We start from the raw sequence: 115,343 nt of genomic DNA, 5'->3' as shown, positions 1-115,343 counted from the left end.
ATTCCAAGAAAACCAGCTGTAAGTAAAAATCCTACAGCATTGTGACCGTACCACCATTGAACCATTGCATCTACTGTACCACTGTAAATTGAATAAGATTTTAAAAAGTGGACTGGAACTGTCAGATTATTAACGATATGAAGTATTCCAATTGTTATAATGAAAGCACCAAAAAACCAATTGGCTACGTAGATATGATGTGTTTTTCTTTTTGTAATAGTCCCAAAAAACACAACACCATATGCAAGCCAAATCAAACCTAAAAGTATGTCAATAGGCCATTCAGTTTCAGCATACTCTTTGCTACTGGTATATCCTAGAGGAAGGGAAATAACCATGGATAAAATAACTAACTGCCACCCCCAAAACATGAGCTTTGTTAATCTGGGAGCATATAAGGAGGTGTTACAAGTTTTTTGGACAATATATAAAGATGATGTTATTAATGCGCTAGCACCAAAACCAAAAATAACTAAGTTTGTATGTAAGGGTCTTATCCTACTGTATGTGAGCCATGGCGTATCAAAATTCAGAGTAGGCCATACTAACTGTGCTGCAATTAAAACACCAATACTCATGCCCATTAGACCCCAAAATATTGTCATCAAAGCAAAATATTTAATTATGTCTGTATTCAATTGATTAGATTTCATCATAATCTCTTCATTAACGACATTAAATTGATTATAATCTTGAATCCTTCATTCTGAATGAATAAAGGTACATGCTGAGTAATTTTTTAGAGTGAATTAACATACTTATTAGGATTTATCTTTTTATTGACAATATCGCGATAGAAATGGATGAAAAAATTGGGAATATAAATATGACACAAAATATGATTTCTTTTTATTTGATGAAAAATGAAATTAAAAATTATGAATGGGGTAGTGTAACATCTATACAAGAACTATTTGAAATTGATAATTGCGAGGCAAAACCCCAAGCTGAAATTTGGATGGGTAGTCATGAGAATGGAAGTTCTTTTATTATAACTAATAATAAAGAGCAGTCTTTACGTGAATTTATCAAAACAAACCCAAAAGAAATTTTAGGCGAAAGGACATCAAAAAGTTTTAATAAACAACTACCGTATTTGTTTAAGGTGCTCGCTGCACAAAAAGCCCTTTCTATTCAAGTGCATCCCTCTAAAGAATCTGCCGAACAAGGCTACCATAAAGAGGAATTAAAAGGCATAAAATTGGATGATTATTATAGAAATTATAAAGATCCCAATCATAAACCAGAATTAGTTTATGCTTTAACAGATTTTGAAGCTTTAAACGGATTTATATCATATTTGGATGTGTTTAATAATTTTCAAGCACTTCAATTTGAAGAGTTTGAGCAGTATCTTTCAGACTTTTCTAAGAAATTGAATGAAAATGGTTTAAAAGTATTTATTTCAAACCTACTAAATTTAGAAGACTCTTTGAAACGAAGTGTCTGCGAAAAATTAGTTGTGTTAGCTAAAAGTCCATCTAAAAGTAACGATCAAAAGTATAAATTAATAAGGTTATTTTCTGAAAGTTTTAGTGATGATATCGGCCTGTTTGCACCGTTATTTTTGAATATTGTTAAACTTAAACCGGGCGAGGCAATGTTTCTCGAAGCTGGAAGACCACATGCTTATTTATACGGAACAGCACTAGAAATAATGGCAAACTCTGATAATGTGTTAAGAGCTGGGCTTACGCCTAAAAATATAGATGTTGGAGAGCTTGTTGATAACACAACATTTGTACCAACACTTTTAGATAATTTAAGAGTTAAACCAAATCAAAATGCATGCGAAGAAAAGTTTGAAGTACCTGTTAATGATTTTAAATTCTCAATATTCACCAAGCCCAAATCAAAATTAATTTCTACGAATAGTGCTGAGATTATTTTCGCAGTCGATAAAGCTTGTACTTTAATCGATGAAAAGGGCTGTTCAATAAGTTTTGATAAAGGTGAGTCGGTTTTTATTCCTGCTTTTGTAAAACAGTACAATATCGTTTCAGATGGTATTGTTGCTAGGGCTTTTAATTAATGCACTCATATACAGATTTGATTAATATTTTTAATCATTTGTTTAAAAAATCTTTTAATACTATATTAGTAGCAGGAGAAAATGAACCTATTTACCTGCCGACGACTAAAGATTGTCAATTTAATCAAATCGTATTTGCAAACTTTTTTTTTCATCAGCATTGCACGAAATAAGTCATTGGTGTATTGCGGGCAATGAAAGAAGAAAGTTAGTTGATTATGGTTACTGGTATGTTGAAGAGAGTCGCTCTCAGTCAGAGCAGCATCAATTTGAAAAAGTTGAAGTAAATCCTCAAGCGCTTGAGTGGATTTTCTCAGAATGTGCGGGATATAAATTTAAAGTCAGTTGTGATAATTTTAATCCTGATGTTATAATTGATAGAGTAAGCTTTAAGAAAAATATACTGCATCAAGTTAAAGAATATTTAGATAATGGAATAAACTCAAGAGCTTTTATGTTTGCCAATGAGCTTTGTAAGTTTTATGGCAAACAATTTCCCGTATGGGCAGATTTTAATAAGATTTAAAGAATGAACTTAAAAAAGAAATACAAAACTTAAAAAACAGAAAAGATAAAATAAAACATAAGCTTGAAACAGCATTCAGCCGTAATGATAAAGATTTAATTGAACGTTTTCAATCTGAGATAAATGATATTGAAAAAAAACTTACAAATCTATTGTATGAATTAGATAAAGATCTTGTTAAAAAAATTAGTCAGTTAGAAAAATTATCATTTAGCAGGGTGCTAACCAAAGAAGAACAAGCAGATATTGGTAAGTTGAAAAAGTCAGTTAAGGGACTGGTAGTTGTTCATCCTTTGACATCTATTGGAAAAAAAATTGGGGTACAAGAGGTTACTGGTTTCGCAAAAAAAAGATTTTAATATTGTTAGGATTATTTGATAATGCACGATCAATTAATTAATGCATACAAAGAAGGTAATTTAATTTTATTCATTGGTGCAGGTATATCTAGGAACATGGATGTCCCAGACTGGAATAGTTTAATAGATAAGATTGCCTTAGAGATGGGTTTTGATCCAGATGAATTTAAATCATATGGTACTCATTGGGACTTAGCCGAATACTATCGTATTAAAACCGGAAGTATTGGTCCCTTAAGGAGCTGGATGGATAGAGAATGGCACTCCAATGCAAAAGAGATATCATCAAGTAAAATTCACGAACTTATTGTTAACTCTGCATTTAACATTATTTATACTACTAATTATGATCGTTGGTTGGAGATTGCCTTTCAATATTACAATAAACCATACACAAAAATCTGTTCTGTTGCTGACTTAACTCAATTAAAAGAAAATGTTACGCAAATTATTAAATTTCATGGTGACTTTGATGATGACGATTCAATTGTTTTAGATGCCACTAGTTATTATGAAAGATTAGAATTTGAAACACCACTAGATATTAAACTTCGATCAGATTTGTTAGGTAAGTCGGTATTGTTTATAGGGTATGGGTTGAGTGATATAAACTTAAGAATTTTATTTTATAAGCTTACAAAATTATGGAAAAAAAATAATTATGCAACGACACAACCCAAATCTTATATATTCATGCATAAGCCTAATCCTGTGCAAAAATTAGTATTTGAACAATGGGGAATTAGTGTTATTACTCCTGAAGAGGAAAGTGACTCACCTAAAGAAGCTACTGAAAAATTCTTAACCAAATTAAATAAAAAATTATCTTAGGAATATTTTTTTCTAGATAAAAATTTTTTGATTATTTGTTCATTTTAGATGAGGGATAAAGTGGAATACGAGTATAATAAAAACAATAATAATTTTAATAAAAAACATATTTTAGATGTTGAATGGCTGTATTTTTTTGAAAATAAAGAAATTATTTTATTTGAAATAAAACGACTGGATATTGAACCAAAAGCAAGCAAATCTGATAAGTATTTTTGGTTGATTTTTTATAAAGAAATTAGTGATATTATTAGATTAAGTTTTGTTTCTGCAAGTACAACACCAATTGATCAAAAACGTGATTTTGCTGAAGGCGAACTTGTTTTCGATGAATCAAAAGCTATATTTAAAACTCCCCAAAAAACACACAGTTTAAAAAGAAGTTCTCCAAAAATCTCGGAAGATTTAGCATTAAATATAAGAAACAATATATTTAATCAAAATTAAGCTTTTAGGTTAGTTGAATTGCATAAAATATCATTCAATAACCTCATCTAGTTTAAAAAATATTTATTGATTTTACAGTTTTAAATCTTTCTTTAATCTCACACTTTCAGAATGAAAGTGCTCTAATATATTGATTTCATAAACTTTATTTCTGACATTTAATTTTTTACAATTCAAATTATTCTTTTTCTGTTGGCAACTATTCAAACCTCGGCAGTTATTTCAACAAATGTACTTCTTGGTTTTATAGGGCTGATAGCACCTCATATTATTATATTAAACCTATAGTTCAATTTATGCTTGTGTTTTTTAGGAGTAATTTTGGGAGTGTTTTCAGAATGTTTATCAAGGTAATTATTTTACCCAGCAGAAATTCCTGCAGGTTTAATTACTCCAATTATTGGAACCCTATATTTTATTTGGGCTATTGTTAAACAGAGAGTTGAATGAATTCAAGAAAAATAATACTAAATATATTGGTAAAGTTGGCACACTAAGAATAATTTGGTATAAAACAATTGTATTAGATAAAGTACTTTTTAATATATTATATTTTTTGATAAAAGATTAATTGATTTCTAAGGAAAGGTTAAATTATGGTATTTAATAAATCTAAACTGTTGAATGAATTAGGTTTAATTCTCGCAATTATTGTTTACATCATCCTAAATTTTGGTTTTCAAAACTTTACTCCCTCAAATTTAAATAACTTTGCAGTACTTTTATCTACTTTTTTTATTTTTATTATAATGTTGTATTGTGCATTTAATATCGTTCGACATGCAGACTGGCTAGCAGAAAAGTTTGGTGAACCATACGGTACTCTAATTCTTACACTGTCAGTGATTTCGATAGAAGTTGCACTAATTATTACTATGATGTTCATAGGTAAAGGAGATCCCACTCTTGCCAGAGATACTATGTTTGCCGTGATTATGATTGCGATTAATGGATTTGCTGGTTTAAGCTTGCTTACTGGAGGTCTAAAACATAAACAGCAATTATTCAATATAGAAGGTGCAAGTGCATATCTTGCTGTTTTAATTCCTTTAATTACTATTTGTTTAATATTACCAAATTACACAAAATCAACATCGGAAGGTACTTTTTCATCGGCTCAATCTTTTTTGGTCATTGGTGTAAGCATTGTCCTTTATGTTACATTCTTAATTAAACAAACAATAACACATAAGGATTATTTTAAATTTTCAATTGAAATTGAAGAAGAAAAGCCGCATGATGATGAACCGGCTATTAAAACATTTTATCATATTATTGCTTTAGTAATTGGTTTAATAGTGATGATCCTTTTATCAAAAAACTTATCATTATTTTTGGATTTCAGTATAGAGAGAGTAGGCTTGCCGAGTAAATTAGGTGGTTTTTTGGTTGCATTACTTGTTTTAGCTCCAGAAGGTGTTTGTGCTATTCAGTCTGCTTACAGAGATCAGTTACAGCGCTCAATAAACTTGTGTATGGGATCAGCTGTAGCAACTATTTGTTTAACCGTGCCTGCTGTTCTAATTATTAGCCAAATTATGAATCAATCTCTTATCTTGGGTATGGAAAACACTTCTATGGTTATTATGATTTTAACCTTTTTGATAAGCATGATAACTTTCAGCGCAAAGAAAACAAATGCTTTGTATGGTATGGTATTGTTAAGTACATTTGCCATTTATTTTTCAATGTTATTTGACTAAATATAAATTCAAACGAAAAATCTTTTAAAAATTCTAAGGACTTTTAATGCATCTTATATATTACTTTAATGCACTATAACTTTATTGTAAACAAAAAATCTCATCCCAAAATTAAAGAAATTAAGTCTCATAAATAAAAGACTAATCAGGTTTATATTACTTAAAAACAATATGAATCAGTCAGATTTCATTTTACAATTTTTAACAACATAAACAGGAAAATGATGAGATATTTAACCTGGATATATTAGTCAAAAAACATTGGTGAACGATATTTGGGAATGCGCTTTACATTCAGAGACACAATTGGTTTAGGAACTAATATAAATGATGACTGGAAGGTAAGTTTGTCTTTTATTCACTATTCCCACTTGTGTGAGTGCATTAATCAGGGAATAAATGCACATGTTGAGTTGGGGGGTTACTTATATTTTTTAATATTTAGTTTAATTGTTTAATTAAACTTTGAATCAGTAGATTTAATTAACTAATATATTCAAATTGAGTTATAAATTTTGTTGTTTAAATTTTACATTGTGATAGAGTTCATAAATTTTACAATTGAGTGAAAATGTCTAAAATGAGGAGTTATAACTTTGAACAATCAAAATAATTTGTTTTCTGAAATAGAATTAAAACAAGAACTTTTGCAAGGATTGGGGGACCTCAATTATGTAAAAATGACTGATGTTCAAAAACAAAGTATTCCATATATTCTTCAAAAGAAAGATGTTATTGTTGAAGCTCAGACTGGTTCTGGTAAAACAGCAGCATTTGGTTTAGGGTTATTAAATCAATTAGATGTTAAAGTTTTTCGGTTACAGTCACTTATTTTATGTCCAACAAGGGAGCTAGCTGACCAAGTTGCAAATGAATTAAGAAAGTTAGCAAAAAAAATACACAATGTAAAAATATTAACTATCTGTGGGGGGATGCCTTACGGTCCTCAAATTTCTTCACTAAAGCATGGGGCGCATGTGATCGTCGGAACACCAGGAAGAGTTCATGACCATTTACTTAAACAAAGGATTAACTTTTCAAACATCCAAAGCTTTATTTTAGATGAAGCTGATAGAATGTTGGAGATGGGCTTTAAAGATACAATTGATGATTTAATAGAAAAGTTGCCTGATAGACGTCAGAATTTATTGTTTAGTGCGACATATCCAAAAGAAATTTCAGAAATATCAAATCATATTATGAAAGAACCTATTTTTATTAAAGTAAAGTCCACCTCAAGCAAGACCAATATAACTCAAAAATTTTATAAAGCTAAAAATGATGAAGATAAGATATCACTTATTTCTTCTCTGCTTTCTACTCATAAGCCTGAAAGCTGTATTATTTTTTGTAATACAAAAAAGCGAGTTAAACAATTAGAAGAATTAATAAAAAAAGAGGGTTTCACAACTAAGTCTTTACATGGTGATTTAGAACAAAAAGACAGAAACCAAGTTTTAGTTCAATTTTTAAATAAAAGTGTTACAGTTTTAATTGCAACGGATGTTGCTGCAAGAGGTATAGACGTTAATAACTTAGACTTGGTTATAAATTTTGACTTACCTTTTGATAGTTCTGTCTACACGCATCGAATAGGCCGTACTGGAAGAGCTGGAAATAATGGGTTAGCTTGTTCTTTAATATCTGATAATGATTTACAAAAAATTATTTTTCTTGAAGATCTTTTGGGCATCACTATTGATTTTCTAGAGAATGATTTTTCAAAGTTTGATGTCTATAAACCTAAATTTAATACAGTACAAATCAATGCTGGAAAAAAACAAAAAATACGTGCTGGTGACATCCTTGGTGCTTTGACTAATCATCCAGATATTAGAGGTGAAGATATAGGTCTAATAAATATTTTTGATAATACTTCATATGTTGCAATTAAGTTGTCTAAGTCTAATAAAGCTATAAAAAAAATTACTACGGATAAACTCAAAGGACGATCATTTAGAGCGCGTCTAATTAGATAAGAGTTTATCTATTGGATTAATTGCAACTTTGTTAATTATTTTGAAGATTAATGAATACATTGTGTATATTAAACTTACAGCATAATCATTAACCATATTCAATCTTTTTTTATATCATTAATGTTAGAGATACAAAAGTTTTACTCATGCTCTTCAGTGGTTTAGTTTGGGTAATCCGCTTTTTAACTTTCCATACTATAATTAGTTTAAGTTAATAATTAGTAAGTTAGTTTTTATGTTGATACTTAAATTTGTACATGCGCTATCAAAAGCTTTGATTGCTTTTTTTGTTGGTTTTTTTTGTTTAATTGTTGGTTATGGAAATATAATTGATTATGAAACTAATTTTGCCTTTGTACAGCATGTGCTTTCAATGGATGATATGGAACCTTTTTTTGATGGCAAGAATATTATTCACAGAGCTATAACTTCTCCATTATGGCATCATATTTTATACAACCTTATTATATTATTTGAGATAATTGCAGGAATTTTATGTGTAATTGGTGCCATTATTATGTTTTTTAATGTCAACAAAAACAATTTTTCCTTAGGACAAGCTTTCTTTATTGGAGGCGCAACTGTTGCTATTGCGGTATGGTATTTTGGTTTTGCGGTAGTTGGTGGTGAGTGGTTCGCAATGTGGGCTAATAAATGGAATGGGCAGATGAAGGCTTATACATTTTCATTATTTATTATGCTCTCTGTAATATATATATTAATACCTACACCAAAAAACTTACAGAGTTAACATGAATAATGATCAATGATATTTGGGATATCACTATGGTGGGTGCTTGGTTATACTGTTTTGATTAGTGATTAGTGATTAGTGATTAGTGATTAGTGATTAGGCTTGAGCAAATCTCTATAATATTCTGTAATTTTTTAAAATAATTACATGCTAAAATTGTTGGTTTTATTTTAAATTTATATAGAAAATTAATATGTATGAAGTTAAATGTTTATTAGATTATTCCGTTAAACTTGCTTATATAGGCCATGTAGATAACGTTATAGAAGGGATATTGCCTGAAAAACTTAAAAATAAGAGGTTTTTAGCAAGTGATTTTGATTATGGCTTTGAATTAGCCTCTCCACAGGGTGCATATAATTTGGGTGACTGTATTATGTTAAATGGTACAATGTACTCTAGCAGAACAGATCAAACCCGAACCGAAAGAGATCCCTTGATGTGGGGGCCTGAGTTTGTTACATCTGGTTTATTTGTTGTACCCAAAAACACCCCAGTTACACATTTGGTTAATTACTTTTCTTTTGATAAAGGGGACTCTCTGTGTGATTTGTATCAAAAAATATATGAATCTGTAAATGGACCATTCGCTGCTGTAGGCTGTATTGAACTGGCTAAAATAAGGGCAGAATCAATTACCAGAGCACCCATTGATAATGAAAATATTTTCCACAATATATCAGATTATTATCAAGAAAATGAATATAATGACGAACATGTTAGCGTAGCTATTCATTCGGTAGTTAGTAACATGCAAAATAATGAATTAAGAGAAATAAACCATAAACTTTCATCAGTATTGTATTATCGACCAGATAGTAAATATGAAAAACTTTTATCACATACTCATGCTCTAAAGTTATCGAAACCTATTTTAAATATTGAGGATATCAAGCCAAGGCATGCGGAAGAAGTTTTGCACCTCATGGATGATTCTATTGTTCGATATGTTAATTTAAAAATATATAAGATTGGTGATTTAGAGGAGATTAGCTAGTATCATTAACACATAGAATAGTTACGTTGTAGTGAAAGGTTGAAATAAACAATAAAAGTCTTAACTTAATTTATTATTTTAAACTTGAATATTAGAGTTTTTTGAAATAAATTCATTAATATTTTTTATATAGGAGGTTATATGTTTAGTCATGTTTTCGTTGGTACTGACGATTTAAATAAATCTCGATATTTTTATGATACAGTTATGCCAATTTTGGGATATGGGAAGTGTGAATACGATACCACAAAAAAAAGGTTATTATATATATCCATTGATGGTGTATTTGGAGTTACTTTACCTATAGATGGAAAACCTGCTTCGGTGGGTAATGGTATGACGATTGGGTTTAAAGCACAAAAAACAGAAGATGTTGATGAATGGTACTCTAAGGGAATATCTTCTGGAGGTCAGGATTGCGAGGACCCACCAGGTATAAGAATTGGAGCTAAGGGAATGAGAATGTATTTAGCATATTTAAGAGATCCATCTGGTAATAAGATTTGTGCAACTTGTTTTAATGTTCCACAAAAATAAATATGTCTAAATTATGTTATTTTTTATATGTTTAGATAAAATATTTATTGAAGTATTACATAATTTATTAGGCTTATTACTTAAACAAAGCCCCGAGTCAACAAATTTAGCAAGACGATCCATTGCAGCTAAGCACTCGTTGTTATTCATCATTTTCTTATTACAGTTCAGTCCTGTTTTGATATCTTGATTTATTACGTTTGATTTATCTTTACACGATGTTAATGTTAATATTATTAAAATTGTAATAATTAATTTATAACTTCTCATTTAATTTCACCATTTGACTAAAATTTAAAATTGATACTTTACACAACAAAAAAATATTTCTTTTAAAAAAAATATAAAATATAGGCTTTTTAATCATATTTTAAATTCAAATACTTGATTCTTTTTCTATGTTTTTCTGATGAGTTTGCATGGGAAATAAAAATAACAATACTATTGGAAGCCAAATGATCAAAAATATGATCTTCAACCTTTTGTATAATTTTTTTGTCTAAGGCAGTAAAAGGTTCATCTAATAAATATAATTTAGCATTAGATAAAAATACACGAGCCAAAGCTACTCTTTGCTTTAATCCTTGAGATAATTGTGAACTGTAATAATTCACGTAGTCTTCTAACTCTAACACTTTTAAAGTTTCATTGATGTGACTGTTACATGCGTTAGTATTGTGGAGCGTTATGTTTTCAATAACACTTAAGTTTTTTTTTATTGCTATGCTGTGACCCAAATAGCTTATTTTTTTTCTATAACCAGAAAGTTCACTTTTATCTTTAAAGATATCTTTACCGTTCCAAAATATTTCATTTTGTGTAAAAGATTTTAAAGTAGCTATTTTTCTAATTAATGTTGTTTTACCTATACCATTTTCACCACTAATTTTTAAAATATCTTTATTTTTTAGCTCTATTTTTAAAAAATTTTTAAAGTTTATGTTTAATGTATTATCTTCAGCAACTTTTTGAACATCCATGCTCCAAATCCATACTTTTCATAAAAATAAATAAATTTTAAATAATAAGTTTTCATTATTGAATGATAAATAGAATAATTTTAAATAATTTGCGATCAGTATTTGAAAAACAATATAAATGATTTTGCTATTTTTGCTTGTTCAGCTTACGTTCAGCTTTTACAAACTAATTTACTTAATTAAGCTATTTTCTTAAAAATTAAGTGAAATAAAAATAATAAAAATAATAAAAATAATAAAAATAATAAAAATAATAAATGGATATATTAAAGGATAAGGAAAATTTATGAAGAAATTTGTTGTCAAGTTTCTATCGCTTGATGTTGTGTATTATTTAGCGAAGAAAAATGAATGTTTATTGATGATGGCATCGATATGTTTGATTGGTTTAGGCTTGTTTTGGGGTTTATTTATTGCCCCGACAGATTATCAACAAGGCGACTCTTATCGAATTATGTTTATTCATGTCCCTTGTGCAATACTTTCTCTTTTTACGTATTTAATTCTTGGTATCAACTCTTTTATTTTTTTGGTATGGAAATTTAAAATAAACGATTTAGTTAATAAATCTCTGTTACCGTTAGGAATATTATTCACTGTGATAACCTTAATCACAGGAAGCATATGGGGGAAACCAACTTGGGGTACTTATTGGATATGGGATGCTCGCCTCACTTCTGAACTTATTCTCTTGTTCATATATCTAGGTATTTTTGCTATAAGATTAGCATTTAAAAGTCAGAAGCTTGAATCGAAAGTTGCTAGTTATTTTACTCTAATTGGCCTTATTGATTTGCCTATTATTCATTATTCTGTTTACTGGTGGAACAGTATTCATCAGGGAGCAACTTTATCTTTAATTAGTCACAAAAATATTGATCTTCATATGTTGTGGCCACTACTTATGATGTTACTGGGTATTTTTTGTTATTTTGTATGGGCCTTATCCATACGAATTCGTATAGAAATAATAAGAAGCAAATTAAATACTAATTGGATGAGAGTAAATAAGGAAAATTTATGAAACAATACCTTCTAAATATTTTTGAAATGCACGGGATGGGTGATTATGTTTGGTCTGCCTATTCAGTTTTTATAATAGGTTTTTTCTTTTTTATTCTTGTTAATTTTTTAATTTTAAAAAAGTTAAGAACAGTTGATAAAACAGTTCTTAATAAAGGTGAAAAGGACTCAAGTAAAATCAGAACAAGAGTTGGACATTATGAATCAAGTTAAAAAAAGAACAATTTATTATATATTAAGTATTATTTTAACTATCGGGTTCGGACTAGCTAGCGTTCTGTATGCATTAAGATACAGTATAGACTTATATTACACTCCAAAACAAGTTTATGATCTTAACGTACCAAATAATAAAAAAATAATGCTTGGGGGATTTGTTAAAAATCATTCTATCCATAGATACTCTAATAGTCTTGAAATATCCTTTTGGGTAACTGATTTTCATAAAAAAATAAAAGTAATTTATAGTGGTTTACTACCGTCGTTATTCAGAGAAAAACAAGGTGTAATAGCTAAAGGTTACCTAACCCCAGAGCATGTATTTATTGCGCAAGAAATTTTAGCCAAACATGATGAAAATTATCACCCACCAACATTGAATTAGCATAGGAAGATGACTTTAATGATTTTATTTGCAAATTATACATTAGCATTTGCGTTAGCATTATCGCTACTTCAAATTGTGTTAAGTGTTATGAGTGTTAAGAAGAATTATGACTTTTTATCAATTATGAAAAGGTGTGTATTATCTCAGACAATTTTGATTTTATCTAACTTTTTTTTATTGATTTATTGTTTTGTTTCTGATGATAGATCAGTGGCTTACGTAGCCTATCACTCTTCATTAGACTTGCCAGTATTTTTTAAAGTTTGTGCGTTGTGGAGTGCTCATGAAGGATCTCTTTTGCTATGGATTTTAATTCAAACTATTTGGATGAGTTGTTTCGCATACTTTTTTCAAACAAAGCATCATTACTTCAAAGTTACAGTGTTAGGGGTTATGGCATTTATAAATATATTTTTTTACGTGTTTATTTTATTTATAAGTAATCCTTGGCTATATAATAATAATGTGATACATGGCTCACTGACGCCAGTATTACAAGATTACGGATTATCAATTCATCCACCAATCTTATATTTTGGATATGTAGGTACGATTGTTATTTTTTCCGCTGCAATCTCTATATTGCTCAATCCCAAGTGGAAAGATGTTTGGAATAAAAGAGCAATAAATTGGGTAATAATTCCATGGATATTTTTAACTTTAGGAATAATACTTGGGAGTTGGTGGGCTTACCGTGAGTTAGGGTGGGGAGGATGGTGGTTTTGGGATCCTGTTGAAAATGCATCTTTTTTACCATGGATCTCAATGACTGCATTGATTCATTTGTTTAGGGTTAAGAAAAACAATTTTGATTTATGGATTATATTTCTATCACTTATAACATTTGCTTTATCTTTAATAGGTACTTTTCTAGTAAGATCTGGTGCTCTCATATCTGTTCACTCTTTTGCAAATAGTCATCAAACAGCAAATTACATTTTATTTATGATCTCTATAATTATTGGTCTTTCTTATTTATTATTTTTCATAAGAGGGAAAAAGTTTTCAATCAATATTCCTTTGATTATGAATAAGCGAAACTTATTTTTGTTATCAAGCAGTGGTATTTTATTTTTAAGCATTTTAATTATTTTAATAGGTACAACTTTTCCAATTTTGGCAAGAGCTTTAAATTATGGGGAAGTAGTTGTAGGTGCACCTTATTTTGATATTGTATTTAAACCTTTATTAATTATTGCTCTCATTTTAATGAACTTTTATTTTGTAATTGTTCGAAAGTTACGAGTTAAAGATTGTATCTTGGTTTATTCAATATCTATTTTTGTAGCATTAATTTTGGCTATAATCATAGACCTAGAATCGATTAGTTTATTTTTTCTTCTAAATTTATCAGTTTTACTTATTTTCAATATTGTTAATATTAATTCTTTAATATTTCAATCCAAACTGAACCAAAAACAATGTACAAATGTCTCAATGCATATTGCACATCTTGGAGTATCCGTTTCAATTATTGCTGCTGTTTTATCCCTTACCCTCCAAAAGGAAATTGATCTTCCAATGAAAATAGGTAATGAGGTGAAAATTTCGGGTTATAAAATAAAATTTAATCAAGTAGATACGTTTCACAAAGACAATTACCAAGTTTTACAAGCCAGATTTGGTATTTTAAATAAAAATAATGATGTCCTTGATAATTTGTACCCTTCCCAAAAATTCTTTGCAACTGCCAAAACCGTCATGTCACAGGCCGATATTAGTACTAATGTCTTTAGGGATATTTATATTGTATTTGGTCAACAAATATCAAAGGGTACATGGGCAATTAAAATTTATTATAAACCGTTTATTCGCTGGATTTGGGTAGGTGGATTTTTAATAATTTTTTCTGGATTAATGACTCTTTTTAAGAGCATGAGAAATATAAGTATAAGAAGAGAGGTTAGAGTATGAAATATTTATTATTAACTCCCTTATTGGTGTGTATTGCTATTATTTCAATTTTTTTTCATGGCTCCAATGGAAATAGACAACTTCCTAATAAAGAACAATTAAATATTCTTACGAATAATGTCAAAGTTAGTGAAGAATTATATTTGAAAAGCAAATTATCACAGCAAGATTTTCATCGATTTAATTATCTCACATCTATCTTGAGATGTCCTATTTGTGCAAATGAGACTGTTTTAGAAGCACCTTCAAAACTTGCATTATTTATCAGAGTTGAAATTTTACAAATGATTAACGAGCATAAAAACAACAGATATATTTTAAATAAACTTGTCGATCAGTTTGGTAATAGTATTTTACTTTTACCACCACGCTCAGATAACTATCTGTTATTGTGGCTTTTACCATTACTTTTAGTTGCACTGTCACTATTTGTTTTTTTAAGATTTATTTTTAACAATAGAGAAAGGAGGTTGAATGGACATAAATAGTTATTGGCAGAGCATACTTATAGGTTTATTTGTTTTCGTATGCATTACTGGCTTTATATTAATTCCCGCAGGATTCAAAGTTAGATTTGAAAATGATAATTTTTTTTCCACTCAAACTAAAGTGATTTTTTTATTTGTTATCATAATAAGCTTAGCCATTGTTAGTTTTGGTTTATTAAAAACACAAATTGATAATGCGCCATCATTTACAAAGGAAAAAAAGCAACCAAATCATCTTGACGTTAATCGGCAGATCCCCAATTTAAGTAATTTAATAATTCAATTAAAACAGGTCTTAAAAAAAAATCCTTCTTCTAAAGGTTGGTTTTTATTAGGAGAAGCTTATTTAAGCGAGCATCAATACACAAAATCACTTGAGTCTTTTTCTCATGCTCTTAATCTGAGTGATGGCTTCTCTGATAAATCTTATCAGAGGAGAATAAAGGATAAAATCCATACATTACAGAATATGATCCAAAAAAATAAATTAAAGTATCATTAATAAACAAGTGAGGTTAAAGTGTTATACGGAAAACAATTTAAAAAAATATTAAAGCTTGAATTATATGATTATTGTCGATATCCAGGACAATGGATGAATTCAATTTTATTTTTTACATTAATTGTTATCATGTTTCCATTAATGACATCTGTACAAAATTCTATTTTGATTCATTTCATACCAGCAATATTTGGTTTAATTTCTTCGTTATCTGTAATTTTATCTCTGAACTATTTATTTAATAGTGATTATGAAGATGGGACTTTAGACTTATATTTACTATCTTTTGGGAGTTTAAGGCCTTATGTGGCTGTAAAATTGATTACTCATTGGATGATATTTTGTTTACCTATTCTTGTTATCTCACCTATATTATTTGTTTTATATAATATTGAATATCATCTTATTGGTATTATTCTATTAAGCTTATTATTTTCTACCACAATATTACTAATCTTAGGAGCTTTGATTAGCGGTTTAATTTTAAGTATTAAAAATCAAGGACTACTTTTAATTCTTCTCATACTTCCAATCTTTGCACCCGTTCTAATTTTTTGTTCAGGAACAATCAATGCTGCTTTGACAAATGATAATTATTTAGCTCCCTTGTTATTCTTGTTCAGTATTTTAATGTTTACAATCATAACTGTCCCAAGCATTACAAGTTTTTTTCTTAAAGTATCTTTAAATTAAAAAATAAATATTACAAGGAGGTGATGTTTCTTTAAAAATATATTTTACAAAAAATAACTATTAACATTTCGATATTCAAGGACTTATATTATGAAAAGAAAATTGATGTTTTATTTTGTGGTCTTAATATTACCACAGTTGGGAATAACGTCATATGCTGATGTTCTTATGCTTGGAGCAGAAAAGAATCCTCAGGGCAATTATTCTCTCCTACAAAAATATTCAACGTCTAATTTACAGAATCAAGATCATCTATCAGCAAATAACATTACATTTGAAATAGATAATTATACAGGAACATTCCAAAGTGATTTAAATGAGGGCAACCCTAGATTTATTATTTATGCATGGAGTATACCATTTCATCAGAATTTAAATGCTACAGTTACTTATAAATATTCTGATGGCGCACCAATTCAATGTACTTATACGATTAAACCTGAAAATTTTAATAACTATTCAAACAGACTAACCGATACGTGGGGTTTTGATTACGCTGGAATATCTAGACCATTAACAATATCTCGTTATAGTTTAACCAATGACGATTTCCCATATGATACGAATCATTTTTTTACTAATTCTTGTACTGGTAATTTGAGAGATATGAAAAATGGAAGTATTACGATAAGTTTATCTGGTCAACAAGATTTATTTATTCATCCATCAACTTTGACAGGAAACCCTCTTATAAACCCTCATTTATATAACGAAGTATATGATGGAAATATATCAAGAGTAGAGTTACCTTTTGTTTCCCCGAACTCTAAAGTTACTGCTGATTCTAAAAGTTACGATAAAGATATCGCACCAATTTTGTGCTCATCACAATCAAGCAATACATGGCGCTGTCCGACCAAAATCACATTACCAGATCCAAAAAGGGACTTGGTAAGAGAAGAGAAAATTTTTAGTGATTATTATCAGCAGAAAGGATTTGGATCGTGCGGCTCTTGTCATGTTGGAGGTGGACTAGATCTTGCATTACTTGGGTTCAGTGATGCTGACATTGGAAGAAGAGCAAGTGATCCACATATAGAGGGTCATGATATTGTTGACGGAAGCTTCAACCCACAAATAGATGGTAAGAAAGAAACTGACGCAGATATTAAAAAAGATATCATAGATTACATTAGTAGACTTCGGGAAAAGCAGGGTATAACTGAACCAGGGCAATTAATTGATCCAGCTAGATTCAGAGCCTTCCAGCCTAGATTTTTAGTTTTAGGTACAAATGATAATTTGCATACAATTTGTTATCCTGGTTTGAATAGTTGTAATAATACTGCCACGGGATTAATCACTGAAAATACATCAACTACAACTGACCCATTAACTGGTGCTCAACTTGATCAAACGGCGGAACAGTTAACTAGAGATCTAACTTTTGGCGCATATTTATCGGGACAAACTTTTAATTTTCCAGCAAATGGCGGAAATTATACAATCGATATAAGTAAAGACGAACCTGCAGCTCAAATCTCTCATGGTCTAATGATAATGAACCCAACCGAATTATCAAATGATTCAATCATTAACCTTCAGACTAAAGCAAAACAAATGGCTAATCAACTTTTAAAGGTTGATGCGCAGTTATTAAGAAACCCGATTCCTAATCCTAGATGGGGAGAAGATGATTTCTTTTGGCAAAATAAACAATTTATTTCCAATGATCCAGCAATAAATCCATCATTTAATAAAATGTTACCATTTTTGCCAATGATGAATAATAATATGGCTGATTGGACACAATTACAAACGTCTTTTACTAATGAACCTTCACTTAATAATCTATGGAATCTCTATAACTCTTTAAATTATTCTGTAACTGATAAATACATGAATGAGTTACTTCCCGTTGGGTCCTATTCAAATTCATTTAGTCAATTATCAGCATTTAACTTTATGAATATGGTTTCGGAGGCACAGTTATTATCAACTTGGATGTTAGCAGATCACTCTGAATTGATGCCGTCACCTACATCAGACCAAGTTCATAGTAGTCAGCAAGATGCAGAAAATGATGTGCATTACGATTCAATCAGTAAAAACACAGCTTTATATAGGAATTTAACAGTAACAAGAATACCAATGTGGCGTGTTGGTTCTTATTTAGTTCAGAACGGATCTCAACATCCATTTGATTATTCTTTTGGTAATTCAGGTAAAATTTGTACGGGTGAGGACCCAGGTGATGATTGTTATATGAGTTTCCCAACTTACGTTTATGATCACACACTCAAAAATACAAGCGATGAATCAACAGAACTTCCTCATAACAATTCCATAATGGAGGCTGACTGGCAATTCATTGGAAGACTTGCAGACCCATCATATAATACTTTTGCAGCAAGTAATGCAGAAACTACAGGAGATTATGCAAATAAATTAATTAGTAAAGCTCATAATAATGCATACCCTATAGCTGCAGCATTTTATACTGTAACTAAACCATTTGTTGATCGTGCTGAAAATAAAAATTACCAGTTTGATATTGCAAACACCTCCACGGGTCAGGGGATATGGGCTAGTAACAGAGTATATGCTATCTGGGAACATAACTATCAAATACCAAACTTTTGGGTCATCAATTCTGCAAACAAATATGTACATATGTCCAATTGGTGTGAAAATGAATATCCTGTAGGAATTGATGGGGTTACTCAGCAGTCTCAACAAAATATTTGTACTTACGCGAACAATCTGGTTGTAAATACTTATAAAATGGCTTTATTAAATACCTTGTCTGAGCTTCAGCAGTCAAGTTCTGCGAGAGTGTTTGATCGAAAACAAACATATGGAAGTATGTTAGAAATGTATGGTGTTTTGTATGATTATTTTGTAACACAGAAAATGTCATCACCAACTTTTAACAATACCACATCAGTAAGATATGTTAGCGATCAAGATATGCAAAATTTCAAACAAGTTATTACTGAAATTCATGATCTTTTAGCCGCTAAAAATTCAGATGGCACCTACAAGATACCTAATGAACTTACTCCAAAACTTAGTAGTAGTAATGGAGGCGGTAATTTAATAGCTTATTCTCCTGAATTAACAGATACAGTTGATAACTCTGGCCTTATTTGCGTAGATGGAAAGTCTGGTTTTCAGTGCATGAAAAGTAATTTAGATAGTTCAATATCGAATACCTTTTCAGATGTTGATCCAAATTCTCCGACACCTCCAAGCGGAAACTGTAATCCTCCTGTAGTCAATAGTAAGACTGTAAACGAAAAAGGAGATGTTGTTTTATCTTGGAATCAGGATAAAGATGCAAATTCCTTTACAGTATATAGTTATAATGGTACGAGTATACTTCAAAACAAAAATGTTACGTCATTTACTGATACTTCAACCGAGGGGAAAAATCCTCCTTTTTCTTACTATCTACAAACAATGTGTAATAATGGTAGCGATTCAGAAAAGGAAGTGGTTAATGTAAACAGTTCACCAACGCCGCCGGTAACTGTATGTAACCCACCTAACGTGAATCAAAACTATATTAATGCAAATGGAGATGTTGTTTTATCTTGGGGACAGGATAACAATGCTATTTCGTATAAGGTTTATAATTACAACGGCAAGGATACTCTTCAACATAGTAATGCAACCTCATATACAGATACTTCAACAGAAGGAAAAAACCCTCCATTTTCTTATCAATTACAAACAATATGTAATGGAAAGCAATCAGGATTGGAGCAAATAAATATAAATAATTAAAGCCAAAGCAATAACAAAAAAAGCAACTTATAAGTTGCTTTTTTTATTGAATCTACTTATGTTTTTTCTGAATATATTATTTCCTTAACTTATAATATTATTTTTTATTTTAATTTGTGTAGCAACGAGTAACGCAGCTATTATAGGTATTAATAAGAGGAATAGAGTAGGGATGAATTGATTATTAGTCTGAAAATGATTCAAAATAAACTTAATAATAGCACCAAAAAGAATAGGAAAAATAAAACCTGATAAACCTATAATAGTATTTATGAATGCAAAAATAATTCCGTGATGTTCTTCTTCATGCGTTGATTTTGCAATAGAAAATGTTATCAGCATCGATACTGTAAAAAACCCTAAAATAAAGAATATTCCAGGTAATAAAAATGTGTTTAAGGATAATAATGCAGATAAAGGTACACATGCAAAAACTATTAATGCTAAAAAACCATTTAAGATTAAATAAGTTTTCTGGCTTTTAAAATAATTAATCAAAATTCCGTGTAATGGCGCACCAATCCCGACACCTATAAATATAAAACTACTTATATAAGCTGCATCTGTTTTTGTAATGTTAAATGAATCAGTTAGAAAAATAATATCATATAGTTCTGCAAATGTGCTCATGATTGTGCCAACAATAATTCCGGCATATAATGCTAAGAGCCAAATATTTTTGTCTTTCAATAAAACTATTAAAAACTTTATGCTTTGATTTTTTTTATTCTCTGACAATTTCACTTTAACTTTTTTGTTATTTTTTAAAAAAAATAAAATAATAAAGGACCAAGTGAGTCCAAATATAAAAATATAATGAATAGCACCTTGCCAACCGTCAATTTTGATAAGGTAAGTAATAAGTGTCTGTCCAAGTAGACCTCCAATAACACCTATCATTTGAGTTATTCCTAAAAATAAGGAGAACCTATTTTCAGGAAGCCATATTGATGCTGTTTTTAAAGCACCAATAAACGCAAATGCTGATCCAATTCCAATAAAAACTCTACCAATCAAAATTGCAGATAAGTAGGGCGCAAGCATCATAAATAAGCCTATTGTTACAACTAGACATGCTGCAAATAACGTTATTTTTAAGCCAAATCTATCTATAAGATAACCTGCTGGAATTTGAGATATAGCATAAACAGGAAAATAAATACTCATTATATTTGCAACATCAATATAACTAACGCCAATTTGTTTAGCTATTGGTTCAATTAATACACTTGGTATTGTATGTTGCAAGTAATCTAATCCATAAAAAATGGAGGCTATCATCCACATCAACATGCCAAAAAAATACAATTTATTTATATTATTTTTATCATTATTTTTTAGGTTGAGTGATTTATCTGCATTCATGATTGTTCCTTGTTTTTATTAACTTTATTAAAGCATCATAATATTAATTTTATTAGTTTTTAAGATATATTTATTAAAATGTATTTAATAACTATTATTAGTTGGGTTATAGAATATTATAGGTTACTTTAAAACAAAGCTAAATATTGGTGTACATTACCTATTTTATGTTAAATAGCGAATTATGTTAAAAACACAGGGAAGAGTGGCCATTACAATACCTTATTTAACATAATATACATTATGCGAATAGTTTGGTTTGAAGAAGTTGTTGTTATTTTCTTTTATACTTATACCTAAAATCCTTTGGTGATATAAATTTGTATTTTTTAAAGAGACGATTAAAGTTAGATTGATTGTTAAATCCACAACTTTGAATAATTATGTCTATAGGTCTATCAGTCCGAATCAATAAAGAACAAACTTTTCCTATTCTAACCTGATTTATATAATTACTAATTGTTTGCCCCATATTCTTTTTAAAAAATCTGGTTAAAGTGCTATTACTCATACAGACTTTTTCAGCCAAATCATTAATAGTAATTGATTATGACTTGTTCTATCCAGCTTTGATTAAACCAAAGGACATATACTTTATGTGGCTTATTATGGTCGTATCTATTATACGAATGCCATGTATGTGGGATATTAGGTCCTAATAAAGTTAAATCGAAGTTTGAATAATCTGTAATACTATCATTAACATATCGTTGACCATGACTATTTAAAGTTAAGGTTAATTCGTATTGTGGATGAAAGTGCCACTTAAATGGAATTGATTCTAAGTTTCTAATTTTTAATTTACAAGAGCTATTAAGTTCGTATTGTAAATTCTCAAAAAAGATATGCATGTTTATTTCTTTATTGTGTTGCTAAATCTATTAAGAAAATTATAGTACCATAGATTAATATTTTTTTATCACAAGTATGATCTTAATTATCTAAATAGTTCGGCTGTAATTATTGAATTATATTTATTTTTAGACAATTGAGCTAATAGTACTGATATTTGATTTTTTTAAAATAACTTTTCCAAAAAATTTCAATAATAATAAATAAAAATAAATTAAAATATAAATTGAGGTTAATATGAGAAATAATATTTTAAATAATAAGAGTACTCCCCTTCAAGAAATAAATAAGTCACTACCATTGAGAATTTTAACTGAAAAGCAATTTGCTTTTTGGAAGCATAACGGTTACGTTATTATACCTAAAGTGATTGATCAATCTACAATAAATAAAACTGAAAAATTTTTGTGGGAATATCAAGAGATGGATCCTAATGATGAATCTACTTGGACTCAAGCTCAACGTCATCATTATGGAATGACTGAATTAAATAATTTAGGTATGGTGGAATGTTATAACAACCAAATACTTTGGGATAATAGACAAAACCCATCTATATATAATGCATTTGTAGATATTTGGGACCAAGAAAAACTTTGGGTAACTATCGACCGTGCAAATTTAAATCCACCAAATAAAGAAAACAGAGCTCATAAAGGTTTTATTCATTGGGATGTCGATACATCGTTACCATCTCTTCCAGTTAATGTACAAGGTATTTTAGCATTATCGGATACCAATGAAAATATAGGGGGATTTCAATGTGTACCAAAGCTATATCGTGAATTGGAATCATGGCGAAAAGAACAACCCATTGATAGAGATCCTTATAAACCTGATTTAAAAGGTTTTGACGTTGAATTTATTTCAATGAAGGCTGGTGACCTATTGATATTTAATAGTTTATTACCTCATGGAATTAGACCAAATATCTCTAATAAAGTGCGTTTAGCACAGTATATCGCTATGATGCCAGCTAAAGAAAATGATATAGCTACTAGATATATTAGAATAAAATCCTGGAAAAAAAGAATTGCTCCAGATGGACTTGCTTTTTCTAAAGATCCTCGTAATTGGGAGCAGACAAAATATCCAAGAGCAGAGTTAAATAGTCTTGGAAAAAAATTATTGGGAATACAAAGATGGGATTAAATAATTTATTAATTGCATGCGATATTTCTAAATAACTTTATAACTTTCATCAATGTCTATTTCATGGTATTGATTTTTTAGTATTTGTATTAAAAAATTAGCTTTACAGTATTTTTCTATCATTACCATGGTTAATTACTAAACCTACATCACCGTCAATTGTTAGGTAGTCTCCATTGTTTATAAAACTATCTAATTTATGGACTCCTGTTACACATGGAATCTTTAGTTCTCGGGCAATAATAACACCATGAATTAGCATTCCTCCCCTTTGCTCAATAACGCCGTTACAAAACGGTATGATCTGTGTCATGGTTGGATCTATTGCTTCACAAACAATAATCTCACCAACTTGAAACTTTTTTAAATCTTCAAAGTTCTCAATTATTCTTGCATAACCATGATTTAAACCAGCAACAGCTGGCTGCCCTCTTAGCTGTCGACCAACAATTATTTCATTATTTTTAGTCTCAGATTTCTTTTTATTATTAGTAGTTGATGGAACTAGAGAATTTCCCTGATATTTATACATGTCAGATATCGCATTTTCAAAAATTTCACTTTTTTTATTTTGATATCTCAATTTAATTTCATTAAATGCACTAATTAATTGGCTTTCTATCTTAGATAGTAATAAGTTATCATCATCTCTAATTTGCCAACTTAATCTTCCTACTTTCAGCAATTTATATGCTTCATCAAAGTTATTAGCAAGTCTGAAGTAATTTCTTAGAAGGTCTTTATTTATTTTTGATATGGAAAACTTTTCAGGGTTTTCTTTATAATTAAGTAATATTTTTAGTATGATATCATCTCTGTCAGTCCATCTTTCATGTTCAAAGGATATATCGAAATAGTCTTCCTTTAGCTTTATGTAAGAGAGATAAAAAATATTAAATTTATTCTTGAATTCTGCTATGTATTTATTATTTAACCTTTTAGATTTAGAGCATAAAAATTCTTTTATTAATTCAGACAAATCAGAGTCAATCAAAAGACTTAATTTATAAATAGAGCTTCTCCTGTAGGAAGATATCCTTGGTTTCGATTCTAAGAGGTTAATAAATTCGTAAAAGTCTCTTGGTTTAATTATTTCAGAATAATAAGTTGCAAACTCTCTAACACCATGAGCAAAAGGAATTAGTTTTTTTATGTATAAAATTCTCCATTTTTCTATTGTCTTAATCCTCCTATAAAATTCTCTCACAAGATCATTATCATTGCATTTAGATAAATCAATACTAGAAAAAAGTTCACCAGTTTTTTTTAAGTCTGGAATTATAATAGTTCTTATTTCATCGTAGAGTTTGAATAACTCACCACGTTTAAGGGTGAGTGTAAGATACCAAGATCTTTTTGTTTCTTCGGACATGCAAGATAAATCAATGATTTCGGATTTTTCATTTGTTAACTTATTTTGAATTGTTATAGGCCTAGCTTGTACTACATAAATTTGTTCGTCTTTTATTACCCACTCAATATCCATGGGAATTTTAAATTTTTGTTCAATATAATTAAATAATTTAATGTGTTTTTTTAATAATGAACAAATATTTTGAATATAATTACTATCATAAACTGAGCTATCATAATAAATACCATTACTTGTAATGTTCATGTTTTTTTTATCAAAATACAATGTTATTATATTTTGTTTTTGAAAATCACCTCCAGGACATACTTCTACAATCATAGTATTAGTTCCGTTATGATTTGGATTTGTAGTGAATGTAACTCCTGAATAATGAGATATTATTTGCTCTTGTATAATTATTGACATAAAACTTTTTTCAACATCTAGATTAAGCTCGTCTTTAAAAAGTAATGTTTTATCAGACCATAAAGAACTGTAGACTTTGATAATTGCATTTTTAATATCCTCTAAATTAAGACAATTGCTGATTGACTCGAAAATTCCAGCAAAACTTAATTTATCAGAATCCTCACATTCAGATGAAGATCTTACAATTATAGGAAAATTAATCTTGTTTTGGGATATTAATTTATCAAGTTTAATTTGTGTTGAATTGGATATATTACTATTTAAAAATAGGTTTTTAATTCTAAAGGCGCAATCCCATTTCTCTTCCCACCTAAGAAAACTAAATGATTTTCGGTAAACTTCATAGTTTATTTTATTTTTCAGATGATTTTCGTTGATGAAATCCCAATAATATTTTGATGATAAAATCATAAATTTTGGCACATTAATTTTTTGATCATTCTCAAGATAGAGTAAATTTTTTGCTTTATTTCCTATCATTTACATTGATACTCACTTGTTGGACCTCATGAACTTTCGTAACAAAAAAAATTTCTTTAATTTGTATCTTTAGAGTAACACATGCTTTTGAAGTACATAATTCATTTAAATATGGATATTTGTCTGTAATCAGTTGCTTTATGTATGCTACTTTTGAAATATTTTTAATTATATTTACTGCACCTTGAATGCATACTGTGTTTATGTGAATAAAATTTTCAGATATATCCCTATTGTCGACAAAAAATGATACTTTATTGTTTGATTCAATATATTGAAATTTTCTAGTGTAATGCGATGTCACAAAAAAAACACTATTTGCCCTTTCATCAAAAATAAAAGCAACAAGTGTTGAATAAGGATTGTTATTAAAAGATGTCGTCAGGACACCAAATTCTTGGTTTTTAATTAGATCAATAAATTTTAAATGATCTACTTTTTTGGGAAACTCAAATTTATGTTCATTGATCAGATTATATTTTTTTTTATCCATTGGCGTTAATTCCAAAAGGTATACATTATTGAGTATAAAACAAATTATTATTAACGCACTATCCTCTAATATAAAATATAAAGTCTTTATTTAAAAAAATCATAAACAAAAGTCATAGCAAAAGATACAGAGATGTAAGTATTAATATATTAATAAAAATTAACAATGAGATTAGCTTGAAAAAACTCATAATAAATTCCTTTTACAGTTAAACAAAATCAACAATAAGTAATGAATTTAGAAAAAACAATAAAAATAGTTTTTCTAATGATTAAGGGAATTACAAATAAGTTATATTTTTTAAAACATGGATAAAGCTATTCAGGTAAGAATTCGAGCAAAGATAATTCATTTTTATAAAGTCCTTTTTAATGTTCAATTTTTTTATTTTTATAATTAAACATATCTTATAAAAATTTATTTAGTATGTCCAACTCCTCATATTCATAACACTAAAATTAACATAAGTCACAAATATAACTATTTTGTATAGCATGCAATGTTTTTACATAGCATGCTATAAGAATGCAACTTTTCTTTTATTGAGGAGCCATAGTGGAAACATATCAATTGTTAAAAAACCTTAATCAAATCTACATGTCTAAGTTAGAAAAAAAGTTAAAACAACATGGAGTAACTTTGGCCTACTCTCAGATATTAATTGAAATTTATCGTTCAAGAAACATTAAACAATCCGAACTAATTAAAAAATTAAACATTTCTCAACCAACACTCTCAATCACCATTAAGCGAATGATTAGAGACGGATTTATAGTAAAACAAGTTGATCCTAATGACAACAGATCAGTAAATGTTAATTTGTCTCCTAAAAGCTTAAGCCTGGAGGATTTTATAGTTGGTACATATCATAATTTTTTTACAGATATTTCTAAAAGTTTATCTGAAATTGAAATGAACACCTTGAATGCTATTTTAAGTAAATTAATAAATGTAAATACAGATAATTTATAGGCTTTAATTTTTAAAAAAATTTAAAAAAGGGGGTTTTGTTTTTAATAGATTTATTTAGTTTGATATATCTAATTTTATTGTCGTTAAAATATGTAAAATATAAAGTTATAATGCATTATGAAGTTATGGGTTAAGATTAATCTCCCTTTTTAATTAGCCTATAAGATAACAAATCAACAAGTAATAGATATGTCACACACCACATACCAGTAATCCTCTTTTAATAATCTGATATGAGCAAAAATGGGCTAATTCGTGAACTAATAGTAAATGATGACTTATTTAACGAATCAGTATTCTTAGATATATTTAACGCATTTTTTATACCAACGTCAAGATAGCCATCCCCTTTTTTGGACAAAAGCATCTTAGGCACTCAGCTTTATTTGAGATAACCATGCAAGATAGCTCACATGTGGACAAAAGTGAGTCAATGTCTTTGCTGATTTGGAAAAACACGAATTAACTTAGGTAGAGTCTAGGCACAAAGTCCATCCCTTGCCTTTCTTTGTTAGTACTTTTAAATGAACAAAGAGGCCAGCTCGAAAACTGGCATGCAATTAAGAATCTTGAAAGTAAGAACCTTCATTTACTGTGTATATAATCGCATTACTAAGCTCTGCTAATGGCTCTATATCGCAATACCGTGCTAGTTTGAATTTAAAACCATCATCACAACTATATTTAGCTCCCTTCAATTCCAGATACTCACGCAATGCCTTGAGTAGGTAATCTTTTCCAGAAATGGCACACAAGGGCGAAGCAAGTGATGCAATAGTGCCCGAAACCGAGTCATAAATTTCTTGATATCGCTCTTGAGTAATAACATTAAGCACTCGATCTTTAATCTCATCTATTACTATCTGAACTTTAGTCGAGCACAAGTCCCAACGACTAGGGTTTCTCTGTTGCGTACACATTGTATGATAACGACGTGAAACAGTTTTAATTCGATCCTCTTCCAAAGCCTTCCATGAAACAGCGTACACTTTAAATAACTCAAGCAACGTAGGAGTAATATTCGCCGTAAAGTTATCCCATTCTAGCAAATCTACTGCTTTGTGTTTAAGTAACCTTCCCGAGGAGTCTCTCAAAAGTTCAGCACTAGCATTTTGACAAAATAGGTAGTTTTCTAAACAATATAAACGGTGCTGAAACAATCGTGCAAAAGGTCCCTCTCTTTCATCGAGAAGTAAATCTAGGTCACCATCAATAATAAACAAAGCTGGAAACTCTTCTTTATACTGCTGACACATCTCAACAACATTTTCACGTCCAGCTAATGAAATAACTTTTTTAATCTTAACTCTACCACCTGTAGCACGAGTCAAAAGTTCTGTATAAATAGCCTCTGCATTAACATCTTCGACATAAATCTCGATATCTTGAAGATCTCGATAAAAAAGTCCAACACTTTGATTAGCCGCATCCGATCTCTTAGGTATTTCATACATAAACTACCTACCTTTGTTCATAGGCACATACATATTGTTTCTTCCACCAATTATTGATGGAGAGTGCGTAGCTAAGATAATCTAAGGTACTGTTTTCCCTTTGAGTTAATAATTACTACCTTCATGACCTTTCCACTTTTTCAATGGTTCAGTCTTAAAGTGACTAATGCATATAATAAAACATTAATTATCAAAATGATATTTAATATCAAGGACATAAGTCCTTTTTACGTGAATAGTTACTCTTTATGATGCTAGTTTAATAAAAAAGGAAATGGATAAAATATGATTAACACAAAAAAATAGGATTATCTTCATTAGGCATAAGACTAATCTCCTCGCTGACAGCACTTAAATGTTTGCTTTCACTTTTTAGGTATTTCATCGTGAAATTACAAAAAAACATTTATTTATTATTAATAACAATTGGCTTGATTATTTCATTAAATGTTAACTCAGAAACAATTAAAGTTGGTTTATCTAGTCATTATTACCCATTTAACTTCAAAAAAGCAGGTCATATTCAGGGGTTTGAAGTAGATATTTGGAAAGAAATTGGAAAAACAAGTCATCGCCAAATAAAATTTGTGCTTTCCAGTTTTTCTAATTCATTTAAATTATTAAACGACAAAAAAATTGATACGATAGCCAACCAAGTAACTTTAACTCCAAAAAGAGAATCTAACTATTTTTTTTCAACTCCTTATACTTATGATGCAGATCAAGTTTTTGTCAAAAATACAAGTCATTATCATAATATTAAAGATTTAAAAAATAGACGTATTGTTGCCGATACAATTTCTGACTCCAATTTGGTGTTAAGCCGATTAAACCAAGAGCATAACTTAAATTTAAAAATTACACCATTGAGAGTTGATAATTTAAAAAACATTGTGAAACTTGACTATGCCGATGCGTACGTCATGGAAAGAAATGAGGCTGTTGTATATATAAACCATTTTAATCTGCCTTTAAAGTTACTTGGTCCACCCATTGAAACATTTAAAAAAGCATACCCTTTTCGCAGAGATGAACAAGGGCGTCAACTTAAGCTAATTGTTGATAAAGCATTATCTCAAATGAGAGATAATGGGAAACTTACCCAAATTTCTCTGAAATGGTTAGGAATGGATATCACAAGAAATCCTATGGGTTTATCAAACTCCGACTAACTGAGTATAAAAAAATATAGAACAAAAGTAACTTAGATTAGTGTTTTCTAAGTTATTTTCATTTTTGTGTTATAGAGTAATTTATCATTTTTTATCTCCTTTTGGTGATTAAATATATGGTATTATTTTTTGCAGATAATAAGTTATAGTGCGTTAAATTTTCACCTTTTTCTGAGATATACATTTTCATTCTTATCAAAACATATCTCTATAAAGGTTTTAATAAAATTAAAATTGCAATGATAATGTACTTTAGGTGGTTAAAAAACACCTAAAGCCGAGGATAATTATTCTAAAATTCTACTAGATGGGAATATTAGTAAGTACATTAAATTTTTTGTTTAAAGCAGGTGTTTTTATTACCTGCTAACTGTATTTAATTCATGACTCTTACGTCGTCTGGCCAATCCCTGTTAAGATAAACTGTTCTTTTTGTTGTTTGACAATAATCATCCCAACACTGTCTATCTTTTATAATTTTCTTATGTATATTACCACTCCATTTAAATTTAACAGTCCTCACAGTTCTATCTGGTGGCTGCTGAACATCATAAGGATTTGCAGAACAGCCCACTAACATAATTAATACGATCAATGGAAAAGTTAATTTTAACATCAAGTTATTTCCTCATTAATAATCTACATGGCGTACTGTGACTTTATCACCCCAATCACGATTTAAATAAATAACTCTTTTTTAATCTTACAGTAACCTCGATGTGGCCAGCATTTCTTAGTTTTTATAATCTTTTCATGAACGGGGCCATCCCATCTATGCTTAACAACTTTATTTATTTGAACGGCAAATACTGAACTGGAAAAAATACCTAAGACAATAAAGCTGCTGAGTAATAATTTTTTCATTTATTTAATTCCTTAATTAAAATGTAAGTAACATATTATTTACTTAAATAAATTTTTCAATATCATTTACAAAAATTTACCAAATTTACATAAACTTACATCTTTTTAAAGATTTAAAAGATGGTTAAGATCTTTTTTGATATCTTTAAACTTTTTGCTGACTTTAGTTTTTTTATTTGTTTCAGAAATAAGATATTCAATAGTTTCAGATAAGCTCGAGCCTAATTCGACTGACTTATCAGATAACTTCCTCCAAACGGCATATTCTAAATCAATTGATTTCTTTTTTGTATGTTGGTTTTGTGCATCATAAAATCTTTTTCTCTTTGCTCTAATAGCCTGCTCTAATTTTAATTGTGAATTACTATTAAAACTTTCTCGGATAATGTTTTTTAAGTTTTTATAATTTTTAGCATTATTTATTCTAGTAAAAATATCATGAATGATTTCATTATCCGTTGAATTCGTCAGTATTACCTTTTCATAATATTTTTTTTTGCAATAATCTTTAATCCAAAGAATTTCTATTTCCTCATTTTTTCATACTTCATTCAAAAGCCCAAAAGATTTAATAAAAACATAGTTACAGTGTATCTAACAACAATATAAAATACCACACAACATTATTAAATTGTGAAATATAACTAAATTTATAATTGATCTATATATATTAAGTATTATGTTCTATAATGTCGGCCACAAAAAAATCTTTTAAGATAAAAATGATTCATAAATATACCAAAATCAACAAAAATAATATTTTTAAAGATATAACGTTAGATAAAAAAACAGACTCTAACATTTTAATTGATATTTATAGTAACCTTTCATCGGCAATAGATTCTTTTGTATTAGAAAACAATTTTCATAAATTTCTTAGAATAAATGCTTCTCCAAATGAAGATAATTTAAATTTATTGAGTAATTTGCTAGACGAAAAGAAAACCACTTTCAGACCCCTTATATTTTCATCTATTCTAAAAAATGAACTGCTTGGATATCATGGCAATGATATAGAAGACCATCCTCAAATATTGAGCGTGTTTGAACGTTTTACAGATCGCATTGTAATTATACCAGCTGTGACTTTTGAAAACTTCTCAAAATCAGAGTGGTTAAAATTTAAAAGTATTGTTGAAAAACAATTATTTCATTCGTACTTAAATGATCGTAACACTTCTTTTAAGATCAAATTTATTTTAGTGGGTACTATGAATGATTTCAGCTTACTCGATAATTTAGAGCAACAAAATACTTATGAAAATTATATGTATTCATCAATAAATTCAATATTTCTAATCAATCAAGGTAACCACCAAAAATATTTTGACTTTATTTCTTATTTGATTGAGACATATAGCTTCCCTAAATTTAATGACTTAAGTGCTTATCAAGAGTTTTTAAAAATAATTTGGAGAAAAACTGGTGACTTAAACCACTTATTATTGGATATTTCTTGGCTTAAAAATATATTATCAGAAATAAGTGTTTGTAGAACATCAAATTTTATTGATGAGGAAACTATATCATTATTCATTTCCAAAAAAACACAACAAGAAGCACATTTGGTTGATTTACTGAAAGAAGATTTTAAAAATAATCAAATTTTAATCGAAACGGAAGGTACCAAAGTTGGACAAATCAATGGTCTGTCTATTATTGATGTAAATGGTTATCCAAAGAGTATAGGTGAACCAATGAGAATATCTTCAGTAATATCTCATGGTGAAGGAGAAATAATTGATATAGACCATAAGGCTGATCTAGCTGGAAATATACATCAAAAAGGTATGTTGATAATAAATTTTTTCTTAAGTAATATTCTTAATCAAAACCTGCCACTTCCTTTTAATATTTCATTTACAATTGAACAATCTCATGATGAAATTGATGGTGATAGTGCTTCTTTGGCTGGGTTATGCGTATTATTAAGCTCTTTAAGTGATATTCCTCTTAAGCAGAATATTGCAGTTACTGGAGCCATTGACCAATTTGGGAAAGTTTGTCCTGTGGGTGGTATAAATGAAAAAATTGAATCCTTTTATGATATTTGTAAAGATACAAATCTTAATGGTGAGCATGGTGTAATTATACCTTATAATAATAAAAAAAATGTTTGTCTCAGAAATGATGTACAACAAGCAATAGATGATAAGTTATTTAATATATGGTTAGTTGATAATGTTTCTGATGCAACACAACTCCTATTTGATAAAAACTTAGAAGATAGCAAAAATAATGTTGGTATAATTTCACTAATTGAACATAGATTAGATGACTCAAATATAAAAAAATCAATATTTAGTAAAATAAAACGTTTTTTTTTAGACAAAATTTAAATTAATATATATTTTAAAATATAGGCAAAATAGGAAAAAATTATGCTTACAAACAAAAATTCATTTAGTTATGAAGAGCTGGTTCAAGCAGGTAGAGGTGAGCTGTTTGGAAAACAAGGCCCCCAATTACCCTTAGATAACATGTTAATGATCGATCGTATAGAAAAAATAACTAAAGATGGAGGTCTATATGGTAAAGGTGAAATTTTAGCCGAATTAGACATTAATCCAGGGTTATGGTTTTTTGACTGTCACTTTAAAGGTGATCCAGTGATGCCGGGTTGTCTTGGTCTAGATGCTATGTGGCAATTACTTGGATTTTATCTAGGTTGGCATGGGGGTGTTGGAAAAGGAAGAGCCTTAGGTGTCGGTGAGGTTAAATTTTCTGGTCAAGTTTTACCTAATGTTAAAAAAGTAACTTATGACATTCAAATTAGAAGACTGATAAACAGAAAACTAATTATGGGAGTGGCTGATGGTAGAGTTTTAGCTGACGATAAAGAAATTTATGTTGCAAAAGATCTCAAAGTTGGTTTATTTTCAGATCCTTCTGCTTTTTAACCATCCGTTAGAAATATTTTAATGAGGCTCACAGAGCTTCATAACGTGAAATTTATACAATGTGGTTTTTTGCGGTTCTCCAACCACCTAACCACTGCTCCTTAGCATTCAGTGATTGATAAGGGCAACTTTCAGCGGAGTGGTTATTAAGTCCAGCTTGGTATCCTCTTTGATGTGCTCTATCCATTTTATCTCTTTTTTGTCTCTTCATACTATTCACCTCTTTACACTAACACAATTTATAAATTGCACCATTTTTTAAAAAAAAGCAATAACCAGATTCTCATTTTATAAATATTATTATGGAATTATAGTTTTTAAATTTAGTTGGAACTAATTTAAAAATAAATGCCTAACCCTTTTCCAAGCTTTCTTTTAAGCTTTCAAGTTCCTCCCATCGTTTATAAGTATTATCTAGGTCTTGGTCTATTTTTTTAGCTCATCAAGTGTACTTTTGGTTTGCTCACTTGGTAGAGAAAAAAAATCAGGAGAGTTGATTTCATTTTGTAATCGCCCTTGATTAAATTCAAGTTCTTCAATTAACTTAGGCAGCTCTTCTAACTCTTTTTGTTCTTTATATGATAGCTTAGTTTTGACATTATTGCTTTTTTTCTTTTTCACTATATTGTTAGAAATATTTGAATCTGATGAAGGCTGTTTTTGTTTATTATAAATATGAGAAAATTGATGATATGCATCGGAATAACCACCAGGATACATTGAAATATGCCCTTTTCCATCAAAAAACCAAGTTGAAGTCACTGTATTATCCAAAAAGTATCTATCATGACTAACAATAATAACTGTGCCATCATATTTTAAAATCAAATCTTCGAGTAACTCTAATGTCTCAATATCAAGGTCATTTGTTGGTTCATCTAAAATAATAATATTACTAGGTTTTGTAAACAATTTAGCCAATAAAAGCCTATTTTTTTCGCCTCCTGACAAAATACTAACTGGGGAAAGTGCTCTCTTAGGTGTAAACATGAAATCTTGTAAGTAACCAAGTGCATGTCTAGTTTTACCTGCGATAGTAATTTCTTGTTTTCCATCAGCCAAATTTTCAATAACAGTTTTACTTGTATCTAATTGTTCTCTGTATTGATCAAAATAAGCAATACTTTGATTAGTACCGACTTTTATTTTCCCTTCGAAGTCTTTGACTTGTCCCATTAGTAATTTAATTAATGTACTTTTACCTGAGCCATTCTTACCAACTAAAGCAATTTTATCGCCACGACTAATTAAACAAGAAAAGTCTTTAATAACTACTTTATCACTAATTGAAACATTAACATTTTCTACTTCATAAATAATCTTACCACTCTGTAATGCTTCAAGAACAGTAAAGTTGACATTGCTTTGCACTTTCCTTCTTTCTTTAAATTCACCTCTTAAAGCTTTTAATCTTCTAACACGACCTTCATTTCTTGTTCTTCTGGCTTTAATTCCTTGTCTAATCCAAACTTCTTCTTGGGCTAGCCTCTTATCAAAGAGAGCATTTTTTTCTTGCTCAATTCTTAAAGCATCCTCCTTACCTGCTAAATACTCATCATAATTTCCCGGCCAAGAAGATAAGTTACCCCTATCTAAATCAACAATTCTTGTGGCCAATTTGGATATAAATGTTCTATCATGAGAAATAAATACAATCGCACCTTTAAACTTAAGCAAGAAACTTTCAAGCCAAGAAATTGTTTCAATATCCAGATGATTAGTAGGCTCATCTAATAATAAGATGTCTGGTTCAGAGACTAAAGCCTTTGCTAAAGCAAGTTTTCTCTTCCACCCCCCTGATAAATTTTTCAAATTAAGATCTGGGTTTATATTTAGAGACTCTAGGATAGATTTAATTCTATAATCAATTGACCAACCATCTTTAGCATCAATTTGAGATTGCAACTTATCTAAATTGGAAACGTCTATGTCCTTAGTATTAGTAATTAAATTATGATATTTCGATAACAACCTACCAATTTCTGATAAACCATCTGATACAAAGTCATAAGCGGAAGTATCAATGCTTTGAGGTGGATCTTGCTCTAACTTAGATAATTTTATTCCTTGTTGTTTTTCTAATTTACCGTCATCAAGTTTAATTTCTTCCATTAAAACTTTTAATAATGTGGATTTCCCTGAGCCGTTTCTACCAACAAGACATAATCTTTCTTTAGAATAGATATTTAGTTCTTCTGAGTTTAGCAATGGCGCATCACCAAATGCTAAATGAGCTGATTGCAACCGTATTAATGACACGATAATGATATCCTTTTATTTAAAATTTAATAACCAACTATTATGTATTTTTTTATTTCTTTTAAAGTCTTCAGGTATTGTAGAATTAGTAATTTCCTTAGCAGATAAACCATTACTATTAAGTAATTCATTATTTAACTTAAAGTTTCTTTTATTATTTGTAAAAAGTATAACTCCATCTTGTTTCAAACAATTAGATGCTAATAATAATAAATCCACATGATCTCTTTCTACTTCAAACGTATTTTCCATTTTCTTGGAATTTGAAAATGTTGGTGGATCAATAAAAATAAAATCAAATTTCATAGTATTTTTTTGAAGCCATAACATGCAGTTTGCATTCTCAAATTTATATTGACTCCCAATAAAACCATTCAATTTCATATTACTTTTTGACCAATCTAAGTATGTTTTAGACATATCTACCGTGACAACAGATTTTGCTTTACCTGCAGCAGCATATACTGAGGCTGAACCGGTGTATGCAAAAAGATTCAAAACATCTTTGTTTGCAGACATTTTGTAAATTAGTTGTCTTGTTTTACGATGATCTAAAAAAATACCAGTATCAAGATAATCATGTAAATTAACCATAAACTTTAAGTTATTTTCTGATATATTCATAAAGTTATTGTTTGATGAAATTTTTTCGTATTGACTTTTTCCAGACTTTCTTTCTCTATGTTTTAGACATATTTTATTAGGATCAGAATTAGTAACTTCCATCAAAACTCTTAAGATGTCTGTAAGCCTTCTTTTTGCTTTTTTTTCATCTATTTTTTTAGGAGCCGCATACTCTTGTACAACGAAATAATCATTATATTTATCTATCGCAACTTTATAATCAGGTAAATCAGCATCATAAATTCTATAGGCATGTACATTTTCACTTTTTGCCCACTTAGAAATTAATTTAATATTCTTCTTTAATCTATTTTGAAAATCTATTGCAATATTTAAGTTCGCATTATTATCTGAAGTACCCTCGTTATATTCTTCATACTCTCGAGCTTTTATCGAATATGACTTCAAAATACAATCAAGTTTTCCGTTTCTAAGTTTAAAGCTTTTAAATGCCCTCATTCCTAAACAGTTTAATAATTCTTCGTTTGATGAATAAATAAAGGCATTTGATCCCCCGAAAAACATTTTTAATTTTGAACCTAGTTTAGTATAAAGTTTAATTAAGTCAGTGTGAGACCCCATTCTTTCACCATACGGTGGATTAGATATAATTATTCCATTGTTAAAATGAGGTATTGATTCTAAATCATCGATATTTTGTACCTTAAATTCAATAATATCTGAGACTTGTGCAATTCTTGCATTTTTTTTTGCTATGTTTATTACTTTTGAAGAAGAATCAAAACCAATAATAGATTTTTCTTCGAAGTTATTTTTAAATGATTTTTTTAAATTTTCTTTTACATTGATAAAAACATTACTGTCAAAATTTTTTAAAAATTGAAATCCCCATTTTTTTCTAAAAAAGTTTACAGGTATGTTCTTTTTTTGAAGTGCAGCCTCTATCAATATTGTTCCTGAACCGCACATCGGATCCATTAAAAACTGTTCTACATCCCATTTTGACTTCTCAATTAAAGCAGCTGCATGTGTTTCTCTTAGAGGAGCAATCCCACTTTCTGAACGATACCCCCTCTGATGAAGCGGTTCGCCACACAAATCAAACCCAATGGTCACTTCATTTTTGATTAATCTAGCATGGATTCTAAAGTCAGGGTTTTCTTTATCAACGTTTATAGGTTCATTTTGTATGTTTAAAAACCTGTCAGCAATACTATCCTTTAACTTCAACGCACCATAATAACTGTTATTTATTGATTTGTTTGTGCCCTTAAAATCAATTACAAAGGAGTTTCTACTATCAAATATTTTTCCCATGATAACGAATAGGATAAATCATATAAGTCTTTATCATTTTTTACTGTCCCTACTGCTAAAATTTGTACAATTCTAGAAGCAAATTTGCTAGATAGGCATAACTCATAAGCTATACTATTTTCTGCTTCAAAAGTTACACCAGCAAAAACAATATTTATACTCTGTCCACCGAGAATCTTTATTTCATCAAAAACTAGCTGTTCTAGACCATGTGCAACTATTGCAATATATTTTTGCATAATTATAAAACCCCAAAAAAATTTCATTAATTATATATCAAAAAGACTTATAACAATATTAAATTAAATTGTTTCCTATAGTAAACAAATAAAATTTGAGCAATATGAAAACAAACAAGATGTTAGTCTGTGACTAACACCTTGTTTAAAAGCAGGAATTTTTTATTGAAAAAATTATTAAAAAATTAAAAAATTAGACTATCTTTGAAAAAAAAACCAACAAAAAACGTGACATGGATCACGATTTTTGTTGGTTTTTCCCGCTTAATTAGTATTATTTCATTGTACTATCAACCAACCAAATCCATTATTTTAGGTTCTTTTATAAATAGCCTCAATCTATTATTCATTACTTTAATACATTCACAGAACTCCAACCTTTTATTGGAATTTAAGTGTATGCCTTTTTGCTCGATTAACAGCAATAAAGAAGCTGACTCAGAAGAGTCTATCACTAAAAATCTTGAGGTATCACCTGCTAAACACGTGAGTGTAACAATTTCTGCATTTTGTGGACTCAAAGGCTGATCTTGCTCTTTAAAAAACCAACTTTTAGGCATCATGGGCTTTTGAAAGTTTTTACATGCTATTGCATGCAAAATAATATGAAACTTAATATCATCTGTATATTCAAAACAAGAAATAGCATCATGAAACTCATCAAAATTTGAAGCGTCATCAACCGTAAACTGTCTATTTACAAAAGATAAATGACCTATATTTTTTTCACATAAGTTTAATTTAAATTCTCTTTTATCAGAGCTTAAGAGCACTAGTGATTTCAATTCATCTCTAAAGCTCCAACTCCAATCAATCTGAGGCTTATCCATAGTATTCCACTTCTTTACAATCATGGAGATACTATAGTGTTTTTTAAAAAAATTAAAAGAGGAAACTTAAAAAGCTTTTATTACTGATTTCAAAACTGAAGGTCCCTGGTAAATAAAAGATGAATATAATTGAACTAATTTCGCTCCTGATTGAATTTTTTGTTTCGCAGAAACGGAACCATCAATACCACCAACACCAATTATTGGAATTTCATCCTTCAATTCCATATAAAATCTTGAAATAATTTTGTTACTTTTGTCTAATAGAGGTCTTCCGCTCAACCCACCCTCTTCATTAGAAAAATCTAAACCTTCAATAAGTGACTTGTCTATAGTCGTATTTGTTGCAATTACACCATCTACCTTGTTTTTGATCAAAACTTTTGAAATTGACGAAATATAATCCTCATTTACATCTGGTGCAATTTTAATTACAAGTGGAACGTATTTTCCAGATTCTTCGTTAAGATTCATTTGTTCCATTTTGAGAGACTCAATCAAATCATCAAATGCCTGTCCATATTGCAAATCTCTTAAATTAGGGGTGTTTGGAGAAGAAATATTGACAGTGACATAACTTGCATAATCATAAACTTTCTTCAAACAAGAAATGTAATCGTCTTTACCCTTTTCTAGAGGAGTATCCTTGTTTTTACCTATATTAATACCTAGGATCCCGTCATAATTTGATTTAATAACATTAGCGATTAAATTATCCACTCCTTTATTATTAAATCCCATACGGTTTATTATTGCTTCCGCATCTTTAATTCGAAACAATCTTGGTTTTGGATTTCCAGGTTGGGCTTTTGGTGTTACAGTACCAACCTCAAGAAAACCAAAACCCATTTTTGAAAAAGCATCAATACACTCTCCGTTCTTATCAAGACCAGCAGCGAGTCCAATGGGGTTTTTAAATTTAAGACCCATTACCTCTACAGCATGCTCTGGTATATGTTGAGAAATAAGAAATGATAAAGGTCCACTTCCAATTTTTGAAAGACTTGATATTGTTAAATCATGTATTCTTTCAGGATCAAAATTGAAAGCAATATTTTTTATTACTGGATAAAACATCTTATTTCCTCAAACAATTTAGTGGGTTTATATTTTTACAATTTAAACTCAATAACATTAACTCTCTTAGTGCGACAGAAAATTTAGCAAACTCATGGACTGTCCCAAATTTAAATTCGGTTAAAACACTATTCCATCTATTGACGGCTGAAGAATTAACTTGTATCCATGCATCTATTGCATCTTGAATACTTTGTTCTTTTGGCATCATTTCAATAACCCCTACAGTCAATTGTCTTTGTTGCCAATCTAAATCTTCACGAAATGAAGTTCTAGCCATTGCTTGCCAATGATTTTTAACTGGTTGGCTAACAATTTGATTTAAAAACCAATGTAAAGATAAATGAGCACCTAACACAAAATATACTTTTGATGCCAAACTGATATCAACCTTCAATTCTTGCGAAATTTGAGCTAAATCAAGAACAGAGTACATACTGGTTAATCTCGATATTTTTTGAGCAAGTTTAATAGGAACACCTTCTCGATGGAAAGACTCAGCCATTTCATTATGCTCAATTATCTCATCTTTCACTAGATAGTTATCTAAGTTGTTTAGTAAGTCATCATAAACTGGTTTATAGAAGTCTATTTGCTTCTTAATATCAAATTTTCGGGTGGTATTTCTTAAAAACCAACGGCTTGTTCTTCGAAGCATTCTTCTTGACAACTTAAGCATTTTATATTGAGTATTTGCAGAAACTTGATTATCTAACTTTCTAATTTCCTCAAAAGTTTCTTTAAAATTGAATATTTCGCGTGTTGTGATATAGGCACATACAATTTCAGAAAATGTTGCTCCTGTTTCATCTTGCATACGAGTGACGAAATTGAAACCCATTTCATTACAAACTTCATTAGCTAAACAGGTCGCAATAATTTCTTTCTTTAATGGGTGGCACAATATTTCTTTTTTATAGTTTTTACTAATTTGAGTGGGGAAATATGAAATCAATAGATTAGACAAAAAGTTGTTTTCAAAAATTTCGTTGGTTGTTAATTCTTCTTTTAGAATCATCTTACCGTATGCAATTAGAACAGCAATCTCTGGTCGAGTTAATTTTTGGCCAAGCTTATTTCTTTCCTCAAGTGATTCATCATCAGGTAAATACTCTAAAGCACGATTAAGTTTCCCTTCTCTCTCTAATCTTTGTATGAATCTTATCTGCTCTTTAATAAGCTTTGTTCCCTGATACTCAGTCACTGATATAGACTCACTTTGTGTATAAGAATCATTGATGACAATATCTAATACTTGTTCTTCCATATCAACTAACAAGGAGTTTCTTTGCTTAAAAGTAAGATCTTGATTAAGTATCAATGAGTTGAGAAGTACTTTTATGTTTACTTCGTTATCAGAGGTATCAACACCCCCAACATTATCAATAAAATCAGTATTTACTCGACCACCTTTTTTAGCATATTCAATTCTAGCTAATTGAGTAAGACCTAAGTTACCACCCTCTCCTACAATTTTACAATTGAGTTCATTACCATTAATTCTTAATGCATCATTAGCTCTATCACCAACCGAGGCATCCGATTCTAAGGATGACTTAACATAAGTACCAATCCCACCGTTCCATAATAAATCAACATTCATTTTCAAAATTAATTTAATTAATTCGTTTGGTGTAATGCTGTCACTCTCTGTATTAAGAAGCTTTTTTATTTCCTTATTAAGTTTAATAGATTTTGCCTTTCGTGAAAAGACGCCACCGCCTTTGGATATTAATTTATTATCATAATCTTCCCAAGAAGATTGATTCATTTGAAATAACCGATTTCTCTCACCCCATGAAACTTCATGGTCAGGATTTGGATCTATAAAAATATGTAAATGGTTGAAGGCCGCCTTAAGTTTTATATATTTTGACAAGAGCATCCCATTACCAAACACATCCCCTGCCATATCGCCAATTCCAATACAAGTAAATGTTTGGTTTTGGCAGTCGACATTTATTTCTCTAAAGTGTCTTTTTACCGACTCCCATGCACCTTTTGCAGTAATGCCCATTTTTTTATGATCATAACCATTAGACCCACCAGAAGCAAAAGCATCACCTAACCAAAAATTGTATTCAGCTGAAATAGAGTTAGCTATGTCAGAAAAAGTTGCTGTCCCTTTGTCTGCGGCAACTACAAGATAAGAATCATCATCATCATGTCTTACAACATCTTTAGGCGGTACTAATTTGTTATTAATAATATTATCTGTTATGTCAAGTAATGAACGAATAAAAATAGAATAACAGCGTTTTGCTTCATTAAGAATTTCCAATCGAGTGCTCAGTTGGCCTTGTTTCTTACAAATGAAACCACCTTTTGCCCCAACTGGTACAATAACTGAATTTTTAACTTGTTGCGCCTTAACAAGACCCAATACTTCAGTTCTAAAGTCCTCTTGTCGATCAGACCATCTTAATCCGCCGCGAGCGATTTTTCCACCTCTCAAATGTACACCTTCAATATCTGGAGAATAAACATAAATTTCAAAAAGCGGTGCTGGTTGAGGTATATCTGTGATTTCTGTTGACTTTATTTTAAAGGATAGCCCTTCTTTATGAGCATGGTTTGCATCAGTTTGATAAAAGTTAGTTCTCTTGACTGCTTTTATAACTTCGATATATCTTCTAAAAATTCTATCATCATCCAGACTTTCTACTTCCTCGAGTTGTTGTTCAAATTGTTCATATAATTTATGAAGATCACTCTGCTCTAAACTTCCATTTGGATTAAAACGTCCATCAAATATTTTTATGAATAACTGAGTCAATTTAGGATAATTGGAGAGAGTTCTTTCCATATATCTCAAACTAAATGGAAAAGAAATTTGTCGCATATACCTAGCCAATGCTCTAATTATGGTTACTTGCCTTCCTGACAATCCTGCACATAATACCAATTTATTAAAACCATCATTTTCTAATTTACCATACCAAATATCATATAGTGCTTCTTGAAATCGGTCTTTTGAACTTTTTAATTGATTACCTGAACAACCTGTGTGAAGCATTGAAAAATCTAATATCCAAAAAACCTCTCCATCAGCTCGCATAACCTCATGAGGAGCTTCACCAATCACTCGTAATCCTAAGTTCTCCAACATAGGCATGACATCAGATAAATAAATTTGTTCATTTTTATGAAAAAGTTTCAGTTTTACAAAGTTAGAATTTGAAGATTCTTCTTGAGGTGTATAGAAAAGCATTCCTAAAGGATTATTTTCATCTAAAGCTTCTAATTGTTGTATATCTGCAAGTGCAGCTCCTGGCATAGAGGCCTCTTTATAAGAACGCTGAAATGACTTAATATACTTTTTCGATAAAGGTATACCTGTTGTCTCTCCAAAGTGTGATACTAATGATTCATGAAGTCGATCTTCCCATGCTGATGCTATTTCCATTAAATTGTGCTCTAAAAGTTTTGTATTTATATTGAAATTATTATCTTCAACTCTTACTATAAAGTGTGTTCTTGCAAAAGCTCCTTCAGTGAAAGTAACTGAGAACTCTATATCTTGAGTTGAATTAAAGTATTGAGAAAATAAATCTTGTGTTAAATTTCTGAAATCTGTGTTATATCTTTCTTTTCTGATATAAATAATACACGAAAAAAACCTTCCAAAGGGGTCTCTTCTCACAAAAAGTCTCAACAAGTCTCTGTCTTGCATTTGAACTACACCAAGACCAACACGAAGCATTTCATCTTCTGTTGCTTGTATTAACTCATCTCTAGGATAGGACTCTAAAATATTTAGTAATGATTTCCAAGAATGTGAGTTCTCAGGATATTTACTTGACTTTAAAATTCTCTCTACCTTATCTCTAATAAGAGGTATGGAAAGAGCTGTTTGATGATAAGTATTAGCACCATATAAGCCAATGAATCGATGCTCTCCAATTACCTCACCCTTATTATTAAAACGTTTAATTCCAATATAATCAAAATATGCAGGTCGATGAATGTGAGATTTTTGATTTGCTTTTGTTAAAATCAAAAGCTTAGACTTTCTGGCTTCATCGAGAGCAGAAGCAGGAAGCTCCGATAATTTAATACTTCTTAACATATTTTGACGGCTTAATATACCAAGCCCTTTTTCTTTAGATGGATGTAACTCTATATCTCCATCAACTTTAATTATATCGAAAGAATGATAACCCATTAACGTAAAGTTATCATTAGCAACCCAATCCAAAAACTCTTTGATCTCTCGTGATCCATGTATATCAGCATCTGATGGGATCGACCGAGCGACAAGATTTAATTTATCAATCATACGATTCCAGTCAGAAACAATACAATTTACATCTTTCAAAACATGTTTAATTTCTAGATATAATTTTTTAAGTTCTTTCTCACTTTCTAGTCTGTCAACTTCAATATGAAATACTGTAGTTAAGCTTCCCTTATCACCACATGCACCTATTATTTCGTCATGTTTATCTCTTTCAATATTGTAAGGACCATGCATCATGAGATGGTTGCTCATTTTAAGTCTATTTAATGTAATGTTTATCGATTCAACTAAAAACTTTCTATCTGGACATACTATTTCAACAATAGTGTGAGGACTTTTCCAACCATGTTTATTTACAGAAGGATTGAAAACTTTAACTGATATCGAGTCATCTTTATCTTCCTCTATATGGTGCCACAAACTTAAAATAGAACCGTAAAGATCATATTCATTTTTAACTCTAAGATCATCTTCTGATAGTTGCTCAAGCAAGTTTTGAGCAAATACTTTTATAATTTTTTTTCTTGGATTTTCTATTTTATCTTCAATAAGTTTATAAACTTTGTTTAAAACAACCGGAACAAACGCATCTAAAACAGTCATATTTTTTGTTACCCATAGATAATTTACTATTAATCGACTTAATACTGATAATGTAACATAAATTTCATGAATTTGTGTTACAAAAATAAAACCTTATTTATCAGCAAATAATTGATGCTACTATAAAGAATTGATTGGGTTAATTTTGTGATAGAAGTAAAAAAAAAGCCTTTTCATTAAAAAGACTTTTTTAATTAGTTAAATTTTATACAAAGTTTCTAAGCACCAAGAGCATTCTGTACTTTTTCAAACAAATCTTTCGATAATGAATCCAATTGTAAAATTTCATTGAGACATGCTTTCATAATGACGCCTCTTTCAGATTTATATTTTTTAAATGAAAGAAGTGGATCAATAAGTCTTGACGCCACCTGTGGATTAATAGAATCAATTTTAACAATCATACTGGTTAAAAATTTATAGCCACTACCATCAATTTTATGAAATTGAGATGTATTGTCGATAAACCCACCGATTAAACTTCTAACTCTATTTGGATTGGTTATATCAAACGACTCTTCATTTTCCATTATAAAGTTCAATTTATCTATAATATTTGCATCATCTTTTTTGGCAGATAAAAAGAACCATTTATCCATAACTAACCCGTCTTTATTCCACTCTTGTTTGAAAGATTCCATACAACTAGCATAATCATCCATAAAGTAAGGACTATAATTAAGAGCTGTTAGAGCTGACATTTTTTCCGTCATATTTTTTGCACGTTTGAAATAATCAAGTGCTAGGCAATCATCACTTTTAACTAATGAAATATATTTCAAAGCCACTGATGATAGAAACCTTATTTCTGAACTATTTTGTCCGAGGCTCTGATTTACATTGTAAATTTTTAAAAAGTGAGTATGGAACTTATTAGCAAAGATAAGAATCATATCATTTAAAACTGAATGTATGAGCTCAACGTCAATAACTTCATACCATGATGTAATTTCTGAAAAAGATGGAAATGAAAAGATTTCACCTAAAATGGCTGGAGAAAGATCTGACTCATTAAATAAGTGATCAAATGCGGAAATCACATCATTTGGTATGAGAATATTATCACCATTTTCTCTGAGAGAGATATTTTTCTTTAAATATTTTTGCAACAATAACTGTCCAGCATTCCACTTAGAAAATTTATTTGGATCATATTTTAATAAAGTACATAATTCACAGTCGCTGTAATCATAGTTTAAATATACTGGAGCAGAAAAGTCTCTCAAAATCGATAAGATAGGTTTTTCTTCAAGGTTACTAAAAATAACAGTCTGTTCACTTTGCGATAATTCTATTAATCCATTGTCTATTTTCTGGTTTGTTAAATCAATAACACCCCCCTTACTGCTTAATAATCCAAATTTAAGTGGTATATGTAAATTTTTTTTAGTTTTTTGATCATTAGTAGGGTTAGTGTTTTGACTTAGTTTAACAATAAATTCTTTTGAACTGTCTCTATATTCGGTATTTATACTTACAATGGGTGTTCCTGATTGACTATACCATAACCTGAATTGATTGAGGTCTTTGCCTGAAGCTCTCTCCATTGCCTGCACAAAGTCATCACAAGTCACAGCTTGTCCATCAAATAAATCAAAATACAACTTTACTCCCTTTTGAAAAAGATCTTCACCTAATAAAGTATGTAGCATTCTTATAACCTCACTACCCTTATCATAGACAGTTCGAGTATAAAAGTTATTCATTTCCATTACTTTTTCTGGTCGTATAGGATGAGACATAGGACTTAAGTCCTCTAAAAACTGTCCTGCTTTTAATGAACGTACATTTCGTATTCTTTCTAAATCCCTATTATTTAAATCTGATGAAAATTCTTGATCTCTAAATACCGTGAATCCCTCTTTGAGGCTAAGTTGAAACCAGTCTCGGCAAGTTACCCTATTTCCACTCCAATTATGAAAATACTCATGACCAATCACTCTTTCAATTTGATGATAATCGTTATCAGTAGCTGTTTTTTGGTCTGCCAAGACAACTTTTGAATTAAAAACATTCAAGCCTTTATTTTCCATTGCTCCCATATTAAAAAAGTCTACTGCCACAATCATATATATATCTAGATCATATTCTAAATTAAACCGTTCTTCATCCCACTTCATAGCTTTTTTCAATGATTCCATTGCAAATTTAGAGCGATTTAATTTACCCTTATCAACATACAACTCTAGAGTTATTTCTCTTCCACTTTTGGTTATGAATTTATCTGATAATAAATCAAAATCTCCAGCTACAAGTGCGAATAAATATGAAGGCTTTGGAAATGGGTCTTCCCAAGTACACCATCTCATACCTTTATCATCAATCCCTTCTCCAATTTTATTACCATTACTCAATAAAAAAGGAAGTTCATGAGAATTAGTCCTAATTGTTGTTGTAAATTTTGACAAAACATCAGGTCTATCCAAAAAGTAGGTTATTCGTCTAAAACCCTCAGCTTCGCATTGTGTACAGAAATATCCTTCAGAGAAATATAACCCTGACAATGAAGTGTTTTCTTTAGGATTAATATAGTTAATGATTTTTAGAACAAATTGTTCAGGTACATTATTTATAACTATGCCTGAACTTGTTAGCTGGTAGTCATTCCATTTTTTGTTGTTGATTTCAAGTACAGAAAACTCCAAATCTTCACCATCAAGAAAAATGGAGTTGTTTTTACTTCGGCAGGTATTCAAAGGGTTTAAATAATACTTTGATTCATTAATTACCTTAGTTCTACATTCTTGTATTTCAAAGTCTAATTTAATAGTTTCCACAAGAAATTCAGACGGCGAATAATCTTTTCTATATTTAACGTTATGTTCTTTATTCATTTGTGAGGATATCCTAGTTAAATTGAAAATTTACATATATTTCTGAGTATAAATAACATCCATAAAGTTAGATTGCAAAAAATTTCATTTAAGTTATTTATTAAATAAAGTATCATTTATACTAATTTTTAAGACAATGTTCAAGACCAAGCTAAATGAGTATTCAGCCTATAATTACCTCGATGTTAGATAATGATATTTATAAATTTCACATGCAACAAGCAGTTTTTCACCAATATCCTGCAAAGAAGATGAAAGCTAAACTGATTTGTAGAAATAAAAATGAAGATCTATCTTTTTTAATTAACGATATAAAAAAACAAATCAATTTTATGTCTAATATTAGCTTAACTTCAACAGAGGAAGATTACCTAAAGTCTCTTGGATTTTATCAAGATGATTTTCTTAACTACCTTAGAAAATTTAAATTCAAACCTGCAGATATTTCATTAACCACTAAAAACAATCAACTAGAGTTAACTTATAATGGGAACTGGTTAGATTTGATACTATGGGAAGTTCCGCTCTTAGCTATCATATCTGAACTAAGGAATAAATATTTATACCCATTTATAAGATCCGAAGACGCTGGTGATTACCTTGAAAAAAAAATAAAAAATTTAAAGGAGTCTTCAAATCATTCTTCCATATTTAATTTAGTTGACTTTGGTACTCGGAGAAGGTTCTCTAAAAGTGTTCATGAAAAAATTATAAAAACCCTTAAAAGTCATTTTCCCAACTTTAATTCAACATCTAATGTTGCTTTAGCAAAAAAATTCTCATTAAACCCCGTTGGCACACAAGCACATGAATGGTTCCAGGCGCACCAACAAATAAGTAAAAAACTTTCTGACTTCCAAGTGTTGGCTTTAAATAAATGGACGTTAGAATATCCTCAAAACCTTAAAATAGCCCTTACAGATACGATTAATTTGAAAAGTTTTCTTAAAGATTTTGATTACGATCTAGCTAATCAATATGATGGCGTAAGACATGATAGTGGTGATCCTTTTGTTTGGGCTAGTAAAATCATATCTCATTATTCAAAATTGGGGATTAACTGTAAAGAAAAGACTTTAGTTTTTTCTGACTCATTAACATTTAAAAAAGCACAATCTTTGCATGAAGAATTCTCGGATTTTATAAATGTTATTTTTGGAATTGGCACTTCATTAACTTGTGATATTCCTGATGTTGAGCCTGCAAATATAGTAATTAAATTAGAAACTTTTCAAAATAGGCCTGTAGCAAAAATTTCTGATGAACCAGTAAAGTCTGTCTGTCCAGATAGAGAATTTTTAAAAGAAATAAAGAAAACATTCAATATTGATTAATTATTATGTTCATTTAGGCTGGCTAAATCATAAGTGATATTAACAGCCTCATCGAGCAGAACATCTGGCTCCTGATAGTCTTTTGGAATATCATCGATTGATTCAAATATTTTTAAATTTTGCTTTTTTTGCCTAGCATTAATTCTTTTCAAGCGATCAGCATCATCCTTTTTATTTTCTGCTTTCCTCACATTGATATTTAAAGATACTTTGTTCTTTTTGGAGTATTCTTTACTATCTTTAATTTTTAAAATTAGATAGTTATACTCGTCATTATTTTTAACTCTCTTAATATGCTTCGAGTAAATGCTTGGTAATTCTGATAATTTAAAATTTGAAGTTTTTTGATATACGGCAGGCTCAATACTGTCCCATTTTAATGAGTTTTTTTCAACACTTTCACCAACTAAGAGAGGATCTACCATACTAGGAAACTTTATATCAGGAATAACACCTTTATTTTGCGTGCTACCGCCATTAACTCTATAAAATTTTTGAATAGTATATTGGATATAACCTAGAGAGTCATCATAAAAATCATACATATGATTTAATGGACGATGTTGTTGAACAGTTCCTTTACCATACGATTGTGTTCCAATAATTATGCCTCGACTATAATCTTGTATTACTGCAGCAAAAATTTCAGAAGCAGAGGCACTGTACCTATTAATAAGGACAGATAAAGGACCTCCATAGTACATTGTTATATCTCTATCCCTTTTAATTTTCACGTTTCCGAAATTATCTTTTATTTGAACAATGGGCCCTGATGGAATGAATAACCCAGATAACGTGGTTGCCTCTGAGAGTGCGCCTCCACCATTATTACGTAAATCTATAACTAAACCTGATAAATTATTTGCTTCCGAAGATCTCAATAACTCTTTGACATCAGCAGTTAGCCCCACATAAAAGCTAGGAATCTCAATCACTCCAATTTTTGCATTATTGATTGTTTTTATTTCAAGTTTTGCCTTTCGATCTTCTAATTTAATTTTATCCCTAACGACTGTTACAATGTAATTTTTTTTGTTGTTTGTTCTATAAATTTTTAAGGTGACTTTTGTTCCTTTAGGACCTTTAATTAGAGAAACTATATCGTCTAATCGCCAACCAATAACATCTTTAATTTCTCCATTATTATCTGAAACACCAATAATCCGATCACCATCGAAAATCTTTTGGGTTTTTTCGGCAGGACCACCTTTGACAAGAGATTTTATTATTGTATCATCACCTTCCTGTTGTAAAACTGCACCAATACCTTCTAATGATAAACTCATCTCTGATTGGAATTGCTCTGCTGCTCGTGGAGATAAATAACTAGTATGGGGATCTATTTGTCGAGCAAAAGCATTCATATAAACCTGAAACACATCTTCATTATTAGTTTGTCTCAACCTTAATAGAACATTTGAATACCTGTCAGCTAAGGTTTTTTTATATTATCATCAGGTTCATTAGACAGTATTAAATTTAATTCATCAAATTTTACTTTTTTAAGCCATAAATCATCTAATTCTTGTTTATTTTTACTCCAATCCAGTTTATGCCTATCAAGGATAATATAATCGTTTTCATAAAAATTCATTTTTTTGTTTAGCAAAGATTTTGCATATTCATATCTTTGGTACTTTAACTCTAATACTTTGTTAAAAATATCATAAGCAGCTTGTGTCTGACCTACTTTTAATTGCTCATCAAGTTTATTTCCCCACTTAAATTTGATATTTTTAACATCTACTTCAGTTAAAGTGTTTTTATTGAAATCAAGTATTTCGAGATAATTTTCTAAAATTTTATTTGAAAAACTGTCATTTAAATTGATCTTCTTAAAATGATCGTTTAATAATCTTGAGGTTATTCTTTTTGAAGAAACGGTATGAACTTTCTCAGGGTGTAATTTAGGGAGAGAATAATTTTTTTGAATCGGGGTTAATTCCTTTCCAACTAAATGAAAAGGAATTAAAAAAAACACAATATAGACAAGAAGTCTTTGAATAGTCATCTTAAAGAAAATCTCCATAGCTCCAAAAATGACATTTAAAAACTTCAATTAAGCAAATATATGTTCAGCCTTCACATTCATTATAAGGCCGTTGCTTAAACGTACTTTTATATCATTTTTATGAACTTCTAATACAGTGGCAGGAACATTGCCCTGTCCTAAATTTACATTTACTTTTTTATCAACAAGAACATCATTAATACTAAGTTTAGATGTTTCCTCAACTTTAGTTGCGTTTTTATTACGCTTTTTAGAAGTATATGTCTTTTTCTTAAATTTAGGATTAATACTACTTTTATTATCAGGCTTTTTATTGTTTTCTTGAGCGGCTCTTTCCTTCTGTAATTCCTTTTTCCTAGCATTAAATTTTGCTTTGCTTTCTTCTAAAGTTTTAGTGGCGTGTTCAATATGCTGTTGTTCTACGGGCCCAACATTATTTCCGTCTAAATCAACACGCTCTTGACCTGATTTAACACCATGCAAATATCTCCACGCTGAAGTATATTGTCTTAATGCACTTCTCAGTAATGTTTTACTAATTTTAGGATCGTCAGCTAAACGTTCTGATAAATCTTGAAAAATACCAATTTTTAAGGGCTTTGCTTCACCTTCTTTTATAAAACATTGAGGAAATAACTCCATCATATATTGTAGAGTCTCTTTCGCACTTGAAAGTTTTTGTGAATCTTCCATATTTAACCTAAATTGTACAATTGAATTCATTATATTAAGTGATGCTATTATAAGACTAAGATTAATAATTTCCAGTATTAATGAATAAACTTTAATTGTTTTTCAAGTTTAGAAACTATTTTTTCTAATTCATATTTATCTTGTGCAGTGAATCTGGCAAGTAGTGGGCTATCAATATCCAATACTGCAACACATTCATTATCCACTAAAAAAGGTATGACAATTTCAGATTTACTCAAACAATCACATGTTATGTGACCTTCAAAGTTCACAACATCATCCACTAAAATAGTTTTTTTTGAATGAGCCGCCATTCCACAAACACCATTTGGTATTTTTATTCTGCTTACTGCAGCTTTTCCTTGAAAAGGCCCTAATACCAAATCTTCAGCCTGACACACATAAAATCCCAACCAATTGATATCATGTATGTTTTCATACAAAATAGCAGCTATGTTTGATAGATTAGCATATAAGTCTTTTTCAGAGGAAGTATAGGTGTCAATTTTTTGTGTAATTAATTTATAATCAGCCATAATTATGTAGTAATAGATAAAAAATAATAATATAATTAATTTTTTTTTGGATGTAAATTTAAATTGGCGTTCATTTATAAATGAAAAATGAAAACTTCAACACCTGCTTCTACGATTACATAAAAAAAATTCTTCCAAATGAAGATAGTTATGAAGAGTTTTTGAAATATCACAAAAAAAAATTAAGACTAAGTATACGAGTAAATACGTTAAAAATTAAAGTCCCTGAATTTAAAGTAATAGCAAATCAGAACAATTGGATATTAGAACCAATCCCATGGACAGAGAATGGATTTTGGGTCACTCTCCCTAAGGAATATAACCTTGGAAACTCTATTGAACATATTCTTGGTTTAATCTACATACAAGAAGCAAGTTCCATGCTTCCTCCGGTAGCACTTTCATTTCAAAATAAAAAAAGTGGCGTTGTTTTAGATATGGCAGCCGCCCCGGGCTCAAAGACAACTCAAATTGGTGAAATTTACGATGAAAGCTCTTTAATCATTGCAAATGAGCTTTCATCTTCAAGAATTAAAGCTTTAACAACAAATGTCAGACGTTGTGGTTTAAAAAATGTTATAATTTCTCATCATGATGCAATCAAATTTGGTAAATTTTCACCAGAAACATTTGACTCTATTTTGCTTGATGCACCCTGTACAGGTGAAGGGGTTTCTCGAAAAGATAATAATGCATTGAGTAATTGGAATTTATCAACGATCCTGGAATATATGGAAATACAAAAAAAATTAATCCAAAGTGCTTTTGATGCTCTTAAACCTGGGGGAAGCTTGGTCTATTCAACATGTACTTTGAACTTGTATGAAAACCAAAAAGTTTGTCAATATTTAAAAGAAACCTACAATGAAGAAGTTGAAAGTATTCCTTTAGATAAACTATTTGATGGAGCGCATAAATCAACTACAAAAGAAGGTTTTTTACATGTATTCCCACACACTTACGACTCTGAGGGGTTTTTTATTGCCAAGTTTACTAAAAAAAACATCTTTAAAAAAAACAATACAACCCCAAATTTAATATCACCGAACAGGCCAAACTTTCCATATACTAAATTAAGCCAAATAGATATTTTGAAAGTCCATAACGAATTAGAAAAAAATTTTGGTTATTGTGGGAATTTAATGAAAAATATCTGGAAAAATAATGATCAATTGTGGCTTTTTCCTGAATGTGAAAATGAAAATATTTTTAAAATAATGAGATTTAATAGATTTGGAACTTCACTTGCAAAAACAATTAAGAATAGTTTTAAATGGGAGCACGAATCATTAGTTAACAGTTTTAGTTTTGATTCAATAAGACCTGAAAATAGATATATTTTGAATAAAGATGAAGTAATTCAATGGTTTGAAGGAAAAAACATTAATATAAAAAGTACAGAAAGCATATATCCGTTTTTAGTTTTATTTTACCAAGATATTTGCGTAGGATATGGAAAAATTTTCAAGAAAAACCAAATTAAAAATAATATCCCAAGATATTTAGTAAAAGATCCAGGGTTGATTTATTAATGGCACCACTACCACATTATTCTTTGTTTTTTATTGAATTACATTGTTATGGTCCTAATACACATGATCATTTAGCTAAATTAGTTTTACAAGAAACTGACCCTAATTTAATAAAAAAAGGGAAAATTCAAATAATAAATGTTCACCCTCATGAAGATACGTTTTTTGAACTATTTCACTGTATCTCTAACAAAATAGATCCTTTTTCTGGTAATGTATCAGAATATCAGGCGGCATCTTTTCTTATTAACAAACTATTTACAAAAGACATTATAATTTTTGGGTTTAACTGTGCAAATTTTTCAAAAAATATAAGAAACATAATTTTTCGAAATTTTCTTCCACTTGATTTTCCCTCAAAACAGTGCAAATTTGTAGATATTTTGAGTATTTTAAGTGTGTATAGGTTTCTTAATATTATTCAAATGGAAACCTCAGATGATATCGAAAAACAATGGGAGCTTTTTGTAAAATACACAAACTATCAAGAAGTTGATAATAGTACTAAACACAATACTTCTTCTAAAATAATTGAAATAGCCAAATGGCTCAAGCAAAAAAATGAAAAAGTTTTCAATTATTATACTGTAAATAAATCTGAAGATATAAAGAGCAGCAATTTTAAAAATAATCTTTTTCTTAATTTAAGTCACAAAAACATTAACAATAATAAAAGCCCAATATTTTTGCCAATAAAAAAAATAAATAAAACGAACTACTGCTTTTTGAATATTTCTGACTCTCTTCTTGACTTTAATAATATTGCTAACAGTCTATTCTTAGACAAAGACTATTTTGCTAACATGTACACTCATTTAAGTATTATTAAAAAGTTTCCTCAAGTTAGTATTTTATACGATGATGAGGTTTTAAAAAGTAATTTGTTATTTATCAATAAAAATAAGGAAAAGTTTGAAATTATCATTAATAAATACATAGAGCTGCTTCAAATGGATAGAGAGAAATTAGAAACTGAAAAGCAACTTTACCTAAGCTTATCAAGATCGGATCATGAAAATACTCCTAAAAAAATTAGTAAAACCAACTCCAAGTTAGAAAAAATGTACTTTAAATTCAGAGGAAGAAATTATAACTTTTACTTAAATCATCAAGAACAACAAGAATGGTTTGATTACATTCATAAATTAAAAAATAATTATCGCGAAGATTTTGAGCTAGCATTAAAAAAAGCTTTTGAGGTTTTTAGTTATGACAAAAAAATTCTTCAATTACTCCAAAAATTTATGTGAGGATATTTAGATGATATTACAAAGAGAACCGCTTGAAAACTATCTCAATATTTTTCGGCAAGCACAAAATGGAAAACTAGCCAAAAATCTATATGCCAATTTTATTGAATCTAACAATATTTCTCTCAATCAATTCTGTATAAATCTCCTAGAAATAGTATCAAAACTATCCCATACCCCCATATCCAAGTTTCCTGTAAGTGCTTTAGTCGTCTCTTCAAATGGTAATCTTTATTTTGGATGTAATTTAGAGATAAAAGGCGCCCCTTTAAATAGTACTGTACATGCTGAACAATGTGCCATCAACACAGCCTGTTTTCATAATGAAAAAAATATTAGTAAACTTTTTGTTACACACGCTCCATGTGGTCACTGTCGTCAATTTATAAATGAGATTCAATTAAGTAATAATATAGAAATAATAGTAAATGGAAATAAACAATCTTTCGAGGATTTACTTCCATCACCTTTTGGGCCAAAGGATTTAAACATTTATAAAAGCTTACTACCGCGAGAAAGATTAAATTTTGAGTTACTAAAAGAGTCTCAAAATGAACTTCATCTTAAAGCATTAAAGTCTTTGAATTTAGCTTATTGCCCCTACTCTAACAGTCATCATGGCATCTCCATTAGGCTTAATTCAGGCAAAATTTATTACGGAATTCAAATTGAAAATTGTGCTTACAATCCAACTTTATCAGCCCTTCATTCTGCATTATGTATCATTATGATATCTAATCATCAATTCAACGAAATTAATGAAGTTTGTTATATAAATATAAATAATAGCACAACAGAGTATTATTCATATTATAAATTAATACTTAATGCCATTAATCCTAACATTTCATTTGAAAGAATCGAAGCCAAAAACTAGAGTAAATCTTGTAACTTTTTTTTGATTCTTTTTTCTGATATGGGGTATTTTGTTCCCAGTATTTGAGCAAACAAACTCACCCGAAGTTCCTGTAAGTCCCATTTAATATCTTTGATTTCAGGGGGGACTTCATAAGTAAAATTATATTTTGATAAAGCACTTTTATACATTGAATCTAAATTTTGGAGCATGAGAGAAAAACTTCTATCTTTAAATGGATCAGACGGAAGTTTTTCCAACCTTCGTTGTATAGCATTTAAATATCTTGGGTAATCACATAATTTCTCGTATGAAGTATCCTTAACAAAACCTTTAAAAATAATCTCGGATAACTGTTGATTAATATCTGTATAACTTAATGCTAAATTTAAATCCAGTTTCCCCTTAATACTCTTATTAATTTGATGATTCAACATAAGAATGTTTTCGACTAAAGTAATAACATCACGAGTAGTCTCATTTATATTTTCTTTACAATCATTTAATAAATTATCAAATTCAACTTTATTGTTAGGAACGTTATTATTTTTTAAAATAACCCCTAATGCATTAAAAATACAATCATTTAAAAGATTCGATACATTTCCAAATTTATTATAATACATCGCTAATTTTGTGGAATTTGATAGCTTTTCATGCAAATAATTGATTGGCGATTTAATATTTAAAAAGCATAACCTTGTGATTGCTCTTGCTCTCTCAAAATCCCTTTGTTCACAGCTCTCAAAATTTTGGAATATTACAGAATCAAAATTATCTTTAATTCCTGGATAAACTTTAATTTCATAACCCATTTTTTTTTGGGTTAAAACCTCTTTCACAGAACCAAAACCCCAATATGTGAATTTTTTTTCTATTTTATTTTCTTTTTTATCTTCACGTTTAGGCGCATTTTTCAAAAACTTTTTTCTTAAGGCTTCAAAGTTTCTATCATTTTCTAAAATATGATTGTTCTCATCAATTATTTTAAAGTTAAACTTTAAGTGATCAGGAACCAAGTCAAAGTTCCAATCTTCTTGTTCAACTTTGAATCCAGTCATTTTCCTCAGCTTAAGAGAAAGCTCGACAGTCAAATTGTTTTTTAAGTCAGGTGCCGCATTTAAAAAAGCTTCTGCGTAATTAGGGGCAGGAACAAAGTTTTTTCTTATGTTTTTAGGTAATGCTTTTATTAATGATGTAATCAACTCTTTTCGATAAGCCGGAATAAACCATTCAAATTTGGCGTCTTTTATTTGAGTAAATAAGATTTTTGGAATAAGTATTGAAACACCATCACATTCAGAATTTCCGGGCTGAAAATCATACTCTAGTTTCAAATTATATCCACCATAAATCCAATTATCAGGGTAATCGTTCAGAGTGATTTCTTCGGTATTTCTTTTTTTTAGTTTATTAAATTCGTAATTCAATAGATTCGGATTTTTAAGCCTTTGCTTTTTCCACCAAACATCGAAATGATTTTTTGAAGTTACAAAATCTGGAATTCTTTCATCGAAAAAGTGAAATAAGTCATCTTCCTCGACTAATATATCTCTTTTTCTCACTTTGTTTTCTAAATTTTGAATATTACTAATAAGATGTTTGTTTTTTTCAATAAAATCATAATGTGCTAACCATTCTCCATAAATTAATGCATGCCTAATAAAAATTTCTTTTGAAATTATTGGATCAATTTTATCGTAATTGACTAATTTTTTTTCAATGATAGGTAGGCCATATAAGGTTGATTTTTCATAAGCCATTACATTAGCTCGTTTTTTTGACCAATGTGGTTCGCTGTAGGTTCTTTTTAAAATTTTAGGATTAACTTCTTCAACCCATGTAGGCTGAATTTTTGCATTATTTCTAGCCCAAAGTTTTGATGTTTCTACCAATTCTGAACTAAGAATCCATTTAGGCGATTTATGAAATAGATTTGAGGTAGGAAAAACAAAAAATTGAGCATTTCTTGTACCTCTATAATTTCTTTGTTCAGTATTATAAAACCCAATATTTGTTATTAATCCAGATAAAATTGATTTATGAATCAAATCATATGCGTATTCTTCAGGTAAGTCATTAATCTTATATTTTAAGTTACGTGCTAATTGCATTAATTGAAAAACTAAATCCTGCCACTCCCTAACTCTTAAATAGTTTAAATAATATTTTTGACAGAGTTTTTTGAATTGATTACCTGACAAGTCTTTTTTATTTTTATCAAGAAAAAACCAAAGATTTAAAATCGATAAAAAGTCTGAGTTTTTATCAAAAAATTGTTCGTGAGCCTTTTTAACTAACTGTTTTTTATCATTTGGAAATTCTCTTGGGTCTTGGATTGAAAGAAAAGAAACAATTATTAATATTTCTTTCATGACTCCAAAATGATTTGCTTCAATAATCATCTTTGACATTTTAGGATCAATTGGAAATTTACCTAAAACCTTCCCAACTTTAGTCAAGCCGATAGTTTTTTTATTCGAATAAATCGCTCCTATATCATCTAACAACTTAAAACCATCATTTATATATTTTGTATCAGGTTTATCAATAAAAGGAAATTCTTGGATGGAATCTACTTTAATAGATAGTAATTTAAGAATAACGGAGGCTAGATTTGTTCGTAAAATTTCAGGTTCTGTGTATTCGATTCTATGATTAAAATCTTCTTCAGAATATAACCTATAACAAATACCCGGTGATGTTCTTCCACAACGCCCTTTTCTTTGATTGGCACTTGCTTTTGATATTTTTTCAATTGGTAACCTTTGAACTTTAGTTCTATAACTATAACGGCTTACTCTTGCTGTACCAAAATCTATAACATATTTAATACCTGGAACAGTTAAAGAAGTTTCAGCCACATTTGTGGCTAAAATAATTCTACGTTTTGTTTGTTTGCTAATATTAAAAATTTTATTTTGTTCAGTGTTAGATAGTCTTGAGTATAATGGAAGAATATCCGTGTTGAATAAATCCTGCTTTTGTAAGTAACGGCTAAAATCTCTTATCTCTCTCTCTCCAGTCAGAAAAATCAAAATGTCACCCAATTCTTCTTGATCTAGCTGATCGATTGCAAATGATAAGGCTTGATATTCATCAAAGTTTAATTCTTGATCTTGAGTTAAATAACGAACCTCAACTGGAAAGGTTTTACCTGATACCCTAATAATAGGTGCGTTATTAAAATGTTTGGAAAATCTATCTAAATCAATTGTTGCTGATGTGATTAATATTTTTAAATCTTTTCTTTTATGAACTAACTTCTTCAAAAATCCAAGTATAAAATCAATATTAAGACTTCTTTCATGAGCTTCATCAATAATCAAAACCTCATATTGATTTAAAAATTTATCATGTTCTATCTCAGAGAGTAAAATGCCATCAGTCATCAATTTTAGCTTTGTTTTTCTGGATATAGAATCATGGAAACGAACTTTATATCCAACTAATTCTCCAAGTTCCGTATGCAGCTCTTCTGCTAATCTTTTAGATACAGTCCTTGCTGCTAGTCTTCTTGGTTGTGTGTGACCAATTAAACCCTTATTCCCGTATCCGAGCTCCAAAAAAATCTTTGGTAGTTGAGTTGTCTTTCCAGATCCTGTTTCTCCTGCGACAATTAAGACTTGATTTTTATCTATTAATTTTTTTAATTCATTAATTTTTTCAGATATCGGTAAAATTTCAGGATATTTTATAGTCGGCTTGTGTAACTTTCTTTCAGATACACACTTTAATGATTCATTAATGCTATGTTGAATCAAGTCAAGCTTTTTGAAATCGTTATTTCTAAGCGCAATTGATACTTGTTTTAACAATCTATGTTGATCTTTTAATTCACAATCAATTATTTGTTTCTTATAAAATTCTATATTATTTGGGTTTATTGGCATTTTTCTTCTTAATTTTATACACGATGAATATCAATAAAGTCAAAACAATGAATAAGCTAAATAAAGTAAAAGCTTGATGGTTATTATAAAAGGTTAGGAGGACTTTAGATTCCTTAGTAACAAATGAAGGAAATAATCCAAAAACGATAACCCACAAAGATACTGCAGTTATGTTACCAGTTTGATATTTGACTTTTGACATATTAGCTACACCACATCCAATATTAATTGTTTGCTTTAATCCCTCAATAAATCTTGAAATAATAATAGCTATAATTCCATATTTTGATAATAAATTATGTAATTTATCTAATTTTTTATCCTTTATTAGGTTTTTGGAAATTAGAAAATTTTTAAAGTATATTCCAATGTAATATCCTATTGTATTGCCCAAAATAGCTGCAATGAAAGCAATAACCAAAACAATCGGTAATGAAAGTTGTGTTGTTGATGCAGCTATAATAGAAGCTGTAACTAATACAGTTGTGCCAGGAAGTGGGATTGCAAAACCTTCGGCAAAAACAGCTACTGCAACAGCCAAGTATCCATATTCATTGACAAACGGGCCTGCTGCTTCAATTAAGGAATGGATCGAAGACATAAAAAATCCTTTAAAAAAAAAACTATTATAAGTATAAATTCAAAACTTTCAATAACCTTATCAATCTATGTTTAAATCACAAAATATGAAATCTTAAATTATTTAGATACCCTTTGCTCAAAAAAAATATTAATATATGATGCAAAATAATAAACTATTAATTATATACTGAGCAAAATATGGACAATAAAACAAAAAGACCTCTATATATTCCTCTTGGTGGGCCCGCTTTGCTAGGGACTCCACTTTTAAATAAAGGATTAGCATTTAGTAAAAATGAAAGAATGTATTTTAATCTTGAAGGCCTTTTACCAGAAAGAATTGAGACGATTGAGGAACAAGAAAAACGTTCTTATATGCAGTTAAAATCTTTTCACGATGATATGGAAAAACATATCTATTTAAGAAATATCCAAGATACAAATGAAACTCTTTTTTATAGATTAGTAAATAATCATATTGATGAAATCATGCCTTTAATATACACACCCACAGTTGGTGCTGCTTGTGAAAAGTTTTCAGAGATTTATCGTCGTGGTCGAGGTATTTTTTTGTCTTATGATAATAAAGATAGAATTGATGATATTTTAAACAATGCTTCTATTAGAGATGTAAAAGTAGTGGTCGTAACTGATGGTGAGCGTATATTAGGTCTTGGTGATCAAGGGATTGGAGGCATGGGTATTCCTATTGGAAAATTATCTCTATATACTGCCTGTGGAGGCATTAGTCCAGCTTACACTCTTCCAATCATCATAGATGTAGGGACAAACAACCAGACGCTTATTGATGATCCACTTTATATGGGTTGGAAACATAATCGTATCACAGGGAAAGAATATGATGAATTTATTGATAAATTTATGCAATCAATAAAAAGAAGATGGCCAGATGCTCTTATTCAATTTGAAGATTTTGCGCTCAAGAACTCGAACCCTATTCTCAAAAAATATAAACATGATTATCGTTGCTTTAATGATGATATACAAGGTACAGCTTCCGTTGCTTTAGGCTCTCTTCTTGCCGCATGTAAATCATCTAACACAAAAATATCAGAACAGCGGGTTGTTTTTGTAGGTAGTGGCTCAGCGGGATGTGGTATAGCTGAAGCTATCGTTTCGCATATGGTTAAGGAAGGGTTATCTCAAAAAGAAGCCCGCTCAAATGTTTTTATGATAGATAGATTTGGTCTTTTGACAAACAAGATGCCGAACTTGTTAGATTTTCAAGAGAAATTAGCACAAGACCAAAGTAGAGTTGAAAAATGGGGTAAAGGTCATGATATTTCATTACTTGATGTTATTAAACATGCAAAACCAACTATTTTGATCGGTGTTTCTGGGGTGAGTGGGCTTTTTACAAAAGAAGTGATTCAATCTATGTATTCTAATTGTAAGCGTCCTATTATTTTCCCACTATCTAATCCAACCAGTCGTGTTGAAGCAACACCATCAGATATTATTGAATGGACAGAGGGTAACGCTCTTGTTGCTACAGGGTCACCTTTTATGCCAGTTTTGTACAAAGATAAGTCTTATGCAATTGCACAATGTAACAATAGTTACATATTTCCTGGTGTTGGACTTGGCGTCATTTCGGTAAATGCATCCCGAGTAACTGACGAAATGTTTTTAGAAGCAAGTGAAGCTCTTTCTGATTGTTCTCCTTTAGCTGTCAATGGCCATGGATCACTTTTGCCACCCCTTCAAGATATTCAAGAGGTCTCTAAATATATTGCCTTTAAAGTTGCCAAAAAAGCTATCGAACAAAACCTTGCTCCATTGAACACTGATGAACGTATTAAAGAAAAAATAGAAGAAAACTTTTGGGAACCAAACTATAGAGAGTACCGCAGAACATCTTTTTAATGATAATTTAATACTTTAATTTTTTTTTATTTAAAGTTAAGATAAATAAAAAAATAGCAGTTTACCTTGAAAAAATTATTTTACCTTTGTTTAACAATACTGATTATTATAATAATGAGTATTGTTATACTTAACTTTATTATCATTTCAGTTACAGCAAATAGAATTTATACTGATACAAGTCATATACCAAAATCTGAATTCGCTCTTATTCTTGGCAATGGACCAGGGAAAACAAGTAATCCAAATCCATATTTTGTAAAACGAATGGAAGGTGCTTATAAATTATATAAAGACAAAAAAGTTAATTACTTCCTTGTTAGTGGCAAAAATTCAACAAAAAAATATAATGAGCCCAAATTTATGCAAAAATATTTGGAAAAAATAGGAATACCAAAAAAGATCATTTTTCTTGATTATGCAGGTTTTCGAACTTTAGATTCGATTGTTCGTTCCAAAAAAGTATTTCAGCTTAACAAATATGTAATTATTACCCAAAAATGGCACTGCGCAAGATCTGTTTTCATTGCCCAACACAACCACATAGACGCTATATGTTATGGTGTCTCGTCTCCTAAGGGTAAGAGTTTGATTAAACTATATATTAGAGAAGTCTTTGCAAGAGTTAAAGCATTTATAGATTTGTTTATAATGAACACTCAACCAAAATATTTAGGTAAAAAAGAAAACATACAACAATTTCAAAAAGAGTGACATCTGACAAATCAAAATATTATAAAATATTATAAAATATAAAAATTAATATCATACATTGAAAGGAATCAATTAGCTATGAAATCATTAGTCACGCCCTCTTTAAATACACAAGAATCAAATAATAAAAAAGATGAAATACGAAATTATTTTATTAATTCATTCGAACTTTATGAAAGTTTATTCTCTCTTTTAGACAATGATGAAACTTTTTTTCAACAACCTGACAAATTAAGACATCCTTTAATTTTTTATTACGGTCATACTGCTGTTTTTTATATTAATAAATTTATGCTAAGTGGATTAATTGATCGACGCATAAATGACAATTTTGAAAGTCTTTTTGCGGTTGGTGTTGATGAAATGTCATGGGACGACATAAACAAAACAAAGTTTGACTGGCCGTCAGCTAAAGACGTTAGAATTTATAGAAAACAAGTATTTGAAACTGTACTCAAGTTGATAGATAAACTGGAATTAACCGATACAATTCATCAACAGTCTCCATGGTGGGTTATTTTAATGGGTATTGAACATGAGCGTATTCATTTAGAAACATCATCTGTTTTAATTCGGCATTTAAAGTTAAAGCATTTGAAAAGTGAAAGTGAACGATGGAAAACTTGTAACTTAATCTCAAAACAATTTCCAAAAAATAAATTTGTTAGTTTTAAGGGACGTACTTTATCTCTTGGCAAAGACATAAATGAAGATTTCTATGGATGGGACAATGAATATGGACAAGAAAGTAAAACTGTTCAAGATTTTAAAATTAGTAAATTCTCTGTTTCCAATGGTGAGTTTTTAGAGTTTATAAATGATCAAGGATATACTAACGATAATTTTTGGTCTGATGATGGAGTAAAGTGGAAAAAAAATCAAAACATCAACCTTCCAGTTTTTTGGCTGCACAAAAATGACGAGTACTTTTTAAGAGTTATTAATAAGGTTATTCCTATGCCCTGGAGCTGGCCGGTGGAGGTTAATTACTTAGAAGCAAAAGCTTTCTGTAACTGGAAATCAATAAAAGAAAATAAAAAAATTAGATTACCTTATGAAACAGAGTGGTACCTAATAAGAGAAAACTTTTCAGAACAACAATTATTGAATCACCCAGCTAATTACAACATCAACTTCTATGCATCTCCCTGCCCCGTAGATAAATTTTCTTTTGGTGAAATATTCGATCTTGTGGGAAATGTTTGGCAATGGACTGAAACAAATATATCGGGTTATGATGGCTTCAAAACTCACCCTATGTATGATGATTTTTCAGTTCCTACTTTTGACAATAGACATAAAATAATGAAAGGAGGTTCTTTTATTTCAACAGGTAATGAAATTATGAAATTTTCTCGTTATGCTTTTAGAGAGCATTTTTATCAGCACGCTGGTTTTAAATATGTTCAATCAGACTATGCAGAGCAAAAATCAGAAAATATATATGAAACTGACACATCGGTATCTCAATATATTCATTTTCACTATGGACCATCATACTTTGAAACACCTAATTTGATGCTAAAAATTTCTGATATTTGTAAAGATAATGCTATTAATTTTAATACTGCACTAGATATTGGATGTTCTGTAGGTAGATCTTGTTTTGAGTTATCAAAATCTTTTAAAAATGTAACAGGTATCGATTTCTCAGCCCGCTTTATTCAAACTGCATACAATATCCTTGAGAGAAGTAGCATAAAATATCAATTAGTAAAAGAAGGCCTGTTAACTGAATCGCAAGAAGTTGCTTTTGAGCATAGTGCAACTAAGAAAGATATAAGCTTTATTCAAGCTGACGCATGTAATTTACCTGAAAAAATAAAATCTTTTGATTTAATTTTAGCTTGTAATTTAATAGATAGACTAAAAAAACCTAAGCAATTTTTGACATCGATACATAATCACTTAAATGAAGATGGGATTTTAGTTTTAGCTTCTCCATATACCTGGCTTGAGGATTTTACTGATAAGAAAGATTGGTTGGGTGGTTACACTAATGAATATGGTGAACAAGTTTCTTCTTTTTTTGAAATTAAAAATTTATTACAACATCATTTCATTTTAATTAAAGAACCTGAAAAAATTCCTTTTGTTATAAGAGAAACTAGCAACAAATTTCAGCATTCATATACTGAAGTAACAATTTGGAAAAAAAAAACAGAAATTTAGCAAAATTAATTAAATACAATTAAAAATTTCAATCCATAACTCACAATAATATAGCCAAAAGATATTATTGTGGGCTAGTATTTAAAAGCCATTCAAATTATAAATTCTGCCACTATCTGGGACGAAAACTGGGATAATTTCACATAATAAAACTTCCAAAACATTTAATTAATCTCATAATATTAATTAATAAATATACCAGTAATCCCAAAAAGCACCTTTTAATCACAATTCAATATTAATTTAATTTGATTTATTCAAAAATAACATGACTCAAAAAATTAAGAGGTTAATAAATATGAGATTAAATATTATTTTTTCAACTATAACTTTATCGTTGTTAATTTTAAGTTTTCCTTTTGTAACAAATGCCGATACCATCAAAATTGAAAACGCTGGGGCGTTAGTTGGTATGGTAGCAAATATCTCTGAGGATCTAAATAATGATGATAGTGATCTTGTTGCTCAAGACATTGCAGAAGGTTTAGCAAACTCAAATATTACTATAAAGCATAGAGATCATAAGGATAACTGGCAAAGACATCAAAATGATTGGAAGCATAATAACGAACACTATAAACAATATAGAAGAGAACAGCGCCATAAAAATGACTGGCAAAAATATATTAAACACAACGGACACAATGGACACAATGGACACAATGGACACAATGGACACAATGGACACAATGGACACAATGGACAATAAATGTAGAAACCAAATTTATTAAGTTAGTAATTAATTAAATAAAATGATTACTAACTTAAGATATAGTTTACATAAAAAATATTAAATGTTATTCAATAAAATCATCTAAAAATGATTTGGCATCTTTTCTAAACATTTCATGATTTTCTCGTAATTTTTTTTCTGGCCAATCCCACCATTTTAATTTTTCAAATTGTTCTGAAAGCTTATCATCAAATCTACTTCTTAAAAATTTTGCTGGATTACCTACATATATTGACCAAGCTTTGATATCTTTAGTCACTATGCTGCCAGATCCTATAATTGCACCGTTACCAACTGTAACTCCAGGCATTATAATTGCTCCATGACCTATCCATACGTCATGACCTATAGTAACAGATTCTTGTTTACGCCATTCAAAAATCTCATCGTCTAAAGCATTAACATCATTATCAAAACCATATTCCCCAGGTCTATATGAAAAGTGGTGTAGCGTTGGTCTCCACCAAGGGTGATTACTAGGATTTATTCTTACATTGGATGCTATTGAGGTAAATTTACCGATATTGGTATACATTATATCACATCCTGGCTCTATGTAGGAGTAATCACCTAGCTGAACATCTGTCAATATACAATTAGAACCTACTTTATTATATATACCATGATTAAAGTTAGATAATTTTGTATTTACTCCCAAATGTAATTTGTCTTTCATTAATTTTTTCTTAATCATTTAAAAAGAACTCCTGCTCATCGTATGCTACGAATCTTCTTTTGTTTGTATAGTAATTTTGTTCATCCATTAACCAACAATCTAACTGATGACTGATATGTGTAATACCAAATAATTTAGGATTACATTTATTATCCAAATCTATAGCAATATCTATATTATTATGATTTCTAGGCTGGTTAACTGCAGGAGGAAAGTTACAATCTAATATCATAAAATCAATTTTATTTTGTTTAATAAAAGATATAACTTTTGTCGGTAAGTTAAGAGTGTCTGTTAGATAGGCTAATTTTTTTTTACCAGAATCAAACAAATATCCATAAGTAATTTTAGAGTGTATCATTGGCAATGGCGTTATCTTAATACCTTCCCAATAAAATGGCTTATATTCTTCTAAAAAATTATCAAAATTTAATATTCCTGGATGTTTAAATAAATCATCACAACCTTTGATATCCGGAGGTCCATAGACATTAATTGTATTGTGGACACTCCATCTCAAATCAAATAAAGATTGGACATGATCCATATGGTAATGAGTCAATAATATACTATCAATATCGCCTTTACTAAAAATATCCATTAAATTATGATGATTTGCATCAATTAACAAGTTTTTACCATTACTAGTTAGGCATGCAGATGTTTTATTTCTTCTATAATGACGATCCTCTAATGCACGACTGCAAGCTTTGCATTCACAACCATAAACAGGACACATCGCAGCATTTCCAGTTCCTAGAAGTTTAAAAGTTGCCATAAAAGCCCCTTATTGATTATTAAAAATGTTATATATCTCATTAAATTGAGCTACGCTGCTTTCGATACTTCCATTATTTGAAATAATATAATCAGCATTATTATTTAGATTAAACTCTTCCGATCGTTTAATTCTCATATTTATTTCCTCAGGTGATTCTCTTCCCCTCAAATAAAGTCTTTCTTTTAAAACGTTAGGATCGACATTTATAGATATTGGAATCAAAGAAGCTCCAAATTGATTTTGAGCATTGCCCAAATATGCTCGAGAACCATTGATTAAGACGTGAAAAGATGAATCGAGCCAATGTTCTATTTCCTTACCAAGAGCATACTTATAGTTGTTAGCAGACCAATACATCGAAAATAAATTATTTTTCAATCTTGTATTAAATTCATGATTGGTTAAGTAAACATGATTTTCTCCACTTAAATCAGGCTTTCTTGTAATATATCGATGGGCTACCATCAGATTTTCTATGTTTTGACGCTTGATAGCATTTATAATACTATCTTTACCAGAGCCTGATGCACCCATAAAATAAAATATTTTTTTCATTTAAAATATAACCTTGCCAGATTTAAAGACTCTATCAATAAGAATTTGCCCATTAATTTCTTTAACTAAAATCAAATCAGCAAGTTTCCCTTCTTGGATTTCTCCTCTATCAAATAAATTTAAAGCCCTAGCAGGGTTATATGTAGCTAATCGAACGGCTTCATGTAATTTTAAAGTATTTCTATTATCATTTGTTAAACAAAAAATTGATTCCAATAAACTCATTGGATAATAATCAGAAGATAAAATATCTAAATAGCCTAAACGAGCTAATTCATGCGCTGCGACATTACCTGAATGAGACCCACCCCTAACAACATTAGGAGATCCCATGAGCACCTTTAATCCTAATTCATGAGAAAGCTTTGCTGCCTCTATTGTTGTAGGAAATTCTGCTATATTCATAGATAATTGATGTGACTCTTGAACATGTTCTTGAGTTGCATCATCATGACTAGCCATAGAAATCATTCGTTCAAGACACAGTTGAGCGATATGTAATCTATTTTTTCTTGACCATTTCTTTGAAAGTTTTACTTGATCTTGCTCATAGTCCACCATTTCTTCTCTATTAAAATTATATTTTCCCATATAATAAGTTCTATATTTATTAATATCTTGAAATTGTCTTTGTCCAGGAGAATGATCCATAAAAGAAACCAATTTTAGGTTATCATTATCAATATATTTTACTAAATCAGGAACTGTACTCTCATGAGGTAATTCGCATCTTAAATGAAGATAATGATCGACTCTGTTCATACCATTTTTTTGACTATCTGTAATAGTGTTTATCATTTGAGACATATTTTGTTGTCTTGTCCCGCCATCTCGCCAATCTCCAAGTGCTACCGCATCTAAAACAGTTGTGATGCCAGCTGAAGCCAACTGATAATCATGGGTTTTCATAGCTGAAAAAGGAGGCCAATTAACCTTTGGTCTTGGTGTAAAATATTTGTCTAGATTATCTGTATGTAACTCTACTAAACCAGGCATCAACCAAGCCCCACCTCCATCAATTGCTGAAGGTAAATGGCAAGTTGTATTAGAAAAATTTTTAATTTTCCCATCTTCTATCTCAATAGAACCATTTATAATTTCATCTTTTAATATTAATTTAATATTAGTAATAATCATATCTTAAGTCCTTTTATTATAAATTATTGATTGGTTTCATATCATAATAACAATCAGCTACTTTTTTTCTTATTTCTTCATCATGGAAAATTCCAATAACACATGAGCCTCTTTGTTTCGCTTCATTAATTAAATCAACTACGACCTCGCTATTCTTTGAATCAAGTGATGCAGTAGGCTCATCTAATAAAAGGATTGGATAATCAATGATAAAACCTCTGGCTATATTGACTCTTTGTTGTTCTCCACCAGAAAAAGTTGAAGGAGCTAAATTCCAAAGGTGGGATGGTACATTTAAACGAGTAAGTAAATTTTTAGCTTTCTTCAAAGCTACTTCTTTGGAGCCACCTAATTCTAACATTGGTAACATAACGACATCTAATGTACTTATTCTCGGGATAACTCTTAGAAATTGGCTAACCCAACCAATAATATTTTTTCTTACCATTAACATTTCTCTGTTTGATAGTTTTGTAATATCAAACCATTCTTTATCATGACAAACTTCTATACTTCCCTTATCAACTAAGTAGTTGCCGTATAGTGCTCTTAAAAGTGTTGATTTTCCTGAACCTGACTGACCATTAAGAACAATACATTCTCCTTTGTTTGCTGCAAAACTTGCTTGGTTTAAAACGTCAATTTCAATACCACTTTGATTATGCAGAATAAATTTTTTACATACATTATGTACTTTAATCATTGAATTCATTTTAACGGCCTTAATTTTGCAGAACAGAAGATACTAAAAGTTGTGTGTAAGGATGTTGTGGATCATCCAAAACTTGATCGGTTAACCCAGTTTCCACAATTTTGCTTTGTTTCATCACAATAAGTCTGTGAGCTAACAATCTCGCTACGGCTAAATCATGTGTTACAATGACAACAGAAAGGCCTAGTTCAATAACAAGATTTCTCAATAAGTCTAATAACTTAGCTTGAACTGAAACATCTAACCCACCAGTTGGCTCATCCATAAAAATCAATTTAGGCTTTGTGACTAAATTTCTTGCTATTTGAAGACGTTGTTGCATTCCGCCAGAAAAAATAATGGGTAAATCATCTATTCTGTCTTGTGGTATTTCAACACTTTCTAACCAATTAATTGCTTCAGATCTAATTTTACTATAATTATTTTCATTTAAAGCCATGAGTCTTTCGCCTATATTACCTCCAGCCGATACCCTAGGTCTTAACCCGTCTAATGGGTGTTGATGCACAATACCCCATTCTGTTCTTATTAATTTTCTTCGTAAACTTTCATCTGCATTATATAAATCAAGCATTTCTTGATTATTTGATGACATATTGTAATGAATTTTTCCACTGTCAGGCTCTTGTCTTCCTGATAATGATTTTAAAAGAGTACTTTTTCCTGAACCAGATTCGCCAACTATTCCTAAAACTTCTCCTGGATAAATTTCTAAATTAATATTTTGAAAGCCTTTATTTATTGCAAATAGTTTAGTTAAATTTCTGACCTTTAGTAATGGTTGTTCTTCTTTACTCATGCTTTATCCAACGTTGTATTTTGATTTAATTCCAATTGCTTTTTACAATAATTTGTATCTGAGCATACGAACATTCTTGTTCCTTCGTCATCCATAACAACTTCATCAAGGTAAGAATGAATAGAACCACATATACTGCACTTCTCATCCCACTTTTGAATTTCAAAAGGATAATCTTCAAAATCTAAACTTTTAACCTTCGTAAAGGGCGGTATAGCATAAATCCGTTTCTCTCTTCCTGCTCCAAATAATTGTAAAGCACTCATGTTGTCCATCTTTGGATTATCAAACTTTGGAATTGGTGATGGATCCATTAAATACCTATTATTCACTAAAACAGGATATCTATAAGCTGTTGAAATAGTGCCAAATTTAGAAATATCCTCATACAGTTTGACGTGCATTACGCCATATTCTTCCAGAGCATGCATTTTTCTAGTTTCAGTTTCCCTTGCTTCCATAAAGCGCATCGGCTCAGGAATTGGAACTTGATACACAATAATCTGATTTTCATTTAATTGTTCTTCTGGAATTCGATGCCTGGTTTGAATGATTGTTGCTTTACCCGTATCTTCTGTAGTTTCAATACCAGAAACTTTTTTAAAAAAATTTCTGATTGATACAGCATTAGTTGTATCATCTGAACCTTGATCGATGACTTTTAAAACATCTTTAGTACCTAAAATAGCAGCTGATAATTGAACACCACCTGTTCCCCAGCCATATGGCATTGGCATTTCTCTACCAGCAAAAGGTACTTGATATCCTGGAATTGAAACTGCTTTTAAAATGGAACGTCTTATCATACGTTTAGTTTGTTCATCCAAATACCCAAAATTATATGACATAGCATTGTCTATGTGCTCAAGATTATTATCTGTAAGGCTGTAATTAGTCATTAGATTTTCTCTCAATACTTTGTTGATTATTATCAAAATCCTTTTGCATTTGTCTGAGCAGATTTATGTCTGCTTGGAAGTCAACATAATGCGGAAGTTTAAGGTGAGAAAGGAAGCCTGAGGCTTCAACATTATCTGCATGAGATAAAACAAACTCTTCATCTTGCGCAGGGCTTTCAACGGCTTCGTTGTACTCTTTTGATTGTAAAGCTCGATCAACTAATGCAATTGAAATTGTTTTTCTTTCATTATGACCATAAGCCAGGCCATAACCACGAGTTAATTTGGCTCTTTGATTCTTATCTCCAGTAAAGCCATTAATTAATTGACACTCTGATATTTCAATTTCCCCAACCTCTATTTCAAACCCTAATTCTTCTGAAAAAACAGATACAGAAACATTTCCAATTCGTATTTCCCCAACAAAAGGATGATTATCTCCATAACCTCTTTGAGTGGAATACCCCATACCAAGAAGAAAACCTTCATCGCCTCTGACTAATTGCTGTAATTTAGCTGATCTGTCGCATGGAAAGCTAATTGGATTCATAGTTAAATCTGAAGCAATACAGTCAGTATTTTTTTCCATTACTAACAAATTTTCCTCTTCTAGCATTGAAGTTACTTGAGAATAATTGTCTTCCTCTGAAAAAGATGGATTTTCTTCTTTTTTATTAGTTTTTTCCTCATTATCTGAACCTTCAGCCAACAAGGAAAAATCAAGCAATCTATGAGTATAATCATAAGTTGGACCCAAAACTTGACCACCAGGAATATCCTTATATATTGCAGAAATTCTTCTTTGAATAACCATTTTATTTGTTTCTAGTGGTTTTGAAGTAACGAATCTAGGAAGGGTTGTTCTGTATGCTCTCAATAAAAATATTGCTTCGACTAAATCTCCTGATGCTTGTTTGATCGATAATGCAGCCAATTCAGGGTCATATATACCACCTTCTGTCATAACTCGATCAACCGATCCACTTAATTGGTATTGTATCTGTTTTACTGATAATTCAGGAGTAGCTAACGGACCTCTTCTTTTTTATTTTGTAATTCATGAGCGGATTCAATTGCTTTTTCTCCTCCCTTCACTGCTACATACATGTGTTTCTCTCCATTAAAGTTGTTCTTGGAATAGCAATAACTTCTTCATCACATACAAAAACAAAATCTATACCCATCGGAAATATATCCTCATTTTTTCTATTGATTAAATAAGAGCTCAATGACTTAGGAAGTCCAGATATAGTTAACGGTTTTGTTGATTGGATACCAGGTCCCTTTAGAAAATAACTGTCCCCATGGGAAAAGGATGATACCTCAACAATAACTGTAGTATTTTGGTCTGGATATTCTAAAGAACCTACGCTAAATGGTAATGTTCCTTCAAAGTATTGCTCCTCTGAACCATCAATAAGAGCAAAAGTTGAATATTTTGAATTATTTACAATCTTTGAATTTGTGTAAAATGAAATATTATTCGTTAAATCAGTGTCTTTTTTAAAATATTCTGAAAACCATATACTTGTCATATGATCTGATAAAGTCAGTAATATTTGTGTGGAAGCTGCTGCTGATTTCCCAAATCCTTTAATATAATTAAGCTTTACTTTAGTGCCAGGTTCAGACATTGCTTTAAGAATTTTTCTAAAACAATCCTGACTATTATGTATTTCATCATCAAATGATTTTAAAATTTTTTTCATCATATAACCTTTATTTAGCTGTCACCACGCACCATTGTAAAAAAATCAACTTTACTAGCTGCTGTTTCATTTTTTATTTTCGAAATTTTTTCTATTCTTTTTTGTTTAAGAGGTTGGATTATTTGTGAATTGATAAAAACGTGATAATCATTATTTTGGAGGAGTCCATCTAATACAGCTGCAATAATGGCGTGCTTTTTATTTCTACCAATCAAAAAAGAATAACCTATATCACCAGAGTTTAATTCAACAATGCATTTTGTTGTTGTTGTATCACCAATATTAAAAGGGTCACCTGTTGAACCCATTCTTCCTTGAATTTGTGTTAATCCTATTTCAGGCTTTTTAATAAATGTATATGAGATATCTATTGATAGGTCTTCCCACATTTTTTCTAATGAATCAAAGTCTGCATGCGACAATGCAGAAATCCACTCTTTTCTATCTTTATTATTATCCATCTAATGCTCCACAGTAATTTGGACAAGATCAGAACGCGTTCTGGAAAATGAAATTTCACCAAGAAAACCTTCTTCATTATTGATTTTGTTTTCAGTTTTAACTAATGTTACAGGAATATTACTTTTTAGATTTAAGTGCTGTTTATCAATAGCAGAAGGCATTAAAGCACTTATAGTTGTTTTTTTTCTTGTGAGCTTAATACCTAAGTGATTTTGTAAGAAATAATGTAAGGAACCTGTTTTAAAATGCTTTATTTCTTCATATCGATCTGTAAAAGGTAAATAGTGATCAATGAGAGACCTCGGCTCATTATGAATTATCCTCAAAGTTTTTATATGTATTAAATATTTATAATTTTGTTCAAAGTAAGATGATACATTCAAACTCGGGCTAATCTTTTTACAAAACAAAACTTTTGTTCTTGGATATATGCCACTTTTTTTGAAGTTTTTGGTATAGTGTGAACATCCACTTAATAAGTAAGTGTTGTTTTTATCTATAATCAAGGTAGCTTTACCTTGTTTTTTTTCGATAAGTCCTGCTTTTACCAATTCGTTAAGTGCTTTTCGTAAGGTATTTCTATTAATTTTAAAATGATTTGCTAAGTCAGTTTCAGATGGTAAAAAACCATTTTTATAAAGATTTTCATCAATATTCATCTTTAATTGTTTTGCAATATTTTGATAAATAAACATTAGATAAATGATCCTTACTAAAATTAAAAAATATTTAAACGAAACCCTTACCTGTGAAAATTTATATCCAAAATATTACAAATTAATTTAAAAAAAGTGACATTTTAATGAATAAAATAGACAAGCTTATATTTTTATACATTTAACACTATGATTTTTATGTAAAAATTTTTATATTAAACTTAACTTGTCTACACCTTATGTTAATAAAAGTTTAATATTTAAAAGTTTTCATTCATTCATTAAACTTTTAAAAAAGTGTCACTAACCTGTCATGATTTTTTCTTTTTTCTGTAACAAAATTTGTTTTAAATATTTAGAAACAAATTGAGAGGAAAAAAAATGAGTTCTACAATGTCTTTAAAAGTGAATGAAACATTTAACCACTCTTTCAAACCTAGAGTTATTAAAAATTCAAGGAAAACTATTTTAACCATTTCAGAACTAACAAAATCTTATAATTCAAGCAGAAATGTATTAAATAAGGTTTCTTTAGAAATAAAATCTGGAGAGTTAATTGGTATCATTGGCAAATCAGGTGCAGGGAAATCAACTCTTCTTCATTGTATCAATGGTTCAAAAAAAACTAATTCAGGAAGCATTCTTCATCACCAAAATAATGGATCAGTTCAAGATATTACAAAATATAATTCAAAAAACATAAGATCTTGGAAAAGATGTTGCGGTACTATCTATCAAGATTTTTGTCTAGTTCCACGCCTTGATGTTATAACAAATGTATTGATGGGAAGATTAGGCTACGAATCCAATTTTAAAACTTTGTTCAAAATATTTAAAAACAAAGATAAAGAAAAAGCAATAGAGTTATTAGATTGGTTAAAAATCTTACCTCATGCCCTCCAGAGAGCAGAAAACTTATCAGGTGGTCAACAACAAAGAGTCGCAATATGCAGAGCTTTAATGCAAGAACCAGATATTCTTTTAGCCGATGAACCTGTTGCATCCCTAGACCCAAAAAATACACATAAAATTATGGATGCACTTACTAAAGTTAGTCATAAAGGTATCTCAGTAATTGTCAACCTTCATTCTATAGAATTGGTCAAACAATATTGCACTAGAGTAATAGGACTTAGTCAAGGATCAGTCGTTTTTGACGGTTCACCAAATAACCTCACAAGTAATGACTTGGATAATATTTACAATGATGAAACAACTCTATAATCCAACCTTAAAATTTAAACAGGGAAATATTAAACATGAAAAAAATAATTAAAATATCAACCATCTTAGCTGGAATTATAATATCAAGTAATGCAGTTGCGAGTAATACTCCCAAGACATTAAATATTGGAATTTTAGGAGGAGAATCTGCTACTCAACAAATTGGCGACAACATGTGCGTGAAAAATTTTCTTGATAAAGAATTAAATGTTGATACAAAATTAAGAAACTCCTCTGACTATGCAGGGGTTATACAAGGGCAATTAGGTGGAACAATAGATTTAGTATTAAATGGATCTGCCTCAGCTTTTGCATCGGTTTATACCCAAGATCCTAATGCTGTTCAATTGGTAGCCATCCCTCAAGATGATACTGATAATTCAAAAGGATACTACTCAGTTGTTGTAGTCAAATCTGATAGTCCTTATAAAACATTGAAAGATCTCAAAGGTAAAGCATTTGGTTTTGCAGATCCAGATTCGACCTCTGGTTATTTAGTGCCTCAATATCAGTTTTCAAAAATGTTTGGCGGCAATATGGATAATAAATTTAACAATACTTTTTCAAGTGTGACTTTTTCAGGTGGTCATGAACAAGATTTAGTCGGTGTATTAAATGGACAATTTGATGGAGCTGTAACATGGAGTTCATTAGTTGGAGATAGATCTAAAGGATATACTTCTGGTGAGTTTACTGAGTTTGTTTCAGCTGGACATCCTGATTTAATGAAAAAGATTAGAGTGATATGGAAATCTGATTTAATACCAAATGGGCCAATTACCATCAGAAAAAACTTACCTGAAGATTTTAAGAAAAAAGTAATTGCGGCTTTACATAAACTTGATAAAGAAGACCATCCTTGTATGGAAAAAGCGTTAGGTGGTCAATTACATCTTGCAAATACTTCTCTAAAAGACTACCAAGCTATTATTAATTTAAGAAAAACTCTAAACGATAACAATCGAAGTTAATGAGCATATAATTAATATTTAAAGCCCTGTTTAACAGGGCTTTTTAGGAGATATATCTTGAACAAAGAATTTAATCAATATTATTTAGGAATTAAAAGAAAACAAAAAAGAGATAATATATTGTTTACTATTTTTGTTTTATCTTTATATTTCTATTCGTCAAGTTTTACTGAATTTAGTATTACAACTCTCATTGAAAGACTACCTAATTTTTTTGACTACATTTATATGACACTTCCAACTTTACATTTTAACGATTTATTGGTTGGAAAAATTAATGGTCATTTAGTAAAAGGCTCATTAGCCTATTGGGGATATAGACTCAATATTCAAATTCCTCTTCTATGGGATACTATAAATATGGCTTTATCAGCATCGATAATCGGATGTTTTTTAGCTATTTTCATTTCATTCTTTGCCGCTAAGAATACAGATACCCCAGCATATATAAGAATGCCCATTTTATTTACAGTCGCTTTTTTAAGAACAATGCCAGAATTTGCATGGGCAATCATGTTTGTTATGGCATTCGGTATTGGAGTTATCCCAGGTTTTTTAGCACTCACCCTTCATTCAATAGGTTGTAATACCAAGCTTAACTACGAGGTTATTGAGTCAATCTCTTTAAAACCAGTTCAAGGATTAAAATCTTGTGGTGCAAATAAACTACAATTTCTTAGATTTGGAGTTTGGCCTCAAATAAAACCCAACATCATTGCTCTGTCTTTTATGAGATTTGAAATTTCGTTTAGACAATCAACAGTTCTTGGGTTAGTAGGTGCAGGTGGAATTGGTCAAGAATTAATGACAAATATTAAGTTAAATCATTATGATCAGGTAAGTATGACAATTTTGCTTATTATTTCTGTGGTTATTTTAATAGATATCATTTCATCAAAAATTCTCAAATATGTTTTAGAAGGGCAAAAAGGATAATGAAACCAAATAATTTTAAAGTTGATCAAGATAAAAAGATTATGTTAGACACCGTGAAAAAAAAATATACTAATTATTTAATTAAGATTTTTTGTGGCTCAATAATATTAATCGCTTATTATTACGTCTTTTTTAAACAATATGGTCCTGATATGAATAAAGCATTCCATGGGCTAAAAGATTTTTTTACTTTTATTACTTATATGTTTTATTGGAAAGATTTTTTTCATTGGCCCTTTAAATATTATATTGGTCAAGTTTTGATTACAATTGCTATTGTTATTACAGCTACAACAATGGGATCGCTTGTTGCAATTTTGTTGTCCTTTTTAGCAGCTAGAACACTCAACAAAAGCATTTGGATGAAACCTCTTAATTTATTTATAAGAAGGTTATTCGATATATTTAGAGCAGTTGATATTGCAGTATGGGGATTAATCTTTGTAAGAGCGGTTGGCATGGGCCCTTTTGCCGGAGTTTTAGCAATTTTTATTGCTGATGTGGGCTTTCTTGGAAGACTTTTTGCTGATCACCACGATTCTTTAGATAAAAAACCAAGCAAGGGATTAGATGGACTTGGTGCATCATCAATACAAAAAAACAGATTTGCCATTTTTACACAATCTTTTCCTCAGTTTTTATCCTTTTCTCTTTATGAGATAGAATCCAATATTAGAAGTGCTGCTGTTCTTGGTTTTGTTGGTGCAGGCGGAGTTGGTTTAGTATATTCTGAAAGTATGAGGCTTTGGAATTGGGGCGTTGTAGGATTCATTACCATTTTGTTGGTACTTGTTGTTATGTTGATGGATAAAGTATCTTCTTTTTTAAGAAATAAATATATAACAGGAAATGATATTCCCTTATATAAATCAAATATATGATTTTGGAAATTGATTAAGTTAAACTATGTCTTTCTAGTTAAAAATGCATAAGAAATCAGTAAGAGAGTGAAGTGTGTTGAGCAATCAATGATTTAAACAATTCATTTTTTTATATTTATAAGAAAATTAATTAATAAAAGAACCACCAAAAGGTATTGAAGCAAGATACACTTATTAATTGCACTATTCTCTTTTCAGACTGAATTATAATGGTTTGTAATTTTATTTGTATACAAAAAGTTATGGTTATGATTCATTGAATAATGTCAAATCGACTAATTGAATTCAAAAAACTATTATATTACAGTATTTTACATTATATATTTGATCTAAGTTACTTTACATTTTTTTAAAATTGTAAATGTATCGCTCGCTAGCAAAATAAAATTGATATTTATGTCTAATTACCTTGTAATATCTTTTACAACATATAAAGTTATAGTGCATTAAAATATTTATAAAAACAAAATATAATTTGAGATTTTGGTCATTACTTTCATCATTTTGATATTAGTTAGGCATTGAAATTAGTCGCTTTTTAGTCCGTTCTTTGTTAGTACTTTTAAATGAACCAGGATGCCAGCTCGAAAACTGGCATGCCATTAAGAAACTTGATGGTAAGAACCTTCATTTACTGTATATATAATCGCATTACTAAGCTCTGCCAATGGTTTTATATCACAATACCTTGCTAGTTTGAATTTAAAACCATCATCACAACTATATTTAGCTCCCTAAACAGTGAGAAGTAAGCCATTTAAAACAGATATTTAAAAAAATAGTCCCCAATTTTATCCTTTACACTTTTTCAATGCTTCATTCTTATAGTGCATAACAATTATTTACCCTGAACGCACAACAAAGCAGCTCCTCTACTCCCGCTATTTTCAAAAATAGCTTTTTTGATTTTTGGCATCTCCATATTATTTAGAAGATAATTTGGTATATTATTAACTAATGCTTCCAAAATTCCATTCATATTAGAAACTCCCCCGCCAACTATAATTTCGTCGGGATCCAAAGTTAATATTAAATTAGACAAACATATACATAATAGCTCTATGTATTGTTCCATTACTTTTTGTGCATTTGTGTCTTTTTCAAGACTGAGTCTGTAAATATCTGAAGCTTCAAATCTTTTATTTACTTCTTCATAATATAAATTTGAAAGACCTGTTCCAGAGACAAAAGTCTCAATACAATTGTATTTGCCACAACCACATTTAAATTTTGGTAGCTTATTTCCTAAAATTTCAAAGGCATCAATTGGGATGGACTGGTGTGCAAACTCACTACATATTTTATTACGTCCATGAATGATTTTATTGTCAATAATTATTCCAATTCCTATTCCTGTCCCGATTGTTATTCCAAGAGAAATGTGTTCTTGTGTTTCATTTTCACTCTTTTTCAATAAAGTGCTTTCAGATAAAGAGAAACAATTTGCATCATTATCAAAAAATATTTTTTTTTTAAGCAAATTTTCTAAGTCACAAATTAATTTCTTTTGATTTATAGATGGGATATTCGCACAGTGAATAACCTCATTTTTGTGGAATCCAGGTAAAGCAATGCCAATGGAATCAACTAGATTAAAAGTATTCTCTAATTGCTCTACACTACTTACTATTTTTGTCAAAAATCACTATATAAATCAATCGGAGTTTTGTATTTAACCGACTTTAAAGGTACAAAATTTTTATCAAAAAAGAACATACAACGTTAGTTCCACCTACGTCTATCCCAATATACATTTTTTTAGTATTCCTTTTTTTAGTGAAATCCCAGTATCATAAGAACCTTTACTTAGCAATATAAACTTAATTAAGTAATTAATTTTTACCAAGTAATGTTTTTTTTAAATCTTCAAAAATATCAGGTAATTTATTTTTACGAACTTTTTCTTTTTTAATTAAATCATCTGACTTATCTTTCACTCTAAAATTATCTGGGACTTGTCCGTTTTTTTCTATAAATTCTTTATATTCTTTTTTTTTCTTTTTAATATTTAATAAATGCTCACTAAAGGGTTTTTCAGATTTTACTGTTTGACTCATTAGTTCTTGATGATCTTCAAAATTTTTATTTAATATGTCATATTTTTTTTCAATATTAACTGGGTTAATATCATAGGAGTTTGTTACATTTCTCTTCAAATAAAAATTTTCACGGATGAACTTCTTAATATTAGCTTTTATAATTGCCCTTCTACCAAATTCAGTTTCATAGTTTGATGATGCTATTTCTATGACATTTTGTATTAATTCATCAAACTTCTCTTCTACATCATGATGGATAGAATAGGCAGTATTTTTTTTAGGATTATTTTGATTGTTATTAGCACCTATATTATTGGTTTGATGTGTTTTTTTTTGAGGTGATGCTGAAGATGCTCTTGTTTGCGGATTACTAAAATTGTCCGATTGCTCTCTAAAAGATTGATTAAATATCATTTTCGGCTTATTATTTTTTAGATATTTATTTTTAGTATTCATTATAACTGCTCTCAAGTTTTAGCATGTATAAGTTGCACGGAAGTTTATGATTAAGTCTAATATACAGAAGTTAGATAATATTGCATTAAAAAATGCTCTATTTATGAAAGCGATCCAATTATCAAAAAAAAACAGTCTTATTGAATCTGCATTAGAAAAAGAACTTCAACCAGAAATATATAATAAGATCAAAGTAGTAAGTTATAATCACAAAATTTTGAAAATTCATGTACTTTCGGCTCCGACACAAATGTATTTTAATTTTTTAAAAAGTTCATTAGTGTCAAAGTTAAGAGAAACTTTAGATCCTCATTTAATCAATATAGAATCTAAAGTAAGCCCATTACTATTTGAAAAGACACAAATACATCAAGCTAACAATTATAAGAAATTAAACAAAAACTCAAATGGCCTTGAATCCATTCAATACTTATTATCAAATGATAATTTATCACCTAAAATGAAAAAATCTTTACAGAAAATTTCTAAACAATTAGTTAAACTTTAATTAGTTAAAATTTTGGAAATTAAATGATCATTCTTTGTATCTATGTTTTTTTTTCCATTCATGTAATGTGAGTTAAAAAGCTCAAACCACTGAAATAGTTTTTTTGCATTGCTCCCCTCACCAAACTCCTTAAGAATATTAGCTGCTACTTCAGCTGTTGAAAGGTGCGTTTTATTATCAGAGCTTCTAAGCCGATATTCAGAAATATGGATTGAGTTAAGTGAAAGCACTGGAAATTTTTTTAAATATTCACTACTTCTAAACATTTTACGTGCTTCATACCAACTGCCATCTAAAATTATAAAAAGAAACTTTTCATAATTTAAAGATTGAATTTCAGATGAGTCAATCTCTCTATTAGGTTCAGATAAATATTGATTTGGAAAAATAATTACTGGTCGTATTTTATCATTATTTAACTCGTTTAATAATTCTGTTCCAGGTTTTTTTCTATCCCACTTAAAACATTTTGTCTTAGGAAAAAGGTCTACAATCAGCTTACCTGTATTACTCGGTTTAAGAATTTCGTTTGAATGCATTAAAATTAAAAAATTTGCATTAGTTTCAAGAGTCTTTCTATATTCACAAATACACAAACTATCTTTTAAAAAGCAACGATGACATCTAGTTATTTTCGAACCTCTCGCTTTAAAAGGTTTCGTTGAATTTAATTTTGCCTCTTTGTAGAGATGAAAATAATCATTAATTTTAATCACGAATTGTTTTCCAAATTGATTTTTGAATGAATTACATATAAAAATTTTTATTTTATTATATGATTTAACACTAACAACTTTAAAGATCTAATAATATCAAATTGATTGAGCTTGGAAAATTATTTATTAGGTATAAATTAAAGAATTTAAGCGGTTACATGAAGGACTAAATATGTGCCAATATTTAAAAATTAATTTGAGAATCGCTTGTTCAATTTTTCTAATAATTTTTCTATATAAATAAAATAATAAATTAAATAGTTTATGTATAGATAAAACTTATGGAAAAAGTACAGGATTTTTACGTAACACTTTAATCAACAGAGTTAATCAATTTAATGAAAATATCAAGCAAAAAGAATAAAAATAGTAGAAAAGTTATTAAGAAAAATGTTAAATTTAATTTATTGGCAAAAGTTTATTAGTCACATGAAATTAACTTTTTTCAAAAATTTTTCGTTTATTTTTTAATACTCAATGAAAAATTTAAATTATGGATTTATATCAAAAATTATACTTACAATAAGTAAGTAATACATGGAGAGCAAATGACATGTTCATTAAAGTCATAAGAAAATTACTAGGAGCAATTATACTTTTTTTGGATAAAGTATTTACACCAAGCTCTATTAATCGATCGACTGAAGAACAAGAGGTAGTTGACAATGCCACAAAAAATTTAAAACTTTATCAGTTTAAATCCTGTCCATTTTGCGTCAAAGTTAGACGACAAATCAAAAGATTAAATTTAAACATTGAAATTGTTGAAGTAAAGCCAGGCACATCATCTGAAACTGATTTAATTAATTTAGGTGGGAAAAGAAAAGTTCCTTGCTTACGAATCACTAAAGAAAATAGTGATAAATGGTTATATGAATCTAATGATATAATCAAATACTTAGAAAAAGAATATTTTTAAATATAAGGCTTTTTATTTCAAAAAAATCATACATAAATAAGAATGGATTCTTTTGTGAAGTTTTAAAAGGTCCATTTTTTTTTAATATTAACCTAAAGTAATAATATTTCTTTTTAGTATTTGTTGGATGAATCCTGTATAACATAGATACACATAATAAGTTCCTACAGAAGATTAGCCCTACATGATATAAAGCATCAATCCTATAAGCATTTAATTCTAAAAAATATAAAGACTAGTTTTTAGTTCCTAAGAATATATTAGACAGTATTCAAATAACGGAATGCTTAATTAAATTATTTATGGTTAATTATATAGTCAATGAAACTTAATAAAATTGTAACATTTTTTTTTTAAAATAAAATTTTTGAGTTTTTTTATGGAAAATAATACCTTAGCTATATTTGATTTGGATGAAACTTTGATCTGTGGTGACTCATCATCACTTTGGAATGAATTCCTAATAGAAAAAGAAATTGCTCCAAAGTCACTTCAAGATGTTGAACAATCTTTGATGGAAGACTACTACAGGGGTGAATTAAATATTTATAAATATATGGAAAAAACCTTACACCCATTAATTTCCCTAGACACAAAAAAAGTTGATGCACTCTTAAATGAATTCATATCGACGAAAATTATTAAAATTTTTTATCCTGATGCAATTGATTGCATCAAAAAACACAAAGAGAATGGCCACAAAATTATGATCATATCGGCTACAGGAGAGCATATTGTAAAAAAGATTGCGGAATATTTGGATATTTCTGAATCCATTGGAATACAAGTTGAAACTATTAATCATAAATTTACTGGAAAAATATTAGGAACACCAAGTTATAAAGAAGGAAAAGTCATAAGGCTAAAACATTGGTTAGAAAATCAATGTATAAATTATCATAATTCTGTTGCTTACAGTGATTCAGCAAATGATATTCCATTACTCAACTTTGCAAAACATGCAGTAGCTGTAAACCCAAACCAACAATTATTAAAATACTCAAAAAGTAAAAATTGGCTTGTTAAAACATGGAAATTATAAAAATCTCTCGTTTTAAAGCAAAAACGAGAGCCTATAATAATTTATAGAAATAAGGACAAAATGAAATATTAATAAAGACCATACGTCTTTTCAAAATAGATCATAGTATAAATGATTAGCCTAATTCTTTTATTGATTTAAGCTAATCATTAGATTATAGGATTATTTTTTTTCTTTAAAAGTTTATTGTGTTAAACGAACCTGCTTTGTGCTTAACACAAGTCATTAATCATATAAAATTGGCTAATTCTAGCTAATTAGAAGATATAAGTGATAAATTTCTTGATTTCATAAATATTAAAAAGTCGTCCCATTATTTCAATGGGACGAAATATAATAATAAAAGGTGGTTTATGTCTTTAACCCAATACCCCTTTTAATAAGTTGGCAAGCTACTATATAAAGAATTACAGACAAAGAGATGAGCACGAAGTATGATATAGTTAAACTTACATCTGTTTTTCCAATAAATCCATATCTAAAAGCATTAACCATATACACTATAGGATTAAAATGAGATAAATAACTCCAAAATGGAGGTAATATGGTTATAGAATAAAAAACACCACCAACATAATTTAATGGAGTTAGGATAAAGTTGGGTATAAAAGAAACATGATCATATGTTTTTGCATATACGGCGTTTATTAGACCACCTAATGAAAAAATTAAGGATGTAAGAATTGTTACACTTATTAACACCACTACATTATATATATGAATGGGAACAAATATAGTTGTCATCATTCCAATTAATAAAGCTACTAATATGGAACGACTAACTCCTCCCATCACATATCCCCAAACTATAATGTAACTTGGAATTGGAGAAACCAATAATTCCTCAACTACTTTTTGACTTTTTGAGCTGTAAAAAGAAGAAACCACATTAGAATAAGAATTATTAATGATAGTACTTATAATCATCCCCGGTATTAAGTATTCAAGATATGGGACCCCAGCCATTGTACCAATTTTATTGCCCAAAAAATGTCCAAATATAATTATGTATAATGCTGTATTCATTACTGGGGGAATCAAGGTTTGTCCCCATATCCTCATATAACGAATGTATTCTTTTCTTACTATCGTTTTAAACGCTACCCAATATAATGGATTCATAAAAATTGCTCCCTCGCCTATGATGATTTTTTAATTATTTTAATAAATAGTTCTTCTAAGCGATTCGCTTTATTTCTCATCGATTTTATAAGAACGCCCTGCTCAATTAGTTGACTAAAGATATTGTTTAAGGATTTATTTTTATTAATTGTAATTTCTATCAAATCATCGTCAATTTTTTTATACGAAAGTACATCTGTAAAACTTAACTCTTTTTCAAATGGCGCAGTATCAAACAAAAATGTTTCTTCATCAAGTTGGTTTAACAAGTTTCTCATTGAAGTATTTTTAATAAGAATACCACTTTCAATAATGCCAATATTTTTACATAATAACTCTGCTTCTTCGAGATAATGGGTCGTTAAAATTATCGTAACTCCAAGCTTGTTAATCTCTTTAAGGAAATCCCACATCTCTCTTCTTAATTCTATATCGACACCAGCGGTTGGCTCATCTAAGATTAAAAGTTTAGGCTCATGCATTAACGCTCTAGCAATCATTAATCTCCGCTTCATTCCACCAGACAAATTCCGTGATGGCTCCTTTCTTTTATCCCATAAATCTAGCTTTTTAAGATATTTTTCTGCCCTTATTAAAGCTTCACTTCTAGGAACACCAAAATAACCTGCTTGCTGCACAACAATATCAATAATTTTTTCATATTGATTAAAATTAAACTCCTGAGGAACTAAGCCAATTTGTTTTTTTGCTATTTCGGTCTCTTTTTCTAAATCATAACCCATAATTTTAACTGTACCTGAGGTTTTCTCAGTTAAAGAGGATATAATGTTTATGGTGGTTGATTTGCCTGCACCATTTGGCCCTAGTAAAGCAAAAAAATCACCCTGATTAATTTTTAACGACAAGTTGTTTAATGCTTTAAAATTATGTCCGTATATTTTTGTAACATTTTCTATTTCTAAAGCTAGAGTATTCATTAAAGATTTTTTTCCTCTCTATTATAAAATTTAATTTGTACAGGTTGGTATTTAAGAATGCATTAATGTGTAAAATTTACTAAATTAAAACTGAAGTTATTGTTATAATAACAGCAAAGTAATCAACTCATTAAATTTTAAATTCTAGTACAAAGAGTTTGCTGAAATTCGGCACATTAAATTACATAATTTTTTTAAAAATCTATTTTATTAATTTAATAATAAAATTACATTTTTTACAACGATATTTGTAACCTTTCTTAATTCGATTATATCTTATTTTGCCTATAGTATTGTTTTCAGAACTGACACAACCACAGGAATACTTAAATAACTTAGTTTTATTCTTAAGGTGTTGGACATTGTAGGAATGAAATGCGCTTAAGTTTTTAGCTCCCAATTTTTTTAATACTTCCCTAAAAGGTTTTCCATGTGCAGTATGATGAAAATATTGAAATGAAATTAAGTGACTTATTTCATGAATAACAACTTCTTTTTTTTCTAAATCAGATAAATTTAAAAATAATCTCAAATTTAATTCTATGAGATTTTGTTTAAAATAAGCTCTACCTGCTGTCGTTCTCATTCTTGAATTAAAACGGTAATTTAACGAATTAATATCCTTGGTAAAATTTGGGAAGAAAATACATACCTTAACTTTTATTTCATTTATAATATCAACCATAAAAGTTTCAAGAAGAATACATTCTTGATGAAACTTTTCCATCGTATCATTATTACTTACATTTGTTGGCATAAAATGTGTACTTATAAAATGAATACATTCAAAAATGTTTTTTAAATCTATCTCGGATATCTATTTTGGTAACTTTAGCACTTGATTTAGCTGGATAATAAACCTTATCAGTTAAAAATGTCATCATTTCATCTAATTCATTTTCTTTAACATATTTTGACCAACATCTCTTGTCTGGATCCCAATAAAAAGTCATTTTTTTTAACATATCCTTACTTTCAAAAGGTGCTTTTAGACACTCAACTTTAACATACTTTGTTTTTATATCTGCGAGTATATTTTTTAAGTATCCACCTACAAAAAGAAGATGTCCTAAAGCATCAATATCAGTTAAAGCTCTATGACCATCATAATAAAAGCCATGAAACAAGCATAATAATTCTTGTTTAGACGATAAAAACCCAAGATCCAACCAATTGACCTGCTTTAGGGAACATACCCATATTTTATTTTGAGAAGTCTCAGATAAATCAGTAACATTTTCAATCATTGGTCTATCAAAACTAGCATTATGTGCGAGAATAAAGTCTGATTGAGCCATCATCTCCTTAACAATACCCCAATCAATTTTTTTTCCATCCACATCTTCAGCTTTAATTCCAGTAATTTCAGTAATTTCTGGTGTTATCACATTGTGTGATGGTTGATTTAGAGAAGCATAATAATCTAATGGCTTTAATAATTTATGCTCAATACGATCGTAATACCATTGTCTTATAGCAATTTCAATGATTTCATCATTATCAATATCTAGTCCCGTGGTTTCAGTGTCGATGATTGAAAAAATACCAATATCTTTTGATAGCTTAATATCTTCTTTAAATTTTTGGTTGAAGCTATCAAACTTTTTAATAATAACTTGATTGTCATTAATAATATTATCCAAGAACATCTTTTTCAAAATTAGACCCTTTAATTGGTAGTGCATTTTTTGAGAGAATTTAACAATTCCAAAAAATATATATGCTAAAATCAAATTATTTAATAATATAAACAATTTACAATGAAAAGTATAAGATTTATTGCTTTATTAGTTCTTCTTTCGATCCCAGTTACTTTATTTGCACAGGAAAAATGCATGGATAAAGATATCGTAGGCCCTATTGTCAAAGTTGGTGTTATTGAACTAGGGTTGAAATTTAAATCTAGAGTTGATACTGGTGCAAAAACATCGTCCATCAATGCATACAATATTAAAGTAGAGGGTGGTAAAAGTCATGGAAAAAACATGAAAAACGATTTAGGTAAATCTATTTCATTTACCACTCAAAATAATTTAGGACAGGAACAAAGTTACACGGGAGAAATTATTAAAGTTAGTAAAATCAAAAATGCCCAAGGTGTTGAGAGAAGGTATGCTATTAGACTCAAAATTAAACTTGGAAAGAAAATAAAAAGTATCCAAATCAACCTTCGAAATAGAAAAAATTTGGAATATAAATTATTACTAGGTCGAAACTGGCTCGAAAATGACTATCTAGTTGATGTAACAAAATAAAATTAGTCACTATGATTTATTAAGAAATGGGCTAATAAAGTTTCTTATTTTGTTTTCTAGTATTCCAACCCTTGTTGGAATACCTGCATCATTTAAAATCTTAATACCTTTTCCATTATTTCTACTGTCAGGGTCGATCATACCGACTACAACTTCTTTTGGTCTTAATTTTGATAAAGTTTTTGCACACGAAGGTGTTCTTCCTTGGAAAGAACAAGGTTCCAGAGTTACATAAATAGTTGCTTGCTCTAAAATAGTCTTATCTTTTATTTCTTCAAGTGCATTTACTTCTGCATGCGCCTGTCCAGGCTTTTGGGTAAACCCTTTAGCAATAATTTTATTATCAAGAACAATAACGCAGCCTACTGGGGGATTTGGTTCACAATCCGGTAAGCTTTTTTTAGAATGTTCCAGCGCAGTTTCCATAAAAAAACTGTCAAGATTATTCATTTATTTACTCCTTAACTGCATTTTGTATTGCAATTTCAATATTTGTTGCACACGCAGAGCCGATTTTCATTAAATCAATACTATTATCTATAGAATTTCCCATACTTATTGAAAAAATCACATCTCCATCATACATTGTCATACTTGGCTTTATTGCTCGACTTATACCTGAAACTGACATTTTAGAAATCATAGCTAATTCATGGTTTGATAATTCACATGAAATAAAATTAGCTACAAGAACCGTATTCTTGTTTTTTTCTAAATTAAAAGACACTCCTTTACTAAAAAGTGATTCTTCCATGTTTATAAAAACATTATTTTTGTCTTTGGCGCCTGCAATAATTTGTCCGTTTTTGTAAATATCTCCAATTGAGTTTACAACTGCAACAGATACTATTTTTATACCATCAAACTCCACTTGGTTCATTCCTATACCTGAATTAGTGGATTCATACGAGGTTGTTTTCCCAACGCAAGCTCCAGTGCCGGCACCAATATTACCCTGCTTGTAATTATTTCCAATAGCATTGTTACATGCTTCGTAAGCCATATCTGCATTCGGCTCAACTGCTAACCCATAATTGAAATCATAAATAGCAGCAGTTGGTACTATAGGTACTAGCCTATAATTTGTATCAAGTCCTTTATGATGCTCTTCTAGCCAAGACATAACTCCATTTGTAGCTCCCAATCCATAAGCACTTCCACCAGAAAACAAAAGCGCATCAATTTTTGAAACAAATGTATCTAAGTCTAATGTAGAAACATCTCTTAAAGCTGGGGCACTTCCACAAACTAAATAACTACAATTAGATGGTTTATCGAGTAAAAACACTGTCACACCTGTTTTTATATTATAATCTTGAGCATGACCAATCTTTAATCCATTTAAATTCATTACAATTACCTACTCTTTTTTATGAATACTTTGAAAAGTATAAGAAGCAATAATGTCAATCCGAAAAAAAGACCACTAAAAAGTTGTGGTTTAAGTGCATCTGTAATAGTTATCTTACCAATGATAACACCGCCAATCATAAAGGCCAGTGATAGTAATCCATCTGCAATCCCCATAAAGCTCCCTTGCTTTTGTTCAGAAACATTTTGTGAGATCTGAGTTAATAAAGACGTATATGAAAACGCAACTATTAATGCTACAACAAATCCTAACATCCATTGAACTGTTATACTTTTTGTAAAATATGCTATTAACATAAAACTAGAACCAACTAATAAATATAAAGCTAAATTTTTATGAAGTAGTTTTTTGCGAGCCAGAATTTTTACACCCCAAAATAATCCAATAGACATTATAATGCCAACATATGAAACAAAATATCCGGAATAACTAAGAGATTTACTAAAGTATTGATTTAAAGTTAGGGCGATCGACCGAAAATAAATTCCCCAGCTTAACTCCATGAAAAAAAAGATAAGACATAAAATGACTAAATTCAATTTTATTTTTTTTAACTCAAAATTTACAACAAACTTTTTACGATTTCTATTCCTAAAAACATCCCTTCTCTCTTTTGGGAAAGTTTCTTTCAAGAAGAATATAGCAACAAGCATACTAATAAAGGACAAACTTAATGCAACATATAAAGGCGTTAATGCATTAAAGCTTTTTGAAAGGGCGTTGTCTGCAAATACCCCTCCTATAAAGGAACTAATAACAAACCCCAGTGTTAAACCTAATGCTATAATACTTATGTTTTTAGCCCTATTTGAATTAACACTAATGTCAGCCATTGCAGCTTGAGCAATTGAAAAGCTTCCAGCTGTAACTCCAACAACAATATTAGCAACAATTAAAAGCACCAAGCTTTTAAACTTGAAGCTCAGTATAAAAATTAATAAACTGACAGTTGTTCCTATAATACTAATAATCAGAAGTTTTTTTCTTCCATAAATATCTGATAAGTACCCCAGTGTTAAAGTTCCAAGGACATTACAAAAAGGCAAAATTGCTAATAAAAGGCCAAAGATCATATGTCTTTGGTAGTCATTATAAGAACCAAAAAGATTAAACTTTGAGTTTGCAACTGCATATGATAATACAGGCATTGAAATATTTGTGCTCATTACATCAATTATAATGATAAAAAAAAAGGGAAATATGATTTTTGCTTGCGGTACCTGTCTCATGATCAAGTCCATATTATTAAAAGAGACAAAGTTACTAAAAAAAAAAGATAATTTCAAATCTAATATGAAAAAGTTAAAAATTAAACAAAACATCTCTTGTTATTAAGTTTGTATTAAGGTTACTTAAGCTATTATTATTTACGAAATGTAATGAGTTAAAACTAATTATATTTTTTTCATTTTTATATTTATATTTTTGTGCGCTAGGATGGCGCACTTTTTTTTAAACAAAAGTTTAAAAAAGACCACATTTCAATTCATAAAAAACATGGTCAAACACAAACACAACATTGACAATCCTACAAAATAATAAATAAAAGATACACCATTAAATTTTCAAAACTATATTTCACTTCTGTTAGTCTTTTTTGACATTAAAATGACACTAATTTTTTTATATTTTCACTTATAAAATTATTTGACAATTTAAATCTATAGTATTAATCTTCGCTTTTCATAAAAAATATTGTTTAAACCTATGCATAAAATAATTTTAGGTCCAATGGAAGGAGTACTCGACTATGGATTACGCAGCATTTTAACAAGCATCAATCGCTATGACTTATGTATTACGGAATTTGTCAGAGTTGTAGATCAATTGCTTCCTAAAAAAGTATTTTATAGAACCGCACCAGAGTTATTAAATCATGATAACTTTATAAATAAAACTCCCATACGTATTCAACTTTTAGGTAATGATGAAAACTGGCTTTCAGAAAATGCTGCCAGAGCTATTGAGCTTGGCTCTAAAGGAGTCGATCTGAATTTTGGGTGCCCAGCCAAAACTGTTAATAAAAATAAAGGAGGAGCTATTCTTCTTAAAGAGCCAGAAACAGTTTATAAGATAACAAATAAAGTTAAAAAAGATCATCCGGATCATCATATTAGCGCAAAAATAAGGCTTGGCTGGGATAGCCATGATAGATTCAAGGATCTTATTTTTGCCCTTGATAATGCAAAAGTAGACTCGATCACTATACATGCTAGAACTAAAAAAGATGGATACAAGCCAGAAAATATCGATTGGAGCAAAATAGCTCAGGCCAAAAGTTGGACGGATATTCCCCTGATTGCAAATGGTGAAGTTTGGAATAAAAAGGATGCTGTCAATTGTTTTGAAACGTCTCAAACACATACCTTAATGTTATGCCGTGGTGCATTTCAATTACCTAACTTAGCAAATACTATCAAGTTTAATGAACCTATCATTGCATGGAATCAAGTAATTAATTTGCTAATTGAATATGCGTCTTTTCCAATTGAAAAGGACAAAGGGCTTTATTTTTCAAATCGAGCTAAACAATGGTTAACTTATTTAAGACATCAATACAATGAAGCACAAGAATTATTTGAAAAGGTAAAAGATTAAAAAACAAACAAGAGGTTTTGGATGTGATAACAAGATCGCTCGTACAAGTAAATGAATGAACTTCAAAAAATGTTGCGTTGTAACTCCACCAATAAATCGGATGCTAACAACACTCTTTTGTTACTTTCCTTAACAATTTTTTTGCTTATAAAAACATGTAAATAAACAGCTAGCTTGAGCGCATCATCAGCGTCCATTCCTTGAGAGATTAATCCTCCAGTAATACCCGATAACACATCACCAAATCCTGCTGAAGCCATTGCTGGTTCAGACAAGCCTGTACAATAAATATTTTCTTTAGAATCAGCAAGTAAACTTCCGGCACCTTTTAGAACGACTTTAGCATTATATTTTTTTGTAAGTTTTTTTAAAGATTCAATAGGACTATGTTGTATATCTATTTTTGGAATATTTAAAAGTCTTGATGCTTCCATTAGGTGAGGGGTAAGTATACAATCTTCTTTTGTCATATTTTCCTTTGATAGAAAGTACAAAGCATCAGCATCTATCACTTTTTTTATTTTTGATTTTTTAACTTCATTCCAAACATTAGTCCCCCAAGAGTTTCTACCTAAACCTGGGCCAATAACAATAGTATCAATTTGTTGTTCTAATAAAGAAAATCTTTTTTTGTAAAAGTATAAGAGATTAACTCAGGTTGATGTAATGAAACCAAGGACGCATGTTTTTTTCGTGTTAAAACAGTAACAAGACCCGATCCAATCATTAAAGCTGAGCGTGCGGCTAATATTAAGGCACCGAACATGCCAGTATCACCACCAATAACTAGAGTGTGGCCGTTCATATTTTTGTACATGTGTTGCTGTCTATAGGGAATCAGTTCATTAATGATTTTGGGTAATAAAAGCCGAGCGCTTGGTGACTTACAAAATTTATGTAACAAATGCCCCAAGCCAAAATCAAAAAGAGAAACCTTACCGCTAAACTCTAGCCCTTGAAATGTAAATTGACCAAACTTGAGACCCAAAAATGTAAGTGTGTGTGTAGCTTTTACAGCAGATCCCATCACACAACCATTATCAGCATTTAGGCCTGATGGCATATCAATAGAAATAATAGGTAAACTTGATTGATTGATTTGTATAATTAATTCTGTTAATTTTTTATCAATACAACGATTCAGTCCAATACCAAAAATACAATCAATAATAATGTCAAATACTGATAAATCAAGTTGGCCACAAGTATCAAAAACTTCAAGATCTGCATGATTATTTTTATAAGATTTTTCTGACAACTTGTCTATAAAAAAAAGGGTTATTTTATAATTATTTTGGGAATTTAGAAGTAATCTTGACAAAAGAACTCCATCTTCACCGTTTATTCCTTTTCCAACAAAAATAATTACATTTTTTTTTGAACTAAAATGCTTTAAAATAAATTTTTCACAAGATTTTGCTGCTTTCTCTTTTAACTTATCATTCGAAATAATCTCATGCTCAAATAAATATTCTTCAAATTCTCTAATTTGACTTTTTGAAAAAAGACATTCATTCATTAGGCCAACCTGCAATAAAATTTTATTCCTTTAACCAAATCGCAATTTGTTTTGCAAAATAAGTCACTATCAAGCTTGCTCCTGCTCGCTTAAATCCCATTATAGACTCAAAAACAACATCTTTTTCATTTAATGCGCCTGCTTTTGAAGCAAATTTAATTGCACTATACTCACCACTTACCTGATAACTAGCAATTGGTAATAATGTTTGTTGTTTCAAACGTTGGACAACATCTAGATATGGTGTTCCAGGTTTTACCATTAAAAAATCAGCACCTTCCATTTCATCTAGCTTAGCCTCTCTCATGGCTTCATTTGAATTGGCATAATCCATTTGATAGGTTTTTCTGTCTCCTTGTAAATCACAACCAGCTGCGCTTCTGAATGGACCATAAAATGATGATGCATATTTTATAGCATGAGCCAGAATAGCAACATGATCAAACCCCTCTTGATCTAAAGCTTTTCTTATTTCTTTAATTTGGAAATCCATCATTGCAGAGGGTGCTAATATATCAGCACCAGCTCTAGCAGCAACTATACTTTGTTTGGCTAGATTTTCGATAGTTGCTTGATTATTTACAAGCCCATCCTTCGTTAATACACCACAATGTCCATGTGATGTATACTCACAAAAACAAACATCAGGAATAACAATCATTTCAGGGCATATGGTTTTAATCTTTTTGATGATTCTATAAAGTAGCCCCTCTTCTATCATACAATCATTCCCTATTGAATCTTTATGATGAGAAACACCAAAAGGCATGACATAACGAATACCCAACTCAAAAAGTTCATTAATTTCATCTGCAATATCTCGCTCTGAAATTCTGTAAATTCCTGGCATTGATTTAATTTCAACTTTCTCAGAAATATTTTCTTCAACAAAGAATGGATAAATTAAATCTGAAAGACTCCAACTGTTTTCTCTTACCATCTTTCTCATATTTTCAGAAGTACGCAACCTTCTCATCCCAAGCATGACTTTAGCCCTATAATTAATGAAGTAAGGTATATTTTAAAAGAAAATAGCTTATTCTAGAAGATAAAAAACGTAAAAATAGAATTACAAAAACAGTAAGTTGTTTTTGTAACCCTATGGTCTTAAAAATTCCAAAAATAACTATAAGTTTATGTGAATTTTTCATAATACCTAAAAAGTTGTGAACAATTTATAAAATTTCAGTGGTCTATGTTCGAGAAAAAACCATAAAATTTGCTAAATATTAATAAGCTTTCATTGAACTTTAGAATTTGGACGAATAGAATAAGATTCAATGATATGAATGGAATATTTTAAGGCTTAACAATGAGCATTTATGGCTATGAAGCACTTTTTTACTTACGATAATAATGTTTTCGGTAGATTTGTGGCAAACTAGAAAAAAAGAAATCACTCTTTCAAACGCAATTTGCTGGACTCTTATCTGGATTTTGTTAGCCTTACTGTTTAATGGATTTATTTATTTCTTTTGGAATGATATTTCACCAATGAGTTCTATCAACAATAAAGAAGCAGGAACTGCTTTTTTTACTGGCTTTGTTTTAGAAAAATCTTTGAGTGTAGATAATTTGTTTGCATTTGCAGTGATATTTACTCAATTTGCTGTCCCAAAAGAACTAAGACCACGCGTACTAATGATCGGTATTGCAGGTGCTTTAATTTTAAGGGCAGTTTTAATTTTTATCGGTGCAAAATTAATTCAAGAGTTCGACTGGATTTTATATATATTTGGAATCATTTTAATCATAACAGGGATAAAACTCTGGATAGAGAGTTATAAGAATGAAGGTGATGAAGAAAAAGATTATACTAACAACCTAGCAGTTAGATGTATTAAGAAGTTTTTTAGAGTTAGTAATAACTACCATGATTTTAAATTATTTATAAAAGATAAATCAGGAAGACTAGTCACTCCTATGTTGATTGTCATTACTGTCATTGCTATTACTGATTTATTTTTTGCTTTAGACTCAATACCTGCCATATTCGCTATTACACCTGAACCTTTCTTAGTTTTATCAACGAATATTTTTGCATTACTTGGACTTCGTTCACTATATTTCGTTTTAGAAAATATGTTAGATAAATTTAAGTATTTAGGGCATGCCTTGGCAATTATTCTTTCTTTTATTGGCATAAAAATGATGTTACATAAAGTGTATGCGATACCTACAGGAATCGCATTAGGTGTCATAGTTTTTGTTTTATCAAGTGCTGTAATTATGTCAATAATCTATAATAAAAAAGTTAATTAGACTGATTTAAAAACTCATATCGCGTTGCTGCATTAGATTTAAAAATACCACCTAAGGCAGTCGTGGTTGTAGAGCTTGTAGAATCCAGAACACCACGAGATTTAACGCAATAATGGGTAGCATCTATTTTAACAGCCACATCATCACTTTCTAATAAAGTTTGAAGTGCAACCAAAATTTGCTGAGTCATCCTCTCTTGGACTTGAGGTCTTTGAGAAAAAAAACGAACGACTCGGTTAATTTTAGACAAACCTATAATTTTTTTTCTTGGAATATAGGCAACGGTTGCATACCCATCGATAACCACAAAATGATGTTCACAAGTACTTGTCAATGAAATTTTATTGACTCTTACCATTTCATCACAGTTCATTTTGTTATCAATTAGGGTTATTTTGGGAAAATTACTATAATCCAAACCCGAAAAGATTTCTTCAACATACATTTTTGCTATTCGTTTGGGTGTATCTTTTAGACTGTCATCGGACAGGTCTAATTGCAATAATTTCAAAATTTCATTTACATGATATTCGATACTATTTTTGGTCTTTTCAGAACTCATCGAATCATTTTGTTGAAGTGGAGTTTCAATACCCTTTTCAATAAGAGCATCTCTCACTCTCATTGCTTCTTTTGTAAAATTTATCATGAAAATTAACCTTTTTATTTTCGTAACTGTATTTTATTATCTTCTAAAGTAATTAAACGCCGTTTATAAAGTTGTCCAATTGCTTTTTTAAAAGTAGCTTTACTCATTTTCAAAATCTTATTGATTTGCTGTGGGGATGATTTATCTGATAAGTTTAACAAACCATTATTTTCTTTTAATAAAGTTAATAATTTATCAGTGGCAAGTTCCATTTTTTCAACGCCTACTGGATCAAGAGATATATCAAGCTTTCCATCTGAGCGATTTTGCTTTACATAACCTTCACACGTCTGGCCAATTTTTAAATTTAACGTCTTATCTTTCGAAAAAATCAGCCCAGTATAAGAGTCATTAACGATGACCTTGTAACCTAAGTCTGTAATATCTGACACGACTAGATTCACTACCGAGCCTATTTTAAAGTGTGGTTTATTTAAATCAAGATATTTATTATATTTTGTCGTTGCTACAATTTTATGATTAGCTTTGTTTATATAAACATAAACCAAAACATAATCACCAATTTGATAATTTTTTCTTTGTTCAGAATATGGTAATAACAAATCTTTACTTAGACCCCAATCTAAAAAAGCTCCAATACGATTGACATCTACTACCTTTAAAAAAGAAAAACCACCAACATGAGCCTTAGCTATTTTTGTAGAAGCAACAATTCTGTCATCTGAATCATAATATAAAAAAACTGATAAAAAATCATTAATTTGAATATCTTCATTAATTGAGCTAATAGGAAGAAGTATACTTGGGTATTCATCATTTCCTTCCAAATATACGCCAAAATCAACAATTTTTTTTACTTTTAGCTTATTAACTTGACCAATTTTTAACATCGTAAATATGATTCCTTTTTAACACTTTAAATATCGTAGTATTTTTATTTTTAAATACATTTGTTACAATAGATATAAATCTTGCTTCAAATCAAATTTTACAATGCTAACGGTAGAGAAAAGACCCGGAAATAACATTAAAATAACAAATATATCATCCAAAATAAGTTATCAAAATTTAGAGTTATATTTTTTTATACCTTTAGATTTAAAATTATCGTCACAAAATTTATCTGAACAAGAATTATACCATACTTATCTAAATACAAAACACACATATTTTGAAGAATCCAATGCTATTAAAGAGTTAACTGGATCAATTGAATATAATGATCAAAAATCAATAGAAAAATATCGCCTTAATTTAAGTCTAAATGCATATCAATATTCTTTAGCCCTAGAAAGAGAGGTTGCTGATTTAATTGAATTAATCAAATCTCCTTCTGGTCAAACCGAAGATTCCATCATCGAAGATGACAGTGAATCAATTTCACTTCTTAATAAAGTTCAGGGGCTGGTGACTCTTATTAATAATTTTTTAACCCAATTTAGAAAAAATAAACCTCAAAGAAATAAAGCTCTAAGGTTCTATCAGAATACTGATAATTATATTTCATGGCTGACCGAGCAAAAGATTATTGAATTAATACTATGTATCCAAAATAAAGATATTTTTTTTGATTTAGAAGATATGCTACTCGATCTTTGTAAATCAGAATCTCAATATAGAAAAGTTAATAATTACAATTCAACAGAAAGTGAAAACGATATTAATAGAATCTCAAATAAAATGAGACTCTTAAGAAAATTAATTGAATACCCTGTCACACTCAATAAAACAATTATTCCTCTTGGAAAAAGAACGGAGAAAATTGTGAAAGGTTCTGCTACTGCCATTATCATGTTATTTGTATCATATTTTTTAATTGAAGCAAGAGATTTTTTTAACAATATTACAGTTCTTCTTATTTTTGTTATTTCTGTGATTTATGCATTTAGAGAAGTCTTAAAAGAAGACCTCAATGTCTATTTAAGAAAGTTAATACGTAAAGGAAAGCCGAATTGGAAAACTTTATTGTATGATTCTAATTCATCGAACTTACTTGGTACAAAATTAGAATGGCTAGAGGTTATCAAATATGATGCACTACCCTTTAGCATAAAAGAAATGAGAAAAAGAAGTATCTCTCAAAAAGAGTCAACCATCATAAAATATCGACGACTTATGCAAATTTTTCCATCTAATTTCCTTATTGGGTACAAAAAAAGTAGAGAAATATTCGATATAAATATGAATTTTCTTACAAATTCCATGGAAAAAGGAACAAAAATAGTTTTCACAAGACAACAAAATGAAGTCGTGAAACATAATGTAGATAAAAGGTATACGATTAATTTAATATCAAAAATTTCTGATAATCATAATAATGACTTAATTCAACGATGGAAAATTATTATGAATAAAGATCAAATACTCGATGTTCAAGAAATTACTTTTTGATACCTTGAGAAATGATTGATTTTTATTCAAAAAGCTTTAGAATACTCATCTTTAAAAGCTAATCAAAAATTAAAATTAACCTTAAAACACACATAATAGGATTTTAAAATGAACACTTCACCCCATACCATGGGTAAACCAGGGCTGTTTAGTTTCGGTGACTTAAACGGTTTTCTTGGGCTTTTAGCAGATAATCTAGCAAACTTTTCGTTATTGACCGGTATTTTATTAAGCTTTTCTTTTCCGTCAGATATAATTTTTAAGAACATTTATCCAGCGACTGTAATGATAATCGTAGTTGGTAACTTATTAATGACATTCGTAGCTAAAGTAGTTTCGCAAAAAAATAACTTAGAGTCGATTACTGCAATGCCATATGGTTTAGATTTACCAACTTGTTTAGGCATACCTTTAATTATAGGTCCTTTATTTCTATCCCTAAAATCATCAGGAATAAATGCACACGAAGCTGGCTTAATGGCTTGGCAAGGCGGTATGGCAGGCGTTTTTATCATTGCAGCATTAAAAATTCTAGCATCACCTGTTGCAAATTACGTAACAAGAATTGTCCCTATGTCTGGATTACTAGGCTCTTTAGCAGGGATTGGCTTTATGATAGGTATATTCGCTCTTAAAGAAGTTTTTGAACTACCATTATTGGGAATCATTTCTCTAGGGTTTGTTTTATACACCTTAATAGCAAAAGTGCCATTTCCCAAAAGACTCCCGGGTCTATTAATTGGTGTGATCTTATGCACGTTTTTATATCAACTCTTAGGAAGTCAAGGGCTTTTAGACATAAAATATATCGCTCCAAAAGCTGACTTTAATTTTTTATTACCTTCTTTTTCACTAGATTTATTTAATGGTTTTAATATTATTTATAAATATTTGCCAGCAATTATACCTTACGCAATTTTAGTTATAATTGGAGATATAAATGTAACTGTGAGCGCAATGGAAGTCGGTGCGCCATATAAACCCAAGCAAATACTATTTTTAGACGGCTGTGTTACCTTATTAGGGGCTTTCTTTGGGAGTATTACACAAACAACTGCTTATGCTGGTCAACCTGCTTACAAAGCTATGGACGCAAGAATTGGTTACACTCTTTATCTAGCCGTAATTATTGCTGCATTAGGTAGTTTTGGAGTTATTTCTTTTTTAGTACAAGCAATACCTTCCGCAATTTTTGCTCCAATTTTAATTTTTGTTAGCATGGAAATTACTGCTCAAGGTTTTGCATCTGTAAAAAGAAAACATTACGTGGCATCTGCTTTTGCGATGTTCCCATCCGCAATTAAACCTGTTTTAGTTATTGCTGGTATGATGGTTTTTGCATTAGGAACAAATTTATCAGGTTTAACATCCCAAAGTGGTGCTATCTATAAAGATGCATTAGTTTTAAATGCGCTAATAAATGGAAATATATTAACTGGGATGCTTTGGGGTGGTCTTGTAGCAGAGTTAATTGATAAAAAACTTAAAACTGCTAGCGTTTATCTTTTTATATTAAGTATATTTTCTTTTTTCGGTATAATACATTCAGTTGATTTGAATGGACTAATTTATCTGCCATGGCATTTAGACACACTCCAAAAGTCAATGTGTTACCAAATTTCGGTTGGTTATTTGATACTGGGGATAATGTTCTTAGTATTGTCGTTTCAGAAAAGCTTAAAAAAGTCTATTACAAGTAATTAATCAAACGCATAAACAACAATAAAATACTCCATATTTATCATAAATATGGAGTATTTTATTTATGCATCAAACAAATCATCCTTTTTATTATGTTGATTAAGAACCGAGTTTTCAGTTTCTTGAGGATCGTTATTATTGATGATCTCTTTGAATATTATACTCTGACTACTAATAAAAAGTGAAACAGTAAAGATAAAATATAATATGGCTAATATTGCAAACAAATAAGAATTTGCCGAGCTTACCATTGAGAAAACAATAAACAAACCAATACAAATTAAAATATTTATCAGGTATATAGAAAAAACTTTCATAAAATTAGTGTTAACACCTTTTATAGAATATTTGATAGCTTCTACGGGTGAAATTTTAAAGGTAACTAGAAAAAACATGGATAAGCTTAAGACCATCATCAAATAAAAATTTATGATAGAACCTATGATAGGGATAACTTGTGAAAATGATTCTATTAGTGATGTAAAAAAAACGAGTGTTAAAGACACCATCAGGTATGAGAAACCATTAAATATATCCTTAAAATGCATTTTTTGTTTTAAATTTAGTCTTAAAAAAATAAAGCTGAGACCAAACAACAATGGAGCAGTGACAATTTTACCACCCAACGATGCAATGATAAAAGGATATAGCACTAAATTAGTTTCTTGATTATCATTAGGAGATTGTAAAGATACAACTAATTTATTAATAACTGCACCTAAATCATTGTAATGTAGATTTAAAATAATATAAGTAACTGCAAATTGTATTAAATAATAAAAAAGCATCAAAAAGAAAATTAATACACAATTTGATTTTATTAATGTCAAAGATTGTTTAACTACATCAAAAGCACCTAAATTGATTCTTTTAATCAATTCATTTATGTTAGATGCTTCTTGTCTTTCATCATTTTTCATGCAAATTCCTATAAATTTTTTATCTTATTGAAGGTTGATTAATTAAAATTATATAATATATGATATATAATAATTGTCTAAACTAATTTACTAAATTCATTAAGATTATTCTGATTATGAGGTTAAAATTGAACAGATTTAATCCCCAAAAAAATATTGTGTCTTTAAATAATATCAATAAATTTTATGGTAATAAATTAATATTGAATCAAATAAATCTTGATGTTTTTAATAGTGAATTTATAACGATATTGGGTCCTTCTGGTTGCGGTAAAACAACTTTACTAAGAATCATAGCTGGATTTGAAAAAATAGATAGTGGTCAAATCATTATCGATGATGAAACAGTTAATGAACAAGTACCTGAAAAAAGGACTGTAAATACGGTTTTTCAGTCATACGCTCTTTTTCCTCATATGAATGTTTTTGAGAATGTTGCATTCGGACTCAAAATGAAACGAGTTAAAAAAGAAGATATTAAAACCAAAGTTATAAATACCTTAAAAATGGTTCAACTCGAAAGTTATTATGATAAAATGCCATCGCAATTATCAGGTGGTCAACAACAGCGTGTAGCTATTGCAAGGGCTGTCATTAACGAACCAAAAGTGCTTTTACTTGATGAGTCCCTTTCAGCACTTGATTATAAATTACGTAAAAGAATGCAGCTTGAATTAAAACAACTTCAAAGAAAATTAGGGATAACTTTTATCTTTGTTACTCATGATCAAGAAGAAGCTTTGTCTATGTCTGATAGAATAGTCGTATTAAAAAATGGGCAAATTGAACAAATAGGATCGCCAAAAGAAATTTATGAAAATCCAAATAATCTCTTTGTAGCAAAATTTATTGGAGAAATAAATATATTTGATGCGATTGTTGTAAATCGAGTAAATGACGAATATATTTTAATTAATATCGAAAGCAAACAGAAAAAAATAAAATACTCTAAACCAGTTAAAAATGGTCAAAAACTTAAGGTATTATTGCGACCTGAAGATATAAAAATAAAGGAGATAAAGGATATTAAAAATTTGGATTTTGTTGACACATTTTTGGGTCATGTAAATGAGAGAACATACAAAGGTTCAACACTTGAATCAATTATAGAGTTAGAATCAGGTTTAAAAATTATGGTAAGTGAGTTTTTTAATGAAGATGAGCCAGATGTGGATCATAAAATTGGTCAAAAAGTTTCCGTTGATTGGATCGAAAACTGGGAAGTCATCTTAGAAAATGAAAACGAAAATGAAAATAACAACACAATTTTATAGCTTTAAAAAATTAATACTGCTCCTAATCTTTCTATGGATGATATTATTTGCTCTTGCACCTAATGTCTTTGTTATTGTAGTTAGTTTTCTTGAGCCAAGTAGAGATTCATTTTTTTATCTAAAGCCAACTTTAGCTAACTATGAGAACCTGTTAGATGTTTTATATCTTAAAGTTTTTCTACATTCTCTATTTATGGCCTCTATAGCTACACTTTTATGCCTTCTAATTGCTTATCCTTTTGCATACTTTATTAGCCAACAAAAAAAAGTGTTCAATCAATTTTACTCATTTTAGTAATTATACCATTTTGGACCAACTCATTGATAAGAACCTATGCTATCAAGGGAATATTGGGTACCAATGGTTTACTCAATAAGCTTTTGATGTTTATTGGTATAATAGATCACCCTCTTCGCCTTTTATACACAGAGCTTGCGGTTATTATTGGGTTCGTTTATGTACTACTACCATTTATGATCCTACCTCTTTATGCTGGATTTGAAAAACTCGATAAGACTCTTTTTGAAGCAGCGAAAGATCTTGGTGCAAACAGTTTTCAAAGGGTAACTAAGATTCTTATCCCACTTACAATTCCATCAATTATTGGTGGTATACTTCTAGTCTTTTTACCAGCTCTTGGAATGTTTTATATTTCTGACCTCTTAGGCGGTGCTAAAAATATTTTAATTGGTAATATTATAAAAAATCAAATTTTATACATTCAAAACTGGCCATTTGGAGCAGCCATTAGTATTGCCTTAACTTTGATTATGGCAATTTTTATTTATTTTTATCATAAGTTTTCTAAACGTAATAATGATAAAGTTAATGGAATTAATTTATAATGAAAAGAAGTTTATCAATTATAAGTTTATTAGTGTATGTGTTTTTGTATACACCTATCATTCTACTCATTATTAATTCATTTAATTCCAATAGATTTGCCTTAAAATGGGATCAATTTACGTTTAAATGGTATGAACAATTATTTCAAAATGATTCATTGATTCAAGCGGCCGCTAATTCAATTTTAATTGCAATAACTTCTGCAACTTTTGCAACTATTATAGGGCTCTTAATTTCGACTGCACTTTTTAAATATAATTTTAATGGTAAAAAATTAATAAAAAGTTCTCTATTTATTATAATGATGTCTCCCGATATAATTTTAGCAATCTCTTTTCTGGGCTTATTCTTATTAATTGGTTTACCTCTTGGTTTTTTGAGCCTTTTTGTTGCTCATACTACTTTTTGTCTGCCTTTCGTTGTAATTACTATTTACTCTAGGTTATCTTCTTTTGATAAGAAAATAATTGAAGCAGCACAGGACCTTGGGGCTAGTGAATTTACAGTGTTCAGAAAAATAATTACACCACTAACTAAATCTTCAATTATTTCTTCGTGGCTTCTTAGCTTCACATTATCCCTTGATGATGTAATTGTAAGTTCATTTGTTACCAGCCCAACTTACCAAGTTCTTCCCGTAAAGATTTACTCAATGGTACGAGTAGGTGTTTCACCTCAAGTTAATGCATTAGCCACAATATTATTATTTACCTCACTATTATTAATTTTTCTGTCTCAATTGATAAATAAAAAAACAAATAAAATATAATATTATTTTAAAAGTTCACTTATACTCTTTAAGAAAATAGATTTTTTAAGGTAAAAAACGATGTTAGAATCACTAAATTCAAAAATGAAGATTTTAATTGTTCTCCTAACAATTTTTATTTGTCCATTTTTAAAAGCCAATGATAAAGTCCTCTATTTTTACAATTGGTCAGAATATATCCCACCAGAGATTTTGGAAAATTTTACAAAAGAAACTGGCATTAAAGTCATTTATTCCGAATATGAATCTAATGAAACCATGTATGCTAAATTAAAAACCCAAGGTCAAGGATATGACTTGGTTGTTCCATCAACTTACTTTATTTCTAGAATGCATAAAGAGAATATGTTACAAAAAATTGATCATACTAAACTTAAATATTTTAAGGATTTAGATCCTCAATTTTTAAATAAACCATTTGATCCCAATAACAATTATTCAATTCCCTATACATGGGGTGCTACTGGAATAGGTATCAATACAGATGTGATAGATACATCTAAAGTCACCAGTTGGAACGACTTATGGAATCCTAAATATAAAGGTCAAGTAATGCTTATGGATGATGCACGGGAAGTTTTTCAAATGACTTTATCTACGCTGGGTTATTCAGGTAATACCCAGAATGAAGAAGAAATAAAGAAAGCATATTTAAAATTAAAAAAATTAATTCCAAATGTTCTTGTTTTTAATTCTGATTATCCCGCTAATCCATTCATTGAAGGTGAAACATCAATCGGTATGCTTTGGAATGGATCTGCTTATGCTGCACAAAAAGCGGGAGCACCAATTAAAATAGTTTGGCCTAAGGAAGGCGCTATCTTATGGATGGATAGTTTAGCCATACCTTCTGGTGCCAAGAACGTTGAAGCTGCATATAAAATGATAGACTTTCTTTTACGTCCTGAAAATGCTGCAAAAATAGCATTAATGATTGGATATCCAACACCAGTTAAAGAAGCTAAAAAGTTTCTACCCGAAAAATTTAAAAATAATCCAATGATTTATCCACCTGAGGATGTGTTGAAAAAAAGCGAATGGCAATCGGATGTTGGTGACAAAGTTGCGATCTATGAAAAAGATTTCGAAAAACTTAAGGCATCAAATATGTAATCTATGTTTGTATAATACTGAAAATTAGTTCTATAATTAAAATGTTAATAGTTTTATAAAGGAATTATTAGTGATGATAAAATTAAAAGACCACTTTGAATACAACACCGATACTGGTACATTGTTTTATCTCTTTAAACATAAAAGAAAATTGATTTTTCGTGCTGGATGGAGAAGTAATCTAGACATAGATGATGCTATTGAAAAATTCTATGAAATATCTAATATTGAGGAGCAAATGAGTGATTGGGAGTATCAATTATCTGATACAGAGCATGATGAAATTTTTTATCATAATTTATCTGAGACTGAAAAAAATATAATTCATGCTATAAAAGAGTACTACAAAATAATGCATATTCCTTCAGATCAATATGATAGTTTCGATTTTTCAAATATTGCAGATTTAGTAAATCTTGATAAACCTACTGTCGAAGAATTTGTTCATAAATACCATAATACAATTCTTTGATGCTTAACTCTCTAATTTTATTTATTTTATTTTAAAATAAATATATAATTGCACCTAAATTTTCACATTAGGTGCATTGGAATGAATTTTAATACTTTTTATTCAAAAAATAACGGTTTTTTTAGCTTTACCCGTGAAAAGGCTAGTTCTTTCGCAAAAGCCATAGCCGAAGATTTTAATCCAATTCATGATCCAGAATCATCTAGATTTTGCGTTCCAGGCGACCTCCTTTTTACTTTAATGTTAAAGGAAATTGGCTTGTATAACAAAATGAGTTTCAAATTCTCTGGAATGATTAACGAGCAACATCAACTTCAGTTATCGCAAGTAGAAAATAAAATTAGTTTAATCGATAATGACAAAAAAACTTACCTTGACTTAACTAAGGAAGGTAAAATTTTTAAAGATGAAGTTATTATAGATAGAATTATTGATCAGTATGTCAAGTTTTCTGGCAAAAACTTTCCTGAAATATTAGTCCCTATCATGCAAGAACATAATGTTATGATTAGCCCAGATAAACCACTAGTCATATATGAATCAATGAAGATTGAATTTTCTGACTTTTCCTTATTAGATAAAAGCCTCAAATTAGAACTTTCCGATTCAATTCTTGAAGTAAAAGGAAAACGTGCTAAAGAACGCTTAATTTTTAATTTTATTTGTGGAAATAAAACTATTGGTAAGGGCGAAAAAATCATGTTGCTAAGCGGGTTACGTGCTTTTGATATAAATAAATTGCAAAAATTAATTGATCAAATTGTCAATAAAAGAAACAGTTATCAACAAAGGATTTCCAATGATTAATATAAAATACTCAAATTTACAAAATAAAATTAGTATCTCAATTATTGCGATCTTATGTTTATTATCTATTTTCTTAATAACAGAAATTTTCCATATCAATTCTACTAATCAAGTAAATTTCATACTAGGTTCAAACGATTTTGGTTTCTTTTGGAATCTTATATCCCAAACAGCAAGTAGCAAATTATTTATAATTCCTCTTGCAATCATATTGTTTTATGTTTTCTTTTTAATAAAAACACCTTTGTCCTCCAAAAAATATTTATTTATAAACTTTATCTTTCTATTATTTATTGCCTTTGTTGTTAAATTTGGATTAAAAATAATTACGCATGAACCAAGGCCCTTCACATCTGTATTAACAAAGTTAGATCTTTTATCTAAACCAACAGATTTTTATAAATTAACGAAAACCGAAAAAAAGAAAATAATTTCTGAGGCAAAACACAAAGTAAACAAATATAAATTAAAGAATTGGAAAAAGGAAATGAATTATTCTTTTCCTTCAGGCCACACAATTTTTGCGATGATATTTCTTTTATATTGGGGAAGTTTTTTCATAAAAGAAAAAAAGTATTTAAGTTTTTTGATTTTAGCGATTTGGACATTGTCTGTTTCATATAGCAGATTATGGCTAGGAATGCATAGGCCTATCGATATATATGGTTCTATTTTATTAGCTTATTTCATTTGTTTGCTTGTTCCTAATTTAACATTAGGTGCATCCAAACATCAAAAGTGATATTATATAACCTTTAATTTTTAAAGTTTAAGTATGTCCAATAAACGAAAAGCACTCAAAAAAATTGCTAAATGTCTTGAACTAAGCAATTCATCAAATATAAATGAAGCTGCTCAAGCGATAAAAATGGCCCAAAGTCTTATGAGAAAATATGGTCTTGGGCAAGACGATATCGATTTTATTGGTTTGGGTAAAACAACATCGGAAACTATCTTACCTTCCATAATCAATCAATCAATTTTAAAAATTATACGCTCTATCAATAGAAAGTTTGCAGTAGAGTGTGTACTCATAAATTACAAGGGATTAAAAAAAGCTGAATTTATTGGTGTAGCCGAACGTGCTATCTTTGCAGCATTTGCCTTTGATATTATTTATAGAGAAATGAACCAAGAAATTGGTCAATTTAAAAATAGCTTAAGTGGTTCAGGAAATGAACAAACAGTAATTTCTAAACGCGTAAATTCATTTTTAGCTGGTTGGATTGAAGGTGCAATTGAAAAGTTACCTCAACTTGATACAATCGATAATTATGATAAAAAAATGTCAAATTTTATTGATAATGAATTCAAAAATTTAGATAGAGAACAATTCAAAAACAAATGGCAGAAGCTATTGCAACAATGACGCAAGATTATGAAAAGGGAGTTCAAAAAGGTAAAAAATTAATATAGCTCAACCGGTTTCAAGCAATCAACCAAAACCAAAAGCAAAACCCAAAAAACTCAGCAACCTTTAGTAATTTGTCTAGAATACTCTTTTATATAAATTTTAGTACATACAATTAGTCTTCCATGTAACAGTTACAAAGCTATAACCAACTGATTAAATTACAATTTTTATATATATATCGAATTATGTTTATGTTAAAAAGTATTTTAATTACGTTTATTTAGTATTAGATTAAAAGAGTTACTAATAATTAAATACTACCACACTACGCACTTTAATAAAAACTGGAAAGTATATTTTAAAAGGCCTGGAGTTACTGTAAATATTAAAAACTATTTATGATGGTATGTATTTTTTATGGTTATTGAAAAAAAACTCAAAATTAAGAAAAAATGTATTTATAAAAAAACGTTCTAAGCATTTAAGCTTTATTAAACAAAAAAAAGCTATTGATTGTTATCAATAGCTTCTTTCAATACTATAAGCTTAATCTTAAATTAAGCATTTTTTCTTGCTTTTGCTTCTTCTATAACAGTCTCTGCAACATTTGCTGGACATGGCATGTAATGAGAGAACTCCATAGAGAATTGACCTCTTCCAGATGTCATAGTTCTTAAGTGACCAATATAACCAAACATTTCAGATAAAGGTACATCAGCCTTAATTCTTACACCTGTTGTGCCAGCTTCCTGATCTTTAATCATCCCTCTTCTTCTATTAAGATCACCAATAACGTCACCAACATGATCTTCTGGTGTAAATACATCAACATGCATTATAGGCTCAATTAATTGCGGCCCTGCTTTAGGCATAGATTGTCTGAAGGCTGCTTTAGATGCAATTTCAAAAGCTACTGCTGATGAGTCGACGGCATGGAAAGAACCATCATATAATTCCACTTCAAAGTCAAGAACAGGATAACCAGCTAATGTACCCTCAGCCATCATGTCTTTAAATCCTTTCTCAACTGCAGGCCAGTATTCTTTAGGAACATTACCACCAACAACGCTTGAAGAAAATTGAAAACCAGAGCCAGGTTCCCCAGGCTTAATTCGATAGTCAATCTTAGCGAATTGACCAGCACCACCTGATTGTTTCTTATGCGTATAAGTGTCTTCAATTGGTTGTGTTATCGTTTCTCTGTAAGCAACTAATGGAGCACCAACTTCTAACTCAACACCATGAGTTCTTTTCAAGATATCTACTTTAATGTCAAGGTGTAATTCACCCATTCCTTTAAGTATAGTTTCTCCCGTTTCATGATCTGATTCAACAACAAAAGATGGATCTTCTGCAATCATTTTTCCTAAAGCGACACCCATTTTCTCAGATGCACCTTTATCTTTAGGTTTAACTGCAATTGTAATTACTGGCTCAGGGAAAACCATTGGCTCTAGAATTGCTGGATGCTTTTGATCACATAATGTATGACCAGTTTGAACATTTTTCATACCAACAACAGCTAAAATATCACCAGCTTGACAAGATGAAATTTCATTTCTGTCATTTGCATGCATTTCAACCATTCGACCAATACGTTCAGTTTTTCCTGTAACAGAATTTAATACTGTCTCACCTTTATTAAGTTTACCAGAGTATACCCTAATAAAAGTTAATGCCCCGAATCTGTCGTCCATAATTTTAAAAGCAAGTGCCTTAAAAGGTTCATTAGGATCAACAATAGCAAATTCACCAGTTTCATTACCATCTTCATCAGTAAGCGGTTGAGGCTTAACTTCAGTTGGGCTTGGTAAGTAATCGATCACAGCGTCCAATACTAACTGGACACCTTTATTTTTAAAAGCTGAACCACAATATGTTGGGAAAAAGTCTAAGTTAATTGTACCTTTTCTAATGCAGCTCTTAATTTGCTCCATAGTTGGCTCTTCGCCTTCCATGTATGCTTCTAGTAAATCATCATCTTGTTCAATTGCAGTCTCAATCAGTTCTTCACGATACTGCTCAACTTGATCAACCATATCTTCAGGAACTTCTTTTACTTCAAAGTTTTCAGGTAATCCAGAATCATCCCAAACATATGCTTTTCTTTCTAATAAATCAACAACACCAACAAAATCGTCTTCTCTACCAATTGGAAGAGTCATTACAAGAGGATTTGCACCTAAAACATTTTTAATTTGTTCAACAACTCTTAAAAAGTCTGCTCCCATTCTATCAAGTTTATTGACGAAAATAATTCGAGAAACCTCTGAATCATTGGCATATCTCCAGTTTGTTTCAGATTGTGGCTCTACACCGCCTGAACCACAAAATACTCCAACACCGCCATCAAGAACCTTTAAAGAACGATATACTTCTACAGTAAAGTCAACGTGTCCTGGAGTATCAATAATATTCATACGATGATCTTTCCAAAAACAAGTTGTTGCAGCAGATTGAATTGTTATCCCTCTTTCTTGCTCTTGTTCCATGAAGTCAGTTGTTGCAGCACCATCATGAACTTCGCCTGTTCTATGAATTTTACCAGTTAATTTAAGAATTCTCTCTGTTGTTGTGGTTTTTCCTGCATCAACGTGAGCGAAAATTCCAATGTTTCTGTATTTAGATAAATCTGTCATTGTTATACTCTATTAAAATTTTAAGGTTAATTAAAATACTCAGATGGGCGGCATTATATCACAAGTAGTAATAAAAATAGAATAATTACTTTTTTTTATTTCATTTTAAAAAAAAATATATGATATATAATTTCATTTTTATATTTAAAAATATGAGTAATTTAATGAAAACAACGACTAGAATAATTCCAAAGCACAAAAACATAGCTCTAGTAGCACATGACAACATGAAGCATTCACTAATAAAATGGGCTAAATCAAACCAGGAGGTATTATTTAAACATAATATATATGCAACTGGTACGACAGGACATTTAATTGAAAAAAAAACTAAACTTAAGATCTCAAAACTAGTAAGTGGTCCATTAGGTGGAGATCAGCAATTAGGAGCTCGAATCACTGAGGGTAAAATAGATATGTTAGTTTTTTTTTGGGATCCTTTAAATGTAGCGCCGCATGATCCAGATGTGAAAGCTTTGCTAAGAATATCAACTGTTTGGAATATCCCTATTGCAACAAACATTTCATCTGCAAATTATTTAATTAGTTCTAATTTAATTGACTCTGAGCAACAAATAAAAGTTCCTGATTATCTTACTTATATCAAAGAAAGAACTCAAGAGTAGTTAACTCCTCAGTGTTTAAGATCTGATATTTTTTTTAATTCTAAATAAAATTTTGATGGGTTTGTTTGATAACTAACCCACACTTTTTTCTTTGCGCGAGTTATGGCAACATAAAATAAACGTCTTTCTTCCATTTCATCATTGACTTCGCTACTTTCACTGTTCAAATAATCATTTAATGTAGCTAGATTTCTCTCTAATGGAAACTTCCCTTGATCAACATTTGTAATAAAAACATAATCTGCTTCTTGCCCTTTGCTCTCATGACATGTCATAAACTTTATTTTTAAGTTTTTAAGATTATCCTTCAATAAGCTAATGATATGAGGCTTATCTTTTTTTGTCCTCCCTAAAAATAAAATATTTTGGATATTTTTATCATAGCTGTTATTTAATTTAATTAAAATATTCTCGAGGTTATCATTTTTTGTAAAAAAAATAGATTTAGAATTATTCATATCATTACTTTGCGTAACCTTTTTAAGTTGATTTTTATTTTTAGTAATAAACTTTGAGGAAACTGTACTAATAAATTGATTATATCTATAAGTTTTATTTAATCTGGTTAACTTAGTTCTTGGGAAAAGGTTTTGAAAGTTTGTCATCAATGACACCCTAGAACCAGCGAAATTAAAGATCGACTGCCAATCGTCACCAACAGCAAATAAAGAAATAGGCTTTCTTGTATTTAAAATACTCATAAGTAAATTTAAGCGAATTTGGGAAATATCTTGAAATTCATCAACCATCAATAACTTAGGAATATTTTGAAATTTATTTTTCTTTATGTATTTTGTAGCATCAACTATTGTAGTATGAAAATCTAACTTAGCTGATTCTTTTAAATATAATAAATATTGTTTGTATAATGGCCAAAATAACAAAACCTCTTTATGAACCTTCTCATTATTAAGCGTCTTATTTATTATATCCTTTTTACTTAAATCACTGTTATGAATTTCCATAATGCGACTCCAAATATATTCTAAAGTCGTATTGGATTTAATATCCTGCGGCTTTTCAAATTTACATAAACCAAATATCTTAAAGTCCGAATGATATCTTTTCCATTTTACAAATATGTGAGTGTTTTCAAGGAGTTTGTATATTTTACTTTGTAGCCACAGTCTTTTTTGTGTTTGATTACTTATAAATTCTGTTAAAGTCCTATTATTATTTTCTACTTCATTAACGATACTTAAAGCATAACTATGAAAAGTTTGAACCTTACATTTCGCAAAGCCTCGTTTTTTTAACCTATCTTGTATTTCCTTTGCTGCATCTTTTCCAAATGTTAGACATAAAATCTCATCCTCCAAGTAACTTTTGTTTTCTAGTAAGTATAAAAGTTTTCCAACTAAAACAGTTGTTTTACCGGAGCCAGCGCCTGCAAGAACAAAGTTAATATCATCATCAACTAAAATCGACTTTAACTGAGAAGAGTTGAGTGAAATATTGTGATTAGCTTGAAACCAGTTGTCCCAATGGTTCGAAACTTTTTTTATCCAAGCCTGATTGCTTTTATCTATAAGATCATAAATCATTTTTTCTTCAAAAAATTCATAAACTTCTTTACGATATATCTTTATATATTCAGGAAGCAAATCTAACTGCTTCATTTTTAATTCAAACTTTTGAACGAAACTATCAACCTCAGATTGTTTAATGTATCGTTGCTGTTCTATAAGCTTTTGAATATCTTTATTAACTAGATTAACTATAGTATCAACTTTGGTTAATTTATCTTTCAACCAGGATTCAAATAAATAATGGAATTCACTTGAAAAACGTTTAGCACACTTCCAGGACACCCACTTGAATTTAATTACTCTTTCATCAAAAAGTTTGATCCTTATTGTTGTAAAAACAAAACCCCTCTCTATTGCAATCTCTCCAAGTAGTGAATTAAATTGAAAAGATAGGTTCTTTTCTTTATTGTGCAGAGATATAGAATTGTTATTTGAATTTAAAACCAGTATATGGTAAGTATGCCTTAAAAGGAAACGAATCAAAATATGAGCTTTTACTTGCATTTTTCCACTAATTAAAAATAATAGTGCTTTGTAAATTAAACTAATTAAAACTTCTTGTAAACATTAAATCTATGCAAATATTTTCTAAAATTAATTTATCTAAAATGTATTTAGGCATTAACGTACTAATAACATTATCAATAATTATTTCTTACTGTTATTACAGCAACTCGCTAAATTATTTATCACCTCTTTTTTTGGGTGTGATTTGCGCGGCTAATACAGAAACTTATAATGATATATTATTTAACATAAAGCATACGATTGTTAGTCTGATATTATTTTTATCTACATCATGTGTTACATTTTTTGTTTATAAATATCATACATTTCTTTTATTTTGGTTATTTATTTTACCTTTACTATTTATAAATTTATCAAGTTTAATCCAAAATTATTCGCAATCATTCAACACAGCAATACTTTTCAATATTTTCTTGTTGTATTTATTAAGTAATAATAAATATTCAATATTATTAATTTTTATTCCATTATGTGGCGCAATAATTTTCTTCACAATCTCCACACTTTGGAAAATAGTTTTTAAACAACAATTCATCAAAATTAACCTTTATCATTTATACATTGAACTTAGCAAACTTTATGCATTAAAAAGTATGTTTTTTGCAGAAAATTTAATGGATATCAGAACGTTAAACAAAAAGTTTATTCAACAAAACATTTCAGTAATAAACCTTCTTAACCAAATGAAGTATTCCCTTTATCATTCTCATCAAAACCCTTTTTTTAGTAAAAAAAGTAAACAATATTTTTCTCAACTTTATATTATATCCCAGGAACTTCATGAAAAAATTAATGCGAGTCATATTAAATATACAGAACAAACGGACAAAATATTAATTAAATCAATAAAAAAAATAATATCCAACCAATCAATTTTGTTGAAATTAATTGCAAATAAAATTTCATATAATAATATCACCAATATAGAATCTGATGTTTTAGTATCTACAGACAAACAACTCAGTAACTTAAGAGATCTTAATTCTATTCAAATTAAATACTTGAAAAAAAATCTTATGAAAATAAACTTCAAGTTAAAAAGTATTTTGGATGGGAAAACAAAAAAATTTGATGAAAGAATTTCAGACGCATTAGTAAAAGAATACAAATTACAATTTAGAGACATCAAAAATTTTTTTTGGTTTAAAAATAAAACTCAAGATAATAACGATAAATTTGCTCTAAGATTAGCATTTTCTTTATCTACCGGTTATTTATTTATTATTTTTGCTTTTGTGTCTAAACCAGAGTTCTGGATTTTAATGACTATATATTTTATCTGTCAACCATCTTATTCAAATTCAAAAAGTCTTATATTACAAAGAATATTTGGAACAATATTAGGTTTAATTACTAGCTTTTTATTAATAAATATTTCTGACACAATTTATTTTCAATGTATTTATTTGATTATTTCTGGGGTTTCATTTTTTATTTTTAAAAACTATAGATATTATTTAGCAACTGCTTCTATAACTATTTTTGTATTTTTATCATTAAATTTAAGTGATTTTATAAGCCTTAAAACTTTTGAATTAAGACTAATCGATACTTTAATAGGTGCTTTTATTGTTTGGATTTGTACAAGGTATTTATTTCAAAATTGGCAAAAAAATAATGTTTCACAACTGATAAAAGAATGTAAGCAAAACAATTTCCGTTATCTTAATCAAGTATTAACTCGCTTCATGCATGACGTTTCATACAAAAATATAAGCTATAGATTAATCCGCAGAGAAGCGTTTAACTCCAATTTAAAATTGAACTACTCATTAAAAAATATACTTCAGGAGCCCAACTCATCGAAGGAATGTAAAGAAATAGAAAACTTTTCATATAACAATCAAATCGTAT

100 protein-coding genes and 8 pseudogenes (2 of these 108 running past the window's edge) are annotated in these 115,343 nt (G+C 29.5%); 54 read left to right on the top strand and 54 right to left on the bottom strand.

Going from position 1 to position 115,343, the window contains the following annotated elements:
* Window positions 1-656, bottom strand: the start of a protein-coding gene (ccoN, locus tag CF386_RS07130) for a cytochrome-c oxidase, cbb3-type subunit I (protein ID WP_089073690.1). Its footprint begins 796 nt before the window's first position; 656 of the gene's 1,452 nt are visible here — the first part of the coding sequence; its start codon is at window positions 654-656; its stop codon lies off the left edge, out of view.
* A 170-nt stretch (window positions 657-826) separates the two neighbouring features.
* On the opposite strand from ccoN, the gene manA reads away from it, so the two are divergent.
* The 11 genes and pseudogenes from manA to CF386_RS07075 all read left to right on the top strand — a co-directional run bounded on the left by manA (window position 827) and on the right by CF386_RS07075 (window position 10,165).
* Complete coding sequence (gene manA / locus CF386_RS07125) at window positions 827-2,032, top strand: mannose-6-phosphate isomerase, class I (protein WP_089073783.1); 1,206 nt, start codon at window positions 827-829, stop codon at window positions 2,030-2,032.
* Window positions 2,032-2,558 (top strand): annotated as a pseudogene (locus tag CF386_RS07120) (elongation factor P hydroxylase). Before manA ends, CF386_RS07120 begins: the two are co-directional and overlap by 1 nt.
* A gap of 11 nt (window positions 2,559-2,569) precedes the next feature.
* Window positions 2,570-2,917: pseudogene (locus CF386_RS07115) on the top strand (YibL family ribosome-associated protein); the annotation flags it as partial.
* Window positions 2,918-2,938: 21 nt separating this feature from the next.
* Complete coding sequence (locus tag CF386_RS07110; protein ID WP_089073688.1) at window positions 2,939-3,748, top strand: SIR2 family protein; 810 nt, start codon at window positions 2,939-2,941, stop codon at window positions 3,746-3,748.
* 60 nt (window positions 3,749-3,808) lie between these two features.
* Window positions 3,809-4,195, top strand: coding sequence for a hypothetical protein (locus tag CF386_RS07105; RefSeq protein WP_089073687.1), 387 nt, complete (start codon window positions 3,809-3,811; stop codon window positions 4,193-4,195).
* A gap of 596 nt (window positions 4,196-4,791) precedes the next feature.
* Complete coding sequence (locus CF386_RS07100) at window positions 4,792-5,898, top strand: calcium:proton antiporter (RefSeq protein WP_089073686.1); 1,107 nt, start codon at window positions 4,792-4,794, stop codon at window positions 5,896-5,898.
* Between the two features lie 260 nt (window positions 5,899-6,158).
* Complete coding sequence (locus CF386_RS13675; RefSeq protein ID WP_225971755.1) at window positions 6,159-6,356, top strand: acyloxyacyl hydrolase; 198 nt, start codon at window positions 6,159-6,161, stop codon at window positions 6,354-6,356.
* A gap of 138 nt (window positions 6,357-6,494) precedes the next feature.
* Entirely contained in the window at window positions 6,495-7,877 is a 1,383-nt protein-coding gene (gene dbpA / locus CF386_RS07090) for an ATP-dependent RNA helicase DbpA (protein WP_089073684.1), read from the top strand.
* 235 nt (window positions 7,878-8,112) lie between these two features.
* Window positions 8,113-8,628, top strand: coding sequence for a DUF2165 family protein (locus tag CF386_RS07085; RefSeq protein ID WP_089073683.1), 516 nt, complete (start codon window positions 8,113-8,115; stop codon window positions 8,626-8,628).
* 196 nt (window positions 8,629-8,824) lie between these two features.
* Entirely contained in the window at window positions 8,825-9,628 is an 804-nt protein-coding gene (locus CF386_RS07080; protein ID WP_089073682.1) for a hypothetical protein, read from the top strand.
* 141 nt (window positions 9,629-9,769) lie between these two features.
* On the top strand, window positions 9,770-10,165 hold the full coding sequence (locus CF386_RS07075; RefSeq protein ID WP_089073681.1) for a VOC family protein: 396 nt from the start codon (window positions 9,770-9,772) through the stop codon (window positions 10,163-10,165).
* A 6-nt stretch (window positions 10,166-10,171) separates the two neighbouring features.
* Here CF386_RS07075 and CF386_RS07070 read toward each other — a convergent pair whose 3' ends face one another.
* The gene (locus CF386_RS07070; RefSeq protein ID WP_089073680.1) at window positions 10,172-10,435 is read right to left on the bottom strand and encodes a hypothetical protein; all 264 of its coding nucleotides are present in this window, start codon (window positions 10,433-10,435) and stop codon (window positions 10,172-10,174) included.
* An 89-nt stretch (window positions 10,436-10,524) separates the two neighbouring features.
* The gene (ccmA, locus tag CF386_RS07065; protein WP_089073679.1) at window positions 10,525-11,145 is read right to left on the bottom strand and encodes a heme ABC exporter ATP-binding protein CcmA; all 621 of its coding nucleotides are present in this window, start codon (window positions 11,143-11,145) and stop codon (window positions 10,525-10,527) included.
* 286 nt (window positions 11,146-11,431) lie between these two features.
* Here ccmA and ccmC point away from each other — a divergent pair, with 286 nt between their 5' ends.
* The 8 genes from ccmC (at window position 11,432) to CF386_RS07025 (ending at window position 20,101) form a co-directional block, all read left to right on the top strand.
* On the top strand, window positions 11,432-12,169 hold the full coding sequence (gene ccmC / locus CF386_RS07060; RefSeq protein WP_089073678.1) for a heme ABC transporter permease CcmC: 738 nt from the start codon (window positions 11,432-11,434) through the stop codon (window positions 12,167-12,169).
* Window positions 12,166-12,381 carry a hypothetical protein gene (locus CF386_RS07055; protein ID WP_089073677.1) on the top strand — a complete coding sequence of 72 codons (216 nt, stop codon included), beginning with the start codon at window positions 12,166-12,168 and terminating at the stop codon, window positions 12,379-12,381. Before ccmC ends, CF386_RS07055 begins: the two co-directional genes overlap by 4 nt.
* On the top strand, window positions 12,368-12,772 hold the full coding sequence (gene ccmE / locus CF386_RS07050; RefSeq protein ID WP_089073676.1) for a cytochrome c maturation protein CcmE: 405 nt from the start codon (window positions 12,368-12,370) through the stop codon (window positions 12,770-12,772). The genes CF386_RS07055 and ccmE overlap by 14 nt, the downstream gene beginning before the upstream one ends.
* 18 nt (window positions 12,773-12,790) lie before the next feature.
* Window positions 12,791-14,689, top strand: coding sequence for a heme lyase CcmF/NrfE family subunit (locus tag CF386_RS07045; RefSeq protein WP_158522326.1), 1,899 nt, complete (start codon window positions 12,791-12,793; stop codon window positions 14,687-14,689).
* The gene (locus CF386_RS07040) at window positions 14,686-15,177 is read left to right on the top strand and encodes a cytochrome c-type biogenesis protein (protein ID WP_089073674.1); all 492 of its coding nucleotides are present in this window, start codon (window positions 14,686-14,688) and stop codon (window positions 15,175-15,177) included. Before CF386_RS07045 ends, CF386_RS07040 begins: the two co-directional genes overlap by 4 nt.
* Window positions 15,164-15,679, top strand: a complete 516-nt coding sequence (locus CF386_RS07035) for a tetratricopeptide repeat protein (protein WP_089073673.1) — start codon at window positions 15,164-15,166, stop codon at window positions 15,677-15,679. Before CF386_RS07040 ends, CF386_RS07035 begins: the two co-directional genes overlap by 14 nt.
* Before the next feature lie 18 nt (window positions 15,680-15,697).
* Window positions 15,698-16,372, top strand: a complete 675-nt coding sequence (locus CF386_RS07030) for a heme exporter protein CcmB (RefSeq protein WP_089073672.1) — start codon at window positions 15,698-15,700, stop codon at window positions 16,370-16,372.
* A 90-nt stretch (window positions 16,373-16,462) separates the two neighbouring features.
* Window positions 16,463-20,101, top strand: a complete 3,639-nt coding sequence (locus CF386_RS07025) for a fibronectin type III domain-containing protein (protein ID WP_089073671.1) — start codon at window positions 16,463-16,465, stop codon at window positions 20,099-20,101.
* A gap of 84 nt (window positions 20,102-20,185) precedes the next feature.
* On the opposite strand, the gene CF386_RS07020 is transcribed toward CF386_RS07025, so the two are convergent.
* The 3 genes from CF386_RS07020 to CF386_RS13075 form a co-directional block, all read right to left on the bottom strand.
* Window positions 20,186-21,466 (bottom strand): MFS transporter, encoded by a 1,281-nt coding sequence (locus tag CF386_RS07020; protein WP_089073670.1) that lies wholly within the window; start codon window positions 21,464-21,466, stop codon window positions 20,186-20,188.
* Window positions 21,467-21,740: 274 nt separating this feature from the next.
* Window positions 21,741-21,977: a helix-turn-helix domain-containing protein gene (locus CF386_RS13080; protein ID WP_264080463.1), complete on the bottom strand. Its 237-nt coding sequence runs from the start codon at window positions 21,975-21,977 to the stop codon at window positions 21,741-21,743.
* A gap of 22 nt (window positions 21,978-21,999) precedes the next feature.
* Window positions 22,000-22,317 (bottom strand): cupin domain-containing protein, encoded by a 318-nt coding sequence (locus CF386_RS13075; RefSeq protein ID WP_225971700.1) that lies wholly within the window; start codon window positions 22,315-22,317, stop codon window positions 22,000-22,002.
* A 238-nt stretch (window positions 22,318-22,555) separates the two neighbouring features.
* Between CF386_RS13075 and CF386_RS07010 the strand changes: the two genes are divergently transcribed.
* Complete coding sequence (locus tag CF386_RS07010; protein ID WP_089073669.1) at window positions 22,556-23,470, top strand: phytanoyl-CoA dioxygenase family protein; 915 nt, start codon at window positions 22,556-22,558, stop codon at window positions 23,468-23,470.
* Between the two features lie 103 nt (window positions 23,471-23,573).
* Here the strand turns inward: CF386_RS07010 and CF386_RS07005 are convergent, their stop codons facing one another.
* A complete protein-coding gene (locus CF386_RS07005; protein ID WP_089073668.1) occupies window positions 23,574-25,733 on the bottom strand; it encodes a PEP/pyruvate-binding domain-containing protein in 2,160 nt (719 codons plus the stop codon).
* Window positions 25,720-26,226 carry a pyridoxamine 5'-phosphate oxidase family protein gene (locus tag CF386_RS07000; RefSeq protein ID WP_089073667.1) on the bottom strand — a complete coding sequence of 169 codons (507 nt, stop codon included), beginning with the start codon at window positions 26,224-26,226 and terminating at the stop codon, window positions 25,720-25,722. The genes CF386_RS07005 and CF386_RS07000 overlap by 14 nt, the downstream gene beginning before the upstream one ends.
* A gap of 555 nt (window positions 26,227-26,781) precedes the next feature.
* Here CF386_RS07000 and CF386_RS06995 point away from each other — a divergent pair.
* Window positions 26,782-27,198, top strand: a complete 417-nt coding sequence (locus CF386_RS06995; RefSeq protein ID WP_089073666.1) for a MarR family winged helix-turn-helix transcriptional regulator — start codon at window positions 26,782-26,784, stop codon at window positions 27,196-27,198.
* Between the two features lie 560 nt (window positions 27,199-27,758).
* Here the strand turns inward: CF386_RS06995 and CF386_RS06990 are convergent.
* Entirely contained in the window at window positions 27,759-28,652 is an 894-nt protein-coding gene (locus CF386_RS06990; protein ID WP_089073665.1) for a DUF4435 domain-containing protein, read from the bottom strand.
* 386 nt (window positions 28,653-29,038) lie between these two features.
* Between CF386_RS06990 and CF386_RS06985 the strand changes: the two genes are divergently transcribed.
* Window positions 29,039-29,824 (top strand): transporter substrate-binding domain-containing protein, encoded by a 786-nt coding sequence (locus CF386_RS06985; RefSeq protein ID WP_158522325.1) that lies wholly within the window; start codon window positions 29,039-29,041, stop codon window positions 29,822-29,824.
* Between the two features lie 376 nt (window positions 29,825-30,200).
* Here CF386_RS06985 and CF386_RS06980 read toward each other — a convergent pair whose 3' ends face one another.
* The 3 genes from CF386_RS06980 to CF386_RS06970 form a co-directional block, all read right to left on the bottom strand.
* Entirely contained in the window at window positions 30,201-30,440 is a 240-nt protein-coding gene (locus tag CF386_RS06980) for a hypothetical protein (protein ID WP_089073663.1), read from the bottom strand.
* 62 nt (window positions 30,441-30,502) lie between these two features.
* A complete protein-coding gene (locus tag CF386_RS06975; protein WP_089073662.1) occupies window positions 30,503-30,688 on the bottom strand; it encodes a hypothetical protein in 186 nt (61 codons plus the stop codon).
* Window positions 30,689-30,793: 105 nt separating this feature from the next.
* On the bottom strand, window positions 30,794-31,210 hold the full coding sequence (locus tag CF386_RS06970; protein ID WP_225971754.1) for a Ter macrodomain-binding protein MatP: 417 nt from the start codon (window positions 31,208-31,210) through the stop codon (window positions 30,794-30,796).
* Between the two features lie 200 nt (window positions 31,211-31,410).
* Here CF386_RS06970 and CF386_RS06965 point away from each other — a divergent pair, with 200 nt between their 5' ends.
* Window positions 31,411-33,027 carry a S16 family serine protease gene (locus CF386_RS06965; RefSeq protein WP_158522324.1) on the top strand — a complete coding sequence of 539 codons (1,617 nt, stop codon included), beginning with the start codon at window positions 31,411-31,413 and terminating at the stop codon, window positions 33,025-33,027.
* A 42-nt stretch (window positions 33,028-33,069) separates the two neighbouring features.
* Window positions 33,070-33,588 carry a bifunctional 3-hydroxydecanoyl-ACP dehydratase/trans-2-decenoyl-ACP isomerase gene (fabA, locus tag CF386_RS06960; RefSeq protein WP_089073660.1) on the top strand — a complete coding sequence of 173 codons (519 nt, stop codon included), beginning with the start codon at window positions 33,070-33,072 and terminating at the stop codon, window positions 33,586-33,588.
* Window positions 33,589-33,640: 52 nt separating this feature from the next.
* On the opposite strand, the gene rmf is transcribed toward fabA, so the two are convergent.
* The 7 genes and pseudogenes from rmf to pepN form a co-directional block, all read right to left on the bottom strand.
* Window positions 33,641-33,799, bottom strand: coding sequence for a ribosome modulation factor (rmf, locus tag CF386_RS06955; RefSeq protein ID WP_089073659.1), 159 nt, complete (start codon window positions 33,797-33,799; stop codon window positions 33,641-33,643).
* Window positions 33,800-33,940: 141 nt separating this feature from the next.
* A pseudogene (gene uup, locus CF386_RS06950) lies at window positions 33,941-35,847 on the bottom strand (ATP-binding cassette ATPase Uup).
* A gap of 15 nt (window positions 35,848-35,862) precedes the next feature.
* Window positions 35,863-37,988: pseudogene (gene rlmKL, locus CF386_RS06945) on the bottom strand (bifunctional 23S rRNA (guanine(2069)-N(7))-methyltransferase RlmK/23S rRNA (guanine(2445)-N(2))-methyltransferase RlmL).
* A 290-nt stretch (window positions 37,989-38,278) separates the two neighbouring features.
* A complete protein-coding gene (locus CF386_RS06940) occupies window positions 38,279-38,818 on the bottom strand; it encodes a cell division protein ZapC domain-containing protein (protein WP_158522323.1) in 540 nt (179 codons plus the stop codon).
* 66 nt (window positions 38,819-38,884) lie between these two features.
* Window positions 38,885-39,895 carry a quinone-dependent dihydroorotate dehydrogenase gene (gene pyrD / locus CF386_RS06935; protein ID WP_089073657.1) on the bottom strand — a complete coding sequence of 337 codons (1,011 nt, stop codon included), beginning with the start codon at window positions 39,893-39,895 and terminating at the stop codon, window positions 38,885-38,887.
* 1 nt (window position 39,896) lies between these two features.
* On the bottom strand, window positions 39,897-44,738 hold the full coding sequence (locus tag CF386_RS06930; protein WP_089073656.1) for an NAD-glutamate dehydrogenase: 4,842 nt from the start codon (window positions 44,736-44,738) through the stop codon (window positions 39,897-39,899).
* Window positions 44,739-44,956: 218 nt separating this feature from the next.
* Complete coding sequence (gene pepN / locus CF386_RS06925) at window positions 44,957-47,572, bottom strand: aminopeptidase N (protein WP_089073655.1); 2,616 nt, start codon at window positions 47,570-47,572, stop codon at window positions 44,957-44,959.
* Between the two features lie 155 nt (window positions 47,573-47,727).
* On the opposite strand from pepN, the gene pncB reads away from it, so the two are divergent.
* Window positions 47,728-48,906: a nicotinate phosphoribosyltransferase gene (gene pncB / locus CF386_RS06920; protein WP_089073654.1), complete on the top strand. Its 1,179-nt coding sequence runs from the start codon at window positions 47,728-47,730 to the stop codon at window positions 48,904-48,906.
* Here pncB and CF386_RS06915 read toward each other — a convergent pair.
* The 4 genes and pseudogenes from CF386_RS06915 to CF386_RS06900 all read right to left on the bottom strand — a co-directional run bounded on the left by CF386_RS06915 (window position 48,903) and on the right by CF386_RS06900 (window position 52,146).
* Window positions 48,903-50,270, bottom strand: coding sequence for a carboxy terminal-processing peptidase (locus CF386_RS06915; RefSeq protein WP_158522322.1), 1,368 nt, complete (start codon window positions 50,268-50,270; stop codon window positions 48,903-48,905). The genes pncB and CF386_RS06915 overlap by 4 nt on opposite strands.
* Before the next feature lie 6 nt (window positions 50,271-50,276).
* Window positions 50,277-50,917: pseudogene (locus tag CF386_RS13670) on the bottom strand (hypothetical protein); the annotation flags it as partial.
* A 48-nt stretch (window positions 50,918-50,965) separates the two neighbouring features.
* Complete coding sequence (proQ, locus tag CF386_RS06905; protein ID WP_089073651.1) at window positions 50,966-51,610, bottom strand: RNA chaperone ProQ; 645 nt, start codon at window positions 51,608-51,610, stop codon at window positions 50,966-50,968.
* 77 nt (window positions 51,611-51,687) lie between these two features.
* On the bottom strand, window positions 51,688-52,146 hold the full coding sequence (locus CF386_RS06900; RefSeq protein ID WP_089073650.1) for a GAF domain-containing protein: 459 nt from the start codon (window positions 52,144-52,146) through the stop codon (window positions 51,688-51,690).
* Between the two features lie 80 nt (window positions 52,147-52,226).
* Between CF386_RS06900 and CF386_RS06895 the strand changes: the two genes are divergently transcribed.
* Genes CF386_RS06895 through cdd form a run of 3 tightly spaced genes read left to right on the top strand, consistent with a single transcriptional unit; the run spans window position 52,227 to window position 55,805 of the window.
* Window positions 52,227-53,678, top strand: a complete 1,452-nt coding sequence (locus CF386_RS06895) for an NOL1/NOP2/sun family putative RNA methylase (protein ID WP_089073649.1) — start codon at window positions 52,227-52,229, stop codon at window positions 53,676-53,678.
* The gene (locus CF386_RS06890; protein WP_089073648.1) at window positions 53,678-54,928 is read left to right on the top strand and encodes a hypothetical protein; all 1,251 of its coding nucleotides are present in this window, start codon (window positions 53,678-53,680) and stop codon (window positions 54,926-54,928) included. The genes CF386_RS06895 and CF386_RS06890 overlap by 1 nt, the downstream gene beginning before the upstream one ends.
* A gap of 10 nt (window positions 54,929-54,938) precedes the next feature.
* Window positions 54,939-55,805 (top strand): cytidine deaminase, encoded by an 867-nt coding sequence (cdd, locus tag CF386_RS06885; protein WP_089073647.1) that lies wholly within the window; start codon window positions 54,939-54,941, stop codon window positions 55,803-55,805.
* Here cdd and hrpA read toward each other — a convergent pair.
* The gene (gene hrpA / locus CF386_RS06880; protein WP_089073646.1) at window positions 55,802-59,677 is read right to left on the bottom strand and encodes an ATP-dependent RNA helicase HrpA; all 3,876 of its coding nucleotides are present in this window, start codon (window positions 59,675-59,677) and stop codon (window positions 55,802-55,804) included. The two genes, cdd and hrpA, sit on opposite strands and share 4 nt — an antisense overlap.
* Window positions 59,658-60,278: a DedA family protein gene (locus tag CF386_RS06875; RefSeq protein WP_089073645.1), complete on the bottom strand. Its 621-nt coding sequence runs from the start codon at window positions 60,276-60,278 to the stop codon at window positions 59,658-59,660. Before CF386_RS06875 ends, hrpA begins: the two co-directional genes overlap by 20 nt.
* 179 nt (window positions 60,279-60,457) lie before the next feature.
* On the opposite strand from CF386_RS06875, the gene CF386_RS06870 reads away from it, so the two are divergent.
* The 4 genes from CF386_RS06870 to CF386_RS06855 all read left to right on the top strand — a co-directional run bounded on the left by CF386_RS06870 (window position 60,458) and on the right by CF386_RS06855 (window position 65,741).
* On the top strand, window positions 60,458-62,146 hold the full coding sequence (locus tag CF386_RS06870; protein ID WP_089073644.1) for an NAD-dependent malic enzyme: 1,689 nt from the start codon (window positions 60,458-60,460) through the stop codon (window positions 62,144-62,146).
* Window positions 62,147-62,260: 114 nt separating this feature from the next.
* Window positions 62,261-62,860 carry a SanA/YdcF family protein gene (locus CF386_RS06865; RefSeq protein ID WP_089073643.1) on the top strand — a complete coding sequence of 200 codons (600 nt, stop codon included), beginning with the start codon at window positions 62,261-62,263 and terminating at the stop codon, window positions 62,858-62,860.
* A 78-nt stretch (window positions 62,861-62,938) separates the two neighbouring features.
* A complete protein-coding gene (gene ovoA, locus CF386_RS06860; protein ID WP_089073642.1) occupies window positions 62,939-65,032 on the top strand; it encodes a 5-histidylcysteine sulfoxide synthase in 2,094 nt (697 codons plus the stop codon).
* 298 nt (window positions 65,033-65,330) lie between these two features.
* The gene (locus CF386_RS06855; RefSeq protein ID WP_089073641.1) at window positions 65,331-65,741 is read left to right on the top strand and encodes a hypothetical protein; all 411 of its coding nucleotides are present in this window, start codon (window positions 65,331-65,333) and stop codon (window positions 65,739-65,741) included.
* A gap of 88 nt (window positions 65,742-65,829) precedes the next feature.
* On the opposite strand, the gene CF386_RS06850 is transcribed toward CF386_RS06855, so the two are convergent.
* The 11 genes and pseudogenes from CF386_RS06850 to CF386_RS06800 form a co-directional block, all read right to left on the bottom strand.
* Window positions 65,830-66,459, bottom strand: coding sequence for a DapH/DapD/GlmU-related protein (locus CF386_RS06850; RefSeq protein WP_089073640.1), 630 nt, complete (start codon window positions 66,457-66,459; stop codon window positions 65,830-65,832).
* Window positions 66,452-67,219 (bottom strand): phosphonate metabolism protein PhnP, encoded by a 768-nt coding sequence (gene phnP / locus CF386_RS06845; protein WP_089073639.1) that lies wholly within the window; start codon window positions 67,217-67,219, stop codon window positions 66,452-66,454. The genes CF386_RS06850 and phnP overlap by 8 nt, the downstream gene beginning before the upstream one ends.
* 9 nt (window positions 67,220-67,228) lie before the next feature.
* On the bottom strand, window positions 67,229-67,777 hold the full coding sequence (gene phnN / locus CF386_RS06840) for a ribose 1,5-bisphosphokinase (protein ID WP_089073638.1): 549 nt from the start codon (window positions 67,775-67,777) through the stop codon (window positions 67,229-67,231).
* On the bottom strand, window positions 67,778-68,914 hold the full coding sequence (gene phnM, locus CF386_RS06835) for an alpha-D-ribose 1-methylphosphonate 5-triphosphate diphosphatase (protein ID WP_089073637.1): 1,137 nt from the start codon (window positions 68,912-68,914) through the stop codon (window positions 67,778-67,780).
* A gap of 16 nt (window positions 68,915-68,930) precedes the next feature.
* Window positions 68,931-69,626: a phosphonate C-P lyase system protein PhnL gene (gene phnL, locus CF386_RS06830; RefSeq protein ID WP_089073636.1), complete on the bottom strand. Its 696-nt coding sequence runs from the start codon at window positions 69,624-69,626 to the stop codon at window positions 68,931-68,933.
* 10 nt (window positions 69,627-69,636) lie between these two features.
* Entirely contained in the window at window positions 69,637-70,425 is a 789-nt protein-coding gene (phnK, locus tag CF386_RS06825; RefSeq protein ID WP_089073635.1) for a phosphonate C-P lyase system protein PhnK, read from the bottom strand.
* On the bottom strand, window positions 70,422-71,324 hold the full coding sequence (locus CF386_RS06820; RefSeq protein ID WP_318778968.1) for an alpha-D-ribose 1-methylphosphonate 5-phosphate C-P-lyase PhnJ: 903 nt from the start codon (window positions 71,322-71,324) through the stop codon (window positions 70,422-70,424). The genes phnK and CF386_RS06820 overlap by 4 nt, the downstream gene beginning before the upstream one ends.
* Window positions 71,317-72,431 (bottom strand): annotated as a pseudogene (locus CF386_RS06815) (carbon-phosphorus lyase complex subunit PhnI). Before CF386_RS06815 ends, CF386_RS06820 begins: the two are co-directional and overlap by 8 nt.
* The gene (gene phnH / locus CF386_RS06810) at window positions 72,422-73,033 is read right to left on the bottom strand and encodes a phosphonate C-P lyase system protein PhnH (RefSeq protein WP_158522320.1); all 612 of its coding nucleotides are present in this window, start codon (window positions 73,031-73,033) and stop codon (window positions 72,422-72,424) included. Before phnH ends, CF386_RS06815 begins: the two are co-directional and overlap by 10 nt.
* 14 nt (window positions 73,034-73,047) lie before the next feature.
* A complete protein-coding gene (gene phnG, locus CF386_RS06805; protein ID WP_089073633.1) occupies window positions 73,048-73,494 on the bottom strand; it encodes a phosphonate C-P lyase system protein PhnG in 447 nt (148 codons plus the stop codon).
* Entirely contained in the window at window positions 73,495-74,190 is a 696-nt protein-coding gene (locus CF386_RS06800; RefSeq protein ID WP_089073632.1) for a GntR family transcriptional regulator, read from the bottom strand.
* 342 nt (window positions 74,191-74,532) lie between these two features.
* On the opposite strand from CF386_RS06800, the gene phnC reads away from it, so the two are divergent.
* Genes phnC through phnE (CF386_RS06780) form a run of 4 tightly spaced genes read left to right on the top strand, consistent with a single transcriptional unit; the run spans window position 74,533 to window position 78,163 of the window.
* Window positions 74,533-75,375 (top strand): phosphonate ABC transporter ATP-binding protein, encoded by an 843-nt coding sequence (gene phnC / locus CF386_RS06795; RefSeq protein ID WP_225971699.1) that lies wholly within the window; start codon window positions 74,533-74,535, stop codon window positions 75,373-75,375.
* 35 nt (window positions 75,376-75,410) lie between these two features.
* Complete coding sequence (gene phnD, locus CF386_RS06790) at window positions 75,411-76,346, top strand: phosphonate ABC transporter substrate-binding protein (protein WP_089073631.1); 936 nt, start codon at window positions 75,411-75,413, stop codon at window positions 76,344-76,346.
* A 57-nt stretch (window positions 76,347-76,403) separates the two neighbouring features.
* A complete protein-coding gene (gene phnE, locus CF386_RS06785) occupies window positions 76,404-77,282 on the top strand; it encodes a phosphonate ABC transporter, permease protein PhnE (protein WP_089073630.1) in 879 nt (292 codons plus the stop codon).
* Window positions 77,282-78,163, top strand: coding sequence for a phosphonate ABC transporter, permease protein PhnE (gene phnE / locus CF386_RS06780; protein WP_089073629.1), 882 nt, complete (start codon window positions 77,282-77,284; stop codon window positions 78,161-78,163). Before phnE (CF386_RS06785) ends, phnE (CF386_RS06780) begins: the two co-directional genes overlap by 1 nt.
* A gap of 838 nt (window positions 78,164-79,001) precedes the next feature.
* Here the strand turns inward: phnE (CF386_RS06780) and CF386_RS06775 are convergent.
* Complete coding sequence (locus tag CF386_RS06775) at window positions 79,002-79,802, bottom strand: ROK family protein (protein ID WP_089073628.1); 801 nt, start codon at window positions 79,800-79,802, stop codon at window positions 79,002-79,004.
* Window positions 79,803-79,995: 193 nt separating this feature from the next.
* Window positions 79,996-80,658: a hypothetical protein gene (locus CF386_RS06770; RefSeq protein ID WP_089073627.1), complete on the bottom strand. Its 663-nt coding sequence runs from the start codon at window positions 80,656-80,658 to the stop codon at window positions 79,996-79,998.
* Between the two features lie 46 nt (window positions 80,659-80,704).
* Here CF386_RS06770 and CF386_RS06765 point away from each other — a divergent pair, with 46 nt between their 5' ends.
* Complete coding sequence (locus CF386_RS06765; protein ID WP_089073626.1) at window positions 80,705-81,166, top strand: DUF721 domain-containing protein; 462 nt, start codon at window positions 80,705-80,707, stop codon at window positions 81,164-81,166.
* On the opposite strand, the gene CF386_RS06760 is transcribed toward CF386_RS06765, so the two are convergent.
* Window positions 81,163-81,882: a tRNA-uridine aminocarboxypropyltransferase gene (locus tag CF386_RS06760; RefSeq protein ID WP_158522319.1), complete on the bottom strand. Its 720-nt coding sequence runs from the start codon at window positions 81,880-81,882 to the stop codon at window positions 81,163-81,165. The two genes, CF386_RS06765 and CF386_RS06760, sit on opposite strands and share 4 nt — an antisense overlap.
* Before the next feature lie 559 nt (window positions 81,883-82,441).
* Here CF386_RS06760 and CF386_RS06755 point away from each other — a divergent pair.
* Both CF386_RS06755 and CF386_RS06750 read left to right on the top strand, forming a co-directional pair.
* Window positions 82,442-82,801 (top strand): glutathione S-transferase N-terminal domain-containing protein, encoded by a 360-nt coding sequence (locus CF386_RS06755; protein ID WP_089073779.1) that lies wholly within the window; start codon window positions 82,442-82,444, stop codon window positions 82,799-82,801.
* Between the two features lie 379 nt (window positions 82,802-83,180).
* Complete coding sequence (locus CF386_RS06750; protein ID WP_089073624.1) at window positions 83,181-83,843, top strand: HAD family hydrolase; 663 nt, start codon at window positions 83,181-83,183, stop codon at window positions 83,841-83,843.
* Between the two features lie 351 nt (window positions 83,844-84,194).
* Here the strand turns inward: CF386_RS06750 and CF386_RS06745 are convergent, their stop codons facing one another.
* The 4 genes from CF386_RS06745 to CF386_RS06730 all read right to left on the bottom strand — a co-directional run bounded on the left by CF386_RS06745 (window position 84,195) and on the right by CF386_RS06730 (window position 87,552).
* Window positions 84,195-84,965 carry an ABC transporter permease gene (locus CF386_RS06745; protein ID WP_089073623.1) on the bottom strand — a complete coding sequence of 257 codons (771 nt, stop codon included), beginning with the start codon at window positions 84,963-84,965 and terminating at the stop codon, window positions 84,195-84,197.
* A 17-nt stretch (window positions 84,966-84,982) separates the two neighbouring features.
* Window positions 84,983-85,903, bottom strand: coding sequence for an ABC transporter ATP-binding protein (locus tag CF386_RS06740; RefSeq protein WP_089073622.1), 921 nt, complete (start codon window positions 85,901-85,903; stop codon window positions 84,983-84,985).
* A gap of 202 nt (window positions 85,904-86,105) precedes the next feature.
* A complete protein-coding gene (locus CF386_RS06735) occupies window positions 86,106-86,660 on the bottom strand; it encodes a SprT family zinc-dependent metalloprotease (RefSeq protein ID WP_089073621.1) in 555 nt (184 codons plus the stop codon).
* A gap of 28 nt (window positions 86,661-86,688) precedes the next feature.
* Window positions 86,689-87,552 (bottom strand): 3'-5' exonuclease, encoded by an 864-nt coding sequence (locus tag CF386_RS06730; RefSeq protein WP_225971753.1) that lies wholly within the window; start codon window positions 87,550-87,552, stop codon window positions 86,689-86,691.
* Between the two features lie 111 nt (window positions 87,553-87,663).
* Between CF386_RS06730 and CF386_RS06725 the strand changes: the two genes are divergently transcribed.
* Complete coding sequence (locus CF386_RS06725) at window positions 87,664-88,158, top strand: putative ATP-dependent zinc protease (protein ID WP_089073619.1); 495 nt, start codon at window positions 87,664-87,666, stop codon at window positions 88,156-88,158.
* 9 nt (window positions 88,159-88,167) lie between these two features.
* On the opposite strand, the gene CF386_RS06720 is transcribed toward CF386_RS06725, so the two are convergent.
* Genes CF386_RS06720 through CF386_RS06710 form a run of 3 tightly spaced genes read right to left on the bottom strand, consistent with a single transcriptional unit; the run spans window position 88,168 to window position 90,759 of the window.
* The gene (locus CF386_RS06720) at window positions 88,168-88,608 is read right to left on the bottom strand and encodes a bifunctional diaminohydroxyphosphoribosylaminopyrimidine deaminase/5-amino-6-(5-phosphoribosylamino)uracil reductase RibD (protein ID WP_089073618.1); all 441 of its coding nucleotides are present in this window, start codon (window positions 88,606-88,608) and stop codon (window positions 88,168-88,170) included.
* A gap of 4 nt (window positions 88,609-88,612) precedes the next feature.
* Window positions 88,613-89,509 carry a P1 family peptidase gene (locus CF386_RS06715; RefSeq protein ID WP_089073617.1) on the bottom strand — a complete coding sequence of 299 codons (897 nt, stop codon included), beginning with the start codon at window positions 89,507-89,509 and terminating at the stop codon, window positions 88,613-88,615.
* 5 nt (window positions 89,510-89,514) lie between these two features.
* Window positions 89,515-90,759, bottom strand: coding sequence for an MFS transporter (locus CF386_RS06710; RefSeq protein ID WP_158522317.1), 1,245 nt, complete (start codon window positions 90,757-90,759; stop codon window positions 89,515-89,517).
* Window positions 90,760-91,237: 478 nt separating this feature from the next.
* On the opposite strand from CF386_RS06710, the gene CF386_RS06705 reads away from it, so the two are divergent.
* Complete coding sequence (locus tag CF386_RS06705) at window positions 91,238-92,128, top strand: tRNA-dihydrouridine synthase (RefSeq protein WP_089073615.1); 891 nt, start codon at window positions 91,238-91,240, stop codon at window positions 92,126-92,128.
* Between the two features lie 62 nt (window positions 92,129-92,190).
* On the opposite strand, the gene CF386_RS13365 is transcribed toward CF386_RS06705, so the two are convergent.
* From CF386_RS13365 to hemB, 3 genes are read right to left on the bottom strand one after another with little or no spacing between them, the layout of a single operon-like run.
* Window positions 92,191-92,715, bottom strand: a complete 525-nt coding sequence (locus CF386_RS13365; protein WP_264080486.1) for an ADP-dependent NAD(P)H-hydrate dehydratase — start codon at window positions 92,713-92,715, stop codon at window positions 92,191-92,193.
* A gap of 23 nt (window positions 92,716-92,738) precedes the next feature.
* Window positions 92,739-93,647, bottom strand: coding sequence for an NAD(P)H-hydrate epimerase (locus tag CF386_RS13360; protein ID WP_145955018.1), 909 nt, complete (start codon window positions 93,645-93,647; stop codon window positions 92,739-92,741).
* A 22-nt stretch (window positions 93,648-93,669) separates the two neighbouring features.
* On the bottom strand, window positions 93,670-94,632 hold the full coding sequence (gene hemB / locus CF386_RS06690; RefSeq protein ID WP_089073612.1) for a porphobilinogen synthase: 963 nt from the start codon (window positions 94,630-94,632) through the stop codon (window positions 93,670-93,672).
* A gap of 371 nt (window positions 94,633-95,003) precedes the next feature.
* Between hemB and CF386_RS06685 the strand changes: the two genes are divergently transcribed.
* A complete protein-coding gene (locus CF386_RS06685) occupies window positions 95,004-95,909 on the top strand; it encodes a TerC/Alx family metal homeostasis membrane protein (protein WP_089073611.1) in 906 nt (301 codons plus the stop codon).
* On the opposite strand, the gene folE is transcribed toward CF386_RS06685, so the two are convergent.
* A complete protein-coding gene (gene folE, locus CF386_RS06680) occupies window positions 95,902-96,558 on the bottom strand; it encodes a GTP cyclohydrolase I FolE (RefSeq protein WP_089073610.1) in 657 nt (218 codons plus the stop codon). The two genes, CF386_RS06685 and folE, sit on opposite strands and share 8 nt — an antisense overlap.
* A 14-nt stretch (window positions 96,559-96,572) precedes the next feature.
* Window positions 96,573-97,409 carry a CvfB family protein gene (locus CF386_RS06675; RefSeq protein ID WP_089073609.1) on the bottom strand — a complete coding sequence of 279 codons (837 nt, stop codon included), beginning with the start codon at window positions 97,407-97,409 and terminating at the stop codon, window positions 96,573-96,575.
* A gap of 103 nt (window positions 97,410-97,512) precedes the next feature.
* On the opposite strand from CF386_RS06675, the gene CF386_RS06670 reads away from it, so the two are divergent.
* Together CF386_RS06670 and CF386_RS06665 are read left to right on the top strand one after the other, a co-directional pair.
* The gene (locus CF386_RS06670; protein ID WP_089073608.1) at window positions 97,513-98,910 is read left to right on the top strand and encodes a hypothetical protein; all 1,398 of its coding nucleotides are present in this window, start codon (window positions 97,513-97,515) and stop codon (window positions 98,908-98,910) included.
* Between the two features lie 108 nt (window positions 98,911-99,018).
* A complete protein-coding gene (locus CF386_RS06665; RefSeq protein WP_089073607.1) occupies window positions 99,019-100,614 on the top strand; it encodes a hypothetical protein in 1,596 nt (531 codons plus the stop codon).
* 59 nt (window positions 100,615-100,673) lie between these two features.
* On the opposite strand, the gene CF386_RS06660 is transcribed toward CF386_RS06665, so the two are convergent.
* Complete coding sequence (locus CF386_RS06660; protein ID WP_089073606.1) at window positions 100,674-101,531, bottom strand: hypothetical protein; 858 nt, start codon at window positions 101,529-101,531, stop codon at window positions 100,674-100,676.
* A gap of 128 nt (window positions 101,532-101,659) precedes the next feature.
* Between CF386_RS06660 and potA the strand changes: the two genes are divergently transcribed.
* The 8 genes and pseudogenes from potA (at window position 101,660) to CF386_RS06620 (ending at window position 108,294) form a co-directional block, all read left to right on the top strand.
* Window positions 101,660-102,805: a spermidine/putrescine ABC transporter ATP-binding protein PotA gene (gene potA / locus CF386_RS06655; protein ID WP_225971698.1), complete on the top strand. Its 1,146-nt coding sequence runs from the start codon at window positions 101,660-101,662 to the stop codon at window positions 102,803-102,805.
* Window positions 102,780-103,651, top strand: a pseudogene (gene potB / locus CF386_RS06650) (spermidine/putrescine ABC transporter permease PotB). The gene potA and the pseudogene potB overlap by 26 nt, the downstream one beginning before the upstream one ends.
* Window positions 103,651-104,421 carry a spermidine/putrescine ABC transporter permease PotC gene (gene potC / locus CF386_RS06645; RefSeq protein ID WP_089073604.1) on the top strand — a complete coding sequence of 257 codons (771 nt, stop codon included), beginning with the start codon at window positions 103,651-103,653 and terminating at the stop codon, window positions 104,419-104,421. Before potB ends, potC begins: the two are co-directional and overlap by 1 nt.
* A gap of 84 nt (window positions 104,422-104,505) precedes the next feature.
* Window positions 104,506-105,534 (top strand): extracellular solute-binding protein, encoded by a 1,029-nt coding sequence (locus tag CF386_RS06640; RefSeq protein ID WP_089073778.1) that lies wholly within the window; start codon window positions 104,506-104,508, stop codon window positions 105,532-105,534.
* Between the two features lie 73 nt (window positions 105,535-105,607).
* Complete coding sequence (locus tag CF386_RS06635; RefSeq protein ID WP_089073603.1) at window positions 105,608-106,006, top strand: hypothetical protein; 399 nt, start codon at window positions 105,608-105,610, stop codon at window positions 106,004-106,006.
* An 81-nt stretch (window positions 106,007-106,087) separates the two neighbouring features.
* Window positions 106,088-106,813 carry a DUF3581 family protein gene (locus tag CF386_RS06630; protein WP_089073602.1) on the top strand — a complete coding sequence of 242 codons (726 nt, stop codon included), beginning with the start codon at window positions 106,088-106,090 and terminating at the stop codon, window positions 106,811-106,813.
* The gene (locus tag CF386_RS06625; protein WP_089073601.1) at window positions 106,806-107,555 is read left to right on the top strand and encodes a phosphatase PAP2 family protein; all 750 of its coding nucleotides are present in this window, start codon (window positions 106,806-106,808) and stop codon (window positions 107,553-107,555) included. The genes CF386_RS06630 and CF386_RS06625 overlap by 8 nt, the downstream gene beginning before the upstream one ends.
* 33 nt (window positions 107,556-107,588) lie before the next feature.
* A pseudogene (locus tag CF386_RS06620) lies at window positions 107,589-108,294 on the top strand (DUF2786 domain-containing protein).
* Between the two features lie 430 nt (window positions 108,295-108,724).
* On the opposite strand, the gene fusA reads toward CF386_RS06620, so the two are convergent.
* On the bottom strand, window positions 108,725-110,806 hold the full coding sequence (fusA, locus tag CF386_RS06615; protein ID WP_089073600.1) for an elongation factor G: 2,082 nt from the start codon (window positions 110,804-110,806) through the stop codon (window positions 108,725-108,727).
* A 164-nt stretch (window positions 110,807-110,970) separates the two neighbouring features.
* On the opposite strand from fusA, the gene CF386_RS06610 reads away from it, so the two are divergent.
* Window positions 110,971-111,432, top strand: a complete 462-nt coding sequence (locus CF386_RS06610) for a methylglyoxal synthase (RefSeq protein WP_089073599.1) — start codon at window positions 110,971-110,973, stop codon at window positions 111,430-111,432.
* Window positions 111,433-111,440: 8 nt separating this feature from the next.
* Here the strand turns inward: CF386_RS06610 and CF386_RS06605 are convergent, their stop codons facing one another.
* Window positions 111,441-113,465 carry a UvrD-helicase domain-containing protein gene (locus tag CF386_RS06605; RefSeq protein ID WP_089073598.1) on the bottom strand — a complete coding sequence of 675 codons (2,025 nt, stop codon included), beginning with the start codon at window positions 113,463-113,465 and terminating at the stop codon, window positions 111,441-111,443.
* A gap of 71 nt (window positions 113,466-113,536) precedes the next feature.
* On the opposite strand from CF386_RS06605, the gene CF386_RS06600 reads away from it, so the two are divergent.
* A protein-coding gene (locus CF386_RS06600; RefSeq protein WP_089073597.1) for an FUSC family membrane protein crosses the window boundary here: on the top strand, window positions 113,537-115,343 show its 5' portion. The gene runs 257 nt beyond the window's last position; the window shows 1,807 of its 2,064 coding nt (coding positions 1-1,807); the start codon lies at window positions 113,537-113,539; its stop codon lies off the right edge, out of view.

It is taken from the genome of Paraphotobacterium marinum, from assembly GCF_002216855.1.
GTDB lineage: Bacteria > Pseudomonadota > Gammaproteobacteria > Enterobacterales > Vibrionaceae > Paraphotobacterium > Paraphotobacterium marinum.
The sequence above is the reverse complement of the archived record's forward strand: the minus strand, read 5'-3'. Positions and strand labels throughout refer to the sequence as shown.

Excerpts from the sequence above, each read along its gene's own strand:
- manA (WP_089073783.1), top strand. The coding sequence starts at position 827 with ATGACACAAAATATGATTTCTTTTTATTTGATGAAAAATGAAATTAAA.
- CF386_RS07110 (WP_089073688.1), top strand. The coding sequence starts at position 2,939 with ATGCACGATCAATTAATTAATGCATACAAAGAAGGTAATTTAATTTTA.
- CF386_RS07100 (WP_089073686.1), top strand. The coding sequence starts at position 4,792 with ATGGTATTTAATAAATCTAAACTGTTGAATGAATTAGGTTTAATTCTC.
- CF386_RS07085 (WP_089073683.1), top strand. The coding sequence starts at position 8,113 with ATGTTGATACTTAAATTTGTACATGCGCTATCAAAAGCTTTGATTGCT.
- CF386_RS07080 (WP_089073682.1), top strand. The coding sequence starts at position 8,825 with ATGTATGAAGTTAAATGTTTATTAGATTATTCCGTTAAACTTGCTTAT.
- CF386_RS07075 (WP_089073681.1), top strand. The coding sequence starts at position 9,770 with ATGTTTAGTCATGTTTTCGTTGGTACTGACGATTTAAATAAATCTCGA.
- CF386_RS07070 (WP_089073680.1), bottom strand. The coding sequence starts at position 10,435 with ATGAGAAGTTATAAATTAATTATTACAATTTTAATAATATTAACATTA.
- ccmA (WP_089073679.1), bottom strand. The coding sequence starts at position 11,145 with ATGGATGTTCAAAAAGTTGCTGAAGATAATACATTAAACATAAACTTT.
- ccmC (WP_089073678.1), top strand. The coding sequence starts at position 11,432 with ATGAAGAAATTTGTTGTCAAGTTTCTATCGCTTGATGTTGTGTATTAT.
- CF386_RS07055 (WP_089073677.1), top strand. The coding sequence starts at position 12,166 with ATGAAACAATACCTTCTAAATATTTTTGAAATGCACGGGATGGGTGAT.
- ccmE (WP_089073676.1), top strand. The coding sequence starts at position 12,368 with ATGAATCAAGTTAAAAAAAGAACAATTTATTATATATTAAGTATTATT.
- CF386_RS07045 (WP_158522326.1), top strand. The coding sequence starts at position 12,791 with ATGATTTTATTTGCAAATTATACATTAGCATTTGCGTTAGCATTATCG.
- CF386_RS07040 (WP_089073674.1), top strand. The coding sequence starts at position 14,686 with ATGAAATATTTATTATTAACTCCCTTATTGGTGTGTATTGCTATTATT.
- CF386_RS07035 (WP_089073673.1), top strand. The coding sequence starts at position 15,164 with ATGGACATAAATAGTTATTGGCAGAGCATACTTATAGGTTTATTTGTT.
- CF386_RS07025 (WP_089073671.1), top strand. The coding sequence starts at position 16,463 with ATGAAAAGAAAATTGATGTTTTATTTTGTGGTCTTAATATTACCACAG.
- CF386_RS07020 (WP_089073670.1), bottom strand. The coding sequence starts at position 21,466 with ATGAATGCAGATAAATCACTCAACCTAAAAAATAATGATAAAAATAAT.
- CF386_RS13080 (WP_264080463.1), bottom strand. The coding sequence starts at position 21,977 with ATGAGTAATAGCACTTTAACCAGATTTTTTAAAAAGAATATGGGGCAA.
- CF386_RS13075 (WP_225971700.1), bottom strand. The coding sequence starts at position 22,317 with ATGCATATCTTTTTTGAGAATTTACAATACGAACTTAATAGCTCTTGT.
- CF386_RS07010 (WP_089073669.1), top strand. The coding sequence starts at position 22,556 with ATGAGAAATAATATTTTAAATAATAAGAGTACTCCCCTTCAAGAAATA.
- CF386_RS07005 (WP_089073668.1), bottom strand. The coding sequence starts at position 25,733 with ATGATAGGAAATAAAGCAAAAAATTTACTCTATCTTGAGAATGATCAA.
- CF386_RS07000 (WP_089073667.1), bottom strand. The coding sequence starts at position 26,226 with ATGGATAAAAAAAAATATAATCTGATCAATGAACATAAATTTGAGTTT.
- CF386_RS06990 (WP_089073665.1), bottom strand. The coding sequence starts at position 28,652 with ATGTATGAAATACCTAAGAGATCGGATGCGGCTAATCAAAGTGTTGGA.
- CF386_RS06980 (WP_089073663.1), bottom strand. The coding sequence starts at position 30,440 with ATGTTAAAATTAACTTTTCCATTGATCGTATTAATTATGTTAGTGGGC.
- CF386_RS06975 (WP_089073662.1), bottom strand. The coding sequence starts at position 30,688 with ATGAAAAAATTATTACTCAGCAGCTTTATTGTCTTAGGTATTTTTTCC.
- CF386_RS06965 (WP_158522324.1), top strand. The coding sequence starts at position 31,411 with ATGATTCATAAATATACCAAAATCAACAAAAATAATATTTTTAAAGAT.
- fabA (WP_089073660.1), top strand. The coding sequence starts at position 33,070 with ATGCTTACAAACAAAAATTCATTTAGTTATGAAGAGCTGGTTCAAGCA.
- rmf (WP_089073659.1), bottom strand. The coding sequence starts at position 33,799 with ATGAAGAGACAAAAAAGAGATAAAATGGATAGAGCACATCAAAGAGGA.
- CF386_RS06940 (WP_158522323.1), bottom strand. The coding sequence starts at position 38,818 with ATGGATAAGCCTCAGATTGATTGGAGTTGGAGCTTTAGAGATGAATTG.
- pyrD (WP_089073657.1), bottom strand. The coding sequence starts at position 39,895 with ATGTTTTATCCAGTAATAAAAAATATTGCTTTCAATTTTGATCCTGAA.
- CF386_RS06930 (WP_089073656.1), bottom strand. The coding sequence starts at position 44,738 with ATGACTGTTTTAGATGCGTTTGTTCCGGTTGTTTTAAACAAAGTTTAT.
- pepN (WP_089073655.1), bottom strand. The coding sequence starts at position 47,572 with ATGAATAAAGAACATAACGTTAAATATAGAAAAGATTATTCGCCGTCT.
- pncB (WP_089073654.1), top strand. The coding sequence starts at position 47,728 with ATGAGTATTCAGCCTATAATTACCTCGATGTTAGATAATGATATTTAT.
- CF386_RS06915 (WP_158522322.1), bottom strand. The coding sequence starts at position 50,270 with ATGAATGCTTTTGCTCGACAAATAGATCCCCATACTAGTTATTTATCT.
- proQ (WP_089073651.1), bottom strand. The coding sequence starts at position 51,610 with ATGGAAGATTCACAAAAACTTTCAAGTGCGAAAGAGACTCTACAATAT.
- CF386_RS06900 (WP_089073650.1), bottom strand. The coding sequence starts at position 52,146 with ATGGCTGATTATAAATTAATTACACAAAAAATTGACACCTATACTTCC.
- CF386_RS06895 (WP_089073649.1), top strand. The coding sequence starts at position 52,227 with ATGAAAAATGAAAACTTCAACACCTGCTTCTACGATTACATAAAAAAA.
- CF386_RS06890 (WP_089073648.1), top strand. The coding sequence starts at position 53,678 with ATGGCACCACTACCACATTATTCTTTGTTTTTTATTGAATTACATTGT.
- cdd (WP_089073647.1), top strand. The coding sequence starts at position 54,939 with ATGATATTACAAAGAGAACCGCTTGAAAACTATCTCAATATTTTTCGG.
- hrpA (WP_089073646.1), bottom strand. The coding sequence starts at position 59,677 with ATGCCAATAAACCCAAATAATATAGAATTTTATAAGAAACAAATAATT.
- CF386_RS06875 (WP_089073645.1), bottom strand. The coding sequence starts at position 60,278 with ATGTCTTCGATCCATTCCTTAATTGAAGCAGCAGGCCCGTTTGTCAAT.
- CF386_RS06870 (WP_089073644.1), top strand. The coding sequence starts at position 60,458 with ATGGACAATAAAACAAAAAGACCTCTATATATTCCTCTTGGTGGGCCC.
- CF386_RS06865 (WP_089073643.1), top strand. The coding sequence starts at position 62,261 with ATGAGTATTGTTATACTTAACTTTATTATCATTTCAGTTACAGCAAAT.
- ovoA (WP_089073642.1), top strand. The coding sequence starts at position 62,939 with ATGAAATCATTAGTCACGCCCTCTTTAAATACACAAGAATCAAATAAT.
- CF386_RS06855 (WP_089073641.1), top strand. The coding sequence starts at position 65,331 with ATGAGATTAAATATTATTTTTTCAACTATAACTTTATCGTTGTTAATT.
- CF386_RS06850 (WP_089073640.1), bottom strand. The coding sequence starts at position 66,459 with ATGATTAAGAAAAAATTAATGAAAGACAAATTACATTTGGGAGTAAAT.
- phnP (WP_089073639.1), bottom strand. The coding sequence starts at position 67,219 with ATGGCAACTTTTAAACTTCTAGGAACTGGAAATGCTGCGATGTGTCCT.
- phnN (WP_089073638.1), bottom strand. The coding sequence starts at position 67,777 with ATGAAAAAAATATTTTATTTTATGGGTGCATCAGGCTCTGGTAAAGAT.
- phnM (WP_089073637.1), bottom strand. The coding sequence starts at position 68,914 with ATGATTATTACTAATATTAAATTAATATTAAAAGATGAAATTATAAAT.
- phnL (WP_089073636.1), bottom strand. The coding sequence starts at position 69,626 with ATGAATTCAATGATTAAAGTACATAATGTATGTAAAAAATTTATTCTG.
- phnK (WP_089073635.1), bottom strand. The coding sequence starts at position 70,425 with ATGAGTAAAGAAGAACAACCATTACTAAAGGTCAGAAATTTAACTAAA.
- CF386_RS06820 (WP_318778968.1), bottom strand. The coding sequence starts at position 71,324 with ATGACTAATTACAGCCTTACAGATAATAATCTTGAGCACATAGACAAT.
- phnH (WP_158522320.1), bottom strand. The coding sequence starts at position 73,033 with ATGAAAAAAATTTTAAAATCATTTGATGATGAAATACATAATAGTCAG.
- phnG (WP_089073633.1), bottom strand. The coding sequence starts at position 73,494 with ATGGATAATAATAAAGATAGAAAAGAGTGGATTTCTGCATTGTCGCAT.
- CF386_RS06800 (WP_089073632.1), bottom strand. The coding sequence starts at position 74,190 with ATGTTTATTTATCAAAATATTGCAAAACAATTAAAGATGAATATTGAT.
- phnC (WP_225971699.1), top strand. The coding sequence starts at position 74,533 with ATGAGTTCTACAATGTCTTTAAAAGTGAATGAAACATTTAACCACTCT.
- phnD (WP_089073631.1), top strand. The coding sequence starts at position 75,411 with ATGAAAAAAATAATTAAAATATCAACCATCTTAGCTGGAATTATAATA.
- phnE (WP_089073629.1), top strand. The coding sequence starts at position 77,282 with ATGAAACCAAATAATTTTAAAGTTGATCAAGATAAAAAGATTATGTTA.
- CF386_RS06770 (WP_089073627.1), bottom strand. The coding sequence starts at position 80,658 with ATGAATACTAAAAATAAATATCTAAAAAATAATAAGCCGAAAATGATA.
- CF386_RS06765 (WP_089073626.1), top strand. The coding sequence starts at position 80,705 with ATGATTAAGTCTAATATACAGAAGTTAGATAATATTGCATTAAAAAAT.
- CF386_RS06750 (WP_089073624.1), top strand. The coding sequence starts at position 83,181 with ATGGAAAATAATACCTTAGCTATATTTGATTTGGATGAAACTTTGATC.
- CF386_RS06745 (WP_089073623.1), bottom strand. The coding sequence starts at position 84,965 with ATGAATCCATTATATTGGGTAGCGTTTAAAACGATAGTAAGAAAAGAA.
- CF386_RS06740 (WP_089073622.1), bottom strand. The coding sequence starts at position 85,903 with ATGAATACTCTAGCTTTAGAAATAGAAAATGTTACAAAAATATACGGA.
- CF386_RS06735 (WP_089073621.1), bottom strand. The coding sequence starts at position 86,660 with ATGCCAACAAATGTAAGTAATAATGATACGATGGAAAAGTTTCATCAA.
- CF386_RS06730 (WP_225971753.1), bottom strand. The coding sequence starts at position 87,552 with ATGTTCTTGGATAATATTATTAATGACAATCAAGTTATTATTAAAAAG.
- CF386_RS06725 (WP_089073619.1), top strand. The coding sequence starts at position 87,664 with ATGAAAAGTATAAGATTTATTGCTTTATTAGTTCTTCTTTCGATCCCA.
- CF386_RS06720 (WP_089073618.1), bottom strand. The coding sequence starts at position 88,608 with ATGAATAATCTTGACAGTTTTTTTATGGAAACTGCGCTGGAACATTCT.
- CF386_RS06715 (WP_089073617.1), bottom strand. The coding sequence starts at position 89,509 with ATGAATTTAAATGGATTAAAGATTGGTCATGCTCAAGATTATAATATA.
- CF386_RS06710 (WP_158522317.1), bottom strand. The coding sequence starts at position 90,759 with ATGAGACAGGTACCGCAAGCAAAAATCATATTTCCCTTTTTTTTTATC.
- CF386_RS06705 (WP_089073615.1), top strand. The coding sequence starts at position 91,238 with ATGCATAAAATAATTTTAGGTCCAATGGAAGGAGTACTCGACTATGGA.
- CF386_RS13360 (WP_145955018.1), bottom strand. The coding sequence starts at position 93,647 with ATGAATGAATGTCTTTTTTCAAAAAGTCAAATTAGAGAATTTGAAGAA.
- hemB (WP_089073612.1), bottom strand. The coding sequence starts at position 94,632 with ATGCTTGGGATGAGAAGGTTGCGTACTTCTGAAAATATGAGAAAGATG.
- CF386_RS06685 (WP_089073611.1), top strand. The coding sequence starts at position 95,004 with ATGTTTTCGGTAGATTTGTGGCAAACTAGAAAAAAAGAAATCACTCTT.
- folE (WP_089073610.1), bottom strand. The coding sequence starts at position 96,558 with ATGATAAATTTTACAAAAGAAGCAATGAGAGTGAGAGATGCTCTTATT.
- CF386_RS06675 (WP_089073609.1), bottom strand. The coding sequence starts at position 97,409 with ATGTTAAAAATTGGTCAAGTTAATAAGCTAAAAGTAAAAAAAATTGTT.
- CF386_RS06670 (WP_089073608.1), top strand. The coding sequence starts at position 97,513 with ATGCTAACGGTAGAGAAAAGACCCGGAAATAACATTAAAATAACAAAT.
- CF386_RS06665 (WP_089073607.1), top strand. The coding sequence starts at position 99,019 with ATGAACACTTCACCCCATACCATGGGTAAACCAGGGCTGTTTAGTTTC.
- CF386_RS06660 (WP_089073606.1), bottom strand. The coding sequence starts at position 101,531 with ATGAAAAATGATGAAAGACAAGAAGCATCTAACATAAATGAATTGATT.
- potC (WP_089073604.1), top strand. The coding sequence starts at position 103,651 with ATGAAAAGAAGTTTATCAATTATAAGTTTATTAGTGTATGTGTTTTTG.
- CF386_RS06640 (WP_089073778.1), top strand. The coding sequence starts at position 104,506 with ATGAAGATTTTAATTGTTCTCCTAACAATTTTTATTTGTCCATTTTTA.
- CF386_RS06635 (WP_089073603.1), top strand. The coding sequence starts at position 105,608 with ATGATAAAATTAAAAGACCACTTTGAATACAACACCGATACTGGTACA.
- CF386_RS06630 (WP_089073602.1), top strand. The coding sequence starts at position 106,088 with ATGAATTTTAATACTTTTTATTCAAAAAATAACGGTTTTTTTAGCTTT.
- CF386_RS06625 (WP_089073601.1), top strand. The coding sequence starts at position 106,806 with ATGATTAATATAAAATACTCAAATTTACAAAATAAAATTAGTATCTCA.
- fusA (WP_089073600.1), bottom strand. The coding sequence starts at position 110,806 with ATGACAGATTTATCTAAATACAGAAACATTGGAATTTTCGCTCACGTT.
- CF386_RS06610 (WP_089073599.1), top strand. The coding sequence starts at position 110,971 with ATGAAAACAACGACTAGAATAATTCCAAAGCACAAAAACATAGCTCTA.
- CF386_RS06605 (WP_089073598.1), bottom strand. The coding sequence starts at position 113,465 with ATGCAAGTAAAAGCTCATATTTTGATTCGTTTCCTTTTAAGGCATACT.